Raw genomic sequence first — 102,843 nt, 5'->3', positions numbered from 1 at the left:
TGATGTCCGCAGCACTTGCTGCAATTCTTCGATGGACTGAGGCGACACTGATTGAACCACGTGGCTTCCTCCTTCAAAAAGAATTTCTATCACTTATACTAGCTGCGAATTCATCAACCTGACATGCATTTACGACCAAACGCCGAAATTAACTGACGAACCCTTTGAATCTGTCAACAAAAAATTGCCCGGCTACTCGCAACCCAAATAAAAAAAGCGCCTCGCGGCGCTTTTCACTCACATTTCATGATATCGATCAAGTCGTTTTACATCTAAAATAATAATCTGTTGATCACTAAACTCAATAACTTTATCCTTCTTCATAGAACTTAATACACGACTGACTGTCTCACGGGTTGTTCCTATTAAGTTGGCTAAATCCTGGCGGGTCATATCAACATCAATCTGAACACCACCGGGGACTGGCCGGCCATACTGATGTGATAACCTGGTAAGGATTTGTGCTGTACGCGAAAAAGTATCTGATAAGGCCAGGGTTTTTATCTTCATTTGGGCATGTATCAGCTTTTTACTCATCACCCGGATAATGTGAAGAGCGATACGTGAATTTTCGGCCACCACGTTTTCCAAGTCACTATTTTTTATAATACCAATAACCGAGTCTTCTAAGGCGACCGAAGTGGCTGGATAAGGGCCGCGATTAAAGAGCAATACTTCGGCAAATACCTCTCCAGTCCCTAAGATGTTGATAATGTGCTCTCTACCATCTTGCGCCATCTTAACGATTTTCACTTTGCCACTTTTAACATAATGAAAGCCTTCACCTGGTTCTCCTTCCATAAAGATAATCATATTCTTTTTATAGCGGCGTTCAAGTGTAACATTGCTGATGGCTGCCAAATCAGCCGGAGCCAACTCCTCAAAAATCGGCAAGTGTTTTAGATATTCAAATTCCAACATATAACCCTCTCCTCTCGTGTCAAAAGAACCGTCCCCCCTGACATAACCCCCAAGCAGTTTATTATATATGTAAAAGCCCAGCTCGTAAAAGCTGGACTAATTCCCTCCGTATAAACCTTATGGAACCCGCTATTCGCCAGGGCTGATGGCGCCTACCGGACACACGGCCGCACATGCGCCACAGTCAATACATAGGCCAGGATCAATGTCGTATTGGGTATTGCCTTCAGAAATAGCATCAACTGGGCAGACCGACGCACATGCGCCGCACTTAATACACTCAGAATTAATCTTATATGCCATTGTTTAATCCCCTCCTTTATTTGTTGCGCCGCCTGACACAGACGGACTTACTCTAAATATACCTCGAAAGAGCCAGCGCGTCTGTGACGAAAGTCATAGAATTCAATCAATCCCATGTGTAGTATCTGCAGCTTTTGCGGCTTTTAAGATGCTAACATTAAGGAAATTGTTGCTTGTCACGATAATAATTAAGTATGTTTATGAGATAAAGTAGACTTAGCTTCAGGTGGGGTTTTAACCCCAGCTGAAGGTTAGTCGCCCTTATCCAGGGACTTAGCCGCTCTTAACTCCCACTTTTAGAAGATGGGAGTCTTAGAGCGGGTTAGTCATCGGATTAATTCGAAGGAGAAACCGTTATGCACAACTTCTATCGGTTATTAACAGCCCTCTTCTTAGCGACAGCATTATCAGCCTCGGTCAATGCCGCCTCCATCATCAACGGGGAGTATACCGCCTTTGCACCAGGTTCTGACGATGACGTCAAAGTTACCACCTATGTCGACAGCCGTCATGAGCGACTAACCGATTATGCCAACGGCTATTCGGTACTTGTCCCGCACGGCCTTACTGTAAACGCCTCACTATCACCAATCGTCACTGTGCTGTCCAATGATAATCTGAGAATAGAAATCTTTTATGATAGTTTTGCAGGTACACCGGCCACTGCCAACGACTATATAAGCTATAGTAACAAGTTTATTAATAATCGCAAAGATCATTCTCTATTGCTTGACGAAACATACCGCCAAAACGGCTTTACCATCCACCTCTTGAACTGGACTCGCCGCCCGCTGCAGCGGCTGCCTAATGACAAAAACCATTACTCTAGCATCGAGCTAATAAAAAATCAGAATGAGGTATATTCCATCTTTATCAAGTCAACCCAGCCAATTGACAATGCCAGAGAAATTGCTGCCAGCTTTACTTTAACCGAGCGTCAGGGCGCACCTCGCTTTAATCTGCCTATGAACCAGCCACATACTCCCCTTAATGCCGAAACACGTGCTTTCTATGACAAATTTTTCGGTGTTACCAGCCCGCTCCGCTGGGGTATCTTTGAACCGGGTGCACCCCAAACTTTCGAAAAGCTTGATCTTCTGGAAAGCCAGCTTAGCTACACTTTTCCCATTTTGGTGCGCTATCAATCGTTTGACGAAAACCTGCCTATCCGTGCCCTGGAGTCGGCTTATGAGCATGGCCGCACTGTCGAACTGACATTGCAAACCAGCTACAATTTCACCGATAACTCTGGGGCTATTTACGACATCCTAGACGGCAAGTATGACGATTATTTTAACCTATATGCGCAGCAGTTAAAGACTTTCGGCCACCCAGTTATCTTTCGTCTGAACAATGAAATGAACGGCGACTGGTGCTGGTATTCATCCTCCAATTATAGCAAGGATGCTGAGCTGTATAAGGCCATGTGGCGGCATATCCGCGCTATTTTTGATAATAACGATGTTGATAATGTGCTCTGGGTATGGAACCCGCATGATTTGTCTTTCCCAAACTTTAAATGGAATCACTATCTGATGTATTATCCAGGCGACGAGTATGTGGATATTATTGGTTTGACAGGATATAATACAGGTACTTATTTCCCCGGAGAAAAGTGGCGCGAGTTTGACCACATTTACCCTGATATCTATGCCGAATATGACCGGCACTTTGCCAAGCCATTTATGATTACAGAGTTCGGCTCTAATTCAGTCGGTGGCGACAAAGCTGCCTGGATGAACAGGATGTTTACACAAATTGGCCAGTTCTCTAAAATTAAAGCCGCCATTTGGTGGAACGGCATCGACTATGATTCTTCCGGCAGACCTGGCCGTATTTATGTCTTGGACGAGTCTGAGGAAACAATAGCCGCGTTCCGTCAGGGGCTGAAGAAGTTCAGCCGGGATTAACGGTTACGTCCGGCGCCGGTATCGTTTAATTGACCACATAATGAATTTGCGGGCTTCTACCCGGCTGACAGGTTTTTGACTTTCCATGTCACTAATTGCGTTGTACAATACCGAATGCAGGTCCTGGCCGTGTTCGGCAGCAGCACAGCCTACCGTTATGCTAAGAGGCAATTCAGGATGAAGCAAGTTATGAAGGTCAACATAGTATCTAATGTCTTTTTTACTGTCTTCAAGACTTGATGCCACGCCATTAGGTATCAGCACCGCAAACTTGTCACCCTCCAAACGGGCTGCTGTTTGTGCTGAGCCAATGGCTGACTTAATGCTCTCAGCCGCAGCCTTAATAATCACGTCACCGGTATTTTTCCCCAGAAAATCATTGATGACTTTCATACCGTCAATGCTGCACGCAATTATGCCGATATCTGCCTTTCCTGCGGCAGCAGCTAACACCTTTTCAAACCCAGCCTGCGTGTACAAACCTGTTAATTCATCCTGGATGGGTTGTGCACCGATCAGCTCTGTTTCGGGCACAGGCGCTGAAAGTACTTTATCAGGCATTGTTACTCGTATTTCACCAGGTATCTCATTTGTTATGGCGGCAGGCACTGAGTCTGCTGCCATTTTAATTGCCTTATAGGCCGTTGTCGCGGCTGCTGCCAACGCTCTATCAACGGCAACTGGCGGTTTATTAAATTTTGGACTGTCTGTCTCCGGTTCGGCGGCAGTGGTACCGGGGGACCGCCAGAGCACATAGACAATAAGCAGCAGGGGTATTACCCCCAGCAGGTACACCAGCCCCAGCCAGGCAAGCCACCGGTTGGTAGGCACCGGTTCATTTCCTGCAGGAACAAGTCTGGCAGTCATCGTTTCAATTGATTTTTTGGCGATAACCCCACAAACAACCCCTGTAATCTCACCATTGACGGTAACAGGTACAGCCACCACCGTCACGTCTTCTCCCTGCTGCCAATCTGTCCCTGGTAGTTCACCAATGTATTGCTGCCCAGCGGCAGCCGCGATAAAATATGCACGATCACCAATGTAACTAGTGGAAAGCTCATTAGTATTCACTTGGGTTTCCCCATCTATTCCTGTATATTCCAGTGAGAGGAAACCCGTCTTAGCAGCAAGCAACGAACGGAACTCAGTTGCCAAGACCTCCTGATTACCTGCTTGAACACTTTGTAATCCAGCAATTCCTCTGAGATAAGCAGCCTGGCCGTCAAGCCAGGCTGCTGCTGCTGCAGTCCTAAGCTTTGCAAGCTCCTGGGTCTGCGCTTGCCTCGCACTCGCAGTATACTGGCGTTCAACATAAACAACCTCGGCAATGAAAATTATTGGCAGTAATACTGCAGCTATTACCAGATAATTTATATACTTACAGGCTAACCCCAATTTTTGCATACCATTCTCCCCGCCAAAAACACTACCTATTCTATAGCCTAACATCTGAATGCCGTTTAGTCATCTTCAGAATATATTCGCGACTGGCCTTACCGTGAAGGGACTTATCGCGATACATCTGACTATCGGCCTGTTTAAAAATTTCTATTACTTCTACCGGCTCAGCGCTAGCCGCCCAACCGATGGACATTCCAATCGGAATATCCGGCAAGCTGGCATTGTGCCTCTCAAGCTCGTGCTTTAGCTTAAGCCCAGCTTTTTCGATTGTTTGAGCTTCATTACCGGTAATGATAATACCGAACTCATCGCCGCCAATCCGAGCCGCCACCGCGCTATCCGGCACTGCACATTTAATAATTGTAGCTGCTGCAACAATAAATTTGTCACCAGCATTATGGCCCCAAGTATCATTCACCATTTTGAGGCCATCTAAATCACAGATAATGATGCCTGCAGGATATAGACTTTCAGTCTCAATCCGTTGTATTTCTTTCTCAAAGTAAGCGCGGTTATAAAGGCTGGTAAGCGGGTCATGAAAGCTCAAATATTCTAAGTGGAGTTTAAGTCTGGTATTATCAATCGCCGAAGATGTTTGCATCGCAAATATTTCAAGCATTTGAATCTGCTCAGGTGTTATCTCTTTATCATGATTGATTTCGATAACGGCAGTAATATTACCGCAGGAGTTAAGCGGCATAACCAAATGACTGCGGTCTGGGGAAAGCTCATATCGTTTTGCCTTTATTACGCCATTAATCAGCTGGCCTTCAAATGCCTCCAGTTCCATTACTACCAGTTTCTCGTCCTCCAAACTGGCTTTTTGGAGTTTATTCTCAGCGAAAATATAAAGAACACCTTTCTGAAAACCGAAGCCTAGTGGTGAACACAACGTTGTCAAATAATTCGCCAACACGTCATAATAATTACCCGCATCGTGGATAGCTTTAGTTACATAGTGGAGCATGACAAATTGGTCAAGCTGCCGCCCTAATAGCTCCTGAAATTGCCGGAGATTTTCATTTAAGATTATATTTTCAATGGTAGCTGCCGTTTGCCGGACATATAAATCTAAGAGCTGTAGATCCTCAAAAAAGATGCCGCTTGCTTTTTCAGCCAGCAAAAGCGCTCTAACCACACCCGCTTTTCTCACTATCGGCACAGCCGCCTTCAAGTTATCAGGCGATGTGGCTGAAGCCTTGGTGGTAATTGCCTGCGCTATATAGCCGTCTCCAACCGCGACAGTCGTCTGAGTGAGTTTGCAGTCTTCAAGCGTCAATTTTGTCGTAAACTGTTCATTATCATCAGGCAGCAAAAGTGCGACATGATCATAGTTAAAACCGCAGTCGCTCAAGTTGTGTAAGTAAGTTTCCCATAGTTCCTGCGTTGTCTGACAGTCTTGAATATTACTTGTCAAATAATGCAGCATCAGGTAATTGTTATTTACCTCAGCTATACTTTGTTGCGTGCGTTTAAGTTGATTATTCTCAGCCTCGAGCAGTGCTAGTTTGGCAGTCAGTTCCTCTATATGCATATTGGTTTGTTGTTGTTCGTCCATCTGCCCGCCTCTTTTTGTAAGATGTTCAAAGTACTATATGACACAAGCAGTGAAATATCCTGCCTGCATTAACGTCTCTTCCCTTCCCGGCATACACTATATAAGATTATCGGGAGGTGGATATATGGCTTTGTTTCGAGCTTATAAAAATAGGCCTAAGCCCAAGGTTTTAGCCGAAACTAATATTGTATGCCCTATTGAAGAATGTCCCAGTTCCCCGGATTTACTGCTGTTGCGGGATGCTGCCGCCGACGAGCGTAATGCGATAGCTTTTTATTTGGATGCTGCAAGGAGCTCATGCACACCCCACTTATTTCTCGATGTTGCCGAAGATGAGATGCATCACTATGTAGAAACTATGCGGGAGATTTCCCGGTTGGACCCGGTACAGGCTGATCTGCTCAGTGAAGCAGGCCTTGATATGCTAGTAATGACCCGCCCGCTGTTTAAGCCCAAAGCAAAGGTCATCGCCAAAGAAGCTGGCACAAATGATGTCCAAGTAATCCTGCCAGACCGTAAGGAGATGCCCACTGTTAACCTTCTAACCAAGGCCCTTAGCGACGAATTTCTGGCTGTCAATAAATATCAGCGTTATATGCTGGATGCCGAAAACGCTGAAGTACAAATGCTATTTTGCCATTTAATGAATGAAGAAAAAGAACATATTGCTGAGTTTACTGCCGCACTATTTGAACTTACCCATGAACCGCTGCCGCCAGAGCACGATTAGATTGTAATAAAAAGGATAGGCCGAATCACCCTATCCTTTACTTCTGCCCCCGCGATGTACAGGCTGGTTAACACTCTGTACCGGTTTTTCTTTTGGTGGCACTGCCGTCAGCAACACTTGATTGCCTTGACATGAAACCTTTATCTGATAATCAACAATTCCTTCTTTATACAGGTTGAGCTTAAGCTCCAATAACGCTTTCCCAACTGATTCCTTGAGTTCTGGTGTAAAATAAGCGCTATTAATATCCTCTACCGGGTCTTTTTTTACCGCTTTAACCGTTGGCCGGACAGGCTCATCATTGATTTCGGTCTCAAACGTCGGCTGTTCCTGCCAGCCTTTTAACATCTCGCTGTCACTAAGATTTTTTTTGATTTTGCCCAAAATAATTACCTCCTGGAAAACATAAGAGTAAAATCTGCCACAACGGCAGTAAAAATATCAATCATCTCCTGACGGTGGTATTCCCTAAGGGTACGGGCAATCTCCACCTGAAAGGCATTGTAGTTCTTGCCATAACCAGGATAACGCCGCCCCTCACCCCAGCGGTGTGAAGCGAGCGACTGATTTCCCACCCAATGCTTGTCAAAAATAACTTTGATATCAGGAGAATAGTCCCTAACCTTAGCCTTCAGGGTTTCACCAAACCACTTCTTGACTCTAACCGAGCATGTCTTTCCATGAATTGTCCCTACTTCAATGCTCAGCGGCCCATGTGGCTGATCCTTCATCCCGTGAATTCCAATATGCAGGTATGGCCGGGCTAAGTTCCGGCTACCTGGCTTGAGTAGTCCTGTATTATATAAAAATTGGCCAATAACATCCCGATATTCCCATACAGCTTCCTCATTGCCTTGACCCGGTGGACGGTTAAGATCTGCAACTGTGCGAGACACAGTGCCAATAATCCCAGCACAACCCGTTTTCGTTATAATCCCAGCAACAATCTCATCGGTAAAGCGATCAGATTGCGGTGAGGTAGCGTGCACAGCATCCACATGGCATGACTGACTACCAAAACAATACTTAATATAATTGCCGGTTATCAATAATTCCGCCCCCTGCGAGTTTTGTTATCCTGTAGGAAAGTATAACTTTCCGTCTGGATAAGTGCAACAGCGGCTTCCGCTTTCGCTAAGGCTCGGCGCAAGCCGTGTTTTCTTTAGCAAGGATTATTTTTCGACATGTGTCAACCGGATATTCTCATAATTCTTTGCCTGTTCCGGTAAATCCTGCAAAAAAAACAACCGGAATTTCAGATGTTGCTGAAATTCCGGTGATTAACTATACAGTACCAGATAAGCGCATTAAGTTTTGGTCAACATTGGGATCAAGGCTTCCTAGTTCGCTAAACTCGCCGGGATGCAAGATTTCCTTGCCTTGGTTATTCTCTAGAACACTCTGTAACTTTTCCGACACAGGTAACCGCCCCTTTTATTTATTTACATTGTTACAATATAATTTATCTTTTATCCGCTTTGTATACATCATATAGCTACACATGTTTATTGTCAAGGTATGTTTTTTGTATTTTATATTTTTTATTAGGTTTTTTCTGCACTGTGGGGTTACACCAGGATTAACCTTAGTGTAAAAAAACACAAAACGTCCCATACGCATAGCGCGGGACGTTTTGACACCCTTGAACGATTTAGATTTTTTCAGTAAAACTACCCAGCTTAATTGCAGGAAATTTTTCCATGATTTCTTTAAGAAAATTTCGCACACCGCCAGGCTGACCACCTACAGGCATAGCCGCGAGAAAAGCATCAGGGTCAAAGTTAAGATTCCTAAGCTGAATCATATCTACCCCGGTATCACCCAGGAAGTCAAGCCAGGCTGCCTGCTCCTCAGGCCGGTCGTTAAGCCCGGGGAATAAGAGCATGTTCAAGGATACATATACACCATGCTGCTTAGCATAGGCAATTGACTGCCTCACATGTTCCAGACTGTATCCGGGCTGATAGTAAGCCTGATAGGTGGCTGGCAAAGCGCTGATAATGCTGACCCTCATACTGTTTAGGCCTGCATCAACAATGGCTTTGATGCCTTCGGTAAACCCGGCATTGGTATTAATGTTTATCTGTCCTCGATCGGTTTTGCTCCGGATGAGCCGGATGCCTGCAGCAATGGCCCCGGCAGCAAGCGATGGCTCGCCTTCACAGCCTTGCCCAAAGCTAATTATCGGCTCAGGCGCATTTGTTAAATGATATAGACCAATGGCAGCGATCTCTTCTGCTGTAGGCGCAAAGGCTATACGGCTCTGAGGAGCCGGGCAGCACTCGGCTGGCTGCAAGGAAATACAGCCGAGGCAGTTGGCATTACAAGCCGGGGAAACAGGGATGCCGGCTTCCCAACGGCGATAAAACAGGTTTTGTGCCGTACAACAGTGCCAGGTGAGCGAGCAGTTGGCCAAATGTTCGACTAAGCGGTTATTGGGCAAATCCCGCTTCACCTGGGCAACCCGTTTCTTTAGGTCTGGAGTATTGTACCGGTAGGGATGCCATTTGGCGTTATCTGCTGTTCTTACGGCAGCCACATAGATTTCATCATTAAAAAGAGCGGCAGCTGTGTATCCGAAAAGTGGCAGCTGTGGCGCGTCCGGACGCCGGGCATAGGCAGGCAGCAGGGTGCGGGTATAGCCTACCGGCAACATCGCCGCCACTGCCAAACGGCCTTTCATTTTCTTAGAAACTCCACCTGCCAGATACAGCGCGTCCCGTGCCGGCAGAAACATCAGTTCCGCGCCTTCCGGCAGCCGAATCAGATCATCCGGCTTCAGCGCAAGATATTCTGTTCCCAGACGGCCAGCGGCCTGATAGCCGGGCGCGTCAAATATTTCGCCGTTTTTATCAGCGTAAAGAGCTGTAATCATGGTTATCTACCCTTTATTAAATTTATTCATGGCCTTTGTAAAGCCCTCTTTTAAAATGCACTCAACAGCATCTGCCGCCTGTCCGATTGCCTGGCTGATGGCTGGCGCCTCTTCAGGGGTAAACCGGCCAAGCACATAGTTAGCTGTTTCCCAGCCCTGCGGCGGCCGGCCGATACCAATCCGAACCCGGCCAAATTCATCTTTAGCCAGCTCGTACAACATTGATTCAATGCCACGATGACCGCCAGATCCTCCTTTGAGCCTGAGACGCAAGCGGCCGGCAGGTAAATCCAGATCATCATAGATAACAGTAATATCGTCATATGGCACTTTATAAAAAGCAGCCAGCGGCGCTACTGCTCTGCCGCTCAAATTCATATATGTCAGCGGCTTAACCAATAGCACAGTTTCCTCACCCCGGTATTCAGCCACCAATGCGTTATACCGTTCGCGCCATGTTGTTATCGCCCACTTTTCAGCCAGCTTGTCTACAGCCATAAAGCCGATGTTGTGACGGGTGGCGCTGTATTCCTGCCCGGGGTTCCCCAGGCCAACAACAATCTTCACGCTACTCCTCCGCTATCTTAAGAATTTCATCAACAGTAACAAATTTATACCCTTGGGCCAACAACTTGTCAATAATCTGCCGGGTAGCTTCCACTGTTTGGGCGCGCGGCGCTACACCAGCTATTCCATCCCCGTCATGCAGTAGTATGACTGAACCGTTCTTTACTTTACGCAGAGTCCTGTCGGCGATCACATCAGCGCCCGGATTTACCCAGTCGCGGCTGGAGACCGACCACTCCACAACCTTGAATTGATATTCAGCCATTATATCCATGACAACAGCATCGCGAAAGCCATGCGGCGGCCGCATGACATGCGGCGCATACCCTACAGCCTCGGCAATCACCTTGTTGGTTTTTTCAATTTCACCGATAGCGGCCTCACGGTCAGCCTTTAAAAGGTCTACATGGTTGTAGGTATGATTGCCTAACTGATGACCTTCAGCAACAGCACGCCGGAGCATGTCAGGGTATTTCGCAGCATTTTGGCCAATAACAAAGAAGGTGGCCGGTATCTGTTTCTCTTTTAAAACATCCAGAATTTGTCCGGTATATGGCGGATAAGGCCCATCATCAAAAGTCAATGCCACCAGCTTTTGACTTGTCCTGACTTCTGAAAAAACCGGTCCGTAAAAATGATTCTCCGGCAGCACAGCATGAAGTGTAAGAATAAAACCGGCGGTAATGCCGAGAATAGCCATCCCCAAACCAAGGCGGTACGGACGCCTGAGTATCCGGAAATAGTCAAGTACCAGGCTAAAGATGACTGCTATTGTCAGTAGCCCCAGCATACTGATAAGCCGGACTTTGGTTTCAAACATTGACCTTAGACCCCATTTCAGGAGATTTCTTTAAACATGATGAGCCAGGGACCTTGCGAATCATAAGTAGTTCCCCCCGCATAATAGCCCAGCTTTTCATAGACCCGGATGGCCGGACGATTATCCGGGCGTACCTCGAGCCGTACCCGTGTCACATGATTCTCACGGAAATAGTTGTCGGCCTGAGCCATGAGCGCACTAGCTACTCCCAGCCCGCGTGCGGCTGGACTAACAGCAATTGATAAGATGCGGGCGTTGGCCGTTTTGCCAGGAGTGGCCGCTGAACGGAGAAATGCCAGTTTATTTAATAGAATGACTTTGACAGGATGAAGGCCAAACCCATATTTGCCTGTCAGCCAGCGCCAGGCCCATTTGACAAGGTGCCCGCCGGTAATGGCTTTTAGCCAGAGCCGGTTTAACCGTACAGGAGCAAAGCAATAGCCGATCAGTTGTCCGGCTCTGTCTTTGGCGATCAGCGCAGCCTCAGGTTCTGCCGCATAAACCAGACTAAAAACATCCTGCATAGCCTGAGGTTTGGGCAGACGTCCGCCGCAATGATGCAGCACACTGTCGATGAAGCTCTCAGTAAACAGGCAGGCAATGCCCTCAATATCAGCTGCTCGAGCCCGAGTAATCGTATAATTATTCATAGCAGTGTATTTACAAAATAGGGCGCGATGATTCGCGCCCTATTTTGAGTTACCCCCGTTATATCCTTAAGTTGTCAGTAACCTGCCTTAATCGTCAAACAGTTTACTGACAGACAGTTCGCCAAAAATCCGGATGATAGCCTCGCCCAAGAGCGGAGCAACCGAAAGTACTTTAATCTTAGAAGTACGTTTTGCCTCTGACATAGGGATGGTATTAGTAACAATAAGTTCGGTAATATTCGACTTTTCAATCCGTTCTACCGCTGGGTCGCTTAACACAGCATGAGTACAGCAGGCATATACGGCTTTGGCACCCATTCTGGCCAGGGCATTAGCGCCCTCGGTCAAGGAACCGGCAGTATCAACAATATCGTCCACAATAACAGCTGTTTTGCCCTCGACGTTGCCAATCAAATTCATGACCTCAGCCACGCCAGGAGCAGGACGGCGCTTTTCAATAATAGCAATCGGCGCATGCATCCTATCAGCAAACAGCCTTGCTCTCGATACACCACCTAAGTCTGGTGATACAATAACAAGGTCTTCCAGATTCAAAGACATAATATACTCGGCCAGCGTGGGTACGCCTGGCAGGTTATCTACCGGAATATCAAAGAAACCCTGAATCTGGCCGGCATGGAGATCCATGGTGACAACCCGGGTAGCGCCAGCTACTGTTAGAAGATTGGCCATCAGCTTAGCCGATATAGGCTCACGCCCACGGGTTTTTCTATCCTGACGTGCGTATGCGTAGTAAGGAATGACAGCAGTAATATTTTTGGCTGAAGCCCGTTTTACCGCATCAATCATGATGAGTAGTTCCATCATATTATCATTGACCGGATAGCTTGTCGGCTGAACAATAAACACATCAGTGCCGCGTACGCTTTCGTCAATCATAACTTGAATTTCACCATTATTGAACTTGCCAACAAAAGCATCGCCCACTGTAAGTCCCAGATAAGCAGCAATCTCCTGGGCTAATACCGGATTGGCATTACCACTAAATATTCGTAACCGTTTTGTGTCTTGCATTTTTCTTACCTCCGCTGTTTTTCCGCCCAGCCCTCAATATTATTTTGACGGGCGCGTGCTACCCCTAAAGAACCGGGGGGAACGTTTTTGGTAATGGTTGAGCCTGCAGCCACATAGGAACCATGGCCAACAGTAACCGGTGCTACCAGATTGGTATTACAGCCGATAAAGGCTTGATCTTCTATTGTAGTACGGTTTTTGTTTTTACCGTCATAATTAACCGTAATAGTGCCTGAACCGATATTGACACCAGCACCCATATCGGTGTCGCCGATATAGCTCAGGTGCGGTATCTTACTCTTTTCACCAACAACTGTATTTTTTACTTCGACAAAGTTTCCGATCTTGACTCCGTTTTTGAGTTCAGTTTGCGGCCGTAGATGAACATACGGTCCGACAGTCACTTGATCGCCAATTGTACAGTCATGGGCATATGTAAAATGGATGGTTACATTGTCACCGATTACAGTATTTGTGATGCGACTGTTGGGGCCAATTGCCACGTTAGTGCCGATTTTGGTGTTTCCTTCGATCCAGGTAAAGGGATAAATAATGGTATCAGGGCCAATTTCAACCTGGCTATCAATAAAAGTACTATTCGGGTCCATGATGGTAACGCCACTTTCCATCAGTAAGTCCAGCTTGCGCCGCCTGATTAGCTGCTCGGCTTCAGCCAGCTGCACCCGGGAGTTTATCCCCAACGTTTCATGGTAATCAGGAGCCTTTACTGCCCATACTTTTTGACCTTGACTGTTTAAAATTGCCACGACATCTGTCAGATAGTACTCGCCCTGAGCGTTATTGCAGGTCAAACCATCAAGTGCCTGCAAAAGCTCTTTGGCTTCAAAGCAATAGATGCCGGTATTGATCTCACTTACTGCCAATTCTACCAGGCTGGCATCTTTGTGTTCGACAATTTTTACAACCTGTCCTGCTGGATTGCGGATAACCCGCCCATACCCTGCAGGGTCAGGCATGATTGCGGTAAGCACAGTAGCTGCTGCTTGAGCATTAGCATGCTCTGTGTAGAGCGTTCTTAACAATTCTCCGGTCAGAAGCGGCGTATCACCGCACAGTACCATAACAGTGCCGTCAAAGTCAGCTAGTTCTTTCCTGGCCTGCATAACCGCATGCCCGGTTCCTAGCTGCTCTGTCTGAACAGCAAATTCAGCTTGACCAGCCAATGCATCAGCTACAGCCTGAGCGCCGAAACCAATGATAACTACATTCTTGTCCGCTCCGGCGAACTTGGCTGCATCAAGCACCTGCTGAACCATAGGTTTACCACCTACCTGATGCAGAACCTTGGGCAAGGCCGACTTCATCCGCGTGCCTTTACCAGCCGCAAGGATGATGGCCATCAAATTTGACATCTATATACCTCCATTCCCGACTGCTGTTAAGAAGAACTCATTCCTAAGTCTTAAGATTCTTAAGACTGGTTAGGCATACCAAGGCCTGACTCAGTTAGGATAAACTCAGTCTCGGTCAATCGGGTGAATTAACCCCTTCGACACAAATATGCAAATTCCTCTAAGCTGCACCTAGATAATCTCCACTTTATACCCTTCGTGGCGAAGTGAGGCCATGATATGCTCGGTATGAAGAACATCTCTGGTTTCCAAACCAATTTCGACAACAGCCTGGCCTAGCGGCACATGCCGCTCGACTCTGTCGTGGGAGACATAGAGAACATTAGCCTGCAGCTTGGCAATAATAGCTAAAAGCCGTTGCAGACTGCCCGGCCTGTCGACTACAACAGTCTGCAGCCTCACACGCCGACCGGCTTTCACCAGACCTCGTTCGATAATACGGGAGATAAAATTAACATCAACATTGCCGCCAGATATTACACTGACGATTTTACCTTTGGCCGGAATTTTGCCATGTAACACTGCCGCAAGACTTGTTGCGCCAGCCCCTTCGACCATCAGCTTAGCTCGTTCTAACAGCATGAGTATGGTACTGGCAATGGCTTCATCATCAATGACAAAAATATCGTCTACATATTTATCAATCAGGGCAAAGGTCACATCACCCGGTATTTTAACAGCAATCCCATCAGCAAAGGTTTCAGCATCTCTGGTTGTCTTAATGGCATGCGCCTTCTTGGACATATACATAGCAGGTGCACCTTGGGCCTGCACGCCATACACCTTGATGTGAGGCGCTAATTCTTTAACAGCTACAGCAATACCGGCAATCATACCGCCGCCGCCGATAGGCGCGATTATGGCGTCAACATCTTCTAAGTCCTGTAATATTTCAAGGCCGATTGTGCCTTGACCAGCAATAACTGCAGGATCATTAAAAGCATGAATGAACGTCTGGCCGGTTTCAGCCTGAAGTTCTCTCGCCCTACTGTAAGCTTCATCATAGACGCCCCCTGCCAGCACGACCTCTGCCCCGTACCCCCGGGTAGCCGTAATTTTGGCTAAAGGAGCAATCTCCGGCATGACAATCGTAGCTTTAATTCCTGCCTGACTGGCACCGTAAGCTACCCCTTGGGCATGGTTCCCCGCCGACGCAGCAATAACCCCGTGCGCCTTTTCTGCCGGGGTTAAACTGTTTATTTTATTGTATGCCCCCCGAATCTTAAAAGACCCGGTTTTCTGCAAATTCTCTAGTTTTAAATAAATCTCACTGCCTGTCAACGTACTGAACGTATTACTTTTATCAAGAGTGGTATGATGAATAACGCCGTCTAAGGCCTCCCGGGCTTTCTCAATGTCAGCCAGCGTTACCGTGGCAGTAGTAGTGTCAGACACCGTTGTCTTCCTCCTTTTAATAGATGCTGCCGAAAAAGCTCCAGATGCTAGGCGCGACGAGGATTGCGCAGCGCCGCGTACACAGAACGTACGCAAGCAAGTAACCACAGGAACAACAACGCAGGTGGACTTTTGCGGCAGCATCAACCGGATGTTAGTACCGGCCTGATATCTGTTACTTTAGTATGTTCATGTACATCATGTAAAATAAGCAGCGCTAGATAGTCTTCTACTAATTTAGGCTCAGGTTCAGCTGTTGCTACAAGTACGCCAATACCACACACCTTTGCGCCTACTTCCTGCGCCAGATCAACCATACCGCGCGCTGTTCCACCGGCTTTCATGAAATCATCAATAATGAGTACTTTAGCGCCAGCCGGCAATGCCCGTTTGGGCAGCGACATGGTTTGAATGCGTTTAAATGAACCTGTAACATAATTAATGCTTACTGCCGAACCCTCGGTTACCTTACTGCCGCGCCGCACAGTAATCAGCGGCAGATCAAAGGCGCGAGCTGTCATAAATGCCAATGGAATGCCTTTGGTCTCAACTGTTAAGATATAATCAGGTGATAAATGGGCCAACCGCTCCATAAATATCTCGCCCACTTTGACCATCAAATGGGGGGTAAACAGCAAGTCTGACATATATAAAAAACCGCCAGGAATAATGCGGTCTGGCTCAGCCAGCCGCCGAGCCAGCTCATTGAGCAGCCGGTCTGTCTCCTTAGCTGACACAGTGGGAATAAACCGGATACCGCCGGCCGCTCCAGCCACAGTCTCAATGGTCCCCAGCCCGAAATGTCCCATGGTTTCTTTTATTGTAGTAATATCTTCACATATGGTCGATTTGGCAGCGCCAAAAAGCTCGCTGAAATGACTGAGCGAAAACAAATGGCGGGGCCTGTCTGACATAAGCTTCGTCAAAGCAGCTACCCGTTCCATTTTCCGTACTTTATCCATGCTTACTTCCTCCACAATCAGGGAAATACCGAATATTTTCTCCTAAAACTATTTTTTTATTCACATTCTCTACAGATGCCACAATTCCTGCTCAGTCCAAAAATAATTGTGAAGCGAGACTTAGCTTCAGGTGGGGTTGTGCCCCATCTGAAGTTTAGTCGACCTCATCCAGGAGGAAAGTTTACTTTCCAACAGGATAAAAGAAAAAACGCGGTTTATCCGCGTTCTGTCAGCAGCCTTATGTAAAACAGCTTCGTACTAATTCCAAATCACTTGGTTTGTCCACATCAATGCCAAGCTCGGCATACTGTGACCGGATAACGGCACCCTTAATACCTAAAATATCCCCTACCCTTTTTTCTACTTGATTTAATTTAAGCGTGCCGAAAATGAACTGTACAACAAAGGTCCAGCCTAACAGGCAGCATAATTTAAAAGGATTCTTACGATTGGCAATAATACGCTCAGCTACCTGCATGCAGTGGGGTACAATTTTAGGATTTACCAGAAAAATATTGCCGCCGGTAAAAATCCCCTCTTTCAAGCGCACATAAGTCCGTTTATTTCCAGGAAACCGACGTTCATGATCGCCCCGGGTGACAATAGGATAATATAAATCAGCATGCACGCTGGCACACTGAGTCAGAAAATCCTCAACAGCCCCTGGCGTCAAAAGCGGTATATCGGCTGTTACAACTAATGTCAGATTCTCATGCCCTAATGCCTTTACACCTAAGCTAATGGTCTCCATAATCGTCTGCCCGCCAGCCACGATGACTGCCTTCTCCGGGAAATTACATTTGGCCAGCTCAAGAGCCGGACCGGCTATAAAAATGCGGGATATGAGTGAACTGGAAGCAAGTGCCTCAGCCACAAATTCAACCATTGGCTTACCAGCAATATCAATCATGGCCTCATAGGGCTGAGACGTATAACGATTTAGATTCTTACTATTTTCCCCACCAGCTAGGATTATGGCATCAACCATTATGTACACTCCTTTGAGATTTTAAGCCTGACGGCGCTCGTTCAAATCCTGCAGTAGTGTCTGCTCAGAGTTCTCCATATGCTCACGGGCAAGTTGCTGAGCTAAATCAGTATCGCGGCTGGCAATAGCTTCAACCAGTCGCCGGTGTTCTTCCACTGATTTTTGCATACGGCCGGGGTATTGGATCGAGATTGACCGAAAACGGGTAAATTGCTCTCGGAGATTATTGATAATGCCCACCAAACGGTCATTACGGCTGGCTCTATATAAGATATCATGGAATTGGCTGTCAGATTCCACCAGCCTATCGGCATCATCTTGTTCAATTAACTCACCAATTTCCACAAGCAAGCGTTCAAGCTGCTCTAGCTCGTCTTCGGTAATGCGCTCAACAGCAAGCCCGGCAGCCAATACATCAAGCGCAGTCCTGATTTCAAATACCTCATTGATGTCCTTTATTGACAAATCGGCCACATAGGTTCCTCGACGGGGAATCATGACAACAAACCCTTCCAGTTCAAGCTTCCGGATAGCCTCCCGAACCGGCGTCCGGCTGACACCCAGCTCTTCAGCCAGTTGGATTTCCATGAGTCGCTCACCAGGTTTTAAAATACCATTTACTATAGCTTCTCTTAGTGTTTCAGCTACTACTTCCCTTAGTGGTTTGTAGCTGTCTAATTTGATAGGTACTAATCGCCTCTCCACAATCACTCCACCTTTGATACTGTTTCTGCTATAAATACTTCTGGTACCCCCTGAGACCTTAGCTGGCCGGCAATCTGCTCAGCCTGCTCCAGGCACTCTGAAAGACCAAATACTGTTGGGCCACTGCCTGACATGAGCGCCGCCATAGCCCCATACGCCAGCATATCTTCCTTAATCTTTAAAATTTCCGGATGCGCCGGGATTGTGACACTCTCCAGGGCGTTTGCCAGATGCCTGGCAACACCAGCAAGACTACTGCTTACAAGGGCCTCACGCATTGCAGTAATATCAGGACGGACGCAGACCTCACTTGCTCTAAACTGCCCGTATACCCAGGCTGTCGGTACCTCAATAGCTGGTTTAGCCAATACCACATAGCAATGCGGCATCGGCGGCAGCGGCTCTAATACCTCGCCCCGCCCAGTGGCTAACATCGTACCGTTATATAAGCAAAACGGAACATCTGACCCAAGCCTGGCTGCCAGCTTGCTTAGCTCGTCCAAACTAAGATTAAGCTCCCACAGTTGATTGAGACCTTTAAGCACAGCAGCTGCATCAGCACTGCCGCCAGCCAAACCCGCAGCCAATGGAATCCGCTTCTCTAAATAAATGTGTACTCCCTGCTCGGTTTGTGTATATTCCTTAAGCAGGGCGGCAGCGCGGTAAGCAAGGTTGCTGGTATCGGCAGCCAAACTGGGGATATTTACACTAAGATTAATAGTTGCAGGCTGACTTGTCAATGCTACCGTATCATTAAGACTAATTGCCTGCATAATCATGGCTACTTCATGGTACCCGTCAGGGCGCTTATAAAGAACATCAAGCGCAAGATTTATTTTGGCATAGGCTTTAATTGTCAACATAACCTTATGCGCTGAGCTGCTTTAAAGCAATCGCCTCTTGCGAGCTCAGAATTTGATCAATCTCCAGCAAGATAAGCAAACGGCCGTCAAGTTTACCCACACCTTGAATATACTTGGCATCAAGAATAAATGTCGGCGGCGGCGGTTCAACATTCGCTGCTGGCATGCGCACCACCTCATTAACAGCATCGACAATAACCCCTACAGTCTGGCCATCGACTTCCACAATAATAATCCGGCTATCGTCATTATAGTCTGATACCGCAAGCTGAAAGCGCTTTCTAAGGTCTACAACGGGAATGATCCGGCCGCGCAAGTTTATGATTCCTTCCATAAATGCAGGCGTCTGCGGCAGTTTGGTGATAGGAACAAGGCGATTTATCTCCTGAACTTTAGTAATCGGCAATCCGTATTCTTCTTTAGCTAACCGGAAAATCACCAGTTGCAGTTCCTGTTCGGCAGTTAAATTGTTTGTTTCCATCCGGAACACCTCCACATATATCTTACATTACTATATTCTACCTGCTGAAGTATTTGCCTGCAACTGACAATTTTCATTCATAAATTTTTTCGCCGATTATCCTTCTGCACGCACCCCAGCCACTACCAGGTCTTGATAGTCTGAACTATGACTACGATTGGCATTTTCTGTTTTTTCAAAAGCTGTTATAGCATCCATAACTACCCCGTACTGTTCATAAAATATGGCAACCAAATCGCCGCTTTCAGCGCAAGCCAAGGCGGTTGATACCGCCTCACGCTCATCTAGAATGGTTGTAATCAGCGTAGGCGCGCAGCCTGCCTCCAGTACACCACGCATCAGTAGTGTCGCTGTCTCGCCAGGCTGGCGGCCGCGTAGATCCTGATCTTCCTTGATGTAAATAACGTCAAATCCCTGGCCGGCTTCCCTGCCGAGACTCACAATAATATCATCACGCCGGTCGCCGGGTGCGGCAATTACGCCAATAAGCCGGCAGGGATTCAAGCGGCGGAGGGTACTTGCAAGCGCCTGGCAGCCAGCCGGATTATGAGCATAGTCAACGCAAACCTGGAATGTTCTAACATCCTTTAACATGAGCCGGCCGTGATTTTCGCTAAAACTGGCCAATCCTTGGCGAATGGCAGTTGCCGGGAGACCTTGACACCAGCAGGCGGCAGCAGCAATAACAACATTTTGAATATTGTGCTGAGCAAAGCCTTGTAGAGTTAGCGGTATTTCCACTATAGGAATAATCGGCTGCTCTGATTGGCCGCTGGCCAAATAGATGATGCCGTTTTTGACAAAACAGGCCTTTCTGCCTTCACCCAGATGGCGGCGGACAGCCAGGTTGTCAAGTCGTGTACTAAAGTACACAATTTCCGCTTTAGTCCTGGATTTCAGTGTCACGATCCGCTGGTCGTCAGCATTAAGGAGCACAACACCATCAGGGCGTACGGTCTCGATAACCAGCGATTTTATATACGCTAAATCCTCAAGGTCTTCAATACCATCTTGTCCAATATGGTCTTCTGTAATATTGGTAATGACTCCGACATCGGCGTAGTCATAGCCAAGCCCGCCGCGGACGATACCGCCGCGCGCTACTTCAAGCACAGCAACCTCAACAGTAGGATCGGCTAATACCATGGCAGCGCTAACCGGTCCGGTAGTGTCGCCATAGACAATACACTCTTGATCAACATAAATCCCTTCAGATGTTGTCATGCCGGTTTTATGTCCGGCTTGCCGGAAGATATGGGAGATAAGTCTGGTCACAGTTGTTTTGCCATTAGTACCGGTTACCGCTACAATAGGTATCCTCCCGTCAGTGCCGGCGGGAAACAGGTATTCAACAATATCTGCGCCCACATCATGTGCTGCCCCAGTACTCGGATGCAGGTGCATTCTAAGTCCAGGCGCGGCATTTATTTCGATAATTGCCCCAGTCCCAGCAGTCATTGGCTGAGAGATATCGGCAGCGACAAGGTCTACACCGGCAACATCCAGGTCAATCAGCCGCACTGCCCGCTCAACCAAGCGCACAGTATCAGGATGGATACAGTCAGTAATATCTACTGCCGTAGCACCAGCACTCAGGTTAGCATTATCGCGGATATAGACAGACTGCCCAGCCTTGGGTATAGACTGAGTCGTCAGGTTTTGTCTGGACAGCGTAGTTATCGCCGCAGAATCCAGTTCCAACCGGGTTAGGGCACGGCTATGACCAAACCCGCGTGCTGGGTCCAGATTCACAATGTCTGCAAGTTGAGCGATCGTATGGACGCCATCCCCAATCACATGAGCAGGTATTCGCTCCGCCCCAGCCGCTAATTTGCCATTGACAACACAGAGCCGATATTGGCGTCCTGTAATATATTCTTCCACAAGTACACGCTCGTCGTACTTGGCTGCAAGCACAAAGGCCGCTTCAAGTTCATTTTCACGTAAAATATTAAGAGTAACACCTTTGCCATGGTTGCCACCAACAGGCTTAACAACAACCGGCCCGCCAATTGCAGCAAAAGCCTCTATGACTTCAGCTAAATTTGTCACGATATAGCCTATTGGCACAGGAACTGCATTTTGACGTAAAAGCTTATTGGTAAGATACTTGTCACCAGCTAAATCAACAGCAACCGAGCTTGTCCTCCCTGTGACAGTGGCCCAAACCCGCTCTTGCCTGTGTCCATAGCCTAAAATAAGAAAGTTAGTATCATAATCAGGCCGCAAAACAGGAATGCCGCGCCGCCGGGCCGCCGCGTAAATGGCTTCAGTACTTGGACCCAACTTGGCACTTTCTCCAACTCTTTTCAGTTCAGCCACCAGTTCTGACACATTAAAGGCTTGTCCTGCAAGTACGGCTGCAAGCAATTGATATGTCCCCTGAGCGACAGCAAGCCCAACCGGACCTGATTTACAACCGAAGACAACGTTATAGATGCCTTTACACCCTGAACCCCTTGTCTTGCCAAAGGATGACATGTAGTCTTTACCGGCTAGTGTCTGAAGCTCAAGCGCAACATGTTCAAAAATATGCGCTAAATATGTCCCTTCGTGCAAGCGCTCAGCAAAACCGCCCGGATATCCGCGTGAGCATGAGTGCTGCTTTAGCCCGGGTAACAAGATCAATAAGCGGGCTACAAAACCGGCAATAGTATTACTGGCAATATTCTCATAGACACCAATATCAAGTAATGCCCTAACCACAGGTCGATAGCTATATACATTGGGGCCGCTAATAAAGCTGGAATATAGTAGTTGCATGTCAAATCCCCCTATCTTAGTTTGTAGCAAGCTGAATGGGCCGCCTTAGGTTTAAATCAAAGCCATAGTCTGCTGGTAAAATATGCAGTAGGACATTGGATATGACTAACGGCTGATTTTGGTTAGACTCTGATATATTTGAATAGATAATATTTTTGCCATCAACAATAGTTACCGTTTGAGATCCCACTACCTCGCACAATCGGTCAGGCCTGACAATGAACGCCGTATCCTCATCAATTCCGATCCCCATTACATGCGGATTTTGAGCTACTGCAGCCAACAAGCGATTAATACGACCTCGTTGAGCAAAATGCTGGTCTATGACTGCCTCCCCCAAAAAGCCCATCCCATGAGCCATGCTCAACGAAGCCTTCTTCGGTGTATCATTGGAGTTACCGCCTACAATCATCGTCTCACTCATGGCTGCTGCACCAGCGCTTGTCCCGGCGATAACGGCACCCTGCCTAAAGGCAGCACGAATGGCGGCGTCAACTGCTGAGCCGCCCAAAATACTGGTCAAGCGCAGTTGGTCGCCGCCGGTGAAAAATATGCCGCTGGCATTTTTTATTATCTCAGCCTGCTGCATTTGATTGGCCGTCTCACGGTTAGCAATCGCCATAATAGTTACCGCCGAAGCGCCCATGGAAGAAAATAGCTCTTTGTATTCACTGCCCACAGTACGTGGCTCACCAGTAGCCGTAGCGACAATAACAATACGACTATCCCGGCCGCCGGCCATGTCCACGAATTTGCGCAGAATAACACAATTCCCAATTTTGTCTTCATGACCACCAATGATAAGCAAGCTGCCAGGTGCCAGTTGTTTATTGTCTGCTGTTTTTTCGCTCATCAGATACAATATCTCCTGTTTTAGCCTTTACTCCTATTTTTACCAAAAATGTCTATCCTTTATACCATCGACCGCGCTAACCAAATGAACTACCGTTGAATATAATGAAGCAGACTAAACTGGAAAACGGAGGTTGAACTATCTATGCATGTCAGAATGATCTATCTCCCTGAATCGCTAAAAACCATCACGTTGCCTGAAGGAGAGAGCTTCATCAGCTACTGTCAAAACCAACCTGCCACAGTGAGCGAAGTGACACCTGTTCTTTGTACTGACAGAGCTAAATTGGTCCTGCCTAGAGCAAATATACTAATTGCAAGGTCGCAGCGTCAGCTAACACTATTTGACGGCAACAGCCCTGTGCGTCAATATCCTGTCGCAATCGGCAAACCAACCACACCCACACCGCTTGGCAATTATGCAATTGCCACTAAGATTATGAACCCAGGCGGCGTTCTCGGCACCCGCTGGATGGGTCTTAATTATGACGCGTATGGCTTACATGGCACAAATGCCCCTTGGTTTATCGGCCAGATGGTATCCAACGGTTGTGTCCGGATGCATAATGCCCATGCCGAAGAGTTGTTTGCCTTAGTGAATGTTGGCACTCCGATTTATATTAGGGATTAAATCAGTGAGTCGGCGCATCACCCAATCGACCTTGTCGCGCCGCGCGGTAATAAACTCTTGTAATGCCTGCCGTTCACCCAGATCTGGTAACCACTCGCCTGGTATACTCTCCATAAACTCCGAAAGCTCAGCATCCTTGATATTCTTAACAATTTGAACATACTTAAAAAAATGCGTTGGTTTAAGATAATACTTCAAAAGCACACCGTACGACCGACGGTGATTTAGTGTTATACTATCAGTCAATTGTTTAAGCATTTCAATGGTCCATTTGCCACGACGAAATAGGTGAGAATTGTCAATAGCATATATTTTATAACCATCTTGTTCTTTGCGAATCAGCAGGTTTTTGCGATTCTCTGTACGGTCAGGATTGTGGAACAGGTGATCAAACAGCATAACTCCCGCCATTTGTTCTTTATTTACTGCCCGGTGCAAGTTGAACTTAGTTACATACCCTGCCCCTTTTAGATACTCACAACCAAAGTGCCAACCCGGGAGCACGCCGGCAGCAGTCAGCCGCCTGCTGCCGGCAAGGACTTCTGAGGAAATCTTGATAAGGCCCCCTGGCGGAAAACACAGATTTAGCCAACAGCCAAACTGGGCAGCTAATAATTCATTTACCAGAACTTTAGCACCAAGGCGATTGGCCGACAGTTTAACAACACACACCTTACTGTCGCCATGACTGTTTTCGGCCCGGAATAGTTGGGGTGACGTCGCCCCCAGCCCTACTGGGCCTATATATTCTACAGCCCGAAACATCCGGCCAACTCCTCTCCCCATTATCTCCAAAATCCCGGCAGCTTTGAGCCCCCGGGATTTTTCTTGCTTTATCAACAATTTTTATCAAGAAAACAATACCCAGGGATTTTTGCCATCCCTGGGTTATCTATTTAGCCTTTAGGGGTCCCGTTTACCAGCCAACTGGCAATCCAGCCAGTCGTAGTACCGTCAGGAAGTACGACTCTGAACCAGCCAAAAGCCTGCTCTTTTACGGTTAAAGTAGCCCCCTTGTTAACTTTAGTTACTACTGGGAAATTGGTACCAGGACCTGTTCTAATATTTACGTTATTGCCAGTTACTGTTACCATGCCGCTGACAGTCGTCGGCGTCCCGGCGGTAGGCGTAACAGGGCCAGTGACAATAATATTTTGTTCGCCAAAAGCCTCTATGTCACCGCCACCAGTTTCCGCAGCCGACACAACATCATCGGAAAATTCACTGGCACTGACTTTGTCTGAGGTGTTGGCTGTAGTACTTTCGACTATACCGATTTCATCGATAGGGCTTAAGGCATATACATCCATCTCAGTGGTAGTGACCACCCGGGCCCAGATTTTAAGTACAATAGTAACGTGCACTTTACGCCTGTCATGGTGGCAGTGGAAATCATAGTCAACAAACTCAACGGCGACATCGGCTGTCGCCTTCATATCCGGCTCCGCGCCATCCATGTCAATATCACGCGTCCAACGGATGTGTTGCTTCTCAAAAGCATGCACCGGCTGATTAGGCAGGTCAGCCACATACATTATTTTTACCTCTAACTCGCCACGAACAATGACTTTGTCAGGAATAACATCAATTTTGGTAATTTCCAATTCTTTGACATATACGTCAACTACTTGCTCAATATCCGGTTTTTGTGCCGGAACAAACATATCAAGTTCAACAACCCGCTGTGCCATCTCGGCGCCTAGGACCTGTTCAACCTCAATTGTTTCCGGACCTGGTTCAGGGCAACCGCATACCAGTTCAGAACTTTCAACAGTTGTCACTCCGGCAACTTTCTTTATATTCGTAGACGAGGTATCTGTCGAGCCTGAAACGACCCTTGTGTTGTCGTCCATTATTCCCCCCCCTTTCTGGTGATATCCAACCATTATTAGCCTTTCGGTGTAGTTGGCAAGGTTCCAGTTCCGATAGTAACCTCACGATCGGTCATAACTTTGGCAGTAACTTTAAGAATTACAGATACATCAAATTCGCGGCAATTGCGGTGGTGGTGATGGTGTCCATGGTCGTCGCAATCATCATGATCATGGTCATGGTCATGGTCGTGACAATCATCGTGGTCATGGTCGTCATCGTCGTCATCGTCATCGCACTCAATCGGTTCAAAGTTTTTGTATTTGTATGCACGGTGATGGTCTTCAACGTCATAGTCAACAAACTCGACAACTACACTAGCCTCAGCATCCATCCCTCTGCGGGCGCCAGGAATATCAATGTCAAGGGTCCATTTATAATGCTTAATCTCCACAGCATGAACAGGCTGGTCAGGCAGAGCTGCCACATAAATGGCTTTCACTTCGAACTCGCCCCGCACAATGACTTTATCAGTAATAACGTCAACGCTGTTTACTTCTACTTCTTTAACAAATACATCAACAATTTGTTCAATGGCAGGTTTCCTTTCCGGAACAACCACGTGAATATCCAGAGCTTTTTGTTTTTCCTTCTCTCCTATTATTTGGCGCACGATAATAGTTTGCGGACCTGTCTCTGCACCAAGGGTACATTTGTTAATGGCTCTATCGTCCATGCAGATTCCCCCCTTTGTATATTCTAGTTATATATATGCCTGCACTAATTTTTATGTGACAAAAAACAAAAAAATGACAAAGGTACAAGTAGCTTCAAAAACCTATTCTCGCAGGCAAATCTTAGATTATAACTATGTTGGACTTTAGCAAAACATGACTTCAGAAAAGCGCGATTTAAGCAAAAAACAGGCAATGTTGCATTAAACACTGGATATTTGCGGAGTTTGGGCAAAGAAAAAGAAAAGTGCCATGTGACAAACAACATAACACTTTTCCGGTATCGCTCATAGTATATAGCAAGGATGTTGGTTTCCCCTTTGGCCGAGAGCTAACTATCCAAATATAAGGAGGTCTGTGTTAATGAAGGCTTATAAAAAAAATCCTTACTGGAAATGTGATGACGATTATTCTAAATACGGCTGCAGCGATAAACATGAGATGATGGATGATTGTTATGACATGGATATGTCTTGCTATGCCCCCAAAATGAAATGCCAACCAACTAAGGAATGTGTAAAAACCTATAAATGCTACTATAAATTATACAAAATCTGCACCTATCGTTTATATAAAATGTGCCCGTACTGCGGCCATGAGTTCGATTATCACGAGCATCGCGGCGGCTGCCCCAAGTGCATGTAGCTTATCAGCAAAAACCCGCGCATTTTATAGCGCGGGTTTACTGTTAACAGTTGTTTATTTGGCAATAAACTCTTGAACAACATAGACTGAACCGGCCGAATCATACCGAACACCTACACCTACCTCAGTATAATTAGGGCTTAAAATATTGGCACGATGCCCTGAGCTATTCATAAAGGCTTTTTCAGCAGCTGTTACATTGCTGTTAATAGCCAGATTTTCGCCGGCATAACGATAGCTGATGCCGGCTTGCTTCATCCGGTCAAATGGGGACTGCCCTTCCGGGTTGTAGTGTGAGAAATATTTACGATTAATCATATCTTGGGCATAATTTTCCGCTAAACGCACCAGGCTCATATTAACCTTGAGCGCCGGCAAACCATTGGCCGCGCGATCTGCGTTTAACAACTTAAACGCTTTGGCTTCGTCGGCGGTAAGTCCTGATGTTGAGCTGGAATTCGAGGTGCTTGGTGTTGTAGTCGAAGGCGTTGTGGGAGTTGTAGTCGTATCTGTACTCTTGGGCGTCGCTGCACCGCCACCGCCTTTCTTGCCACCAGCTAGTACCGCTAATAAACCAAGGGCTACTAATCCGCCGATTACCGCTTTATTGTCACCATCCTGAATCGACTCTTCTTCAGCCGGAGCAGCATATGCGGCTGTCGCCAATGCTCCGCCGAACGAAGTAGTAACCAGAGACATGATTACTAAACCGAAAACGATTTTAGTCATCCATTTTTTAATTTTCATTGATTTTAAATCAACCTGCCTTTCAATGTTTGTTTTTAAGATATAGAAACATCGGAGTTAGCGGTTAGTTAACCAAACTGAGCATACAGTCTGATGTTATGTAAAGATTCGCCCTAGTAGTCCAAAATCCTGTTTTTAGGATGTTAACAATTTCTGCATATAAATATATCTTCATAAATATAACTGTAACCCCCAAAATTGGTAATCGCCAAATGAGTAATTTGGGAAACACTATCTGCAGGAGGTGATTTTACTATGGGCAATATTTATGACAAAAATCAAGAATCAGCGCACGGTCCTTTTGGCGAATCCCAGACTCATCAAGGGCCCTACGGCGGCAAAAATTCCGATACTATGACGAACAAAAAAGCGGCTAATGTAATTCCACCCACCAAAGATATTAAAGCCCGCCCCAAACACTAAAACTCTATACAGGACAAGCAAAAGAGGACGTCTACCGACGCCCTCTTTTGCTTTATTACCATAACTTGCGGAATTTGGTAATGGTGTTTTCAGCATTAGCCTGCTCAATATATGTGATCTCGCTTTCGGTTAGGCCGTATATCTTGTACACCAAAGTATTCATCTCATTATACAAAGCACCCAGTTCATCGGCAGCAACTGCAGAATCTGCCGTCTCCTCCGCCTCTCCCAAATAAACAGCAGCAGCCAGTTTTGACAGTTTTATTCCCAGCAACGCCAACCGCTCCTGGCACTGCTTATCTATTCGTAATGGCAGCTTTTCCACGGTTTCAATGTCCACTTGTGCCATAGCGCGCCCCTTTTCCAAGGTCACAGTATGGTAGTAATAGTTCATCAGCCTGGAATTAAGAATACACACTAGATATTCCAGACTAACTCCGTCCTGTAATACCGTCAGCGAGTGAATATTGTTTAAATGATATAAGCCAGACCGGTCAATTGCAGCAATTAGACTGTCACCTGTCTGTCGCATAAATATTTTCGGCCCAGCTATAATCGCCGCCTCCCAGCCACCCTTGTTGAGCTTTGCCGGGTTAACGTCAAGCCAGTCACCTTGATAGGCAAGACAAAACGGCCGTATCTGGCCTGATGATATCAAGCCCTTCATCCAGGTATTACCCTGCCTGGTTTTACTTTTAATCTCAGCCTGGACAGTTAGTGAGCGCATCCCTGTCCGAATTTTTGTGATGTCTTTGAGTAAGCACGGCGTTTGCTCAAGCTTATCAATGATTTCCTTATCGCGTGCATGAAAAAACAGACGGAACCTTTTATAAACCTGCTGCATAAAATAATTCTGCTCATATTGATACCGGGTCACAGGCACCCCGTCGGTGCCCAACCGAGTCACCGTTACAACCGCAGTCGAGCAGTCATTGTCAGCTTTCTGTAGAATAGTAATGGCGGGAATCCCTACTAAAACGCCAGCAAATACATTACTACTTGCCAATGTGATTTCCTGTACTCTGCAAGTCTCTAATATATATTCACGAATCTTGGAGTAATAACGACCAAGCAAGTAGCTGTCAGGCGTAATAAATCCCAAGTAGCCCCCTAACTTGAGTGCCTTGATACTTCTTTCAAAAAATAAAGCGTAATAACTGAGCTTATACTGGGCTGAGTATGGGTAATTGTGCCTTAGATAATCAGACTGAACAATTGGTATTTTACCGACCCGGTTAAGACCAAAACTTATATACGGCGGATTGCCAACAATATAGTCAAACTTCTGCTGCCAAAATTCAGCCAATGTAAGCTTATAGCTAATACCCTCGCTGCCAGAGTCTGGAACCTGGGCAGCCGAAGGGCCTTCCCATTTGATCAAACTGTCGCAGACAACCAAATTATCATCAACCAGACCTACCACAGTCTGCGGTATCGCTTTTTCTTGCAGCCGGGACTTAGCTACTGAAACTGCAGCTTCGTCAACATCTGCGCCATATAAGCAACAGTTGATAATATGATAGTGCAAATTTTCCGGCTGCCAATATTGATTACCGGTCATACAGGTTTCGATGTTGCCGCTTTTTATACTATATTGTTCTTTGGCATACCGGCGCTGCAGGAGGATTAGGTTTTCGTTAAGCTTGCCCCATAGGACATCATATGCAGCTACTAAAAAGTTACCTGACCCACAGGCTGGGTCTAGCACCTTGGGCGCCGGGTCTGTCACGATATCATGCTTGCCCAACGTACGGTCTAGAATGTAATTCACAATATGTTCAGGCGTATAAAATACTCCGGCAGACTTCCGTGTAGCCCGGCCGGTTTGACTTTCCTTAGGTTTTGGCACCTCAACGCCTCCATATCCAAATTACGTACATATAGTTCGCTAACACAGCAGCCCGTCCCTGCAGCAATCGTCAAAAAAATACGCCTAGAATGGCGTATTTTTCATCCTGTTAAAAAGTATCACTTTCCGTCTGGATAAGGCGGCATCGACTTCCGCTTTTGCCAGTGGCTCGGCGTAAGCCGTGTTTTCTTTACAATTATCTGATTGGAGTCTTGGGCATTCCCAGGCGGAATTTCCCTCTTGTTTCAAGGCCGCCTACGCCGTCAACGCCAGTTACCGAAGCCGTAATAGCATCACTTACATCAACAGTCTTGTTTATTGGGGTAAAAGCCACCTTCTCAGCAATAAAAACCGGATCATACGCATGAATAAAAATACGGTTAGGTGAACTGGCAAAATTTGCACCCGATGACAAAATGGCCTCAAAGTGGGATTGACAGGCTCCAGCAAAGATAACCAGATCATCACGTGAAGGCTCAAATGTCCTGGCCTTTTTTACTGCCGCCACAAAATGTTTGGAGTTGCGATAGTTATTAAGGTCACTCAGGTCTTTTTTGCCGTTGCCCACCAGCGCGTCATGTCCGGTAAGTACTAGAATATCAGGCCTAATCTCATCTAATAAATCAAGGACGACCTCAGCCTGCTTAGCTTCTTCTATCCATCGTCCTTCTGCCTGAACGTTAAGCTGACTATAGGTTTTCAAGCACATTTTTAGATATTCCTCATCACCATCAAGATGTAATACCCGGCCAGGTAAATCAAAAAAACTAAACTTCTTGGTTGCCTCAGATCGCCTTAGCTCGACTTGCTCCCGTTCACGACTGCGGCGTACCATAACCCTCTTTAGCGTATCATTGTGCATACCTTCCATGCGTACAATCTCATTCCGCAAATCCTCAGCCGCAATTCGCTGTAAATCATCTATGGGCGAGTCGGCCATTAACCGAAGATGAAGGCCTTTTAAAACACAATGCGTCTGCGCACTATCATCAACAAAAATATCAACTACTTTGAAAACAATATCACCGCCGTGAGATTTCCTGACGACCAGGTCACCTACTTGAATGTCCACCACAATTCCCCCCTTAGCTAGTGCCTATAGCTATTACATCCTATGTATCGCCTAGCTAAAGTGCCACAAATTATCCCCGCGCGGCCAGTGGCAAACGCCCTATCCCCACTATATACTATAGTGAGCCCCCATGAGACCGCTTTATAATGTGGCATATTACACGCATACTTTCCGAGGTGATGTACGTGATTTGCGTGGTCGTACCGGCCAAAAATGAGGGAGGTCGCATTACTACTGTATTGCAAAATTTAGGAACTTTACCAATTGATCACATTATCCTGGTGGCAAACGGTTCAAAAGACAGCACCATGCGCGAAGCCTTAGCAATGCGTCTCCCTAAGCTGCAGATTATCTACTTCCACGAATGCTTAGGAATTGACACCCCGCGCGCTGTTGGCGCTAAAGCGGCTCTGGCTCTGGGCAGCGACGTTGTCGTCTTTGTTGACGGCGACATGGTAGGTACCTTTAATGAAAACTTGATGGAACTTGTCGACGGCGTATTATTGAAACATATGGATATGGCACTAACCAACTGTTATCCTTCGCCTCCGCGCCATATCGAGCGGCATAACCCGACCTTTCAGTGGCGGCTTAACCTCAACAAGGAACTGGGGCTGGATAAAAAAATCAATTTAGCAAGCCCAGCCCATGGACCGCACGCCGTATCCCGCCGCCTCCTGGAAACAATCCCCATGCGCGAGCTGGCAGTCCCCCCAGTTACCATGGCGCTTGCCCGCATACAAAAATTGAAAATTGACGTAGCTACAACCATCCCCCACTACCGTCTGGGTTCATCAGTAAAAAATCAAATTCACACCAACAAGATCATTGACACTATTGTCGGTGATTGCCTTGAAGCCATTGCCGCTTTCCACGACCAGAGTCGCACCCGCCAATGGCAAAACAAAACATACTTAGGGTATCATATTGACCGTCGTTTTGACTTGCTTGACCTCTTTTTAAGCGAAAAGCCCTGCTCAAAATGAGCAGGGCTTTCAGTTTTCTTTATTTCAGGTTCGTCCAGGCGTTGGCAATAGCAGCAAACTCCTCAATCGACAACTGCTCGCCGCGGCGCATACCGTCGATTCCAGCCTGAGCTAATACCTGGTTTAACAATTCCTTCTCTAAACCACCCGCTTTAAGCGTATTCGCCAAGGTTTTCCGCCGTTGAGCAAACGCCGCTTTAACAACTCGGAAAAACATTTTTTCACTTTCAAGTTTGACTGGCGGCTCAGTGCGCACAGTGCAACGAATAACCGCTGATTCTACCGCAGGTGCAGGGATAAAGGCTTTAGGCGGTACAATAAACATAATTTCAGGCTCAGTATAATACTGAACAGCAACAGACAATGCGCCATATTCTTTGCCGCCTGGCTTGGCTGCCATCCGTTCAGCTACCTCTTTTTGTACCATGGTCACTAAAAGCTCTATCGGCAGCCGGTCCTCTAAGAGCTTCATAATGATTGGTGTCGTAATATAGTAGGGCAGATTGGCGACAACCTTGTATTTTTCCTTGTTTATTTCCTGGGAAATGTCGATTTTCAATATATCGCCATGTACAACTTTGACATTATCATAGCCATCCAGCGTTTTACCGAGCACATCTAACAACCGTCGATCAAGTTCAACAGCCGTTACATGTGCGCCGGCTTCAGCAAGCCCCTGGGTTAACGTTCCTATCCCTGGCCCAATTTCCAGTACAGTATCACCCTCAGCTACCTTGGCGGCTGATACAATGCCATCAACGACATTGTCGTCAATAAGAAAATTCTGGCCTAATTTCTTGCTCATATGAATACCGAACGTCTTCAAGATATGTAGTGTTACATCTTTTTGCGCAATACGCGGCTTAATCGCCATACTCTGTTTCCTCCACGCCACTGCCTTTACTGGCCGCAGCCTCCAATCTCTCAAGTGCTGCATTAAACTCAGCACGGGTAACACCATAGTGATTTAGCCGATATAAAAAGCTTTTGGCATTGGCATAACCAATACCCAGACTTTCGCCCACAGCTGCTCGCCGCGCTGTCGCATCTGGCACCCCACTCAGTCTACAGGCCATAATATCCTGCAAACCAAATTCACCTGTTGGCTGCCACTCATGCAGCCGCACTTTACTGAGTGCTTCTCTAATGGCAGCAGGTTTGGCTTGCTCAATGCCAATATCGTCATTGGCCTCGGCTTGCTCCCTCGGCACAAATGCATGCTTAGCCTCGGGAAACCGCTCGGCAAGAAATTTCCGGATACGTTCTCCTGCGCTGTCGGGGTCGGTCAGAATGATAATACCCCGTTTTTTATATGCCTGCTCAATCCGGCTTAAGCAGCGCGGCAGCAAATTGAAGCCCTCGGTCGCAATACATTCGGCCTCCACTGCCCGCTTAACAGCGGCAATATCCTGTTTACCTTCCACTACAATTACTTCTTTAATCATTTATCTACTCCACCATTCAACATCCACAATATGAATATCTTACCACAGTTACCGATTTTTTATCTAGGTTTTTACAATACAAAACCGCCTATAAGGCGGCTTTGTTATTTTACACCTACATAGTAAGAAGACTCCAACGGCCTGCCCCATCAAGTGTCAGCTTCTTTTTGTGATAGCTGTTTAGGGTATTTCTATGACCAACACTAATCATAGCAGTCCCGGCCAAGCGTTCCCGCAACAAAGTATATAATACCCGCTCGGTTGGTTCATCAAGCGCTGACGTGGCTTCATCCATAAACAGCCATTCAGGTTGGTGGATAAGTACCCTGACAAAAGCAATCCGCTGCTGTTCACCTAAAGATAATACACGAGACCAGTCCTCTATTTTATCAAGCTGGCCTTTCAGCCAATCAAGCTTACAGAGTAACATAGCAGCCATAATTTCTTCATCTGTTACACTCCGCTTAGGGCCTGGATACAACAGGGTGTCACGAAGCGTCCCCAGCGGCAGATACGACTTCTGGGGCAGAAACAAAAAACTGTGACCCTCCGGTATGACTATACTGCCTTGCGCATACGGCCATAGCCCAGACAAGGTTCTTAAGAGCGTACTTTTTCCGCTGCCTGACGGCCCTGCCACTAACAGCGATTCACCGGCCTGAATGGATAAATTAAGCCCAGAAAGGATTCGCCGACCATCAGGCAGGTCAATGTCCAATTGGTTTACAGCCAATACCGGTGCAGGTTCTGTCCGAATAATCGTGCTGCTCTGAGGCAACTCGCTCACCTGCTGGATATTACACACAAAACCGGTAAGACGGTCAACTACTGCCTTCCATTCTGCCAGCGTGGAATAGCTCTCGACAAAAAAGGACAAGGAATCTTGCACTTTGCTAAAAGCCTGGGACGTCTGCAATAAGCCACCAAGCTGAATTTCTTTGGTAAAATAGCGTGGCATGGCTACCACCAAGGGAAAGATAATCGCAATCTGACCATAGCCGGAAGCAAACCATGTCAGGTGCTTCTGGCGCTGCATAATCTGCCAATAATTATCAAACACCTTGCCAAATCGTGATATAAAGGCTCGTTCCTCACGGGCCTCACCCCCATAGAAGGCAATACTTTCGCTGTTTTCACGCAGCCGTACCAGACTAAACCGGAAGTCGGCCTCATAGCGCTGTTGATCAAAATTAAGCTGCGCCAGCGGCTTGCCAATTTTATGGGTCAGCCAGGTACCAATTACCGCATATACAATGGCCACCCACACCATATAACCGGAGACAGCCAGTTGGTGATTACCGAAAGGAATCACCAACGTGCCGGACAGCTGCCATAAGATAGCGATAAATGATACCAGGGTTACAACCGCTTTGAGCAGGCCTAGCGACAATTGCAGGGTGTAATTAGTAAATAACCTTAAATCCTCGCTAATACGCTGATCCGGATTATCCGTATAATTCTCCGTCAGCTGCAACCGGTAATACATCTGATCTTTAAGCCACACATTAAGGTATTTACCCGTCATCCATTGCCGCCATTTTATCTCAAGCATCTGCCTGAGATAAAGCTGATAAACAGCTACAATGATGTAAAAAGCAGCCAGCAGGCAAAATTCACCCAGCGCACTGAAAACTTCCTCTTTATCAAAATTCTGAAGTGCGTTATAAAACCGGTTGAACCAGGTATTAATCAGCACTAAAATATAAACATAGGTCAGATTAAGGGTTATAATTACGGCAAGCAACCCTCCCGCCCGCCATTTTTCCTCCGAACGCCAGTATTCACGGGTCAAATGCCAGGTATCTTGTAAAAATTTGCGATTTAAGCCAGGCAAGCACATCATTCCCTTCGGCCATTGGATTTTTGAGTCTACCAGAATTTATAATGCAATTCTGTTGACATAAGAACGACTAAGGCTTCTGCCGGCGTCCTGAAGGACTTGGCACAAACCAAGTCTTTTCTTATCCTCTAAGAATTCGCTGCACTCTGTCCCTACTCCTGCCCGAAATTTTCTATCGGCTTCTTTATTCCCTTACCGTAAGAGAAAAAGCCGCACCTCGGAGGATGCGGCAAAAGACGTCTTTATTTCCTTCTCAATCATCTCGCCATGAGTTCTCCTCTTCACTTGAGAAGCAATCCGTATAATAAACATTCGTACTGCCGCATTTAGGACAACATTCTAAATATCCACCGTCACCTATTGGTTTCAATACTGTTCCGTCGACATTAAATACTTTTCCGCATTTCATGCATTTTGCAACCATTTTTTTGTCCCCTTGCCTTTCATTAATTATAATTATATTTTTAGATTTAATAATCAAACTCCTCCTTATATACCCCATTCATAGGCTAGTTTTATAAATAAATATAATAACCTAGCTTTCTAACCAGAATAAAAAAGCCGCCCCATCCCGAAGGACAGATCGGCCTGCTCCAATTATGTATCTATTATCTATGCCTCATTTCCATAATCTCATGTATAGCTCTTTCATGGCGCTCAATCTCACGTTGCTGTCGCTCATGCCATTTCTTCCTTGACTCATGCGGACGTCGTTTCATTTCTTGCTCGTGTCGTTTATTTTCTTCGTGTAATCTCCGCTCTTTTTCCAGGTCTCGCTGCTGGTGGTCATTACGATGCTCATTCCGCTGTTCGAAGCGTGGCGGTTCCTCCTGTCTTGGGGCGGCTGCTTCAGCGGCAGAGGCAAACATGCCAATTTGCATTAGGCCTACCATTGAGTATATGATTACTTTTTTCGCTACAATTTTCATAGGAACACTTCCCTTTTGTATTTAATATCGAATCCCATAATTTAATAATAAACTCCATTTATTAGAATAACTTTAGATACTAGGTGTGTTGTCAAATCAAAAAATAACAGGGCTCAAGGCCCTGCTATTTTACTCAGCTAAAACATATACTTACATTTATCCCGTTTATGGTTGCCCGTCAAGGCCCGTAGATACTAAGATTGTCCCCTTTGCTCCATTATAAGATTATCGGTCTTTATCTTCGATTGTAATAATTATCATAATAAAACAAAGCGTCTTATTGGCGGCTGGAAGACTTTGCCAAGAAAACTGCAGTTTCGTGGTCTATACCTTTATCCCATATATTCCCCACAAAAGCAAGAAGCGTGATCGCTGCTCCACCGTTAATCAAAGTTGCACTTTTTAAAGCATTTTGCCCCATGGTAATCAACGCTAGGCCAATTTGGTTATTTGCATTATACTTTGCGAGAATTCGTTCTTGCTCTAATTTTGTTTCATTGTCATTATCCATAAAATCAACTCCACTAACGGAATAAGAGTTCACACTGTTCTCTCCGGCTACTGCTGGGGTTCTTTCTTTTTCCAGATAAATTCTGTAAGTTTTTTTGATATTCCTCTTTAAAAACAAAAAGCCGCCCCATCCCGAAGGACAGAGCCGCTAAAAAAGGGGAAGAAATTTATATTAACAGAGCGTTGCGCTCTGAGTTCATATGCATATAATAATCGCCAAATTTTAGAATTTGTTTAGAGAAGCAAAAAGCCGCCCACCAGGATGAACCCGGTAGGCGGCTGCAGTAAGGGTAGCTTATTACGCTACCGGTATCACTTCAAAACTGATGATTTTTTCGTAAAATAGATATTCTTTGCTATTTTGAATACCTTTGTTAAATACAAAGCATGAGTTGCCGGTTCCAAGTGTGCGATTGCACCAATTTGCAAGGTCATCCGCAATGGTCTTGGATACCTTATATTCACGTTCACTGGAATCATTCATAGTGATGCGGAGTAAGACATTTTCATCTTCGACCGATGTTGCAATCGGCGTAGCAGAAGCTTCATTGGAATTTCCGCTTTCGCTGTCAGCAGTAATTGCAGTTACAACATAATAATAGGTGGTACCGTTTGTGACTGCATTATCGGTATAGCTAGGACCGGTAACGTTGCTCGCAATGGTTGTGTACGGGCCGCCTGCTGTGGTGGCTCGTTTTACGTTATAGCCGGTTGCGCCGATGACTGTCGTCCAAGAGAGCGTTACCCTGGCGTCACCTGCTGTAGCTGATAATCGAGGAACAACATCATTTATAGAGTCCCATTTTTCATATCCATCGGGAATTGGATATGAAAAAGGAGTTGCACCAAAATTCGCAGTGACTTGTGCTGTTGATGTGCCATAGCTTCTATGTGTCGGACACAATTTAACTTCCTGTCTAAAAGCTGTCATATCACTGCAAGCTACGCCTTGGCTAACTCCGTTTTTATAAAATGTCAGAATACCGTCATCCAGATTTAACGCTACGCCAATTACATCTCCAACAGTAAATATTTCCCCATAATTTGGCAAAGGTCTAACGTTTGTTCCAGCAAGCAAATTTCCACCGGACGTATAGCATCTCATTACTGGATCTCCTTCCAACCCATACGCTAGCATGGAATTCTCTATTGCTACACCTATTGCAATATTAGGATCACCACCTTTATCCAGTCTATCTATTTTGACCTCAAAATATTTCTTTCCTGAATCGTAGCTGATATCCGCCAATATGGCATAGGCAGATACTGTTTCTCCACCGAATACAGTAAGATCGTTGTTTGAAAGCAGATAACGTTGGGAATCTACTTTAACCCATTTACAACTCATTTTACATTCCTCCAAATTAATTATTTGAGCGCCGACAGCCAAGGAGCTCCTTTTTACTGTGTGTTTCCTGTATATCGGCTTTCACTTAGATACATTCAAACTAGCTGGCTTTTTAAACGGCTTAATGCTCTCTTTTTCAGTTGATATACCGCCTGGGCTGTAATTCTTAATACCTACGCTATATATACCAATCTAGAACCATAAACCACAGTATGAACTACTACAAACAGTTGCCGTTGTGATTTCTTTCAGTGCCGCCAGAATACTGGCAATGACTTCTTTCCGTTCAATCGTGGCCTGAGGATTGTCCGGAGCTGCTAGATACTCAAAGACATTTTCTGTTTGATATTCTTGCCGTCTTCGCTTCATCTCACGTTTCCAGAGATTCAACAATGTATACCTAACCCGACTTTCGAGATAACCGGCCAGCGGAACGCCAAGATCGGGATTATAGGTATGCAGTGCTTGAATCAAAGCCAGCCAAGCTTCTGACTCAGCATCCGGAACGGATTTTCTATATATACCTGCGTACTTCTTAACAAGCGGTTTAAATTGCTGACAAATAAGTTGTTTATCTATTTGACTCCCCTCCCGGAAAAGTAATAAGCCCCCGGTTTCCCGAGGGGTAACCTCGATACCGAAGGCTTAACTTCACCTATTCAGGTTTATCTAAATAAGCAAACCTATTTAGGCTTGCCTGATAAATTTCCAAAAATGAAGCCCATAAACTCTGAACCAATATCAATTATAATTAGCAAAAACAGTGCCCTACGAGCAAATGATAAAGTTTGTTTCTTTCTCTCTTTTGGTGTAAGTTTGTTCTTGGACATAGTCGGAGAAATAAAATACCCGATTATAACGAGAATTATGAACCACGTAAGATAACTTAATATCATTGCTAAAAGAGTATCCATATTTTCCTCCATTGCAAAATATATTAATAAAAAGTATTCGCTATTATCCATATTTCCCCTTTGTAATTAATAATAAAGCCGCCCAGGTTTCCCCGAGCGGCCAAAATCAGAACAATATAAACAGCTTATCAGTTTTCCAAACAGCCTTTACTTCCCAACCAACATTTTTTTTAATATTATCGGCATCCTGGAGCGCTTCAGTCTCAATGGCCTTAAGAGAAATCAATAAAAATAGCAGGCTACAAGCCTGCCAAAAAATTCGCAACTGCCGCCGTTACCGCCTGGTTATCACCTGGCATTAAGTGTCCATAGGTGTCTATAGTCTCTACCACCGTTGCATGTCCCATCGTTACAGATATAGCTTTATACCTATACCGCTGGTTATGGCTATACTGGCGAATGTATGCCGTAAGTGGTGGAAGTTCCTATATTCTACCTTTACCCTCTTTACAACTCGTCTAAAACTATCGCTAACCACTCCAGGAACTTATAGCCAAATCGCTAGAAAAACAGCTGCCTAACTTCATCCCAAGCCCCGCTCACCGCAAAAAGAGAAAGCCCATAAACCCAACAATTTCGCGGGTCTATAGGCTATACTTCTTTCTTACTCAGCTAAAACATATACTTTTACTGTCCGGCGGCCAAACCGCCAGGCCTCACTGGCATCTTCCACACATAAATCAATCTTGTCACCCACAATGGCGCCGCCGGTGTCAGCTGCCAACCCCATGCCATAGCCTGGCACATATACACGTGTGCCAAGCGGGATAACATCCGGGTCAACAGCGACAACTCCCCGCCGGGCGGAAATGCCGGTGGCTGTCAGTCCGAGAGCCGAACCATCTGTCGGCAGATAGGCTGTGGCCTCCATATAGCGGATGTCCCTAAACCGCATAGCACCCCGGGACGTATCTACAATATCCCTAGTACCGACCCGAATAATCTGCGGTTTGGAGCCTACTGCCACAATTTCTGAAAGCACATCGGCAGATACCTTGATGCCATCTTCAAAGCGCACGCGTACCGTAGCTTTTTTTAGTCCGTTTTCCCCAGCTTGGACAACCTCTTCCACGCCCTTTTCTAACGTGGCATCAGGCTGACGGACGACCTGATACAAATCTGGACTTTCTTGTTCCTCGATTTTTTCACTTAGTGTAACGGCCTTAATGTTCATCCCAGCAACCGGTCTGCTGTCCTCCCCAGGAATCAGCTTTACCTTGTCTTGAGGAATCCCCAGCTGATCAGCAACTTCGCGAACAGTAGGCTTACCAGTAATTAAGCTGGTGTTTTTTCCCTGATAGGTTACCATTACAGGTACTGCACGGAATACCTCAATAACTGTTCCGGTATTAACCTTTACTGTCGACAACCTAATTTCGTCCTCAGGGCTGAGCGTAATCCCTGCCTGTTTTAATATTTTGTGCGGGCTTTTATATAGCGTATTCACGCTATAGTTTTGACCATCTGCTACAATTTGCACTTTCTTATACGCCCAAACAAATCCGGTTGCCACCAGTGATGCCAGGAGCAGCGCGACAATAATTATCGCTTTGCTCTTCCTGTACTTTGCCAGTACAGACGTTTCACCACCCATGAATACCCCCCTTTCTGCGAGCCTATCAATTATACCATAACATGGTTATTCAGTCAACTTTAGACATGAAATTAACCATTATTATCCACTCTACATTAGGAGTATTACCAATATATGTTAAGACTATACATAAAGAAAACACGGCTTGCGCCGAGCCTTTGGCGAAAGCGGAAGCCGATGTTGCCTTATCCAGACGGAAAGTTATACTTTCTAACAGGATAGAGAAAAACTCGGCGCATATGTATGTTTACCTTAACATATTCGCCGAGTTTCCAAATTATTCCTGCTGATATATTTTTTTATTATACTAGCGTTGCAAAAAAGCTATAGGCCAATACCAAACAACTGCTTGGTATTGGCAGTTGCCGCTTGTGCCAATACCTCAAACTCAATGCCCCGCACCCTGGCTACCTCTTCAGCAGTAAACTTAACATGGGCAGGTTCATTACGGCGGCCCCTAAACGGCTGCGGCGTCAGATATGGGCAGTCGGTTTCTACCAGCAAACGATCAAGTGGTATATTGGCTGCCACCTCTTTGAGCTTGCCGTCTTTAGCATAGGTTACCGGGCCGGCAAAAGATACATAGAATCCTAATCTGATAACCTCTTTAGCCATCTCCAGGCTGCCGGAAAAACAGTGAAATACACCTGTCAAACCTTTGGCCTCTTTTTTTATAATGCGGAGTACATCGCCATGCGCATCTCTGTCATGAATAATGATCGGCTTATTCAGCTGGCGCGCTACATCAATCTGACGGATAAATACCTGCTGCTGCACCTCACGCGGTGACAAGTCATAGTAATAGTCAAGCCCAATCTCACCGATAGCCACAACCTTCGAGAGAGAATGCCACTCAGCCAACTGGCCATAATCTGTATCTTTCGCTTCTTTCGCATCATGAGGGTGAATCCCAACAGCTGCGTAAATTATGTCATGTTTCTGAGCAAGTGCCACTGACCGGGCTGACGACTGCATACAAGCTCCGGCATTTATTATCCCCACAAGTCCGGCCGCTGCCGCACGCGCAATGACCTCATCCCGGTCTTCATCAAACCGTTTGTCGTCAAGGTGAGCATGTGAATCAAACAGCATCTTACTTCACCTTGCTGCCTGGCGGCATATCAGCTGTGACAAGTTGCAGTTTGTCATCACAGGACGCAGCCAACACCATACCGCGGGATTCAATACCCCGGATTTTGGCCGGTTTTAGATTAACTACCATAACAACATTTTGGCCGACCAGCTGCTCAGGCTCATAATGCTTGGCAATACCTGAGATAATGGTACGTTGTTCAGTACCTAAATCAACCGTCAATAACAGCAGTTTATCTGCCTTCTTAACCTTTTCAGCAGCTAGTACTTTAGCTACTCTAAGGTCAACTTTGGCAAATTCATCAATAGTGATCTCTGGTGTCCCCGGCTCAAGAGGCGCGGCCTCCGGCACAGCAGCAACTGCTGCTTCAGCCGGTTTGGCTTCAGCTTGTTCTTCCTGCTTTTCCTCTATCCGTGGGAAAATAGGCTCAGGCTTGGCAACAGTAGTACCTGCAGCCAGCCGGCCCCAGGCCTGCGCCTCACCCAGTGTTACGCTGGCGAAATCAGTGGTAAGACCAAGCTGACTCCAAACCTTCGGGGCCGTTACCGGCATAAACGGCGAAATCAGGATAGCCACAATTCTGAGTACCTCGGCCAGATTGTACAGCACAGTATTAAGCCGGCTTTTTTTTGCTGGATCTTTGGCCAACGCCCATGGCCCAGTCTCATCAATATATTTATTCGTACGCCCGATGAGCGCCCACATATCCTTCAGCGCAGCATTAATATCCTGGTGCTCCATATGTTTCTCATACTGAGCCGCAGTACTTCGAGCCAGTTCGATAAGTTCCAGATCTATGGCCTCAGTTTCACCTGGTGCTTCAATTACCCCACCATTGAACCGGCCGATCATACTCAGACTCCGATGCAGCAAATTGCCCAGATCATTAGCCAGATCAGCATTAATCCGGTTAATAAGCGCATCGCGCGAGAAGTTGCCATCAAGCCCCAGTGTGATCTCCCGCAGAAGGAAATAACGGATGGCATCAGGGCCAAACTCGTCAATTAAGGCCAAGGGATCAATGACATTTCCCTTGGATTTGGACATCTTGTCGCCTTCAACGACCAGCCAGCCATGACCGTACACCATTTTGGGCAAAGGAGCGTCAAGCGCCATCAAAATAACCGGCCAGATTATGCTGTGAAACCGGACAATCTCCTTGCCAACCAAATGAATATCAGCCGGCCAGTATTTTGCGAACTTTTCCCTGTCGTCTAGATACCCGGCAGCTGTTATGTAGTTGGTCAGCGCGTCAAACCATACATACACTACATGTTTAGTGTCAAACGGCACTGGAATACCCCAGTCAAAGGTTGTCCTCGATACACATAGGTCTTCCAGTCCGCCTTTAATAAAGTTGATCATCTCATTACGCCTGGAGGTCGGCTGGATAAACTCAGGGTTTTCCTCGATATAGGTAAGCAGCCGTTCCTGGTATTTGGACATACGGAAGAAATAGCTTTCTTCTTTTACAATCTCAACAGGGCGCCCGCAATCAGGGCATTTGCCATCAGTGAGCTGGCGTTCCAGCCAAAAAGTTTCACAGGGGGTACAATACCAGCCCTCGTACTCAGCTTTGTATATATCACCCTGATCATAAATTTTTTGAAATACTGCCTGCACTAGCTCATGATGACGTTGCTCAGTGGTACGGATAAAGTCATCATGAGAAATATTAAGTTTTTCCCATAAATGTTTAAAAGACGCCACAATCTTATCTACATATGCTTGCGGTGTCGTATTAGTTTCCTCAGCCTTGCGCTGAATTTTTTGGCCATGCTCGTCCGAACCGGTCAGGAAAAACACGTCAAACCCAGCCAGACGCTTATAGCGGGCAATGGTGTCAGCCACCGTAGTGCAGTACGCGTGACCAATGTGTAGCCGGTCACTCGGATAATAAATCGGTGTAGTAATATAAAAAGGTTTTTTCGACATAATTTCCTCCTTAAGTATTGACGCACGTTTCATATGTTTTACCAATTATAGACATTAGTAAAATAATTGTCAATAGTTGTATTTTTCGACATAAAGTAGTATTATATGACATTGTACAGCGCTCTTATGCACTGTGTGAGGCGGTAATTAAAAAAATTTTACCAATTGGAAGAATCTAGGTTGACAAGCTTTGTAATATTTGGTATTATTTAGTTGAGCAGGTTTTGTCGAATCTTGTTGCATTGAATGTTATTTTTAAAAATTATAGTAGTGTGAAGGGAGTAAGGAAAAAATGAAATCAACTGGTATTGTACGTAAAGTGGACGAGCTGGGTAGGGTGGTTATTCCTATCGAATTGCGCCGCACTCTAGATATCGAGGAAAAAGATGCTCTTGAAATTTATGTAGACAGCGACCGCATCATTCTTCGGAAATATGAGCCAGCTTGCGTATTCTGTGGCAACGCTGCCGATGTTACAAACTTCAAAAACAAGAATGTATGCAAAGAATGCCTGGACAGCATGGGGCAAAAGGCTGTATAAAGTCTTACATTAAACTAAGTCGCTTTCCAGAACAGCTTGGTATACCTGTCTTTTCGGTAGACCTTTTTGAGACGCCACCTCACGGATGGCGTCTTTTTTATTTATACCCCGACTCATAAGCTCACCTACAGCTTGTACAAGCGTAAGACCTGCCAGCTTGTCCTGTTCTTCTGCCAACTCTTGGCCAACAGGGCAACCAGCTACTATCAGGGTAAATTCACCCCTGGGCTGATTCTCACTAAAATGCCGATTTACGCTGTCTAGACTGCCACGAATAAATTCCTCAAACTTTTTGGTCAGCTCCCGCGCGGCAACAGCTTGCCGGTCGCCAAAGGCCTCAGTGAGCTCACCCAGTGTCGCCCGCACCCGGTGCGGCGACTCATAAAACACCATTGTATAAGGATGTTTAGCTAGTTTGGCCAGCATTTCCCGCCGATGCTTATTGGTCTTAGGCAAAAAACCGACAAAAGTAAACATGGTTGTATCCAGCCCTGACGCAATGAGTGCTGTCAGCGCCGCATTCGGCCCCGGCAGGGGAACAACTTGTACACCACTGGCTACTGCCAAACGCACCAAATCGACGCCAGGGTCGGATATGCCAGGCATCCCAGCGTCACTCACCAAGGCTATCGTATCCCCATTTAAGAGACGATCAATGATCTCAGGCCCTCGTTCATCTTTGTTATGCTCGTGATAGCTAATCAGCGGCACATGGATATCAAAATGGTTTAACAACTTAATCGTATGTCTGGTATCCTCGGCAGCAATGGCTGCCGCCTCTTTTAGCACCCGCACAGCCCGAAATGTCATATCTTCCAGATTGCCGAGCGGCGTGGGACATAAATAGAGCGTCCCTGGCTTAGTCACAGAAATCACCTGTCCTGCCTATAGAGCTTCATAATATCTTCACTATAGCTCCCATCTGTAGTATATACAATTAAAGGCGGTAATACATCAAGCCCGGGTCTGGCTCCCCTCACACCCTCAATTAACAGCATATTAGGTTTTTTACCAACAGCCGGATACACAAGCTGCAACCTCTTGGGTTCAATCCCTGCCGCGCACATGGCCACTGTAATCTCAGCCAGCCGTTCCGGCAAGTGCACCATAGCAAACCGTCCGCGGTACTTCACAAGATATTTGGCGGCAGCAACAACATCAACAAGGCTTGCAGTCACTTCGTGGCGCGCCATCGCCACCCTGTCATTAGGGCTTATGTATCCGCCCCCCACAGGGCGGTAAGGCGGATTTGAAACAACAAGTTCAAAGCCGCCTCCTGGTAAAAGCTCTTTTATGTCGCGCATGTCACCATGAATAATCCTGAACCTGTCGGCAAGACCATTACCTTCGGCCGAGCGGCAGGCCCGATCAGCCATATCCGGATTGATCTCAATACCAGTAACTGCGGCTGATCCCCGCGCCAAAAGCAGCAGGCCGATAACCCCTGTTCCGGTACCAAGGTCTATTGCCGAGCCCCCACACCGTACGCTGGCAAAATGGGCGAGCAATACAGCGTCCAGTGAGAAACAAAACTCGTCAGGATGCTGTATCAGTTTCAGATTGTTAATAACCAGCTCATCTATCCGTTCACCGGATTTTAGCCTAAATTCGGTGGATGTCATTATTCCTTTTCCACTACCTCATCCCATGGAATGACTAGCGTTTTTCCCTCAGCCAAAGCAATTGTTGCTGTTCGTTTTTGCTGATTTATAGTGAGCACCCGGCCTTCACCGTCGATAGTAACTACCTCTTTACCCACTGTCGGCGGCACAACCTTCTTGGCGCAACAACCACCATAGCAGTCATTTTCATACTTCAGGCAACACATCAACCGTCCGCAAATCCCTGAAATCTTGGTCGGATTGAGCGATAAATGCTGGTCTTTAGCCATACGGATCGACACCGGCTCAAAGTCTCCGAGAAAAGTGGCACAGCACAGCGATCTGCCGCAGCAGCCAATACCGTTCATCAGTTTAGCTTCATCCCGCACACCAATCTGTCTAAGTTCGATACGGGTCCTAAATACACTGGCCAAATCTTTTACCAATTCACGGAAGTCGATACGCCCTTCCGCAGTAAAATAAAAAATAATCTTGTTCACATCAAATGTATATTCAACATCAACCAGGTTCATCGGCAAGCCATGTACCTGAATTTTTTGCTCACAAACTTTAAAAGCCTCTTTCTCTTTTTTTCGGTTGTCTTTGACCTTTTCCTCATCTTCCGGGGTCGCTTTACGCAAAACCGGCTTTAGCGGCGCAACAATCTGATTATCTTCTACCTCACGCGGCCCAACAACAACATCGCCAAACTCCAGCCCTCTGGCTGTTTCGACAATAACATGATCCCCTGCGATAATTTCAATACCGCCTGGATCAAAATAGTATATTTTACCTGCCTTTTTAAAGCGGATACCCACTACTGTCAACATACTTAATCTCCTTTTTCCGCCAAATCCTTTAAATTTATTAGTAACGCTTCCAGCGCCAGCCGGGTATTGGCATTACCCCCAATAGCGCGAATCGTATTCTTAACTGCGTTGATTGCCGAAATACCTTGTCCTTCAGACCAATGGATCGCCCAGTCTGCAAGTTTAGGAACAAGGTCGATATTATATACCAAGTGCTCACTATGTCTGCCGGCAACTAATACTATATCACGAAATAAATATAATAAAAACTCCAGTACTGCCACAATTTCTTTGGTTTCCAGGCTGTCAAGCTTTAATGCCTTGTCCCAGATAGCTGTCATTTTGCTATCATGGAGGTTCTCTAGCAAGTCTGCAGCCATATTCCTGGCTGCCAAACCATCAGGTGCCAGTAATCCCAGCGCCGTTCCCATACGGCCGCCGCTTAAACGAGCGGCAACATTAGCGGCCTCAGGCACATGGCCTTTGGCCTCAAGTGCTTTGGCAAGAATACTTGCAGCCAGCGGCTGAAATTGAAGCTTACGGCAACGCGACAAAATGGTTGGAAGCAGCGGCTGAGCTGTTCCCGCCACCAGAATAAAAACAAAGCCGGGCGGCGGCTCTTCTAACAGTTTGAGCAAACTGTTAGCTGCCTGAACTGTCATAAGCTCGGCGTCCTCAATTATGCATACCCGTCTTGAACTCACAGACGGCGCTAAGGCGGCATAATGCTGCAAGGCGCGAATTTGATCAATTTTAATCGTCGCACCTTCAGGCCGTACTAATGTAAAATCAGGGTGTGCGTTACGGTTGAATAGTATGCACGTTTGGCAATGTCCACAAGGCCTATCGCTGTTACCACCACATAAGATCCCGGCAGCTAATAGCGTGGCTATTAAGCTTTTACCGATTCCCGCCGGACCGAGAAATAACAATGCATGCGGTATTCGATCAGCCGCCAACATAGCTTTTACTCTGCTTATGACCTCTTGATGGCCGCTTACCTCATCCCAATTCATCATCATCTACGTGTATAAGTCAACCAACATACCGCGCACTGCGTCATGTTTAGACATTATCGACAATTGGCGCTCCTGACCACTGCGCACATCTTCAGCCATCCCAGCCAGCTTTTCGTCGATTTGTCGAATGGTTGTAAACATCTTCTGCCGGCCATGGCGGTCCCAACCGGTACGCGATTCCAACGAATACATACGGGATACAGCCTCACCAATAAATTTACGGACAAGCTCCCGGTACGATTTAAGCTCGCCGTAGGTTGGCATAGTGGATAACCGGCGCCCACTCTCGTCGATGTCCGCCAGCAGCCCCTGCAGCCGCTCGGTTGACTGCTTTTCCTGGGTTTTTAACAGATCGGCAGCAAAATAGTCGCCCACTTTTTCGGCCTTGCCACCCTGCTCACGTTCAGCAGCCATAGGCTGACTGCCTAACCCAAATTTATTTATTTTCATACTCATGGTACTATAGTCCTCCTGCCCAGAAAATACACGGCAGCTACATTCTTCTTATCCTTTAAATTATAAATGGTTTTAGTGAAATAATCAAATATTTGCCAGAATAGCGGAAATAAAAAGGCAGAGGCTCACTAGTAAGCCCTGCCAATAAGCGTCCTAACCTGCTGAACGATTTCATCATGAATCTGTTCAACCGGCTTAACCGTTCCGTCCCTGGCACAGTCGATTTTGTGCCAGCCAAACTTTACAGCAATATTACAGGCATTGGCATAACAATGGGCCAAATACCCGCTATCTTGTTCATGGATATCTTTGACGCCGCCAGCCTTGTTTTCTCGTCCGCGCATAAGCTCTCTACTCGCTTCCGGCGGCATAGCCAGAAAAATAACGGTGTCAGGAACAGGCAGGCCACATTTAGTAAATTCAAAATCCCACAACCACTCCAGATAGCGAACTTGCTCTGGTTCATCAGTGATTTTGACTGCCTGGTGAATCATATTCGAGGTGGTGTAGCGGTCGGCGATAACGATACCGCCGCTCAAGTAGAATTCTTCCCAGTCCTTTTTATAAGAAGCAATGCGGTCAACAGCATAAAATGCCGAAGCGGCGTATGCGTTGACATCCTCAGGACGATTGCCGAACTCGCCGTTTAAATACATCTTAACCAAAGCCGAGGACTGACTCTGATAGTTAGGATAATCGACCTTACGGACATTAAACCCTTCTGCCTGAAGCCGCGACACCAACTGCCCTGCCTGGGTTGCCTTACCGCTGCCGTCAGTTCCGTCAATTACAATTAGTTTACCTCGCATGTTACCTCCATTAGTCGACCACCTTAACGGTTTTGAGCAAATAATCTTCCGGTCCGGAGATATGAAGACCGGCGTTTTGCAAAACATGGCAGTAGTCAATAATCTCCTGAGTAATCCGCTCCCCTGGACAAAGCATCGGGATACCTGGCGGGTAAAAAGTAACAATTTCAGCACAAATCATGCCTGCAGCATCATTGAACGGCACCATGCAGGTATTGCCGAACAGGGCATCCCGGGGTGAAATCACTTGCTCAGGCGGCTGAGGGTGCTTGCCTGCTGCATAGATCTGGCTAATGGCAGCAAAGTCACGGGTACCATGATGGCGGGCAGCCATGTCTTTTAAGGCAGCTACCAGTGCAGCTACTTCTCGCTCAGTGTCGCCTAGCGTAATAAGAAATAGAAGATTATACACATCAGACAACTCTGCCTGAATTTTATATGTATAACGCAGAATGCGTTCAGCCTCTGCGCCCTTGAGCCCCAAACCCTTGACGGTAACTGTCACCTTGGTCGGATCAATACTATATACGCCAGGGTTACCCAATTTTTCTTCACCAAAACAATACAAACCTGGGATTTTATTTATCTCTTGCCTTGCCAGGTTAGCCAAGTCAACAGCCCGTTCAATCAGCTGCCGCCCTTCTGTAGCCATCTGCATTCTGGCAACATCCAGCGAGGCTAGGAGGATATAGTTCGGACTGGTAGACTGCACTAGTTGCAACATAGCCTTAAGGCGGGGCACCCGGATGCGTCCTTCCCGACAATGCACCAGCGAGCACTGGGTCAGCGCCCCGATAATTTTGTGGGTGCTTTGAGCCACAATATCAGCACCCGCATCAAGCGCCTGTACTGGCAGCCTGCCAGAGAATTTAAGGTGAGGGCCATGAGCCTCATCGACAACAACCGGGATATCATAGCTATGAACAATATCAACAATTTTTTTCAGATCGGTAGCTACACCATAATAGGTGGGATTTATAATCAGCACACCCTTAGCGTCAGGATGCTGTGCCAATGCCTCAGAGACCGTCTCAGGCGTAACCCCCATGGCCAGTCCCAGCTCGTTGTCCACCTCAGGCTGCATAAACACGGGGATAGCCCCACTCAAAATAATACCCCCGATAATAGAGCGGTGGGCATTGCGCGGCACGATAATTTTGTCGCCTGGCCCGGCAATGGTCAAAATCATGGCATAAATGCCGCCGGTTGTCCCGTTAACTACAAAATAGCTGTGGTCAGCCCCATAGAGGTCAGCAGCCAAATCCTGGGCTGCTTTTACAGGCCCGTGCGGTTCGTGCAGGTCATCAAGCTCAGCCATTAACGCCAAATCAAGTGCCAGCGTTTTCTGCGGCACTAAATCAGCTAACGCCTGATGCATGCCTTTGCCCATCTTGTGCCCGGGTGTATGAAAAGGAATTACTTCATCGTTTACATAAGTATTCATGGCTGCCAGCAATGGTACTTTCGTCTGGTCAAGCATGCCGCCACCACCTTTTAGTTCATTCCTATATTATGTCCTTGCAGGTTGTAAATATTTTAACACACAGCGTTATCTGGTACAAGATTCCAAATAAAGAAAACACGGCTTGCGCCGAGCCTTTGGCGACAGTGGAAGCCGATGTTGCCCTTATCCAGACGGAAAGTTATACTTTCTAACAGGAAGAAAAAGGCTGGCGCTAATAGAAACGCCAGCTTGTGTTTTCCTTATAAAGTACTAAAATATGTTTATAGGAATTTGGTATTCATTTCGTATGCATTTGTCGCAGCAGTTGTTAGATAATTAGTATTGGCGCTTTCTTGGGTGTCTGTATTACTCTGAGTTAAACTGTAGCTTTCACTGGTTTTCGATGTTTTGCTGCAGCTTCCACATCCCATACAAACATTACTGCCCAAAGGACATGAGGAACTGCTGGTTGGTGCACCACTTCCTTGAGCAACTGCACTTGTTGCAGCTGTGCTGCTTAACTCTAAAGTCGCAGCTTCACCAATACTTGAACTACTGTATTGGGTTTCAGTTTGATTACTTTTCTGTACTGATTGAGTTAGATAGTCAAAACTGGAACTACCGGTAATTGACGAAACACTCATGTTCAAACCTCCTTTCCCTACATACTTGTCGCCTTTTCCTCATCATGTCGAATAGCAGCTTCCATAAGCGCGCTCCACTTCTGATTATTTTCGTCTTGCTGGCAGAATTGCAAATACAAATCTGCTATCGCCATAGCCGCTTGCTGTTCTCGTATCGTTAATCCAGCCTGCGTTAGCAGCGCAGCTGCCTGCCGCCCTGCGTTCGCTACCAATGTCTGCCTTTGTGCTGGCAGTATTCCGACAATTGCCGGGACTGACAGCGCAATTTCAATTTGCTTTGGTTTTACATTCATGTGAGTTCTCCTTACTTAATAGGATCCCGCCTCATAAAACGCCACCTTCTAGTCCTAATATTATTTTACCGGTAATATGTTAATTTTTAGTTTAGTTTTAGTTTGTAAGTTTTACTCTTCTCGCCACCAGTATGTCCATTTCAAACGTGGGGAAACTAATACTAGAGGTGACATTCGTGAATAAGACAATTAAAAAAAGTTCTCAGGGAAATCCGATTAATCCAGTAATACCGAGAACCGGACCCACTGATGGAGCATATATAGACACCTTGAAGCAATTACAGGAAGAGAGAGAAAAGGCGGACTTTAAAACGAGAGAATAATAAATGGAAGAGGGCCTTAAAAAAGGCCCTCTTCCTGCGCTGTTTGATCCATATCCTCTTAGCTAAAACAACTAAGCTCTCATTCATTAGTTTGATAGTAGATCCCTCTTGAGGCTCCAGACATTGGCCAGCCCTCGCAAAGCCCTAAGATGCACTAATTAATAATTTCCAACTTATCACCTTTTTGAGTAAAGGTGGCTGAAGCCATTCCTTCAGGAAGTTCGATCACATAAGCAGCCCCCCGCACAGCTGCCAAACGACAAGGCTTCAGCCCAGACACAACTTTAACAACCGTATGGGATGAATCAACAAACACTACATCAATCGGATAGCGCATACCGAACGTATGGACACTGTTGCAGGGCTTAATTAAAAGCCCCGCCCCGGCCTGCAGGCGGGGTGTAGCCAACAGCCCCACCAGTCGAGAAAAAAAATTGGCTGCTACTTTGATATTGTCACCTAGCCGCTGTTGCCTTGTTGTGTTAATGGCTTTCATAATGTCACCCAATCGTTTTCTGTTTTACTTAACACCGCTATTAAATTATAATGAAAAATATAACTTTTGCATTAGGAGGAATTGGAAGATGGAGCAATTTGAAAAAGTATCTGTTGTTAAGAAGGCCAATGTATATTTCGAAGGCAAGGTGACCAGCCGTACAGTGATTTTTGCCGATGGCAGCAAAAAAACACTGGGAATTATGCTCCCTGGTGAATATGAGTTTGGTACGGCGGCAGCTGAGGTTATGGAGGTTTTAGCAGGTGAGCTAATCGTATTGTTGCCAGGACAAAGCGACTGGATTACTTATAAAGCAGGAGACAGCTTCGACGTTCCCGCTGATTCACGCTTTAAACTCAAGGTACCAACAGTAGCAGACTATTGCTGTTCTTATGTCTCAAAATAAATATCTTACGACAGAAGGAGCCGGCTGATTGATTGCCAGGGCTCCTTCTGTTTTTTTATTTACTCATTAAACTGTTAGCCATCTGGATGACGGCTGGGCCAAGCAGCACGACAAACAGTGCAGGAAAAATAAAGAGAACCAGCGGCAACAGCATTTTTATCGGCGCTTTCATGGCTTTTTCTTCTGCTCGCTGGCGGCGTTTTTCCCGCATGGAGGCCGACTGCACCCGCAGGACATTGCCAATGCTTACACCCAATTGGTCAGCCTGCACAAGCGAAGTGGTAAACAGTGACAGATCAGGTACATCACAGCGTGTGCCCATAGCACTTAGCGCTTCCCGCCGGGCTATCCCCATACGGATCTCCTGGAGTACCCTGTTAAACTCTTCAACAAGCGCACCTTTCATTTTTTCCGACAGCTTAGCCAGCGCCCCGTCAAAGGCCAGGCCAGCTTCCACACTAACTGTTAGCAGATCCAGAACATCTGGCAGGTCTTTTTGAATACTTAGCTTCCGGGCTGCAATTTTATGATTTAAGAGCACAAAGGGCAGCACCTGGCTTATCAGAAAGGCTATGAGTACAAAGCCAATGACTTTACCGCCGACAGCGCCAGCCAGTATGCTTAGCGTTCCAGCAATCACCGGCAGGGCCACTGCTAAAAAACCCATTAAAAGCAGAAACTCATCACTTGTTAAATTACCAAATCCGCCAGCCATGATGAGTTTTTGCTCAATTGTGGCCCGTACGGCTTTTGGTGTCAGCTTGGTCAGAATTCCGGCCATATCACCGCTGAGTGGCGCTAAGATGCGCTGCCGGAATGGTTTGGCCAGCTCGTCATCAATGTCACTGCGGCCTGAAATAATGCCATCCAAGGCCTTAAGCCGCATTTCGACTGGACCAGCGATAGGTACAAAGGTATGAAGAACTAGGTAAAGGAGCACAAATGCAGTTATGAAGGTGAGCGCTATTATGACAATAAGCATATGCCTTTACCCTCCTTTTATTTAGGCCAGAAGGTTTCGTTTGGCAAGTTAATTCCGTTAGCAGACAGCTTTTCCAGGAACTTGGGTCTGATGCCTGTCGGCTTAAAATAGCCGGTAATTTTACCAGCTGCGTCCCGTCCGGTCTGTTCAAAGACAAAGATATCCTGCAGGGTAATTACGTCCCCTTCCATGCCCTGAACCTCTGTTAGATGGGTAATCCGCCTGCTGCCATCCTGTAGACGGGACTGCTGCAGAATTAGGTCAACCGCTGATGCAATTTGTTCCCTGATAGCCCTGACTGGCAAATCCATCCCCGCCATCAGCACCATAGTTTCCAAGCGACTGAGCATATCACGCGGCGTGTTGGCATGGCCAGTGGTTAAGGAGCCGTCATGGCCGGTATTCATGGCCTGCAGCATATCAAGCGCCTCACCGCTTCTGACCTCGCCGACGACAATGCGGTCTGGTCGCATCCTGAGGCTGTTTCGTACAAGATCGCGCATAGAGATGGCGCCTTTACCCTCGATATTAGCCGGTCGGGTCTCAAGGGTAACAACATGATCTTGTCTAAGCTGCAGCTCAGCAGCGTCCTCAATGGTAACAATCCGCTCATCATGTGGAATAAATGACGAAAGGATGTTGAGGGTGGTTGTTTTTCCTGAACCGGTGCCGCCTGATACCACAATGTTAAGTTTTCCTTCTACGCAGGCCAGTAAGAAGTCAGCCATTTCCTGGGTCAATGTACCGAATTTTATTAGATCCTCCACCAGCAATGGGTTCTTGGCAAATTTCCGGATGGTCAGGCACGGCCCTCTTAGAGCCAGCGGGGGAATAATGGCATTCACCCGGGAGCCGTCCGGCAGCCGGGCGTCAACCATCGGCGAACTCTCGTCAATACGGCGCCCCAGCGGCGCAACAATTTTTTCAATCACATGCATGACATGCGCATCATCGCGAAACTGCACATCGCTAAGCACTAATTTCCCTTTGCGCTCAACATATACCTGGGTCGGACTATTAACCATAACCTCGGAAATAGACTCATCTTTTAATAATGGGTCAATCGGTCCATAGCCTAAAACCTCATCGACAATTTCGGTAATAATCCGCGCCCGCTCGCTTCTAGGCACTGGTAGCGTTTCTTCATCCATAACCGCATTGGCAATACGGGCTACAACCTCTTCCAACATTTTGCGGTCAGCGTCCTTATCAACAAGCACTTTGCTTTCTTCCAGGCTCATTTCTTCGACTATCTTTTTGTGAATCTTGCCTTTAAGGCTTTGATAAGGATCAATTTTGGGCGGCGCTGCCGTTTTTGGCTTTTCTATACCTTTGGGCGGCTGCTCCTGCTTTATCTGAGCTTGTTCCAAGCGTCTTAACAGCGACATAGTGTTCCTCCTCGCCCTATGGCTGATGGCGTTATTCCGTAGTTACCGGGTCAGTGGATGCACTGTTGCTGCGCCACTAGTTTGGCGCTACTGATTCATACGGAACAAGTGCAGCGCTATACACACCGTAATCGGTCGCGGTACCAGACGTGTCACCAGCGACTACAGTCTGCATGAACTTGCCGCTTACAAGGTTGTCATTCCCTGAGCCAGCTACTCCCTCTAGAAAAAAGCCGGCAAAGCCAACAATCTTTACATCATGCCGCCCTGTATCATTAGTGATTGATTCAATCAATGGCACAATTACTATCCGTGGCGAGCCAATCTCTACCGTATTAAAGGTAGCATACGGATCAAGGTCTATACGGTAGTTAACTCCTTCACTGGTACCACCTGACATATTACCGGTTTCAGTTGATACCCATTGATCTACCGACAACTTGGCATCATAGCCCAACTTAATATTATCGGTATAATTACGCGAACCGGTACCGCCTAAAGCCAACGCATCGTAGTTGCCGGCGTAGCCATCACCAGCCCCGACTTTCAAAGCATAAGTCTGTCCATAAATAAACTCCTGCCAGACTACTCCGAACGGCACCACCCCAATAACCCCGCTAGTGGGTCTTAAAACGGCTGCCGCTTCTGCCCGGACATCGACTGAGTTCAGACCAATGATTTTGGCAAATGTCATGTTAACTGTCCGTTTAGCGGTAGCGGTAACTACCTTATTTGTTGGAACAGCGACCTCTACCACATCGCCGGGATGACCGTTTTGGGCGGCATATTCTCTGCCGCTGGCCTCAGCTTGAGCAGTATCATTAGGCAGATCCTGGACACCGGCTAGAGCTGCGGCATCGGCTATATTAACAAGCTCCGCCCTGTTTACATATAAAAATCCAACATCCACGATAAGGGCGGTAAAACCGAGCAGGGCAGTGAGCGCAAAAACAGTTAACACTGTTATCGTACCCTTTTGATTATTAACAAATGTCATCATGGCAGTTCTACCCGCATAACCGAGCGGCCTGTAAGCACCGGTGCATCAGGTGCAAAAGCACTGTCAATGATATCCTTAATCACCGGTGTCGTTACTTCAACTGGTTTACTGACTGTCACAGTGACTGATTTACCCTGCTCGCGTTTGCCGCCTGGATAGGCAATATTAACTTGCAAACCAGCACTACCAATGCTGGCGACTGCATCGTTGACGACCGTCCGTGCTGCAGCATCGTCACTCACTGCCGCAATTCGCGCCCCTTCCCGGGCGGCTGCCGTCAGTACCAGATACTGATTCATTACCAGCCCAAACTCTAGGATAGCAAATAAAATTAGCACGACGACAGGTAAAACAAGCGCTGTCTCAACCATGGCCTGGCCGCGTTTTTGCTTAAGATAATAAATAGTATTCATATGATCACCCCTGACAGATATTTATGGGGGTTACTATCGGTAATTTAATTGTAACATCAATAGGTTGACGATAATATCATGCCTGAGTCTTATCTCTTCAAGGAACTTAGTCCCTAGAGAAATAGGCGTATAGTCCCAACATTATTTATTATAAAAAAATATCCCTTCCAACCAACGGCCAGAGGGATATTTTGAGCTTCTTACTATAATATTTCGAGCTATGAGTGCTAAGAGATAAGACTTTGCTGGCAACTAGGATCAGGTTCCGCCGCCAAGTTTAGTGACTATATCTGCCATCTTAGCGACCAAGCCGGTTCCCATACTTGTAAACGATGCCAACGCGATTGCAGCAATTACTGCCAGGATCAAACCGTACTCTACCATGCCTTGGCCTTTCTCATTCAGGTAACGAGCTTGGATCATTTCCCAGTACATTTTCAACATTTGCCATACCTCCTAAATTTTTATGGTTGTATTTTATTTAGGTAATCTCGTCTGGTTCTGATTTCATTATACCAGTGAGAAGGTATGTTAACATCGTCCTAGAGTCTCAATTACAGTAGGCATTGAGGCTTATTCTGGTAATCAATTTGGTAGGTGCTGGGTCCCAGCCACACCAAGGAAAAAGTCCTATTAAGTATTGGGCAGACCTACTGTTTGAGCGGTACGGTAACAAAAATCCTCGTACCTTTGCCTGATTCTGATTTTATATTTAGCTCGCCGCTTAGGAGATTAATCCGTTCGCGCATACCCATTAAACCAAAGCTTTCATTACCAATATTCTCTGCTGAATCAAAGCCCCGCCCATCATCTTCAACAACGGCCGAAACCACACTGGGGCGAAAGTCAATCCGCACCCATACCAGGGAGGCCTGCGAATGTTTTTCCACATTATTGAGCGCCTCCTGAATAATGCGAAACAGGCCTATCTCAATATGTGAATCCAGTCGTTTTTCCTCCCCCATTATTTTGACTTCGGGGAAAATACCACTCCGCTCTTTCAGCGTATCAAGCACCCGTCTGATGGTAGGCACAAGCCCTAAGTCATCAAGCGTCATAGGCCTCAAATCAAAGATAATCTTCCTGGTCTCTCTAAGAGCCACCCGTACTTGTTCACGGAGATCCTTGAGTTCGTTTTTTGACCGTGCAATATCAGTATCTATCAGGCGCTCACATACCTCTGCCCGAAAAACGATATTGGCCATTGCCTGGGCCGGCCCATCATGAATCTCCCGGGCCACCCGCCGCCGTTCTTCTTCTTGGGCTCTAATTATTTTTGCACCAAAAATCTGACTTGCCTGTAGGGATTCGATCTGAGTGACAACCTCTCCCATCTGATTGCCTAGATACCCGAGCACGGCTCCCACCTGCGACACAAGACCTTCGGCTTTCTCAACGGTATCTTTCAGCGACTTAAGCCTTAGCTCCAAATCATCGCGCTGGCGACGCAGATTTTGCTCCTGCAGTCTCGCCATGGCCAATTCGAGCTGGACATTGCTGGTATCCTCATAGGCACCTTTAATGTCACTTTCGGTATATTGACGAAAATTCCGGCTAACCTCCATTAGTCTGAGCCGCGAGCGCCGCTCCTTTTTTTCCAATTCGTCAACCTTAAAAATGATATCGGCCGTTTCCTGCTTGATTCGGTCAACATCCCGCCGCACTTTCTCCATCTCAGCGCGGGCAGCTTCATATATATCGAAAATCTGCGTTTTGCTTTTCTCTACCGCAGCAATTGTTCCTTTTACGATCTTATCTAACACTTTTACATCAAGATTCTTCATGCTGGCCCCTCACTACTACTAAATTAAGCATTATAAGCAGATTCGCCATATCAGCCCTATCTCCTGCTAATAAAACGCACCAAAAGAGGGTGGAAAAATCCCCCTCTTTTGCTTCTCCTAAATGTCAATATTGACAATTTTTTGGATGGCCACAATTCCCAAAAACTGGCCAACAACAGCGGCCCCCAGCATAAGCTGCCCTGTCGGATGTGCGAAAAGGATATTACTATACCCGGGATTAAGAACCTGAAGCATAAGCAGCATAGCGATCGGCAGCAAACTCACGATGATTCCTGACATTCGTCCTTGAGCGGTTAGTGTTTTAATCTGACCTTTAATGCGAATCCGCTCCCGAATGGTCCCAGCAATATTATCAAGGACTTCGGCCAAGTTACCACCAACCTGCCGCTGAATTAAGACTGCTGTAATAACCAGGTCGAGGTCATCACTATCCACGCGCTTAGCCATGTTGTTCATAGCGTCTTCGGTAGGGACTCCTAAATTCATCTCTTTCAGCATCCTGCCAAATTCAACAGAAATAGGTGGCAGCATCTCCCGGGATACCATTTCAATCGCCTGCATAAAGCTATAGCCTGTTCTAAGTGCGTTAGCAATGAGAATAAGCGTATCCCCTAGCTGATCATTAAAAGCTTTGGCCCGCCGTTTAATCTTTACTCTTAGGAATAAAAACGGCGAAAAGTAGCCGGCAATACCACCAACCGCTGCACCGGCCAACCCGCCCTTGAGAATACACAGAACTGCTCCCACAATGGCTGTTGCCAGGCATATAACCAGAAACTCGGAACTTTTTAGCGGCAATCCGGCCTGAATGAGACGGTGCTCAACGCCTCTTGACCATGATCCATCGGAAAGTGTGAATAGTTTACTCAGTTGCCTTATTAATGCCCGCCAGCCCGTCAATTGGCGCCCTGTGGCTGTTTGAAATTGAGGCTGGCTTGCCAAATCTGGCTCGATATAGTAGCTAATACGCTGGCTGACGGCTTCTTTGTTCCGTATCTGCCATCGATAGAGCAGCAGGCAGATAACCAGCAGGTTAACAAATAGGATAATTCCGATTAAGAGCAGCATGCTACTATCTCCTCTCTAGCCAAATAGCCGCTTAAACCGACTTACAACCCCCGCTGCTGGCTGTTCCTCGTGCCGGTCCGGCCAGTCACTACCGGCAACCAGGCGGGCCAAATTAACAATGCTTTGGGTAACCGGCGCGTCCGGGTGACTGACAACGAACGGTACACCCCTGTTGACGGAAGCCACAACTACCTTACCATCGCTGGGTACAGTAGCTGAAAACTTATATCTCAGGCTTTCTTCCACCTCAGAGATGTCCATGCCAGCATCGGTGTTGGCCCTGTTTAAGACTACTTTGACCTTATCTTCGCCATATTTGAGCGATTCCATGATCTCCAAACACAGCTTGACATTCTTAATTGTCGGCAGGTCAAGCGCGGCTACTACCAGGATGATATCTGAAGCATCAAGTACTGCCAGCATATTATCCGAAAAAGTCGGCGCCGTATCAATCACGGTATACTTAAAACTCGATCGCATGGTCTTAAGGATGGCTGACAAGTGGCTGCTGGTCACTGTCTCAGCTTGTTCAGGGCGAGTTGGTGCCGGCAGTACTTTTACACTACTGTTAAACTGCGCCATATAGCCATCAAGAACGTTCATATCCAGGTGTTCGATATCCCTCACCAAGTCGGCAATTGTGGCACGTGGCATAAGATTTAAGAACAGAGCTACATCCCCGAACTGCAGATCAGCATCCACAATTCCCACATTTGCTCCAGTCTTGGCTGCCAGAGCCACTGCCAAATTTGTTGATATTGTTGTTTTGCCAATACCACCTTTGGTGCTGAATACTGTAATGATTTTGCCCTGTTCTTCCCGCTTGGGCTCAAACTTGACAATATTGCGGCGCTTCTTCTCATTCGCAAAACTTTGCTTAATAGCCTGCAGCAGCTCATCACCACTAAAGGGTTTTACCAGGTAGTTTTTAGCACCTGCCACCATGGCCCGTCTCAAGTACTCCTGCTCACCTTGCACACTCATAATGATGATACAAGAGCTCGGAGATTCTGCAGCAATCTGCTCGGTAGCAGCAATACCATCCATGCCTGGCATATTTATATCCATTAAAATGACATCAGGCTGCAGTACCTTGACCTTTTCCACGGCCTCGCGGCCTGACTCAGCTTGGCCAATCACCGTCATCTCCGGGTCAAATTCCATCAATTTGCAAATGTTTTCTCTGGTTGCGGCAATATCGTCAGCGATAAACACTTTTATTCTTTCATCCATTTACCTTTACCCCCTATATGGGTTTTCTTTAGCAAACTCCTTCATTTCCTTTGTTTCCGCCGGAAGGTATTCGTTAGGATTAACGATAGTCGGAGTCACCAAGATAATTACTTCTGTCTCACCCCGGCTAAACGAGCTACTCTTGAACAAGTTGCCAAGAATAGGAATATCACCTAATAGCGGCACCTTCTGTACATCTTTGGTCGCTTCAGACGAAATCAGACCGCCAATGGCCATGGTTTGGCCGGAAGACATCGCAATTGAGGTTTCGGCCTTGCGCATTTTTATCGGTGGAATCTTCATCCCCACGCCAAGCTCGATTTTATGTTCACTCGTCCAATCAAGCGTACTGACCTCTGCCTTAATTTTACTCTGAATGAGTTTTTCGGCGTTGACTTCAGGCGCGATGTCGAGCTTAATACCATACTCTTTCCACTCAATCGTAATCCGGCCATTATCTAAGCCCACAGGTATCGGTATTTGCCCGCCTACCATGATATTCGCTTTATCACCGCTTAAGGTAATCATATTGGGCTGCGACAGTATCTTGGCCAGCCCGTTTTTTACCAGTGCATCAACCTGAGCATTGATGGGGGTATATGTGCCCAAGTTACCAAAAGCCGTTGGTGCCAGTGAGTTTATCGAGGATTGACCAAAGGAAAAGTTGCCAGGCGTTCCAGCAGTATTCCCCGACCATTTAATACCCAGGTTTTTTGAGGCTTCCCGGTTGATTTCAAGCACTCTTGCTTCAATTTTCACCTGTACCGGTCGAGTAATTTCCAGTAAATTAACCACTTTGTCGGCATAGGCTGCTGCTACCTTTTCGGCCCTGGTTTTCTGGTATTGATCATTGACTGTGCCTTCGAGAATAATGGTCTTATTTACCTTACTTACAGTAATATCGGATAACCCGAGAATATTCTTAATATCGTTGGCAATGGTGACATCGGCGGCACCAACCTCCACCAAGTAGCTATACCGGCTGCCGCCAGCCCAAATATGGAGGGTTGTTAAGCCTGGCGATTTGCCGATTAAAAGCACTTCAACGCCAGATACCACTAATACATCGGCGATCTCAGGATTAGCCACCGCGACACGCTCGACGATGTTAAAGTTAAGAATACGCGACTGGTTTACAGCCACCGCCAGTTTATCGTCACCAGCTGATGCCACAGCACTGATCAGCATGATGGCTAGTATAACAACAACTGCAACAGGCAATCTAAATTTTTTCATAAGAGTCCTGCCTTTCTGTCCGCCTTCACTTACAGGGATTCTGCTAGTTAATGGGCACTATCTCGGTTTTGGTGCCGCGAATCATTTGAATACCTGGAACCGGCTGTTTAACTTTAGGCTTCTGTTCCCGCGGGCCTTCTGGCACTGGCGAACTGTGAATTCCGACAAGATCTCGCGGGGTCACCGGGCCAGCTATACTGATACCTGCATTCTGCAGGAACGGCCTGAGGGCCAGGCGTACTTTTCCTTTATCTTCAGATAGTGCCAGTTTGGCGGCTTCCTCTGGCGCTACGGCCAGCGTTACAGTTGCTGTTTTAATAATATCTTTCTTTTCTTTAGAATTATTGCTATTGGCCGTTTCAACAGCTCCCCCTTCGGTTTCGCGGTTAGAGGCCAGTACCAGTATGTTCTGTAATACCAAATGACCAACATTATCACCGACAGTATTCTGATCAAACGTCACAACAACATCCACATAATCACCGGCCTTAACAAATCCCGCCACCCCGGTGACCTCGTTGACACCGACCGTTACCGCCCGCTTATCAGGGGGAATAATCCCAGTAAAACCTGCTGACTTGCCCTCGCTAATAAGCCGCCTTGCCGTTATCTGCTCACCAGACACAATCTGCTCCTTGGACAGGGTACCGATAACCTCTTTGCTGTCCGTTACTACGCCAGGCTGCAGATACGGGACCGGAACCTTTATTACCTGCACCATTTCGGGAGTAATTCTGGTCTTAGCACCGATGTCAACCTTTGCCACCACGACTGAACCCGTATCTTTGGGCTGACTACTGCTTGTCTTCATCAAATAGCTGTATACAAGTCCGGTTGTTAACAAACTAAGACTGACTGCAATAATCAAGAGTCCTTTATTAGAAAGTTTGAGCATGTCGTCCCCCCTGCCTGTTACTCATCTCTATAATCTAATTTTAACCGGGGAACGCGCTGCAACCTATCAGACCTACCGTTTAATTTCCTAGGACTTTGGGCCTGCCCCCCTTAGAGCCATTGTTTCTGACGGAAATACCGTAACATAAACAGGCTTATCCCCAGCATAACTGAAAGAACCAGCGGGTAGCCGTACTCCCACTTTAGTTCAGGTAGATTCTCAAAATTCATGCCATATACCCCAGCGATGAAGGTGAGTGGAATAAAAATAGTTGAAATAATTGTCAGCATTTTCATCACTTCACTCATCTTATTACTAATACTTGATAAATAGATATCCATCATACCAGACAGCATATCACGGTAGATCTCAACAGTCTCAATGACTTGAATCGCATGATCATACACATCTCGCAAATAAATAAGCGTTGATTCCTGGATATGAGCGGATTCCCCACGGTCAAGCGCATTGACTAACTCACGCACAGGCCACACCGACTTGCGCATAAACAGCATATCATGTTTAAGTGCATGTAGCTCATGCAGGAGTTCAGGGCGTGGTTGGACGACAATCTGATCTTCTACCATTTCGATTTTTTCACCTAAATGTTCAAGCACCAAAAAATAATGGTCTACCACGCTATCAATCAAGGCATATAGCAAATAGTCTGCTCCCAGCTTTCTTATTTTGCTCTTCCCGCTAATAACACGCGTATAGACACCGGCGAAAACATCTCTGTCACCTGGCAAATTTTCCGAAAAAGAGATTACATAGTTTGGACCCAGGATAAGACTAACCTGCTCAGCCTCATAGTCGGCCGCGCCAGCTGTCACCTCCAGCGATTTGAGGATTATGCATAAATAATCGCCATAATCCTCAAGCTTTGGACGCTGATTGGTGTTCAAGATGTCTTCAAGCACCAAGGGATGAACCGAGAACTGTTGACCAATACTTTCGACAGCCGCAGAAGTAAGTCCTTGTACACTAATCCAGGTAACGCCTGATTGCGTCTCCAGCTGTGCTAACTCATTCAGCGAAACATCCTTTGTTTCTGTGAACGTATCGTCGTTATACTGTAATACGCTAATATGCGCCTTGTCGGCGCGTGTATCACCAATATGCACCAGCGTTCCTGGTGGTAAACCAACCTTAGAAGCTCTGGTTCTCTTAAATTTAGGCATAGCACACCTCGCAAAAAAAATATGTAAAGAAAGATGTTCTCCTTCCTTACATATTTTCCCTTTATGAACTTTCAGTCAATTACATAACTATTTTATCAAATTATACTTCTGCATCTTCTGATAAAAACCAGAGCGATGAATACCCAATAATCTGGCCGCTTTACTCTTATTACCACCTGCCGCAGCCAGAGCCCGCATAATGGCTTGTTTTTCAGCATCATCTTTAATCTCGGCTAAATCATTCGGATTCTCCCCATCCTGGTTGTCCACCTTAAGTCGATTACCTTTTTTTATCATCGGCGGCAAATGCTCAGGGGCAATGCTGATCTCATCTTCCATTAAATTAATAGTACGTTCAAGTACATTCTCGAGTTCCCGGACATTACCAGGCCATTTGTACTGCATGAGTAACGCCACAGCTTCTGGCGATACACTTTCAACCCAATGCTCAACCTGATTATTTATCTTTTTTAGCAACATCTGACACAGCACAGGTATGTCCTCGGTTCGCTCTCTGAGAGGGGGAATATTGAGCGTAAATATATTTAGCCGATAATATAAATCCTGCCTGAATTGGTTCTGCTCAATCATTTTTTCTAAATCGCGGTTTGTTGCTGCAATCACACGAATATCCAACTTGGTAGTCTTAGTTCCACCCAGACGCTCCAGCTCCCGTTCCTGCAGCACCCTGAGCAGCTTGACTTGCATAGCAAGTGTCATTTCGCCAATTTCATCCAGAAAAATTGTCCCACCGTTGGCAAGTTCGAATTTACCCGGTTTTCCGCCCTTACGGGCTCCGGTAAATGCGCCTTCTTCATAACCGAATAGCTCGGCTTCCAAAAGCTGTTCAGGCAGAGCCGCACAATTAACCTTGATAAAAGGCCCCTGCCACCGGCGGCTGCCGTTATGCACAGCATGAGCAAACAATTCTTTACCTGTACCGCTTTCACCTAATATCAGTACTGTCGAGGTACCTCTTGCTGCTTTGGCAGCGACATCCCTCAGCCACTTCATAGTGTCACTGTTGCCAACAATACTATCAAACGTATATTTACCGCCGTTGGCTTTGAGCAATTCTTCCTTATAATATTCCAGTTCTGATTCCAGTTTGTTAATTTTCCCGGCAAGCGACTTTAAATCCTTAACATCTTTAAACACCATGTTACCGACAGCGCCAATGATTTCGCCATCTTTGACAATAGGAATCCTGGTGACAACACAGGTATTTGTCTGGATTTTTTGTATATCTGTTACTTCAGCCTTACCTTCCTGGGCTACCAGATGCATCCTTGTATTGGGTATAACCTCAGCAACATGTTTTCCGATAACTGCCTTGGGAACAACATTGAGGAATTCGCCATATGCTTTGTTCAGCAGGGTAATACAACCGGCTTTATCGACAACTACAATCCCCTCATGCAGACTGTCAACAATAGATTCCAATGTACTTTTGAGCCTTTTGTTTTCTTCAAGCTGAGTAACAACCTCATTAAATTCGGTAATATCCTGGAAGATGGCAACCGCTCCGACAAGGATATTATCTTTTAGAATGGGCGTACGGTTTGTTAATATTTCGCATTTTCCTATATTTTGGCGCTGATTAATCTCAGCCAGCCCAGTTTCCATAACCCGTATGAGTCCAGTATTGGGTATTACGTCATCCACTATTTGTCCTATGACATTTTTGGCTTTTAAACCACTGATAGTCTCGGCGGCAGTATTAAAAAAGGTAATAATACCGTGGGCATTTACTACAACTACCCCATTGCAAACTGAGTCAAGCACAACTCTCATTTCTGTCATGCCAGTCGACGAGAATACGTCTGCCAAACTCGCCAATTCATGTTTATGCATCCCGAGACCCCTCCTATCTTTAACAAAAAAGTGTCGCGAAAATTCCCTGCTCCTCCAAATACGTCTTTCAAAGACAATTATAGATGGTGTCCATAATACTGTCTACTCAAAAGTCGGAAAAGCATAAAAATTGTCAATAAAAAGGTGGCGAAGAGGGTAGTATCTCTCTTCGCCACCTTTTCTTATTCTATGAACGTCAACAGCCAAGCTGATCTGATATTACAGCGTGCAGGCACCATCCACACTAAGTACCGTGCCGTTAATAAATTTAGCATCATCAGAAGCAAGAAAAGCAAAAGCCGCAGCAATCTCTTCCGGCTCACCCAGCCGTCCCGCAGGTACTTTAACTAATATTCTTTCATTCAATACTTGATCAGGAATTTTCTTAACCATTTCAGTAGCGATAAAGCCTGGTGCCACACAATTAAAGCGCAGTCCGTTCTTCGCCATTTCTTTAGCCCAGGATTTAGTCATGCCAATGACTCCCCATTTAGCCGCGGCATAGTTGGTTTGACCCAAGTTGCCATAAATGCCAACTACTGAAGAAGTAGTCAACACCACCCCTTCCTTCTTCTCCAACATATGGGGTAAAATGGCAGATGTACAGTTAAATACGCCTGTCAAGTTAACATTGATTACTGCGTCCCAAGCTTCTTTTGTCATCTTCTTCATCATGGCATCTTTAGTAATACCGGCATTGTTAATAAGTATATCTACTCTGCCGAAAACTTCTATGGTTTTAGCAACCATAGTCGCCACACTGTCTGGATCTGTCACATTAACCGAAACATACAAAGCCTGTACGCCTTTTTCCATCACTTGATCTACAACCGCCGTGCCGTCGGCAAAATCGGCAACAACAATATGAGCGCCCTCTTCAGCAAAACGCAAAGCCGTTGCTTTACCTATCCCACTTGCAGCTCCGGTGATAATTACAACTTTGTCTTTTAAGCCTCTCACAATAAATACCTCCTTCGAATTACAAGATTGTCAGACTCATATAAGGCCAGAATCAAAATCAAAGTAAAGCAATAATCGTGCCAACTTTTTTTCCCCGCATGAATCAAGGCCATATCTCAATATACACACCAAAGCAGCAGCTTTGCTTGACACCATCTGTCTTGCTTCTTAAACATACTGTCTAGCATTGTGTACACTGGTATTGCATTATCGCTAGCAAAGATCCTTATAGAAAACAGAAAATATTGATTTCGCGATTGTTTCAGCCGACTTGTTCTCTTGGCATGATACTTGCTTATGAATAGTTTCGAAACGTTTCATCACACACGAAGGGAGGCCGCTCTCAGTAAAATTATTACTGACCTAAATGCAAATAATAACTATTAATCAGGAGGTTATTTTTAAATGGAAGTATTTGGAATTCTCCTTAGTTTATTTCTATTAATGTTTTTTGCTTACCGCGGTTTTTCAGTAATTTTGTTTGCCCCGGTATTTGCCCTGCTTGCGGCTTCTATGTCTGGACTATCGCTTATGCCGGCCTATACAGAATTATTTATGGCTAAAGCCGTCACCTATATTAAATCCTTCTTTCCGGTATTCTTGCTTGGTGCTGTTTTCGGCAAGATTATGGAAGATACCGGTTTAGCTAAAGGCTTAGCACAATCTATCATTAAGGGTTTGGGCAGAGACCGGGCTATTCTCTCCATTGTATTAGCCGGTTGTGTACTTACCTACGGCGGAGTAAGCCTGTTTGTTGTTGTTTTTGCCATCTACCCATTTGCATCCGCCTTGTTTAAAGAGGCTGATATTCCCAAAAGGCTGCTGCCGGCAACAATTGCATTAGGTGCATTTACAGCAACCATGGATTGCATTCCGGGAACCCCGCAAATCCAAAATCTTATCCCTACTAACTTTTTCGGCACCAATATCTATGCAGCCCCAATTCTTGGTCTATTAGGCGGAACCGCGATTTTAGGCTTAGGTGTCGCTTGGCTGGAACATCGCCGCAAAAAAGCTGCCGCAGCTGGCGAGGGTTATGGTAACCATACGATTAATGAGCCGGAAATCAAAAACGATGTTGTTCTCCCATCTTGGCAGTTAGCCATTTTACCGTTATTAACCGTACTTGTAGTAAACTTCCTTATGACCCGTATGTTTACCTGGGATCCAGCAATGCTTGAGCCTTTCAAAGCGATGAAACTACCGATGACTGCACCCGCAGTTAAAAACGTAATCAGCATCTGGTCACTGATTATTGCATTAGTAGCAGGTGTTGGCTTGGCCATTGCACTTGGCTTTAGAAACCTTGGCTCCACCAGCGTATTAGCCAAATCTTTGAACGCCGGTGCCATCGGTTCGCTCTTAGCCATCATGAATACTGCCTCCGAAGTAGGTTACGGCAATGTTGTCGCCTCTCTTTCAGGTTTTAAATCGATATCTGCTGCTTTAATGAGTATCAAAGTCGGTGGCTCGCCCTTAGTCTCCGAAGCAGTAACTGTAAATATCCTTGCTGGTGTAACCGGTTCTGCTTCAGGTGGTATGTCAATTGCACTCGATCTGATGGCCAAAGATTGGTTGGCCTGGGCAAACTCGATTGGTATGTCACCCGAAATACTTCACCGGGTTGCTTCCATGGCTTCGGGCGGCATGGACACCCTGCCTCACAACGGAGCGGTTATTACGCTGCTTGCTGTATGCGGTCTCACTCACAAGGATTCCTACGGCGATATCTTCGTACTGACATGTCTAAAAACATTGATGGTATTTGTAATAATCGCACTCCACGCTATGACCGGAATTCTCTAAAAACAATCTATCCCATAAGAAAAGACTTGGCTTGTGCCAAGTCCTTCAGGACGCCGGCAGAAGCCTTAGTCGTTCTTATGTCAACAGAATTGCGTTATAAATTCTGGTAGACCAAGCTTAAAGCCCCTGTGCTGATGTGAGTTAGCGCAGGGGTTTTTACAAGCAAATTAACCTATCAATAAACTGTGAGGAAATAACCTATGACTAACACTACTTATCCCAACCAAAGCCTGCCTGCCATTCTTGAACACTTCGTAAAAGTGTTTCCGTATCTGGCCGATTTATCAATAGGTGACATTGGTATAAGTCTTACCGACCGGGAAAAATATCTCTTTTACAAACCGGCTAAATCCCTGGATTTAAAAGTAAGCAAAGATTCGCCTATTAAACCGGAGAGTGCCGTTTACCGTGCCATACATGAAAAGCGCCGCGTATTGATCCGTGTCAGCAAATCATTATTTGGCCAGCCTTATGTTGCTGTAGCTGTCCCCCTGTTTGACGATAGTCATCAGGCAGTAGGTGCCGTATGTATCCAGGAAACTGTCGAACGGCAAGAATCTTTGAAGGCGATGGCCGCTCAATTATCGGCAACCATAGCCATTCTTGCTGACGCAACCCAAGATATTTCCGCTCAGACCCAAGAATTGTCAGTTGTAAGTCGAACACTAGCCCAACTGTCACAAGAGTCTGAAGCAAGAGTTGGTGAAACAGACCATATCCTTGGACTTATAAAAACTATCGCAGGACAGACAAATTTACTTGGATTAAATGCTGCCATTGAGGCGGCGCGGGTCGGAGAACACGGACGGGGTTTTAGCGTAGTTGCTGGAGAAATTCGCAAACTAGCCGCTACTAGCGCTGATTCTATTAAGAAAATAGACACTATCATCAAGACAATTCAAGCAGATAGTCATAGCTCAAAATCTCAAATTAACCAAATCGACAGCGCGCTAACGCAAGTAGCTCAAGCGATCAGCAATATCGCAGGAACGGCTCAGCAAATGAGCAGTATGGCTCAGCATCTGGATAAAATAGCCGATGCCTTATACAAAGAAACAGGCTCGGAAACCACTACATAAGAGTTGTACAAAAAAATAGACGATGTGTTCATGCCAATAAACACACGCCTACAAATAAAGCCCGTAAAAAACATTCTGATTAGGTCGTCAACTTTGGCATTAGCGTTCTTTGTGCCCCTATACATCAATTGGCACAATCCTTGCATTAAGTTAATTTGAAATACTTCATCAAGGAGAGTGGGCATATGGCAAAGATAATTAGCGCGCAGGAAGCCGCCAAACTAATACAAGACGGCGCCACGCTTGCCACCAGCGGTTTCGTCGGCAATGGTCACCCTGAGGCATTGACTGCAGCCTTAGAGGAACGCTTCATAGAACAAGGTGCTCCAAAAAATTTAACTCTTATTTACTGTGCCGGACAAGGCGACGGAAAAGATCGCGGCCTCAACCACTTCGGTTTAGAAGGTATGGTTAAAAGAGCTGTCGGCGGACACTGGAACCTTGCGCCAAAACTTGGCAAACTCGTTGTTGAAAACAAAATAGAAGCCTACAACTTCCCCCAGGGCACTCTCACCCACTGGTTCCGCAGTGTAGCTGGCAATAAGCCGGGTGTCATCACCAAGGTTGGCCTGAATACTTTTGTTGACCCGCGGGTAGAGGGCGGAAAAATTAATAGCATTACAACTGAAGATCTGGTCGAAGTCATCGAACTGGGCGGCGAAGAATGGTTATGGTACAAGCCTTTCCCGGTAGATGTCGCGGTACTCAGAGGCACGAGCGCAGATGAACGCGGCAATATCACCATTGAACGCGAAGCTGTTTCTTTAGAGCAGTTATCCATCGCTCAGGCAGTTAAACGTTCTGGTGGTATTGTCATCGTCCAGGTCGAGCGGCTTGTGGCCAACGGCAGTCTTAAGCCCATGGATGTTAAAATCCCAGGCATCAGCGTTGACTATATCGTAGTGGCTGCCTCTCCCGCCTTGCATATGCAGACCTTTGGCGAACAATATAACCCCGCCTACTCAGGGGAAGTCCGCGTACCACTATCGGCCATCGCCCCGCTGCCGCTTGATGAGCGGAAGGTAATCGCAAGACGAGCCGCGCTGGAATTGATTCCCAATGCCAAAGTGAATTTAGGCATCGGCGTTCCCGAAGGAGTAGCCCTTGTAGCTAATGAGGAGTGTATCGGCGATACATTGACCCTGACAGTGGAAGCAGGTCCTATCGGCGGCGTTCCTGCTGGCGGGCAGAGCTTTGGTGCAGCCATCAATGCAGAGGCCATCCTGGATCAGCCTTACCAATTCGATTTTTATGACGGCGGCGGCTTAGACCTTGCCTTCCTTGGACTGGCAGAAACCGACAAACAAGGCAATATCAATGTCAGCAAATTTAAGGGGCGGGTAGCAGGCTGCGGCGGCTTCATTAATATCACACAAAACGCCAAACGAGTCTTCTTTTGCGGTACCTTCACAGCCGGTGGTCTCAAAGTAGAGATTGCTGATGGGAAACTATCTATATTAAACGAAGGTAAAATGAAAAAATTCCTTGACCAAGTAGAGCAAATTACCTTCAGTGGTCAGTACGCTCAGAAAGTAAAACAGCCTGTCATGTACATTACTGAAAGAGCCGTATTTGAGCTTACCGCCGACGGCATGATGCTTACTGAAATAGCCCCAGGTGTTGAGCTGGAAAAAGACATTCTTTCACTGATGGACTTCAAACCAATCATCTCCCCTAACTTAAAAACCATGGATGAGCGCATCTTCAGCGCTAAGCCCATGGGCCTTGACAAGCAATAGCATCTACATTTAAACACGCTCAAAGGATGGTGCAATTAATGAAAGAAGTAGTAATCGTCAGCGCAGTACGTACTGCCATAGGGAGTTTCAACGGTTCCCTGGCCTCTGTAGCCGCAACAGAGCTAGGAGCCTTAACCATTAAAACAGCAATTGAAAAAGCCGGTATTAATAAAGAAGCAGTTGATGAAGTCATCTTCGGCAACGTGCTTCAGGCAGGCTTAGGACAAAACCCAGCCCGTCAGGCAGCCATAAAGGCCGGTCTCCCGTTTGAAGTTCCTTCCTACACAGTGAATAAAGTTTGCGGCTCCGGCCTAAAAACAGTAAATTTGGCAGCTCAAGCCATTATGACCTGTGACGCAGACATCGTAGTAGCCGGTGGCATGGAAAATATGACGCAAGCCCCCTATCTCATGGACAGCAAAGCTCGCTGGGGCTACCGCATGGGACATGCCAAACTGACCGATGTCATGATTCACGACGGTCTCTGGTGCGCCTTTAACGACTACCATATGGGAATCACAGCCGAAAATGTGGCTGACAAGTACAGCATTAGCCGGGAAGATCAGGATCAACTTGCCTTTGAATCTCAAACAAAAGCACTCAAAGCCATCGAGGCTGGCACTTTTAAAGAAGAGATATGCCCAGTGGTCATCAAAGGCAGAAAAGGCGATACCATTTTCGCTACTGACGAATATCCCAAAGCAGGCACAACAGCTCAGTCGCTGTGCGGTTTAAAACCTGCCTTTAAAAAAGACGGTTCCATTACTGCCGGTAATGCCTCAGGTATTAATGACGGGGCTGCCGCCCTGATCCTCATGTCTGCCGACAAGGCGAATGAACTGGGGCTTAAGCCATTGGCCCGCATTCGTTCCTTTGCCTCAGGCGGCGTTGACCCTTCCCTCATGGGAATGGGCCCTGTACCAGCAACCCGCAAAGCGCTGAAGAAAGCCGGTCTCACTATAGCCGACATCGACTTAATCGAAGCCAACGAGGCTTTCGCCGCTCAGTTTCTCGCAGTAGGCAAAGAGCTTGGATTTACCAAGGAAAAAGTCAATGTTAACGGCGGTGCAATTGCACTAGGCCATCCTATCGGCGCCAGCGGCGCGCGGATACTTGTTACCCTGCTGCATTCCATGCAGGCCAGAGAGGCTAAGCTTGGCCTGGCCACCCTGTGCATCGGCGGCGGCCAAGGCGTTGCCACCATCATCGAGCGTATCTAAATTAAATCAGGTTAGCCACCACCTCCCTCTCATCCAGACAGGGAGGTGGTATATATAATTTATATAAGGGGGTCTTTATATGTTGTTTGAACTTACTGATGACCAAAAGATGACACAAAAACTGGTACGGGAATTTGCCGAAAAGCAGGTCGCACCCAGCGTTGCCGAACGCGATGAAAACGAAGTATTTTCCCGCGAACTCTTTGATGCCATGGGCGAAATGGGCCTAACCGGCATTTGCTTTCCTGAACAATACGGTGGCGCTGACGGCGATGTGCTCAGCTACATTCTGGCCGTAGAAGAACTCTCCAGAGTGGACGACGGCATCGGCATCACCCTCTCCGCGACCGTATCGTTATGTGCATGGCCGATCTATGCCTTTGGCAATGAAGAGCAAAAACAAAAATACCTGGCACCCCTCCTTGAGGGTACAAAAATGGGCGCCTTCGGCCTGACTGAGCCTAATGCCGGTACTGACGCAGCCTCCCAACAGACAGTCGCTATCTTAGAGGGCGACCACTATGTGCTAAACGGCAGCAAGATTTTCATTACTAACGCCGGTGAAGCCGAGACCTATGTTGTGTTTGCCATGACTGACAAAACTAAAGGCGTTAAAGGTATCTCCGCTTTCATTATCGAAAAAGGCATGCCTGGTTTCACCTTTGGCAAAAAAGAACACAAAATGGGCATTAATACCTCAATTACCATGGAGCTTGTATTCCAGGATGTCAAAGTACCCAAAGAAAACCTCTTGAGCAAAGAAGGCGACGGCTTTAAAATCGCTATGGCTACTCTTGACGGCGGCCGCATCGGCGTAGCTGCGCAAGCTCTTGGTATTGCTCAGGCGGCTCTTGACCATGCTGTTAAATATTCCAAAGAACGGGTGCAATTCGGCAAACCAATTGCAAGCAACCAGGCCATCGCCTTCATGCTTGCTGACATGTCCACCAAAGTAGAAGCAGCTCGCCTGTTAGTTTATCGCGCTGCCTACCTCAAAGACAAAGGCCTGCCCTACTCCAAAGAAGCTGCCATGGCTAAAATGTATGCTTCTGACGCTGCCATGGCTGTTACTACCGATGCCGTACAAATCTTTGGCGGTTATGGCTACAGCCGTGAGTATCCGGTTGAGCGCCTTATGCGTAATGCCAAGATCACTCAAATCTATGAAGGAACAAACCAAGTACAGCGCATGGTCATTTCAGGCGCGCTCTTACGGTAGTATAAATTTTATTGGATACTAACAGGAGGCTATCAAGTATGGAAATAGTAGTTTGTGTCAAGCAAGTGCCTGACACTACCGAAGTAAAAATCGATCCAGTCACAAATACCTTAATCCGCCAAGGCGTACCAAGCATTGTCAACCCGTTTGATAAAAATGCCGTTGAAGCAGCCCTGCAGCTTAAAGATAAACATGGCGGCAAAGTAACCGTCATTTCCATGGGACCGCCTCAGGCCAAAGAGGCGCTCAAAGAATGCCTGGCTATGGGGGCTGATGAAGCCATTCTGCTGAGCGACCGCGCCTTCGGCGGCGCTGACACCTTGGCGACCAGTCACACCCTGGCTGCCGGTATCAAGAAACTGGGCAAGGTAGACGTTATCCTCTGCGGCAAGCAAGCCATTGATGGCGATACCGCCCAGGTCGGCCCGGAGATTGCTGAGCACCTTGACATCCCGCAGGTAACCTATGTAGCAAAAATCGAAGTGGAAGGCGACAAGCTCAAAGTTGAACGGGAGCAGGAAGAAGGTTACGAAGTCATTGCCGTCTCTACCCCAGTCATGCTGACGGTGGTAAAATCTATCAACATTCCCCGCTCTCCTACAGTTAAAGGTACCATGAAAGCCAATCGCAAAGAGATTCCTGTCTGGACGGTAAATGAGGTTACGGTAGAAGCCGAAAAAATTGGGCTTAAAGGCTCACCTACCCAGGTACGGCGTATTTTTACCCCCAAGCAGCGTACTCAAGGTGAAATTATTCAAGCAGACACAGCCCGCGAAGCGGCTGCGCTGTTGATTCAAAAACTAGCTGATGCCAAGATTGTCCAGGGGGTATAGAACATGGCTGTAAAAGTAATTTCTGATCAATGCATCGGCTGCAGTGCCTGTGTAGGCGCCTGCCCGTTCGGTGCCATCATCATGGAAAACGATAAAGCAATAATCACCGAAGCCTGCACTGCCTGCGGTGCTTGCGTGGACGTATGTCCGGTAGGGGCCATCCTGCGGGAAGTAGAAGAAAAAACTGTAGCTGTTGACAAAAACCTCTACAAGGGTGTTTGGGTATATATCGAGCAAGTAAACGGACATATCCGCAATGTAAGCCACGAGCTTTTAGGCGAAGGCCGCAAACTGGCTGACGCCATGGGGCAGGAATTGGCAGCCGTATTAATCGGCCAAGACGTGGCCAGCCTAACCAAAGATGTTTTTGCCAGCGGGGCTGACAAAATCTATCTGGTTGAGGGCACTGAATTTAAGCATTATTCTACCGATGGTTATACCATCACAATGACTGACCTGATCAATACGTACCGTCCCTCTGTTATCCTTATGGGGGCAACTAACGACGGCCGCGATCTTGGCCCACGGGTTGCCTGCCGGGTAGGAACCGGACTTACCGCAGACTGCACCAATCTGGGCATTGATGAAGCGACCGGTTTGGTTGCCTGGACTCGTCCGGCTTTTGGCGGCAACATCATGGCTACCATCTTGTGCCCTGATCACCGGCCGCAAATGGGTACCATTCGTCCCAAAGTATTTAAGCGTCCGGAACAGGATTTCTCCCACACTGGCGAAATTATTAAGGTAGCCAGCAAAGTTAAGCCAGAAGATATCCGTACCGAGCTTATCGAAGTCATTCAAGCCTGTACCGCTTCCTGCAATCTGGAAGAAGCCGAAATCATTGTCTCTGGTGGTCGCGGCATGTGCAAGCCTGAAAACTTCACTCTGATCGAGGAGCTTGCCAACGTCTTAGGTGGTGCTGTAGGCGCTTCCCGTGCTGCTGTTGATGCAGGCTGGATACCGGCCTTAAATCAGGTTGGGCAAACAGGCAAGACTGTTGGCCCTAAAGTATATTTTGCCTGTGGCATTTCTGGAGCTATTCAGCACTTAGCCGGCATGTCCTCCTCTGATATTGTTATTGCTATTAACAAGGACGCTGATGCTCCTATCTTCAAAATGGCTGACTATGGCATTGTCGGCGATGTACTGGAAGTAATTCCAGCCCTGATTGCCGAGTTTAAAAAGCTCAAGGCTGCAAACTAAGCAAGAGATCAAAATTCTATAACAAGGGGTGTTTTCTATGGTGCAAGATGTAAAATTTGCCGACATCAAGATTGGCGACAAGGCCAGTATGGCCAAAACAGTATCCGAGTATGACGTATATACCTTTGCCGGACTCAGCGGCGACTTTAACCCGGTACACATCAATGCCGAGTTTGCCAAAACCACCATGTTCAAAGAGCGTATCGCCCATGGCATGTTATCTGCTGCTTTCATCTCAGCTTTACTTGGCACTACACTGCCTGGCGCCAATACCATTTACCTTGCCCAGGAACTGGCCTTCAAAGCTCCGGTAAAAATCGGTGACACCGTAACTGCCACAGTAGAAGTTATAGAAAAAATCGAAGCAAAAAGCCGGTTAATCTTAAAAACTACAGTAACTAATCAAGAAGGTACGCTTGTGCTTGACGGCAAAGCTACCGTAATGAAAAAAGACTAGCTTATCTTCCATTAGATTTTGGCCGGGAGGATCGTATTAATTGTGAAAATTACTAGAGTATTAGTTATCGGAGCCGGACAAATGGGCAGCGGTATTGCTCAGGTAATGGCTCAAGGCGGACTTACTGTTACACTCAGAGACATCGCCGGGGAATATGTACAAAAAGGCATAAATAATATTGAAAAAAACCTGACAAAGGCCGCTCTAAAAGGCAAATTGAGTCAGGAAGATCAGGCAGCCATTATGGGAAGAATCTCCGGTGTAGTGGATCTGGATGCCTCAGCCTGTAACGTAGATTTAGTTATCGAAGCTGCTGTTGAAAGCATAGATATCAAGCGGGATATCTTCCAAACACTTGACAAACTCTGCCCTGCTCACACCCTATTGGCAACAAATACCTCTTCCCTGCCGCTCACTGCCGTAGCTGCAATGACTAAACGCCCCGAAAAAGTAGTTGGTATGCACTTTTTCAACCCGGCACCTGTTATGAAGCTTGTAGAAATAATCAACGGGTTGGCTACCAGTGAAGAGACCTTTTTAGCTGTCCAGGAATTAGCCGTTAAACTAGGCAAAACCCCTGTCAAAGTCGCAGATTTCCCTGGCTTTGTCGGTAACCGGATTATGATTCCCATGATTAACGAGGCCATCTTCACCCTAATGGAGGGAGTAGCCAGTGCCGAGGACATTGATACGGTAGCCAAACTAGGGTTTAATCACCCTATGGGGCCACTGGCGTTGTCTGATTTAATCGGCAATGATACTGTACTATATATCATGGAAGTCCTATATGCCGGTTATGGCGACCCCAAGTACCGTCCATGTCCGTTGCTTAAGAAAATGGTGCAAGCCGGACATCTCGGCCGTAAAACAGGCAAAGGGTTCTTCGAATATACCCGGTAATCGCAAGTCTCTCCATACGTACAAACTACCCCTAACGGCCTACAGGATATCTCCCTGCATTGCCTTTAGGGGTAGTTTGTTATCAGTAAACCCAGCCGCTTCTTCAGCTACTTTATTTGCCTATACCATATTTGCAATGTTTTCCACTTCATTAGCAGTAGCAGTCAGCTCCTGCATCGTTTTTCCGATCTGCTCGGTAGCTATCGCCTGATGCTCGCTCAATTGCGCCGTACTGCCTATGACTTCTACAACAGAAACAGCTTCCCGCTCAATATTTTGAAGAATTTTTTTGATGTCATTTACCGACTGGGAGCTGTTAATCGCCATTTTGCGTATCTCGTCTGCGACAACCGCAAAACCACGACCTTGTTCACCGGCCCGTGCGGCTTCAATAGCGGCGTTAAGCCCCAATAGATTGGAATTTGCGGCAACATCACTCACAAATCGCAAAATCTCATCTGTCTTGTTAATCTCGGTGATAACGCGTTCGCTGCCGCTTTTCACCTTCGCAAGATCGTGTGACAAACGGCTAGCCGAAGCGGCCAGTTCTTCAGTAGTCGCCGTTATTTCCTCTGTCATAGATGCAATAGTATGAGCAGCATTATGTAAAACTTGTTCTGTCAGAAGACTGATTGCCATGCCCACCACCCCGGAAAACGTCCCATCTTTTTCAAAAATAGGCCGGACAATTGAGCGCAGCTTAACTCCGTAAATATGCTCCGGAATTATTGTTTTGACTATCTGTTTGGTGGCAATACATTCCTTTACTGATGCTCCCGGCGCCGGCTCACCTATTTTTACTTTAGCCTGAAAAGTTTTTGCTTCAGTATAATGAATAATAACACCCTCGGCATTTGTCACTAAAACGGAACAGTCAAAGGCATTTAGATCACGATACAACTCTGCTGCGGCAATTGCAGCTTCCAGTTTAGTCATTATTATAACCCCTTTCGTAGATTTAGTTGGCTTTGTACTCAACTAAATTCTTACCAAAATTTCGTTACTAAAAACCTTGCAACAATTTGTAATTGGCATGCACGTCTAGACAAGCATTAGATACAATTCGCTATATTGCCCCATTTTTCCTGCGCAATAAAAAAAAATATTCGCAATTGTCATTCTTTTCCCGGACTCTAATTGACTCAAAGCAGCTCCTGTGCCTGCAACAATATAATGCAAAAAGCAGGCTGCCATAGCACCTGCTTTTCAATAGCTACCCTTCCTTTTTACATCTTTGGCATTCGCTATTCCGGCAAACAGCCTGCTCTTTAGGTATCAGCGCCGTCGGTGTAATGATAAGCCTGCCATTTTCGATGGTATACTCCAAAATATCGCCTTCGTGAATTGCTAGTGCCTTAATCAACGCTTTGGGTAATGTGATTTGATTTCGCTTACGCACCGCCATGCGCTCTACTGCCATTTATTTCACCGTCTTTCAAAATCTCTCTCATTATAGCCGATTAATCCGCGCACCTCTGAGTCGATTAACCATCCTACTATTTTTAAAATTGCTGTGTGATATGGATCATATAGTTTTGCTTTGTCTTTTAGTAAAATATGTTAAAGAGGTGGTTGTATGGATAAGACACTTAGCCGAATTTCTGTAGAAATCGAGATACTGCGCGAGCATATGCACAAACGATCTGAGAAGGTAGGGCTGTCACATCCTGATATTATGCGCCTAAGCCGTAAACTGGATAAGTTGATCTACCAATATTTGCTCTATACACGCAGCCTAAAACTGCTCTGAAGATACCGTTATCAGTATTACAGCTTTTTTTGCAGACAAACTAATTCGGTCTGGCACCAGCCCAACTTTCGATAAAAACTTAGTGCAGCTTGATTTCTCTGATCTGCTAATAGATCCAACCGTTTGGCTCCCTGGCTGACAGCCCATTCAGCCATAGTTGTCAACAGACGTCGGCCAATCCTCTGTCCCCGATAACTCTCCATTATGACAACATCTTCAATCACTGCTTTTAACCCGCCCTCTGCGGTTGAAACTAAGAGTTGTGCAGAACACATGCCAATGATTGTTTGGTTGAGTTCAGCTACCAACACGCAACCTGCATTTTCCTGTTGAAGCATCAGTTCTAAACCGCACCGCTGCTTGCCACCGTCATAAGCAAAGTCTGTTTCAATGGCAAACAACAATTTCAGCAGTCCACACATAGCGTCAATGTCCTTGGGTAATGCTTTCCTAACTACAATATCCACCGCTGTCATTCTACTCACACCCTTTATTGTAATGACATTTTCGCGGTAAATCTTTTATCCCAATTCGCATAAATCTCATTCAATGCCGGCAGCCCCTGTGCCGAAATAACCACCAGTTCGGATACCGGTCGTGATATAGCAGTAGGTTTAATCTCAATCTGGGTGCCAACTACGTCAACCTGCTTCCAGCCATCTGTAAGCCGAAAAAAACCTTTTATCCGCAGCGCCCAAGGTACCAATGCCTGTAAAAAGTCTCCAAATACTTCTTGGTCAAATACCCCATCAGCAGTAATAATATGAGCGACCGGCCTGTTAGCAGATGTATTACAGCTTTCTTGAAAGCTTGTGTACTCTGTCTTTTTTAATTTTCGGTTCAAAAACTCAGTGCTAATCTCACAATGACTAGCCTTCAGCACTTCTGCTGCCGGATTAATAGTAAGAATTCTTTGTTCTACTTCCTGTAAAACCGGCTCCTCAATCAAATCTACTTTGTTGATAATGATTAAGTTGCTTGCCGCAACCTGTCGCTCGATGGCAAGCAGCACATCGGCTTGGTCTAAGAAGTTGAGAGCATCAACCACACAAATAGCTCCCTGATAATCATACTGCTTCCCCTTTACTTTGCCGACAACAGTATGTAGTATGTGCTCAATGCTAGAGGGGTCGGCCATGCCCGATGCTTCGACAAACAAATATTCTATCGGCAATTCTGAATAGGCAATTAGGGCGTCAATAAACGCCCCTTTCAAACAACTGCAGAACACCGACCCATTGTTAATTTCCACAATGTCAATCCCGTTTTGCTTTAATAAAATTCCATCTACACTGATTTTACCGAATTCATTCATCAGAATACCCGTTTTCTTGTCAGCCAGCACAGCCATAATTTTTTTTAAAAATGTAGTCTTACCTGACCCCAAAAATCCTGTTAGCAAATAAAGTTTTATCGGACGATTTTCCATAGACACCCTCCCCTGCCATTAATTTTGTACTATAGCCTAAGGCAAAGCTAGGCTATAGTACCTCCGCACTAGCCTATTCGCTTTTCAATGGCCTCAATCAATTCATCGTCAGACGGAACAATGTTGTCAAACACAACGTCGTTGTTGATAAGCATAGCTGGCAGGTTTTGCACCCCTAGTTTGGCCATTCTATTTATACCAGCCCGGGTCTTGACTAGCGACTCACGCCAGATTAGTTTGCCCTCATAACGCGGCAGCACCTTCTTGACTGATTCACACATATACTGGCAAGGTGGACAGCCCTCTGAATCCAAGGTGACGATCTCAATAAATACCTGACCTGGTTTTATTTCAACATCCTCCAGGACTACTTCTTCCTCTTCACGGAATTGCTGATCAGATTCCAGCATTTCTAAGGAAGCTGGCTTGCCATTAATAAAATTGGAGATAGCAACAAGGTTGTTGATTGGGGTATCAAATGGTATATCACACCCAGGCGATAAGATATAGCCTACTCCCTGCCCAAGTTCAATCTCTTTGCGTGCTTCTTCTACGTTTTCCAGCGGTGAGCCAAACATCATTACTGTGGTTAACGGCAAATTGCCGCCATAGGACACCTTATACTTTGCGGCAATTTCTTTAGCATAAGTAAGGCCGACTTGTTCGTCAAAGGCGATACCATCGGTTTCTGTCTGGCACATAAGCTCAATATTTTTGGTCGCGTTGCCGCAGCAGAAACTGGTGACTTTAAGGCCTAAGGATTTTACATACCGGTTTAACTCAATCGTGACAGGTTTGACAAAACGGTCAAACTGTTTGGGTGCAATCTGTGAAGTCATCGGGTCAACAACGGCAATAATGTCCACACCGGTTGCAGCATACATTCTGGCCAAGTCTTTACATACGGTAGTACAAAACTCAAGCAGAACATCGACTTTTTCATGTCTTTTGATCATATCGGAGAAAAGATCTGTACCTTTTAAGTGCAGCGCCAGGGTAAACGGCCCGCAGATCAATGCATATAAAGCAATCTTGTCACCAAGTTCAGCTACCAGCCTGCGCGCGGCTTCCAGTGCTATAGGATACCGGCCATCTTTCTCAGTAGGCAGTTTTAGTTCAGAGAGTTCTACCTGTTCCAAAATGTGGGTATCTACGGCAGGCGGGTTATCTTTGGCCCATTTGAGTTTACAACCCAAAGCCTCGGCCTCCATTTGCACGTCAAACACAATCGGCAGACCATCTGGCTGATACAGCTCATAGGCTTTTACTATGCCCTTTACAATCATGTCGGCATCTTTTAGGTAGGTCTCAGCGTCAACACCAATTAGATTGGCAGTCTGAACACCGGCATAAGGTACCCACGGCGTTCTGTCTACCGGTTCAAAACTTAACGTTTTTAGCACTCTCTCTTTACCATTCATCTTCTCATCCCCCATAAAATTTAATAACTTCTACAAACTAGAACCCCATTTTTGCGTCATCATGGTGCTGGTATATTTTTCTAGTTTCCATTGGGGTATCTTACAGGCTTTACAGCCACAGACACACCATTTATTGCGAAGCCATCTGGCAGCCCTGCTGTTACGCGAATTCCAGACAACAAATTTTTCATCACAATGGGTGATAATTTCTGCAATTTCACCGGTAATTTTAATTGACTTAATACCATGTAAGATACCGGATCGTGACGGCCACAGCTTGATTTTTTCTACAAGCTTGAAAAAATCAACATTCTTCCTGTAGTATTTTTTCTTTTTATTGACTGCTTCCACCGAAGGCTCTTTGACAAGAACAACACTACTTTTTGCCGCCATCTAAACCCCTCCTTAGCAATCAATCTGCCAACACCGTAAACAACATAGTTGCTACCCCGATTTCCAAAACATCATGGATCCACCTGTCACCAAGCAGCAGGCAGCAGTGCTGGTCAAGCCCTAATGGTATTCCCGGCGCTGCAATCATGGTAGCTGGGGTAATGTATTTTTTATTAATGGTATTTGCAGCCGGAGTTGCCTCAACCACTAGTTTGCATACAGACAAGGCGTCGCCTATGTGCCGCACGGCTTCAACTCCCGGTATTAATTGCTGCAATTGCCTTACCCTGTCAGCACTGACATCATAGGCAAAAACTTGTGCACCCCTCGCCGCCATAAACAGCGCTGCCCCAGTACCTACCGGGCCGGTGCCGACAAGCAGCACAGACTCTCCCTGCAGCCCGCCTGACATTAAATCCAGCGCGGCGGCGTACCCCCGTCCGGTTGCTTCCCCATTGTCACTGACCTTGCCGCTAGCAACATTGATAGCGACAAACTTATCATCGTCGGCAAGAAAAATGATTTTTGCGCCTTTAGCTGCAGCCTCTGCCAGACCAGCTATATTATTCTGATCTGTGACGAAAGCGTTGAAGCCCAAAAACTCAATTATCTTTTGCACCGATCGCGAAAAGCCATGAATAATACCCTGGCCGTAAGCAATCGGGATAACCCCGATGGAAACATGCTGGCGCAAGCCGGCAAACTCTTCAGCACTTCTTCCCAGGGAGTGGGCGGCAATCCCTGCCAAGCCTTGCCCCACTCGCTTACATAAGCGCTGGTCATATTCACTTAACATTTCATCGACATGACAAATATCCTCTTCCCGCAGTCTTGTCAGAGCCCTCACCTCCTGCGCCATACTTTTCAACAGATTGTTCAGTGATCACAGTGTTTTGACAGCAAAGTTGGTGTACCATCCCGGCATTCACTGATATTGTATTTGTCCATAATCGTATTAATCACAGCACAGCGCCGCTGCCAGGCCTCCTGGCGGGTTTGGCCTGTTACAATCAAGGTGGCTACCCATTCTTGCTTGGCTTCATCATAGTTGGATATTGCCTCGTCGGCCCCGAAAAAATCTTTGTAGAGGCGTAGGCAGCCGGCGTTAGCCATAATATGTTCGCCACATACCTCAATACGATCTTGCGTTACTTTTATGTGTTCATAAATGACACCCTGAGCAGCGGTTATTGTGAAACATTTCGGGTCATCTGTCTCACTAAAGCCTGCCCACAACAGTTCCAATACGTTGATTCCGGTAGATTGGTACACAGCCGTTAGCGTCTGACTCGGCAATCTTGCGTCTACCTCCAACACTTTAAGCTGTTCATCATGGTAAATGACCTCGACATCCATAATTCCGTTTAGCTGTAATTGCTTAGCGATTGTAATTGCGATGTCGGCAAACGCCTGCACTTTATCAAGTGCCAGTACTGCAGGCGCTAATACTCGTTTACAGTCATATTCTTCATCCATCGCCAGCTCTGTAACTTGAAAAGTCCGGTAGTTACCATTACAGCCAACAACTTCAATCGAATAAGATGGTCCATCCAAAAATTCCTGCACCACCCAATCGTCAAAGCCGCCTAATCTCTGTTGCAGCAGTTCGAGTTCCAGTCGATTATTAACCTGGTAGACACCCTCGCTGCCGCTTGCACCTGATGGTTTTACCGTAACCGGAAACTGGCACAAAGGCCAGGGTCTTGGTGCCGGAACACCAAGTTCAGCAAACAATTTATCTGACTCAAGTTTAGAAGAGGAAAGCAGATAGGCCTGTTGGTCATACATAACCTTAACCCCAGCCAGCTGCGCGCATTGATAGATATGATCCAAGACAGCCTTATCTTCTAAGGCAGGCACTGCCAGCTCCACGTTTTTCAAGAGGTGGGTAAGCTTTTCGGTGTCCATAAGATCAAACACATAGAAATCGTCACAAAGCTTAGCCGCCGGTGCTGCCGGGTTTTTATCGACAAGCGCAATTGTCCAACCCGCTTTCTTCGCAAGATAGCAGGCCTCTACTCCCTGGAGCTTCCCTCCCAGCACAGCTATTCGCATAGTACGCCCTCCTTGCCACCATAGCCCAGCCTGTTGTCCATCCAGCTTACATACTCCTCAAGTGTGGCTGGAGTCAGTCCGCAGGCCTCTAGAATTGGCGTAATTCCCTTGACTGTCCTGTATCCTTCGGAAATATCCAGGGTACTTTGGGAAACCCCGGCCAACCCAGCCTCAGGGGGAATGATTGATGTAACCACATTGGCACCGGCATCCAAACGTTCTTTCAGCCCTTCAATACCTTCAACATCCAGTGATGCCGGTATTAATTTATCTGGAAATAACAAGCGCATAACGGCAATTACATTGAGTTCGTACCTATTATTAATTGTCGCAGCATTATATAAAGGCGTTCCCTTTTGCGGTACAAAGCTCATGGTGCGAATCTGCTCAGCACCGAGCTTTTTCATTTCCTGTAAGGAATGCACAGCATCCTTGACACTGTCGCCAATACCAACAAGCAGCCCCTCTTCCACCAGCATGCCTGTTGTTTTGGCAAATACTTTGATTGACCATCTCTCGTCATAGCTCTGATTAAGTCGCAATGTATCATACAGTCGGCGGTTATGGGTCTCCTGGTAGCAGGCATACCAACCAGCGCCGGCTCGCTTTAACTCTTGTAAGATTTCCTTAGGGACAACACCCGGGGAAATCATTATTGGCAGATTGGTTTGCTGTTTTACCAACTTAACCACTTCGATCAGCTTTTGATATCCCTCATTATCATTTGACAGATACTGCGGATCTTCACCCATTGTCAAATCAATTAAATGCACACCTGACTCAGCCAACGCTGAGGCTATATCAACAATCTCCTGAGTAGTTTTACGGTATCTGATACAAGCGCTATTCGAGGTACGATAATAACAGAAAGTGCAGTTATTGCGGCAATAGGTGGAAAAGTAGACAAATCCATAAAGAAATATTTTGTCGTTAAAATATCTTTTCCGCAGCAATCTGGCTGCCCGAAAAAGCCGCTCCCTGGCTTCAGGATGGGTAAGCTGCAATAAATACGAGATATCCTGAGAGGTTACTGGGACATTATGTAGTAATTTTTCTAAGATTTTATCGAGATTTTTCATAGGTAAAATCCTCCCCTTCCGGGAGCAGAAGTAACTGCTCAGATATTTAACCGCACCCCATCCAAGTAAGACAGACTCTTTCCCGTACTGCGCACATTTTGCCCGCCCTCTTTGACCATGACCAGCCGTTCTAACCCAAAACCAATACCTACCCACGGGCCGGACATCCCCCATTTGCCATCAAGAAAATGCGGCCCCATAGCGCCTGAGCCCAGCTCTATATCCTCATACATAACATCAATTGTATCCCCGTAGACAACTGAAGAAGTTTGCTCCAGCCGGTAGCTGGGAACGCCTGCTGCCTGCATGACTACTTCGGCAAGCTCAGCCAGCCGTTCATGCCGGCTCTCTTCCGGCAGGCCCCATTCCACCAGATTCAACATGGTAAACTCATTTAGATGATTATTTCCTTGTGATTCTTTACGAAAGCAGGAGCCTATTTCAAAAATGCGTACAGGCTTTTCCCATAACCGCAATAGATCTTTTAGAATATAATACAAATTGGGGGCCAGCATGGGTCTTAGACACTTTTTACTATCAAGCCAAAACACCTGTGAAAAAAGGGCATGTTCATCATCAATCGTCATTTTCGCCAGCAGGCTTTTAGCAAGAATGATCGGAGTGGTCACTTGCACAAACCCGCTGTCAGTCAGCGCAGCAACTAAATTTGTCTCAAGCACACTTAACGAGGGACGTTTTTTTTCAGTACGCAGTTGATTCAGCCTCTGTTTACCTGCACTAACCAAAGACAATTCCTGTTTTTTAAAAGCTTCATCTCGATCCTTTTCGACTGAAAAGAATCTTTCCTTTTGCATTTCAGTTGCATTTAGTTCGGTCAGCCTTTTTCGCTGGATATCAGTCCAAGTCAGCGACATAACACATACCTCCATTAATGGCACAGGTCAGTTCAGTTCAATCTGCCATACGACCGGATTTTTCAGGACAGCCGGTGTACTTTTCATACAGTTATGCCCCAGCAATTTGATCGTCTTATCCTGTGCTAACACCTGACATATACTTTCTCCATATGTCCGAGCGTCAGGAACCGCGACAGATTTGGCTTGGCAAAATCCTGATTTCTCCAGACTCAGCGACGTTATGCCGCACAGGTGGACAACGGCCCCGTCTAGCCGCGCTTCTACCTTTTTAAGTATATTGTAGGTACTCTGGCCGCTTATCTCTCTGAACAACTCAGGCCCCACCAGCTCGCGCGCGCCGGTAGGATCGGCATACGAGATGATCTGCGCCCCCTTTTCTGCAGCAGTTAACATGTATTTCACAATACTGTTTTCTATGGTTTCCAGTGCTTTTTCAAGCAACTGCCGGTGCAGGTAAATCCCCTTAAATAGCTCCACCGAGTCAATAAGCAACCCTAAAATCGTAAACGGGCCCTCCACATTAACAGCTACTACATTGCCCTTATTTTTCAGTATCTGAGCACAGTGCAAAACCTCATTAATTCTGCCGCTAGTTAAGTCTATCTCGTCCAGCTCGGCTAGCTGTTCCATACTAGTAAATCTATAGTCTCGTAAAGTTGGGCCAGACTCATTGTCCGGAATTACGACGTTAGCGCCAAATGCCTGGGCTTCTACCATTACACAAAAAGGGATTCTGCAGATTGAGTCACCTTCAAGTCTCTTCTTTTCTTCGGCAACAAACGCCATAGCATGCCGCTCGGTATGGGCTTGATAAAAACTGATACCGACAGCTTCAAGCATAGCTACCGGCATTACTTCAGCACTATCCCATTTACATTGAAAGTTAATCGGTTTGCTCATACCACAATCTCCTCCATTCCCAACTTTTTCAACCATTGCTATCTCCGGGGAATTCGCTCAAGTATAGGATCAATATGGGGGAAACGGTCGCTGGCATGGGGTAGGAACATGGCATCCATAAACTCCTTCTGGAAATCAGCCTCGGTAGCCGTTTCCACAAAGTGCACAACACTGGCAACAGCTTGCGCTTCACCTCTTTTATCAAGGTCAAACAGCGCCAATTTCGCACCTTCTCCAGCGGCGTTCCCTACTGCAATGACAGCCTCAGGATTACAATCAGGCACCATCCCAATAACCAACGCATTTACCTTGTTAATATAACTGCCAAACGCGCCTGCCAATGTCACTGCGTCTACTTTATCTACACCTTTTTTCCGCATAAGAATCTTGGCTCCAGCATAAAGTGCTGCCTTAGCCAGCTGAACAGCACGCACATCCTTCTGGGTTATCGTGATGTCCTGCCCAAGGGCGGTCTCGGCTGCCCAGGCCAAAACATATTCAAACTTACCGTCTGTCCCTTTCCGGACGCGCGGTGATCGGATATTCTTGTCAAACCCGCCATCTCGTTTAATGATACCTGCCTTAAATAATTCAGCAACAGCATCAATAATTCCCGAGCCGCATATTCCTCTGGCGCGTAGTGCCGCCCTGGCATCTGCGCCAATGACTTCAAATTCAGGTTCCTGGGTTTCAGGATTTATGGTTATCTGAGCAATAGCTCCTGGCGCCGCCCGCATGCCAAATTTAATTTGTGCCCCCTCTAGCGCCGGACCAGTTGCACACGAGGTTGAGAAGATGCCCTCTTTATTGCCAAAATTAATTTCACCGTTTGTGCCTATATCGACAACAAGCTTCATCTTGTCCTGCTTATACGGCTGCTCGGCAATAAGTACTGCAACATTGTCAGCACCGACAAAACCGGCTTCGAGCGGCAGGCAATGGACATACCCGCTTTCAGCAATGTTTATCCCAAGCTCTCTGGCCTTGATGTTTACAGCTTCTCTAATAACTGAAGCAAACGGAGCACTGCCAATATATTGAGGATTTATACCAAGAGTAATATGGTGCATAACTGTATTAAATACAAGTACTACTTCCATAACAGTTTCAGGATTTACATTGGCGGTTGTAGTCATTTTCTGAATCAGGTCATTTATATCATTAATTATCGTTTGATGCAGTTTAGCAAGGCCGTCGTCATTGGCCATGCAGTAAGTGATGCGCGCCAGCACATCATCCCCATAGCGCACTTGACTGTTCATCAACGAGTCCTGAGCTAACACCTGACCCACTGTAAGATCACACAAGTAAGCAGCAATTGTCGTTGTGCCAATATCGATAGCAATACCATAGGCTTTCTCTGCCCGGCCTGGCTCAACAGCAATAATCTCGCTGTCATTCCACAATGTAGCCGTAACCTTCCAACCACCTTGCCGTAAGATATCTGGCAGCTTTGCGAGCACCTTGTAGTCTATCTGCATAGTCTTGTCAAGCTGAATAAACCGACTTTGCAAAACCTCTTTTAAGCGGGCAAAATCATCGCGGCAATCAGCCAAAGTAGGCTTATTCAGTTCCACATAATACTTGCGTACGGCCGGATTTATACGAAATTCCCTTGCCGTTCCCGCTTCTAACACAACCTGCTTTAATGCCTGGCTTTGTTCTGGAACAACTACCAAGACATCTCCATATATCTGGGCGCAACACGCCAATCTGTAATGATCAGCCAACTCCTCAGGGCTCAGCATTTTTCTCTCTTTGTCAGTCACTGGCGACAAATGCACCATTTTGGAATGAATACCAATCCCCGCAAGGCAGCTCTCCTCAATTTTAACCTTGCATTTACCGCAAATCTCACTACCTCCGCAAGGAGCTTCAATATCAGCACCTACTTCCCGTGAAGCTGCAAGCAGATTTTTTCCGCTGTCAACCATTGCCTGGCAGCCTGACGGCTGAAAAATCACAGTATATTGCATAGCATTTATCTCCATAATGGCGGAGAGTCCGGGAGTCGCACCCGGCTGCATGAATTTAGAGTCCATGCGATCTCTACGATCCACCCTCCAAATTTAATAGGGTTTCCCCCAGCAGGAAATTCCTAATAACAGGCTGTAAATTCCCTGCTGAGGAATCTCCAGCTGTTATTTTTCTGTCCAGTAATCCAGACCTAGACCAGTAAGTATCTTAACGGCTTCATCGTACACATCCAGGTATTCCTGGGTAGGCACAAGTTTTACTACATCATAACACTCTTCGAACGACTTACCTTTCGGGGCAGTCTTGTAATCTTTTTCATATAAGGCTACAAGCTTATCCAGTATCTCGTTTACCTTCTCGGTCTCCATACCTGCTACTGCCCGGGCCGCTTCGGCCATCATTCTTGCTTCCATACCTGTAGTGAAATTAGTGGCTACGCCTTTGCTGGCAGCTACCCCGGACAATACCTCCCGGCCGCTGGCCGTATCAGTAATGGCTTGGGCTGCTGTTTCCAAGAGGCACATAACAGTACAAGGACCTGCCAAAGTATAGTATTGATTGCCTAGCATCAAATTGGTATTGGCCTCAATTGCCATGGCGCAGTGTCCAGCTACAGCAAGAGCCTCTCTGGCTGTAGTGATACCCCAACGTACATGAACCGGGCCGTCCAAGTGCCAGGTTGCCCCTGTCATGACAAAGGCATTAATCGTGGTTGCCACGTCAACGATGGTTGTTTCTTCCAAACCACCTGCGTAACCTCCATAGATAGGCATCTGCTCGCACATGATGAGGTTGCCAGCTAGTTGATAATGAGCAGTGAATACCAATGCACCTACATCGATCTTCAGCTCATTTAGCTGGGATACTTCATGGCTGTCAGAAGGCCTCATACCACCAGGGAAATCGGCTGCGATTACTCCTGCTGGCGAAAGTGAAGTTTCATTCCCCTAGAGCCCCATACCGGTACGTCCGGCTCTGTCTTGCGCCGCCCGTACTAAAATAGCTTCTGATTTTACTGCGGCGATTTCCCATGGGCTGCCAGGGATTGGGTCATAGCCCTTGATTGTTTGGAGCACTCCGTCAACAATGGTATCCACTAACGGCTCCTGGGCGTATGACTGATGGATGGCCAAGAACTGGTCCTCTGAACAAGGCGCGCCTGTCGGGCCTCCCTGGATAATGGGTGGTCTCTTTTCAGTATAGCTGCGAGGCGCCAGTACTACTGCCTGTTTACCCTCGCCGTAAATTGCGCGTGTCGGTGCCGAAGTTATGGCTGCCATCACTTCGTCTTTGCGATACTTAATGACCCGGTTGGTATCAATGCAGTATATACCGCATTCTACCAGCATTTCCAAGCCGGCTTGGAACAGATTGTTCATCAATGTTTTGTCGGTAGGAACAATCTGCTTTTTGTCCATTTTAATGTCGTATTTTTTCTTCAGCTTGGCTGCAGTCTGTGGAATAATCTTAAAATCCCATTCTTTCTCTTCCACCTTGGGACCGGTTTTTGCTCTTTCATAAATATCGAATACTGTTAGCACTTTAGGAATCGCCATTACATCACCCCCGTAATTCTGCCACTAAGGCTTTTGCTTTATTGACTGCTTCAGACGCGGTCTCGGCATAGGCATCGCCGCCGATTTTCGTTACCCATTCAGCAGACACCGGCGCACCGCCAAACATACATTTGAATTTATCGCGGATACCTTCTTCTTTCAAGATGGCAACAACATCCCGCTGACCAGGCATTGTTGTTGTCATGAGGGCAGCACCGGCAATAATATCAACATTGTATTCTTTGGCTTTGGCTACGACTTCGTCTGTCGGCACATCCCGGCCTAAGTCAAACACCTCAAAACCGCTGGCTGACAGCATTGTTTTAACAATGTTTTTACCAATGTCATGGATATCGCCATGGACGGTATATAGAAGAACCTTTCCCTTGCAGGTTTTGCCCTTTTGGTCTTCAGGAATAGCCTCTTTCAGTATAGCTACCGCCGCATCAAAGGCCTCGGCGGCAACAACAAGTTGAGGAACAAAGGCTTCCCCTTCATCAAAAAGGTCACTCATTGTTTGCATTCCTGCCGCAAGTCCATCATTGATGGCAACTAGCGGATCAACTCCGGCCGCTATCGCCTCTTTAGCTGCTGCTTCAGCAAGATCACTGTCCATTTCTTCAATTGCAGTTTTAAGTTTTCCTAAAATCTCCACCTGACTCATTGAAGTAAATCCCCTCCATTCTTTTTTCTAATCTCCAGGTTAGCTTCATATTGCTTTGGGGTTTGTTCACCCCTCTGCTTATAAGGATTATATGAAACTTTCCCGAATAACCCACCACCTAGAATTCAAGTTTTTTCACGCAATTAAATACCGTTATTATTCAAGCCATCCACACTCTGTTAGAAAACATTTTCAAATTATAACGGTATTTATTTACTTGATATTCTATGGGTCGTATTATATCACCATCATTTTCTATTTGCAATACTTAATTTTTGTGTTTTTATAAAGTAATTAATTTATTTGAAATATTGCATCCTCTTCTTTCTTAGCAGTTTACCTAAAACATTAATACAATGCAAAAAAGCAATGGCCGGTATTAAGCGCCATTGCTTTTTTATGTCTATATTAAATTAACACACGAAATCTCACTGAGATTTCTCAGTTGATTCTGAGGGCAATTTTATATACATGCTATGTTCACTGGGAGGAGTAACACTTGTCCTCTTGTCTGCCGATTTCAAAATTTGACGTACGGTTTCAATTGAAATCGACCGGCCTATTCTTTCTTTAGCAAGTTCAGTTAAATAAGCCAGCGTCCAATTTTTGGGCACCTCAGGCGGACTGCACGCAAGTCTGATAATTTCCAGACGCTCTGCCTCGGTAAAAGTGTCAGGAGCACCACTTCTTTCCAAGTCAAGTATTCCCTCAAGCCTTTTGTCGGCAAACCGGTTTCGCCACTTACGGCAGGTTTTTTCAGAAACATCTAATATCTTGGCAATTTCAATACATTCTTTACCCTCTGCCGCCAAAAGAATGATCTTCGACCTGATATAGAGCCGCTTTTCAACTTTATGCCCTTTGATATTTTTTTCTAATTCTGTTCTTTCTTCATCAGTCAATTCAATTTTGACCGCTACCCTAGGCATAAACTCAACCTTTCCTTGGGCTGCCCCCGATAAGCCGCACACCTCAAGTGCTTTGGCTTAACAGCATTTCTATGCAGGCGTATAATATCAGCTTTCTGAAAATTTGTCAAGATCATGCTGTATGGGTTTTAGCCAGACATTGGAGTGACCGTATTTCCCCCATTAACTCTTTGGCTTTTTCAACAGCTTCAGAAGCCGATTCAGCATAAGCATCCCCACCGATTTTTTTCACCCACTCAGCCGATACCGGCGAACCCCCAAACATGCATTTAAATTGACCGCGTATCCCCTCTTCCTCTAAGGCTTGAAGAATTTCACGCTGTGCAGGCATAGTCGTTCGCATCAGCGCTGCAGCCACTATAATATCAACAGCATATTCTTTGGCTTTTTCGACGGCTTCAGCAGTAGTTACATCTCTACCAAGATCTATTACTTGGAATCCATTGGCAAGCAGCATTGTCTTTACAATGTTTTTACCAATATCATGAATATCACCCTGTACAGTAAAAATCAATACCTTACCTTGCAAAGTCCGAGCCTTTCCCTCTTGCGACATCGAATCTGTCAGTATAGCTGCCCCTGTCTCAAAAGCCTCTGCTGCAACTAGCAGGTGCGGGATAAACGCTTCTCCCTCATCAAACAAATCGCTGACTGTCTTCATCCCTTTTGCCAGTCCTTCATTAATGGCAATAACAGGATCAGTCCCTGCTGCAATCGCAGCTTTAGCTGCCCTTTCTGCCAGGGATACTTCCATTTCCTCAACCGATTTTTTTAACCTTTTCAAAATCTTATCCGGTCGCATCGAACAAAGCCCCCAATCATTAGTTCCTCCGGAACAGGGTAACCAAATATAGGCAAAATAAAATAGACGTTCTGCGTTGTACCCGCTAGAACGTCTTTGTTCCTAAACACTATATGCATATATAATTAAATCATCGAAAAATCTGAAATTCTATTAAATCTATAATAACAAGCCATGCAAATAATGTCAACAATTTACCAAATCACTATGCTAAAAATTATAAATTCAAGCAAATTAGTGCTGTTATAATTCTTGCCATAATTCTGTAAAAAGAACTATTGCATTTAGCATCCAAAGGTGTTATAATTCACTCCATAGCCACAACAGGCAAATAATTACCGTTATTATAGAAATGTTGATTGCCAGCCAAAACTATACTACCTTAGCTATTAGTTTAAAATAACGGGAAAAACTTAATAGATGTTTTGTCAACTACGGTAAGCAACGGCGCTTATATAGGTTCTAGTTATTACGAACCTATATAAGCGTTTTTTTCTTTCTATCAAGGACAATGATGTCCTGGAGGATTCCCCTCCAGGACATTTCATTTTCAGCTATCAATTATCAGGAGGTGATTGTTGATGAAGGATCTGCTTTCTCTGTTGCAGAGATTTTTGATTTAACATCAAACTGCGAATTAGCAAAAAAATTCAGAAAAACTTCAGTTGATAGAAAGGAGATTAACTATATGAAAAAGCTATATACCATCTTAGGTATGCTCCTGGTTTTAACCCTATTCTTAACTCCCCTCGTTTTGGCCGCCGAAGGAGAGGCTCCGGCAGCACCAGCTGAGCCACCGAAAATTGATACTGGCGACACTACTTTTGTATTACTCAGCGCAGCACTTGTAATGTTAATGACTCCAGCTCTGGCACTCTTTTACGGAGGCATGGTCCGTACCAAGAACGTACTAAGCATCATCATGCAAAGCTTCATTTGTCTTGGTGTCATTTCCCTTCAATGGGTTCTCTGGGGATATTCTCTCGCCTTTGGTCCTGATATCAACCATTTGATCGGCGGTCTTGATTGGCTTGGTTTGAATGGTGTGGGGGCAGATCCTAATCCTGACTACTCAGCTACCATTCCTCAACTGGCTTTCATGATCTTCCAAGGAGTATTTGCTATTATTACCCCTGCAATTATTTCCGGCTCTGTCGCCGGACGGGTTAAATTTCCTGCATATATCGCCTTCGTAGTACTCTGGGCTACTTTAGTATATGACCCAGTAGCGCACTGGGTATGGGGTGTCGGCGGCTGGTTGCGCGAATATGGTGTTCTGGACTTCGCCGGCGGCACTGTAGTACATATCATTTCAGGTGTCTCCGGACTGGTGTTTGCATTAATGATTGGCAAACGCAAAGGCTATGGCACCGAAGTAATGGCACCCCATCACTTACCTATGACCGTTCTGGGTGCCGCACTCCTATGGTTCGGCTGGTTTGGCTTTAATGCCGGCAGCGCACTTGGTGCCAATGGAATTGCATCCGTTGCTTTTGTTACAACCCATGTTGCCGCCGCTGCTGCTACTGTCTCATGGGTATTGGCTGAATGGCTGTATCATGGCAAGCCTACCATTCTTGGCGCAGCCTCAGGATGTATCGCCGGCCTTGTTGCCATCACTCCCGCAGCAGGATTTGTTACTATAATGTCTGCTATCATCATGGGATTAGTCGGCGGTATTATTTGCTTCTTTGCAGTAGCAGTTGCTAAACACAAGTTGGGTTATGATGATTCCCTAGATGCATTTGGGGTTCATGGTGTAGGTGGTACTTGGGGCGCTATTGCTACCGGACTATTTGCATCTACAGCTGTTAACCCTGCTGGCGCTGACGGATTTTTCTATGGCAACGCCGCCCAGGTATTAAAACAACTTGTCGGCGTAGGTACAAGCTGGGTATTTGCCGCAGTCATGACGTTCGTCATCATCAAAGCCATCGGCTTAGTCATGCAAATCAAGGCTGATGAGGAACAACAAGTTCAAGGGATGGACGTTACTGAGCACGGCGAGCGCGGCTATGCCTATCAGGATCTTATGACTGGTTCACCGATCGGCCTGCCGGTAAACAGCATCGTAACTAATGAAGTAACTGTAAATAAAACCACCCTGGCATAACCTTCGCCAAGTCTAATTAAGGAGGAAAATTATGAAACCAATAACAAAGGTTGATATTATTACTCGGCCAGAAAAATTAGAAGCACTTAAAGAAGCCATGAATAAAATCAAAGTAACCGGCATGACGGTTACCCAAGTCTATGGCTGCGGCCTAAGCAAAGGACATACAGAGGTTTACCGCGGTCAAGAGTACTCCATCAATCTGGTACCGAAAGTAAAAGTTGAAATTGTGGTCTGCGAGGTTCCGGTGGAGCAAGTCATCGAAGCGGCCAAAAGTGCCTGTCAGACAGGGAAAATCGGCGATGGCAAAATTTTTGTCTACCCGGTCACCAACGCGGTACGGATTCGTACAGGTGAAGAAGGCGATATCGCTATTATAGATCCAAAAAACATGTAGAGAAACAACTAAGGAGCCGTCTGCTATAAAAGCAGATGGCTCCTTAGTTGTTTCTTCTGTCCCCTTGTCCCCAGGTATAGATTTATGAACTTGTTCATAAAATAACTAACATATTAAGGAAGGATATTTAGGTTTTCAAGAGAAATAGTTTATTTAGAAAGAATATATATTAGATAAGGGGTGAGCTTAATGAAAGTTCTGGTTGTGTATTACTCGTTATATGGTCATATGCATCATATGGCAGAGGCAATTGCCGCAGGTGTGCGTGAGGTAGAGGGGGCTGAGGCTGTTTTGCGCCGCGTTCCGGAAACATTGACTGTTGACATTTTAGAAAAAATGGGGGCGATTGAAGCCCAAAAGGCATTCAGCCATATTCCGGTATGTACTGTAGACGAATTAGCAGACGCCGATGCCATTATCTTTGGCACGCCAACTCGCTTTGGCAATATGTGCGGACAAATGCGTCAATTCTTAGATGCCACCGGCCAGTTATGGCAACAAGGAAAGCTGGTAGGCAAAGCCGGCAGCGTCTTTACCAGTACGGCTACTCAGCATGGAGGACAAGAGTCGACAATCCTCAGCGTTCACACTACGCTCCTGCATCACGGCATGGTAATCGTTGGCTTACCTTACACCTTCTCCGGCCAAATGAGTATCGATGAAATGACTGGTGGATCACCCTACGGGGCATCAACCATTACCGGCGGCAGAGGGGAAAGAATGCCTAGTGCCAACGAGCTTGCCGGTGCGACATTCCAAGGAAAGCATGTGGCAACAATAGCACAAAAACTTTACAGATAAAGACAAATTTTAAGACTCCCGCTGCTAAAAGCGGGAGTCTTAAAATTTCGCAAATCTTTACCTATTTAATTTAACCAAAGACTTTTCAATTATCCGGCAGCAGCCAGTTCAAGCTTAGCCTTGATTTCTTCGTATACTTCTTCCCAAATCACAATTTGCGTTTTGGCAAAGCCGTTGAATACCGTCGCTGAAGCTGAAGTATATGCGCCGCAATTAGGCACTAATATTAAATCACCAATTTCAAGCTCGACAGTCGGCTTGTCCCTGAACATGATATCCAGCGAATCACAGCTTGGTCCGGCGAAGGTAGCCTGGATACGCTTTCCAGTCTTAAAGGTCTCAAGTTCAAAGTCCCAGTGGTCAAAAATAACACCTGAAAATGTGCCATATAAGCCATCATCAAGGAAATACCATTGCTGATTATTACGCACCTTAGTGCCAATAACCTGGGTAATAAGATTGACGGCGGTACCGCAGATATACCGGCCCGGTTCGGCCCATATCTCAGTATGAGGGAAATATTGTTTAACAGCCTTGTAAATTCCTGCAGCCATAGCGGCCACATCTGGCTCTTCGGTTAGAGTCGGAATCGGAAAACCGCCACCAATATCAAGAATGCGGAGGTTTAGTCCCCGCTTATTTGCAGCATCAAAGAGCCCGCGGCAAATCTTGAGTGCATCAAGGTAGGCCTCATTGCCTGTTGATTGGCTGCCAACATGGAAACACAGCCCAGCCACGTCAAGTCCGGCCTCATGTGCCTTGATTAGTAGGTCCAGCGCCTCATCAGGGTGAGCACCGAATTTTTTATTAAGGTCAACAAGTGCCCGGGGATTATCCACCCGGATACGCAGGAGTACTGTGCCGCCTGGAATGGCTGCTGCCATCTTACCAATTTCACTTTCGCTGTCAAAGGTAAATTTATTTACTCCAGTCTCACGAGCCACATTTAGGCCGCTTGCCGTTTTCACTGGATTTGCGTATACCATGCGTTCTGCATCAATGCCCAAATGGTTGAGCATCCGCATTTCGCCGTCAGAGGCGACATCAAAATAGCCGCCAAGCGAACTAAGTTTCCGGACAATACGCTCATCCGGATTTGCTTTGACGGCGTAATATATCTTTACGCCCGGCATATTCTCTGCCAGCAGGTTATAATTAAGTTCAATTTGTTCCAAAGACAGCACCAATAAGGGAGTGCTGTAGCTATCAGCCAGCGCTTTGACAGCGTCCTGGGATAACCTGAAATATTTCACTTATCATCGCTCCTTTTATCCCACAAAATTTTGTCCAAAAGTACTATATGATTGTAACATAATTGAATCAAAGTGCAAGTAAATTTTTTGTTATAAAAAAAACCGCGTACCATAATAGGATACGCGGAGAAATTGCTTATTAATCCTGACATTGTTACGCAGTTTTACTGTAGTTTTCTAACAGAATGCTGCGTGGACTTGCACCGTTATTCATCAAATTGGCAGCATATGTTTTGCATTCATCAATTTTCTCCATTACTTTTAATGATGACGTTGGATCACCATAAATACACCACATCCCCCGGCAGCTTAAACATTCCTGCCCTTGCCCCATAAAGCCAAGCACATCCTTAAGTGGTATACCTAAGAGCAGCCCAATCTCATGAGGACAGCCGCTTTGATATCGTCTTTTCAAACAATCCACGTTTTCACAGAGCGAGCAATCCGGCTTATAGCCAAACGTTGTTAGGAACTGGCAATGATCATTCTTCCTTAAACAACCGGCTAAGCTGTCCGGATGATAGAACAAGATTGTAAGGCTATCCTCAGTCTCCCGTACAACAGCCCATTCAACATCTGATTGACGGAGAAAGGTTGGCCCAAACTTGCGCCAAAAAGTCAGGCGGGCAAACCTGCGACTATCAGCAAATGATAGCAGAGTCGCTGGTTTCTCCCCCCAAATAGTAGGTGCCAGCTCAACTATCAACCATTTAAAAAAATAGTTTGGGGTGTTTTGATTCTCCAGCTTTAATAATGACTCGCCAGTTTGCATGTATAGCATATTGCCTCCTCCTTCCATTTTGCCTCTTTCTACATAATATGCACAGCAGCGCGAGACGTTTATGTAATGATTATCATTCTCATTTATATTTCTATTATATCCCTGAAAATTGCTATTGTCAATGCCTGAATATATAGCCTCATTTCTGTTGAGCTTACGGTAAATTCAGGATAAAATGTAATTATACCGACAAGCTAACAGTAGAAAAAAATTGACGAAAGGCAGTGTGACTGTCATGAAATCAGTATCTCTCGCTTACGGAAAATCCGGCCTGAACATTATGGTTCCTGATCGTGCAGTAATTATTGAACCTAAGTCTTTAGACAGATTAGCTGATGAAAAAGCGGCTGTGCAAAAAGCTCTTCGCCAGCCCACAGGAAGACCGCCCCTTAAGGACATGGTAAAACCATCAGATACTGTAGCTATCGTCATTTCTGATATGACCCGCCCTACCCCCAATCACAAACTAGTTCCCTGGCTCCTTGAAGAACTAACCCATGTTCCCAAAGAAAACTTTGTCGTCATCAACGGCCTTGGCAGCCACCGGGCTAATACCCAGGAAGAACTTATTCAAATGCTGGGCCAGGAAGTAGTTGACACAGTCCAGGTCATCAACCACAACGCCTTTGAACCTGAAGAGCTTGTCCTGGCAGGTAAAAACAGTTACGGCTCTGATGTCTACTTAAACAAAACGTATATTAATTGTACCTTTAAAATAGTTACTGGCTTTATCGAACCCCACTTCTTTGCTGGCTTTTCCGGCGGCCCAAAAGGTATTTCACCCGGTATTGCCGGCATATCAACCATTCAGGATTTCCATAATGCTCAAATGATTGGTCACAAGAACAGCACCTGGGGCCTTATTGAGGGCAACATCGTCCAGGATGCTGCCACCCAGAATTGCCTGATGGCCAAACCTGATTTTATGCTTAATGTCACCCTTAATGGTAAAAAAGAAATCACCGGCGTATTTGCCGGCGAGCTCATTGCCGCCCACCGCGCCGGCTGTGCCTTTGTCAAAGACCATGCCATGTATCCGGTAGATCAGCCTTTTGATATTGTTATTACCACTAACTCCGGCTATCCGCTTGACCAAAACCTGTACCAGACGGTCAAGGGCATGAGCGCTGCTGCCCAGATTGTCAAACAGGGCGGTGCCATCCTCTCCTGCTCAGAATGCTCGGATGGTGTACCAGACCATGGCAACTATGCAAAAATTCTTAAGATGAGGAATACACCTCATGAACTGCTAGATATGATTAATAACCCAGAGTTCCGGATATTTGACCAGTGGCAGGTTCAGGCGCAGGCCATGATTCAGAGTAAAGCCGACTGCTATCTCTACTCCAGCCTTGATGGCCAGACAGTGAAAGACGCGATGTTTATTCCGGTAACCAGCCCCTGCGATGCCATCACTGAACTATTAGAAAAGAAGCCAGGCGCCAGCATTGCGGTATTGCCTTTAGGGCCACTGACTATTCCCTATGTGAAGTAGGCTGGATAAAGAAGGTATAAACGATTTCACCGCCGAAAGAATATCGTGAATAACCCTGGATTTTTAATTGTCCAGAAGATAAGATTCATTCACCGAGGAGGATCCACTATGACAAGCCAACTTACTTATGAACAGTTAGCCACAGAGGCGGCGCCGCTTATACCCAAGAATGCCTTTATGACTACCGCACATGGCGGAAAAATCAATACAATGACCATCGGCTGGGGCAGTATCGGCATTATGTGGGGCAAGCCAGTCTTTACCGCTATGGTACGCCAATCCCGCTTTACCAAAGAACTTGTTGAACAAAGCGGCGAATTTACCATTACCCTGCCGCTTACCGACATGAAAGAGGCCCTGGCACTATGCGGTTCTAAGTCCGGACGCGACATGGATAAAATTGCAGCTGCCAAGCTTACACTAGCTGACGGTGCGGCAATTTCCACCCCGGTCATCGCCGCACCGGGCCTGCAGCTTGAATGCAAGGTTGTGTTCAAGCAAACCATGCCGCCAGAAGACCTGGACACTGATTATCAAAGCAAATGGTACGCCAATGGTGATTACCATACCATGTACTTTGGAGAAATTGTCGCCGCTTACAAAACAGTATAGGGCATTCTCCCCTCTAGCAATACTTGTAGCTAGAGGGGCTTCTTTTTGCTCAAAATAGGCAATTATTTATCTATTCTAACAGAGGCCTGACAAGCTGGAGTATCTCAAAACGTCTGTACAAGAATACCAAACTTGTCTACTAAATTAGGATCGAATTGCCTTCCGGCACATCTGTACAGTTCAGCGATTGCGTCCTCCTTACTCATGGCTTGCCGATAGGGGCGGTCGCTGGTCATTGCATCAAACGCGTCAACAATAGACAACATCCGACATTCAATAGGAATAGCCTCACCTTTCAATCCAAGCGGATAACCTTGGCCGTTCCACCATTCCTGATGCTTGAGTATCCAGTCAGCAATTGGAACTAAATCTGGTGCAGATACTGCTATTCGATAGCCAATCTCACAGTGCTGACGCATAACAACCCATTCTTCTTCTGTCAAACGGCTGGGCTTAAACAGGATACTATCAGGTATCCCGACTTTACCAATGTCATGAAAACGGGCTAACAGCCTAAGATCCGCAATACTCGTCTCCGGCAGCTCTACAATGTCCGCAAACGCTTCAATCAAATCCTGCAGTCTGTCACCATGCCCCTCAGTTATATAGTCGCGGGCCTCAAGCGCCTTCACCAGAGCCTTAACAATAGCACTTCTAGTGCTTTTCTGACGGTGGAGTTTTTCTCTATTCATGCTGTCATCTGCTTGTTTCAATAAAGCATCCATATCAACAGGAGGCTCTGGGCACGCAGAAAACCCCATCGATAAGCTAATGGGAACAGTCGGGTTCTGGGCATTGTAGGAGTCAATTTTTTCACGCACTCGCTGACAACAGCTCGCGATTTGTTTTACCGAATTTCCAGGCAAAAGAATCGCGAATTCATCGCCGCCAATCCGAGCTATGAGATCATTAGAACTACAGCAGCTCGCTAATATCCCCGCAACCGCTTGCAAAATCTGATCGCCCATCATATGTCCAAGCGTGTCGTTGACCATCTTCAAGCCATCAACATCGCAAATAATTATCCCTGCCGAACCATCCTCTAAGCGCTGAATTCTTTTCATCTGATCCTCAAAGAACGCCCTATTATATACTTTAGTTAACGCATCATGTAAACTGAGGAACTCTAGCCGCTCTTCCATACGCTTTCGATCTGTTATGTTGCGATTAATTGCCAACACTTCATCTTCACCACTAACAATAATCCGCACTTCGTAATGTTCAACCTTACCATGAACGGTAAGTTGGTATTCGAAATTTTGAATATCACCGTTTGCTAATACCAATTCAATGCTTTGTAGCATTTTCGCTGCAGTTTCCGCTGGGAATAATTCGAAAACAGTTCTGCCTAAAAAACAGTCCGGCGGCATAAGCAATTGTTCTTTACCTGCTTTATAATCAACAAACGTGCCATCATGTTTGATTATGAACATGGGGTCCGGAATGGCGTTGATTAGGGCCTGGTTGCTGGACTGCGAAATTTTTAAAGCTTCCTCAGCTTGCCGGCGCTCCTGCAATTCATTCTTGCATGATCTGACAAGTGTTGCGTTGTCCAATGCAATGGCAGCAAGATCAGAAAATCGCTGAAGCAAAGCAACCTCATACTCGGCGAGTCCTTTATCCTGCTCAGCAAATGCCAGGCCTAATGCGCCGATCACTTTACTGCCCCGCCGCAGCGGGATGATAACGAAATAATGAACTTCATCAAAAAAAGGGTGTCGTAACCGGTGCTCCCACGTATTATAGTCATTGACAATGGCAATTTTACCGGTACGATAGACCCTGCCAAGAAGACCTTCTGTAACCTTTATCCGCTTGGTTATGTCCTGAGTACAAGTGCCTACCGCAGCCTTTCTCTCAAAAACACCTGCTGCTTCATCCACCAGAGATAGAAAACCATTAGGAGTACCTGCCAGCTGTGTCGCACTGGAAACAATCATCGCCAGCAAATCATCAAGTTCTATTTTGTGCATGAGACCTACTGCTGTATCATGTAGTGAAGTCAGAATGACATTTTGGCGGCTTATTATTTCCTCTCTGGCCAGTAGCTCATCAAACTGTTGTCGTAGCTCTTCTTCTGATGCCAGCAATTCCTCATAAGCCGCCGTAAGCTCCTCATTCAAAACACTGTACTTTTCTTCGCTTTTTCTTAGCAGTGTTTCCAATGCGGCAGCCTCAGTAATATCGCGCACTATGCTAAGTAACGCTTCTCCCTCCGGTAATTGAACTTGCTGAGAATTAACTTCTACAGGAAACTGCTCCCCGTTTCGCCGTACATGAAAAGTGCGAAACAAGATACCCTTTTGTTGTGCCATTCTTATTTGATCGTCAACTTGAGAAAGCGTATCCGGAGAACGCAAATCGTAAATACACATGCCTCGCAGTTCATTAAGTGAGTAACCATAGGCATTCACAGCTGCTTGGTTCGCCTCTACAATTTTACCGTCTGTACTGATAAGCAAAATAATATCCCGTGCTTGCTCAACTAGATTTTTGTATAGTACAACATCCTTATAATCCAACATATTCACACCGTCATCTGCTGACACCATTCTGGTATTCCTCCAACGTTTCTCCCTGCAAC

General features: G+C 46.2%; 104 protein-coding genes and 1 pseudogene. 24 read left to right on the top strand and 81 right to left on the bottom strand.

The genetic code is table 11. The features are described from left to right. Positions 1-237: 237 nt before the first annotated feature. Positions 238-921 carry a Crp/Fnr family transcriptional regulator gene (locus B9A22_RS10645; RefSeq protein WP_084575715.1) on the bottom strand — a complete coding sequence of 228 codons (684 nt, stop codon included), beginning with the start codon at positions 919-921 and terminating at the stop codon, positions 238-240. A 129-nt stretch (positions 922-1,050) separates the two neighbouring features. Beyond that, the gene (locus tag B9A22_RS10640; protein ID WP_084575714.1) at positions 1,051-1,224 is read right to left on the bottom strand and encodes a DUF362 domain-containing protein; all 174 of its coding nucleotides are present in this window, start codon (positions 1,222-1,224) and stop codon (positions 1,051-1,053) included. Positions 1,225-1,580: 356 nt separating this feature from the next. Here B9A22_RS10640 and B9A22_RS10635 point away from each other — a divergent pair, with 356 nt between their 5' ends. Beyond that, entirely contained in the window at positions 1,581-3,134 is a 1,554-nt protein-coding gene (locus tag B9A22_RS10635) for a glycoside hydrolase family 26 protein (protein ID WP_084575713.1), read from the top strand. Between the two features lie 3 nt (positions 3,135-3,137). On the opposite strand, the gene B9A22_RS10630 is transcribed toward B9A22_RS10635, so the two are convergent. Then, on the bottom strand, positions 3,138-4,541 hold the full coding sequence (locus tag B9A22_RS10630) for a GGDEF domain-containing protein (protein WP_176215484.1): 1,404 nt from the start codon (positions 4,539-4,541) through the stop codon (positions 3,138-3,140). Positions 4,542-4,572: 31 nt separating this feature from the next. Then, entirely contained in the window at positions 4,573-6,096 is a 1,524-nt protein-coding gene (locus B9A22_RS10625) for a sensor domain-containing diguanylate cyclase (RefSeq protein WP_084575711.1), read from the bottom strand. A gap of 124 nt (positions 6,097-6,220) precedes the next feature. Here B9A22_RS10625 and B9A22_RS10620 point away from each other — a divergent pair, with 124 nt between their 5' ends. Further along, a complete protein-coding gene (locus tag B9A22_RS10620) occupies positions 6,221-6,826 on the top strand; it encodes a ferritin-like domain-containing protein (protein WP_084575710.1) in 606 nt (201 codons plus the stop codon). 30 nt (positions 6,827-6,856) lie between these two features. Here the strand turns inward: B9A22_RS10620 and B9A22_RS10615 are convergent, their stop codons facing one another. The 10 genes from B9A22_RS10615 to ilvA form a co-directional block, all read right to left on the bottom strand. Next, positions 6,857-7,210, bottom strand: coding sequence for a hypothetical protein (locus B9A22_RS10615; protein ID WP_084575709.1), 354 nt, complete (start codon positions 7,208-7,210; stop codon positions 6,857-6,859). 5 nt (positions 7,211-7,215) lie between these two features. Further along, positions 7,216-7,875 (bottom strand): N-formylglutamate amidohydrolase, encoded by a 660-nt coding sequence (locus tag B9A22_RS10610; RefSeq protein ID WP_084575708.1) that lies wholly within the window; start codon positions 7,873-7,875, stop codon positions 7,216-7,218. A gap of 235 nt (positions 7,876-8,110) precedes the next feature. After that, complete coding sequence (locus tag B9A22_RS26315; protein ID WP_281252388.1) at positions 8,111-8,245, bottom strand: hypothetical protein; 135 nt, start codon at positions 8,243-8,245, stop codon at positions 8,111-8,113. A gap of 232 nt (positions 8,246-8,477) precedes the next feature. Further along, complete coding sequence (locus tag B9A22_RS10605) at positions 8,478-9,701, bottom strand: radical SAM family protein (RefSeq protein WP_084575707.1); 1,224 nt, start codon at positions 9,699-9,701, stop codon at positions 8,478-8,480. Between the two features lie 6 nt (positions 9,702-9,707). Then, complete coding sequence (gene pth, locus B9A22_RS10600; RefSeq protein ID WP_084575706.1) at positions 9,708-10,268, bottom strand: aminoacyl-tRNA hydrolase; 561 nt, start codon at positions 10,266-10,268, stop codon at positions 9,708-9,710. A gap of 1 nt (position 10,269) precedes the next feature. Beyond that, positions 10,270-11,088: a polysaccharide deacetylase family protein gene (locus B9A22_RS10595; protein ID WP_084575705.1), complete on the bottom strand. Its 819-nt coding sequence runs from the start codon at positions 11,086-11,088 to the stop codon at positions 10,270-10,272. 17 nt (positions 11,089-11,105) lie between these two features. Beyond that, on the bottom strand, positions 11,106-11,738 hold the full coding sequence (locus tag B9A22_RS10590; RefSeq protein ID WP_084575704.1) for a GNAT family N-acetyltransferase: 633 nt from the start codon (positions 11,736-11,738) through the stop codon (positions 11,106-11,108). Positions 11,739-11,825: 87 nt separating this feature from the next. Next, on the bottom strand, positions 11,826-12,773 hold the full coding sequence (locus tag B9A22_RS10585; RefSeq protein WP_084575703.1) for a ribose-phosphate diphosphokinase: 948 nt from the start codon (positions 12,771-12,773) through the stop codon (positions 11,826-11,828). A gap of 5 nt (positions 12,774-12,778) precedes the next feature. After that, entirely contained in the window at positions 12,779-14,146 is a 1,368-nt protein-coding gene (gene glmU, locus B9A22_RS10580) for a bifunctional UDP-N-acetylglucosamine diphosphorylase/glucosamine-1-phosphate N-acetyltransferase GlmU (protein ID WP_084575702.1), read from the bottom strand. Between the two features lie 171 nt (positions 14,147-14,317). Beyond that, the gene (gene ilvA, locus B9A22_RS10575; RefSeq protein ID WP_245823946.1) at positions 14,318-15,541 is read right to left on the bottom strand and encodes a threonine ammonia-lyase; all 1,224 of its coding nucleotides are present in this window, start codon (positions 15,539-15,541) and stop codon (positions 14,318-14,320) included. Here ilvA and B9A22_RS26040 point away from each other — a divergent pair. Beyond that, the gene (locus tag B9A22_RS26040) at positions 15,531-15,710 is read left to right on the top strand and encodes a hypothetical protein (protein ID WP_245823945.1); all 180 of its coding nucleotides are present in this window, start codon (positions 15,531-15,533) and stop codon (positions 15,708-15,710) included. The genes ilvA and B9A22_RS26040 overlap by 11 nt on opposite strands. Here the strand turns inward: B9A22_RS26040 and purR are convergent. The 7 genes from purR to B9A22_RS10540 all read right to left on the bottom strand — a co-directional run bounded on the left by purR (position 15,685) and on the right by B9A22_RS10540 (position 23,156). Continuing rightward, positions 15,685-16,503 (bottom strand): pur operon repressor, encoded by an 819-nt coding sequence (gene purR, locus B9A22_RS10570; protein ID WP_084575700.1) that lies wholly within the window; start codon positions 16,501-16,503, stop codon positions 15,685-15,687. The genes B9A22_RS26040 and purR overlap by 26 nt on opposite strands. 238 nt (positions 16,504-16,741) lie before the next feature. After that, positions 16,742-17,491 (bottom strand): nucleotidyltransferase family protein, encoded by a 750-nt coding sequence (locus tag B9A22_RS10565; protein WP_084575699.1) that lies wholly within the window; start codon positions 17,489-17,491, stop codon positions 16,742-16,744. 21 nt (positions 17,492-17,512) lie between these two features. Beyond that, positions 17,513-18,196, bottom strand: a complete 684-nt coding sequence (locus B9A22_RS10560; protein WP_084575698.1) for a GntR family transcriptional regulator — start codon at positions 18,194-18,196, stop codon at positions 17,513-17,515. 2 nt (positions 18,197-18,198) lie between these two features. Next, entirely contained in the window at positions 18,199-19,059 is an 861-nt protein-coding gene (gene ispE, locus B9A22_RS10555; RefSeq protein ID WP_084575697.1) for a 4-(cytidine 5'-diphospho)-2-C-methyl-D-erythritol kinase, read from the bottom strand. A gap of 4 nt (positions 19,060-19,063) precedes the next feature. After that, positions 19,064-19,540: a chemotaxis protein CheW gene (locus B9A22_RS10550; RefSeq protein WP_084575696.1), complete on the bottom strand. Its 477-nt coding sequence runs from the start codon at positions 19,538-19,540 to the stop codon at positions 19,064-19,066. Between the two features lie 96 nt (positions 19,541-19,636). After that, positions 19,637-22,303 carry a cyanophycin synthetase gene (gene cphA, locus B9A22_RS10545; RefSeq protein WP_084575695.1) on the bottom strand — a complete coding sequence of 889 codons (2,667 nt, stop codon included), beginning with the start codon at positions 22,301-22,303 and terminating at the stop codon, positions 19,637-19,639. Between the two features lie 16 nt (positions 22,304-22,319). Further along, positions 22,320-23,156 (bottom strand): cyanophycinase, encoded by an 837-nt coding sequence (locus tag B9A22_RS10540; protein WP_084575694.1) that lies wholly within the window; start codon positions 23,154-23,156, stop codon positions 22,320-22,322. 144 nt (positions 23,157-23,300) lie between these two features. Between B9A22_RS10540 and B9A22_RS10535 the strand changes: the two genes are divergently transcribed. Beyond that, on the top strand, positions 23,301-23,786 hold the full coding sequence (locus B9A22_RS10535; protein WP_084575693.1) for a L,D-transpeptidase: 486 nt from the start codon (positions 23,301-23,303) through the stop codon (positions 23,784-23,786). On the opposite strand, the gene B9A22_RS10530 is transcribed toward B9A22_RS10535, so the two are convergent. Genes B9A22_RS10530 through B9A22_RS10520 form a run of 3 tightly spaced genes read right to left on the bottom strand, consistent with a single transcriptional unit; the run spans position 23,748 to position 26,334 of the window. Continuing rightward, positions 23,748-24,629 carry a HipA family kinase gene (locus tag B9A22_RS10530; RefSeq protein ID WP_245823943.1) on the bottom strand — a complete coding sequence of 294 codons (882 nt, stop codon included), beginning with the start codon at positions 24,627-24,629 and terminating at the stop codon, positions 23,748-23,750. The genes B9A22_RS10535 and B9A22_RS10530 overlap by 39 nt on opposite strands. 53 nt (positions 24,630-24,682) lie before the next feature. After that, positions 24,683-25,639, bottom strand: coding sequence for an SPOCS domain-containing protein (locus B9A22_RS10525; protein WP_084575691.1), 957 nt, complete (start codon positions 25,637-25,639; stop codon positions 24,683-24,685). A 35-nt stretch (positions 25,640-25,674) separates the two neighbouring features. Beyond that, complete coding sequence (locus B9A22_RS10520) at positions 25,675-26,334, bottom strand: DUF3794 domain-containing protein (protein WP_084575690.1); 660 nt, start codon at positions 26,332-26,334, stop codon at positions 25,675-25,677. Positions 26,335-26,695: 361 nt separating this feature from the next. Here B9A22_RS10520 and B9A22_RS10515 point away from each other — a divergent pair, with 361 nt between their 5' ends. Beyond that, positions 26,696-26,977 (top strand): hypothetical protein, encoded by a 282-nt coding sequence (locus B9A22_RS10515; RefSeq protein ID WP_084575689.1) that lies wholly within the window; start codon positions 26,696-26,698, stop codon positions 26,975-26,977. Between the two features lie 54 nt (positions 26,978-27,031). On the opposite strand, the gene B9A22_RS10510 is transcribed toward B9A22_RS10515, so the two are convergent. Continuing rightward, a complete protein-coding gene (locus B9A22_RS10510; RefSeq protein WP_245823942.1) occupies positions 27,032-27,706 on the bottom strand; it encodes a CAP domain-containing protein in 675 nt (224 codons plus the stop codon). 273 nt (positions 27,707-27,979) lie between these two features. Between B9A22_RS10510 and B9A22_RS25405 the strand changes: the two genes are divergently transcribed. After that, a complete protein-coding gene (locus B9A22_RS25405) occupies positions 27,980-28,147 on the top strand; it encodes a hypothetical protein (protein WP_176215483.1) in 168 nt (55 codons plus the stop codon). A gap of 55 nt (positions 28,148-28,202) precedes the next feature. Here B9A22_RS25405 and B9A22_RS10505 read toward each other — a convergent pair whose 3' ends face one another. Together B9A22_RS10505 and yabG are read right to left on the bottom strand one after the other, a co-directional pair. Continuing rightward, a complete protein-coding gene (locus tag B9A22_RS10505; RefSeq protein WP_084575687.1) occupies positions 28,203-29,996 on the bottom strand; it encodes an N-6 DNA methylase family protein in 1,794 nt (597 codons plus the stop codon). A gap of 196 nt (positions 29,997-30,192) precedes the next feature. Beyond that, a complete protein-coding gene (yabG, locus tag B9A22_RS10500) occupies positions 30,193-31,068 on the bottom strand; it encodes a sporulation peptidase YabG (RefSeq protein ID WP_245823940.1) in 876 nt (291 codons plus the stop codon). Between the two features lie 179 nt (positions 31,069-31,247). On the opposite strand from yabG, the gene B9A22_RS10495 reads away from it, so the two are divergent. Beyond that, a complete protein-coding gene (locus B9A22_RS10495) occupies positions 31,248-32,054 on the top strand; it encodes a glycosyltransferase family 2 protein (RefSeq protein WP_245823952.1) in 807 nt (268 codons plus the stop codon). Between the two features lie 19 nt (positions 32,055-32,073). Here the strand turns inward: B9A22_RS10495 and rsmA are convergent, their stop codons facing one another. From rsmA to metG, 12 genes are all read right to left on the bottom strand, one after another. Next, positions 32,074-32,928, bottom strand: a complete 855-nt coding sequence (gene rsmA, locus B9A22_RS10490; protein ID WP_084575684.1) for a 16S rRNA (adenine(1518)-N(6)/adenine(1519)-N(6))-dimethyltransferase RsmA — start codon at positions 32,926-32,928, stop codon at positions 32,074-32,076. Further along, on the bottom strand, positions 32,918-33,499 hold the full coding sequence (gene rnmV, locus B9A22_RS10485; RefSeq protein WP_084575683.1) for a ribonuclease M5: 582 nt from the start codon (positions 33,497-33,499) through the stop codon (positions 32,918-32,920). Before rnmV ends, rsmA begins: the two co-directional genes overlap by 11 nt. 115 nt (positions 33,500-33,614) lie before the next feature. Then, positions 33,615-35,342, bottom strand: coding sequence for an ABC transporter ATP-binding protein/permease (locus B9A22_RS10480; RefSeq protein ID WP_245823937.1), 1,728 nt, complete (start codon positions 35,340-35,342; stop codon positions 33,615-33,617). Positions 35,343-35,592: 250 nt separating this feature from the next. Further along, on the bottom strand, positions 35,593-35,820 hold the full coding sequence (locus B9A22_RS25400) for a hypothetical protein (protein ID WP_084575681.1): 228 nt from the start codon (positions 35,818-35,820) through the stop codon (positions 35,593-35,595). A 127-nt stretch (positions 35,821-35,947) separates the two neighbouring features. Next, complete coding sequence (locus B9A22_RS10470) at positions 35,948-36,268, bottom strand: hypothetical protein (protein ID WP_084575680.1); 321 nt, start codon at positions 36,266-36,268, stop codon at positions 35,948-35,950. 277 nt (positions 36,269-36,545) lie between these two features. Continuing rightward, complete coding sequence (locus B9A22_RS10465; protein ID WP_139796226.1) at positions 36,546-36,779, bottom strand: hypothetical protein; 234 nt, start codon at positions 36,777-36,779, stop codon at positions 36,546-36,548. Between the two features lie 297 nt (positions 36,780-37,076). Continuing rightward, on the bottom strand, positions 37,077-38,126 hold the full coding sequence (locus B9A22_RS10460) for an SPRY domain-containing protein (protein ID WP_084575678.1): 1,050 nt from the start codon (positions 38,124-38,126) through the stop codon (positions 37,077-37,079). A gap of 192 nt (positions 38,127-38,318) precedes the next feature. Continuing rightward, positions 38,319-38,690, bottom strand: a complete 372-nt coding sequence (locus B9A22_RS10455; protein WP_281252389.1) for a sigma-70 family RNA polymerase sigma factor — start codon at positions 38,688-38,690, stop codon at positions 38,319-38,321. A gap of 119 nt (positions 38,691-38,809) precedes the next feature. Beyond that, a complete protein-coding gene (locus tag B9A22_RS10450; RefSeq protein WP_084575676.1) occupies positions 38,810-39,091 on the bottom strand; it encodes a hypothetical protein in 282 nt (93 codons plus the stop codon). 553 nt (positions 39,092-39,644) lie between these two features. Further along, the gene (locus B9A22_RS10445) at positions 39,645-40,634 is read right to left on the bottom strand and encodes a resuscitation-promoting factor (protein ID WP_084575675.1); all 990 of its coding nucleotides are present in this window, start codon (positions 40,632-40,634) and stop codon (positions 39,645-39,647) included. Between the two features lie 324 nt (positions 40,635-40,958). Next, positions 40,959-41,726, bottom strand: coding sequence for a TatD family hydrolase (locus tag B9A22_RS10440; RefSeq protein ID WP_084575674.1), 768 nt, complete (start codon positions 41,724-41,726; stop codon positions 40,959-40,961). Position 41,727: 1 nt separating this feature from the next. Beyond that, entirely contained in the window at positions 41,728-43,662 is a 1,935-nt protein-coding gene (gene metG / locus B9A22_RS10435; protein ID WP_084575673.1) for a methionine--tRNA ligase, read from the bottom strand. A 292-nt stretch (positions 43,663-43,954) separates the two neighbouring features. On the opposite strand from metG, the gene B9A22_RS10430 reads away from it, so the two are divergent. Then, complete coding sequence (locus B9A22_RS10430; protein WP_084575672.1) at positions 43,955-44,203, top strand: AbrB/MazE/SpoVT family DNA-binding domain-containing protein; 249 nt, start codon at positions 43,955-43,957, stop codon at positions 44,201-44,203. A gap of 9 nt (positions 44,204-44,212) precedes the next feature. Here the strand turns inward: B9A22_RS10430 and rsmI are convergent, their stop codons facing one another. The 10 genes from rsmI to B9A22_RS10380 all read right to left on the bottom strand — a co-directional run bounded on the left by rsmI (position 44,213) and on the right by B9A22_RS10380 (position 52,097). Then, the gene (gene rsmI, locus B9A22_RS10425; RefSeq protein WP_217805926.1) at positions 44,213-45,070 is read right to left on the bottom strand and encodes a 16S rRNA (cytidine(1402)-2'-O)-methyltransferase; all 858 of its coding nucleotides are present in this window, start codon (positions 45,068-45,070) and stop codon (positions 44,213-44,215) included. A gap of 5 nt (positions 45,071-45,075) precedes the next feature. After that, positions 45,076-45,825 (bottom strand): tRNA1(Val) (adenine(37)-N6)-methyltransferase, encoded by a 750-nt coding sequence (locus tag B9A22_RS10420; protein ID WP_084575670.1) that lies wholly within the window; start codon positions 45,823-45,825, stop codon positions 45,076-45,078. Next, the gene (locus tag B9A22_RS10415; protein WP_084575669.1) at positions 45,825-46,634 is read right to left on the bottom strand and encodes a PSP1 domain-containing protein; all 810 of its coding nucleotides are present in this window, start codon (positions 46,632-46,634) and stop codon (positions 45,825-45,827) included. The genes B9A22_RS10420 and B9A22_RS10415 overlap by 1 nt, the downstream gene beginning before the upstream one ends. Positions 46,635-46,636: 2 nt before the next feature. Continuing rightward, positions 46,637-47,635 carry a DNA polymerase III subunit delta' gene (gene holB, locus B9A22_RS10410; protein ID WP_084575668.1) on the bottom strand — a complete coding sequence of 333 codons (999 nt, stop codon included), beginning with the start codon at positions 47,633-47,635 and terminating at the stop codon, positions 46,637-46,639. Next, positions 47,636-48,088, bottom strand: coding sequence for a YaaR family protein (locus B9A22_RS10405; RefSeq protein WP_281252386.1), 453 nt, complete (start codon positions 48,086-48,088; stop codon positions 47,636-47,638). Between the two features lie 128 nt (positions 48,089-48,216). After that, the gene (locus B9A22_RS10400; RefSeq protein WP_084575667.1) at positions 48,217-48,897 is read right to left on the bottom strand and encodes a dTMP kinase; all 681 of its coding nucleotides are present in this window, start codon (positions 48,895-48,897) and stop codon (positions 48,217-48,219) included. Between the two features lie 10 nt (positions 48,898-48,907). Beyond that, on the bottom strand, positions 48,908-50,377 hold the full coding sequence (locus B9A22_RS10395; RefSeq protein WP_084575666.1) for an aminotransferase class I/II-fold pyridoxal phosphate-dependent enzyme: 1,470 nt from the start codon (positions 50,375-50,377) through the stop codon (positions 48,908-48,910). Positions 50,378-50,622: 245 nt separating this feature from the next. Next, positions 50,623-50,985: a hypothetical protein gene (locus B9A22_RS10390; RefSeq protein WP_084575665.1), complete on the bottom strand. Its 363-nt coding sequence runs from the start codon at positions 50,983-50,985 to the stop codon at positions 50,623-50,625. 17 nt (positions 50,986-51,002) lie between these two features. After that, a complete protein-coding gene (locus tag B9A22_RS10385) occupies positions 51,003-51,278 on the bottom strand; it encodes a hypothetical protein (protein ID WP_084575664.1) in 276 nt (91 codons plus the stop codon). A 477-nt stretch (positions 51,279-51,755) separates the two neighbouring features. After that, positions 51,756-52,097 (bottom strand): DUF192 domain-containing protein, encoded by a 342-nt coding sequence (locus B9A22_RS10380; RefSeq protein WP_084575663.1) that lies wholly within the window; start codon positions 52,095-52,097, stop codon positions 51,756-51,758. Between the two features lie 88 nt (positions 52,098-52,185). Between B9A22_RS10380 and ppnP the strand changes: the two genes are divergently transcribed. Continuing rightward, positions 52,186-52,503, top strand: coding sequence for a pyrimidine/purine nucleoside phosphorylase (ppnP, locus tag B9A22_RS10375; protein ID WP_084575662.1), 318 nt, complete (start codon positions 52,186-52,188; stop codon positions 52,501-52,503). A 55-nt stretch (positions 52,504-52,558) separates the two neighbouring features. Here the strand turns inward: ppnP and B9A22_RS10370 are convergent, their stop codons facing one another. The 13 genes from B9A22_RS10370 to B9A22_RS10310 form a co-directional block, all read right to left on the bottom strand. Next, the gene (locus B9A22_RS10370; RefSeq protein ID WP_084575661.1) at positions 52,559-53,485 is read right to left on the bottom strand and encodes a type II secretion system F family protein; all 927 of its coding nucleotides are present in this window, start codon (positions 53,483-53,485) and stop codon (positions 52,559-52,561) included. A gap of 17 nt (positions 53,486-53,502) precedes the next feature. Continuing rightward, positions 53,503-54,873 (bottom strand): TadA family conjugal transfer-associated ATPase, encoded by a 1,371-nt coding sequence (locus tag B9A22_RS10365; protein ID WP_084575660.1) that lies wholly within the window; start codon positions 54,871-54,873, stop codon positions 53,503-53,505. Between the two features lie 76 nt (positions 54,874-54,949). Next, on the bottom strand, positions 54,950-55,873 hold the full coding sequence (locus tag B9A22_RS10360) for a pilus assembly protein TadG-related protein (protein WP_084575659.1): 924 nt from the start codon (positions 55,871-55,873) through the stop codon (positions 54,950-54,952). Then, a complete protein-coding gene (locus B9A22_RS10355; protein ID WP_084575658.1) occupies positions 55,870-56,286 on the bottom strand; it encodes a TadE/TadG family type IV pilus assembly protein in 417 nt (138 codons plus the stop codon). Before B9A22_RS10355 ends, B9A22_RS10360 begins: the two co-directional genes overlap by 4 nt. Positions 56,287-56,544: 258 nt before the next feature. Beyond that, on the bottom strand, positions 56,545-56,730 hold the full coding sequence (locus B9A22_RS10350) for a Flp family type IVb pilin (RefSeq protein ID WP_139796225.1): 186 nt from the start codon (positions 56,728-56,730) through the stop codon (positions 56,545-56,547). Between the two features lie 206 nt (positions 56,731-56,936). Then, entirely contained in the window at positions 56,937-58,070 is a 1,134-nt protein-coding gene (locus B9A22_RS10345; RefSeq protein ID WP_084575657.1) for a sensor histidine kinase, read from the bottom strand. Positions 58,071-58,187: 117 nt separating this feature from the next. After that, the gene (locus B9A22_RS10340; protein ID WP_084575656.1) at positions 58,188-59,159 is read right to left on the bottom strand and encodes a type II secretion system F family protein; all 972 of its coding nucleotides are present in this window, start codon (positions 59,157-59,159) and stop codon (positions 58,188-58,190) included. 15 nt (positions 59,160-59,174) lie between these two features. Next, a complete protein-coding gene (locus tag B9A22_RS10335; RefSeq protein ID WP_084575655.1) occupies positions 59,175-60,392 on the bottom strand; it encodes a CpaE/TadZ family protein in 1,218 nt (405 codons plus the stop codon). 6 nt (positions 60,393-60,398) lie between these two features. Beyond that, positions 60,399-61,628: a type II and III secretion system protein family protein gene (locus B9A22_RS10330; RefSeq protein ID WP_084575654.1), complete on the bottom strand. Its 1,230-nt coding sequence runs from the start codon at positions 61,626-61,628 to the stop codon at positions 60,399-60,401. Positions 61,629-61,671: 43 nt separating this feature from the next. After that, positions 61,672-62,523: a Flp pilus assembly protein CpaB gene (gene cpaB / locus B9A22_RS10325; protein ID WP_084575653.1), complete on the bottom strand. Its 852-nt coding sequence runs from the start codon at positions 62,521-62,523 to the stop codon at positions 61,672-61,674. A 110-nt stretch (positions 62,524-62,633) separates the two neighbouring features. Further along, positions 62,634-63,704: a magnesium/cobalt transporter CorA gene (gene corA / locus B9A22_RS10320; RefSeq protein WP_084575652.1), complete on the bottom strand. Its 1,071-nt coding sequence runs from the start codon at positions 63,702-63,704 to the stop codon at positions 62,634-62,636. Between the two features lie 87 nt (positions 63,705-63,791). Beyond that, a complete protein-coding gene (locus B9A22_RS10315) occupies positions 63,792-65,558 on the bottom strand; it encodes a sigma-54 interaction domain-containing protein (RefSeq protein ID WP_084575651.1) in 1,767 nt (588 codons plus the stop codon). Positions 65,559-65,777: 219 nt separating this feature from the next. After that, positions 65,778-66,518 (bottom strand): beta-ketoacyl-ACP reductase, encoded by a 741-nt coding sequence (locus tag B9A22_RS10310; protein WP_084575650.1) that lies wholly within the window; start codon positions 66,516-66,518, stop codon positions 65,778-65,780. Between the two features lie 405 nt (positions 66,519-66,923). On the opposite strand from B9A22_RS10310, the gene B9A22_RS10305 reads away from it, so the two are divergent. The 9 genes from B9A22_RS10305 to B9A22_RS10265 all read left to right on the top strand — a co-directional run bounded on the left by B9A22_RS10305 (position 66,924) and on the right by B9A22_RS10265 (position 76,974). Then, a complete protein-coding gene (locus tag B9A22_RS10305) occupies positions 66,924-68,324 on the top strand; it encodes a GntP family permease (RefSeq protein ID WP_084575649.1) in 1,401 nt (466 codons plus the stop codon). 200 nt (positions 68,325-68,524) lie between these two features. Next, complete coding sequence (locus B9A22_RS26310; protein WP_084575648.1) at positions 68,525-69,403, top strand: methyl-accepting chemotaxis protein; 879 nt, start codon at positions 68,525-68,527, stop codon at positions 69,401-69,403. Between the two features lie 185 nt (positions 69,404-69,588). Continuing rightward, entirely contained in the window at positions 69,589-71,142 is a 1,554-nt protein-coding gene (locus tag B9A22_RS10295; protein ID WP_084575647.1) for an acyl CoA:acetate/3-ketoacid CoA transferase, read from the top strand. Between the two features lie 38 nt (positions 71,143-71,180). Next, the gene (locus tag B9A22_RS10290) at positions 71,181-72,362 is read left to right on the top strand and encodes an acetyl-CoA C-acetyltransferase (RefSeq protein WP_084575646.1); all 1,182 of its coding nucleotides are present in this window, start codon (positions 71,181-71,183) and stop codon (positions 72,360-72,362) included. Between the two features lie 79 nt (positions 72,363-72,441). Further along, positions 72,442-73,581, top strand: coding sequence for an acyl-CoA dehydrogenase (locus B9A22_RS10285; protein WP_084575645.1), 1,140 nt, complete (start codon positions 72,442-72,444; stop codon positions 73,579-73,581). A 38-nt stretch (positions 73,582-73,619) separates the two neighbouring features. Continuing rightward, positions 73,620-74,414, top strand: coding sequence for an electron transfer flavoprotein subunit beta/FixA family protein (locus B9A22_RS10280; RefSeq protein ID WP_084575644.1), 795 nt, complete (start codon positions 73,620-73,622; stop codon positions 74,412-74,414). A 3-nt stretch (positions 74,415-74,417) separates the two neighbouring features. After that, entirely contained in the window at positions 74,418-75,617 is a 1,200-nt protein-coding gene (locus tag B9A22_RS10275) for an electron transfer flavoprotein subunit alpha (protein ID WP_084575643.1), read from the top strand. A gap of 37 nt (positions 75,618-75,654) precedes the next feature. Next, on the top strand, positions 75,655-76,074 hold the full coding sequence (locus tag B9A22_RS10270) for a MaoC family dehydratase (protein WP_084575642.1): 420 nt from the start codon (positions 75,655-75,657) through the stop codon (positions 76,072-76,074). A gap of 42 nt (positions 76,075-76,116) precedes the next feature. Further along, complete coding sequence (locus tag B9A22_RS10265) at positions 76,117-76,974, top strand: 3-hydroxybutyryl-CoA dehydrogenase (protein WP_084575641.1); 858 nt, start codon at positions 76,117-76,119, stop codon at positions 76,972-76,974. Between the two features lie 120 nt (positions 76,975-77,094). On the opposite strand, the gene B9A22_RS10260 is transcribed toward B9A22_RS10265, so the two are convergent. After that, positions 77,095-77,910, bottom strand: coding sequence for a methyl-accepting chemotaxis protein (locus B9A22_RS10260; protein WP_084575640.1), 816 nt, complete (start codon positions 77,908-77,910; stop codon positions 77,095-77,097). 277 nt (positions 77,911-78,187) lie between these two features. Next, positions 78,188-78,394 (bottom strand): AbrB/MazE/SpoVT family DNA-binding domain-containing protein, encoded by a 207-nt coding sequence (locus B9A22_RS10255; protein ID WP_084575639.1) that lies wholly within the window; start codon positions 78,392-78,394, stop codon positions 78,188-78,190. A 156-nt stretch (positions 78,395-78,550) separates the two neighbouring features. On the opposite strand from B9A22_RS10255, the gene B9A22_RS10250 reads away from it, so the two are divergent. Next, positions 78,551-78,724, top strand: coding sequence for an aspartyl-phosphate phosphatase Spo0E family protein (locus B9A22_RS10250; protein WP_084575638.1), 174 nt, complete (start codon positions 78,551-78,553; stop codon positions 78,722-78,724). 17 nt (positions 78,725-78,741) lie between these two features. Here B9A22_RS10250 and B9A22_RS10245 read toward each other — a convergent pair whose 3' ends face one another. From B9A22_RS10245 to B9A22_RS10180, 14 genes and pseudogenes are all read right to left on the bottom strand, one after another. Then, positions 78,742-79,200, bottom strand: coding sequence for a GNAT family N-acetyltransferase (locus tag B9A22_RS10245; protein ID WP_084575637.1), 459 nt, complete (start codon positions 79,198-79,200; stop codon positions 78,742-78,744). A gap of 14 nt (positions 79,201-79,214) precedes the next feature. After that, positions 79,215-80,153: a CobW family GTP-binding protein gene (locus B9A22_RS10240; protein WP_084575636.1), complete on the bottom strand. Its 939-nt coding sequence runs from the start codon at positions 80,151-80,153 to the stop codon at positions 79,215-79,217. A gap of 68 nt (positions 80,154-80,221) precedes the next feature. Then, on the bottom strand, positions 80,222-81,574 hold the full coding sequence (locus B9A22_RS10235; RefSeq protein ID WP_176215482.1) for a uroporphyrinogen decarboxylase family protein: 1,353 nt from the start codon (positions 81,572-81,574) through the stop codon (positions 80,222-80,224). Positions 81,575-81,604: 30 nt separating this feature from the next. Then, positions 81,605-81,967: a pyrrolysine--tRNA(Pyl) ligase small subunit gene (gene pylSn, locus B9A22_RS10230; protein WP_084575634.1), complete on the bottom strand. Its 363-nt coding sequence runs from the start codon at positions 81,965-81,967 to the stop codon at positions 81,605-81,607. 19 nt (positions 81,968-81,986) lie between these two features. After that, positions 81,987-82,826, bottom strand: coding sequence for a 3-methylornithyl-N6-L-lysine dehydrogenase PylD (gene pylD / locus B9A22_RS10225; RefSeq protein ID WP_217805924.1), 840 nt, complete (start codon positions 82,824-82,826; stop codon positions 81,987-81,989). A 17-nt stretch (positions 82,827-82,843) separates the two neighbouring features. Next, the gene (gene pylC / locus B9A22_RS10220) at positions 82,844-84,022 is read right to left on the bottom strand and encodes a 3-methylornithine--L-lysine ligase PylC (RefSeq protein WP_084575633.1); all 1,179 of its coding nucleotides are present in this window, start codon (positions 84,020-84,022) and stop codon (positions 82,844-82,846) included. Next, positions 84,013-85,101 carry a methylornithine synthase PylB gene (gene pylB, locus B9A22_RS10215; protein WP_084575632.1) on the bottom strand — a complete coding sequence of 363 codons (1,089 nt, stop codon included), beginning with the start codon at positions 85,099-85,101 and terminating at the stop codon, positions 84,013-84,015. Before pylB ends, pylC begins: the two co-directional genes overlap by 10 nt. Positions 85,102-85,139: 38 nt before the next feature. Continuing rightward, on the bottom strand, positions 85,140-85,976 hold the full coding sequence (gene pylSc / locus B9A22_RS10210; RefSeq protein WP_084575631.1) for a pyrrolysine--tRNA(Pyl) ligase large subunit: 837 nt from the start codon (positions 85,974-85,976) through the stop codon (positions 85,140-85,142). A gap of 27 nt (positions 85,977-86,003) precedes the next feature. Then, complete coding sequence (locus tag B9A22_RS10205; protein WP_176215481.1) at positions 86,004-86,879, bottom strand: uroporphyrinogen decarboxylase family protein; 876 nt, start codon at positions 86,877-86,879, stop codon at positions 86,004-86,006. 38 nt (positions 86,880-86,917) lie between these two features. Next, positions 86,918-88,906, bottom strand: a complete 1,989-nt coding sequence (locus tag B9A22_RS10200) for an ASKHA domain-containing protein (RefSeq protein WP_245823936.1) — start codon at positions 88,904-88,906, stop codon at positions 86,918-86,920. A 114-nt stretch (positions 88,907-89,020) separates the two neighbouring features. Continuing rightward, a pseudogene (locus tag B9A22_RS26030) lies at positions 89,021-90,412 on the bottom strand (monomethylamine:corrinoid methyltransferase). A 4-nt stretch (positions 90,413-90,416) separates the two neighbouring features. Then, the gene (locus B9A22_RS10190) at positions 90,417-91,076 is read right to left on the bottom strand and encodes a corrinoid protein (RefSeq protein ID WP_084575629.1); all 660 of its coding nucleotides are present in this window, start codon (positions 91,074-91,076) and stop codon (positions 90,417-90,419) included. Between the two features lie 428 nt (positions 91,077-91,504). Beyond that, positions 91,505-92,005, bottom strand: coding sequence for a helix-turn-helix domain-containing protein (locus B9A22_RS10185; RefSeq protein ID WP_084575628.1), 501 nt, complete (start codon positions 92,003-92,005; stop codon positions 91,505-91,507). 112 nt (positions 92,006-92,117) lie between these two features. Continuing rightward, a complete protein-coding gene (locus B9A22_RS10180) occupies positions 92,118-92,807 on the bottom strand; it encodes a corrinoid protein (RefSeq protein WP_084575627.1) in 690 nt (229 codons plus the stop codon). A 688-nt stretch (positions 92,808-93,495) separates the two neighbouring features. Here B9A22_RS10180 and B9A22_RS10175 point away from each other — a divergent pair. From B9A22_RS10175 to wrbA, 3 genes are all read left to right on the top strand, one after another. Further along, the gene (locus B9A22_RS10175; RefSeq protein ID WP_084575720.1) at positions 93,496-94,920 is read left to right on the top strand and encodes an ammonium transporter; all 1,425 of its coding nucleotides are present in this window, start codon (positions 93,496-93,498) and stop codon (positions 94,918-94,920) included. Between the two features lie 31 nt (positions 94,921-94,951). Beyond that, the gene (locus tag B9A22_RS10170) at positions 94,952-95,317 is read left to right on the top strand and encodes a P-II family nitrogen regulator (RefSeq protein WP_084575626.1); all 366 of its coding nucleotides are present in this window, start codon (positions 94,952-94,954) and stop codon (positions 95,315-95,317) included. A 189-nt stretch (positions 95,318-95,506) separates the two neighbouring features. Then, complete coding sequence (wrbA, locus tag B9A22_RS10165) at positions 95,507-96,118, top strand: NAD(P)H:quinone oxidoreductase (RefSeq protein ID WP_084575625.1); 612 nt, start codon at positions 95,507-95,509, stop codon at positions 96,116-96,118. Between the two features lie 89 nt (positions 96,119-96,207). Here wrbA and B9A22_RS10160 read toward each other — a convergent pair whose 3' ends face one another. Together B9A22_RS10160 and B9A22_RS10155 are read right to left on the bottom strand one after the other, a co-directional pair. After that, positions 96,208-97,371 (bottom strand): type III PLP-dependent enzyme, encoded by a 1,164-nt coding sequence (locus B9A22_RS10160; RefSeq protein WP_084575624.1) that lies wholly within the window; start codon positions 97,369-97,371, stop codon positions 96,208-96,210. A 154-nt stretch (positions 97,372-97,525) separates the two neighbouring features. After that, positions 97,526-98,152: a DUF3793 family protein gene (locus B9A22_RS10155; RefSeq protein ID WP_176215480.1), complete on the bottom strand. Its 627-nt coding sequence runs from the start codon at positions 98,150-98,152 to the stop codon at positions 97,526-97,528. Between the two features lie 235 nt (positions 98,153-98,387). Here B9A22_RS10155 and larA point away from each other — a divergent pair, with 235 nt between their 5' ends. Further along, the gene (gene larA, locus B9A22_RS10150; protein WP_084575622.1) at positions 98,388-99,647 is read left to right on the top strand and encodes a nickel-dependent lactate racemase; all 1,260 of its coding nucleotides are present in this window, start codon (positions 98,388-98,390) and stop codon (positions 99,645-99,647) included. Between the two features lie 108 nt (positions 99,648-99,755). Beyond that, the gene (locus tag B9A22_RS10145; protein WP_084575621.1) at positions 99,756-100,259 is read left to right on the top strand and encodes a flavin reductase family protein; all 504 of its coding nucleotides are present in this window, start codon (positions 99,756-99,758) and stop codon (positions 100,257-100,259) included. A 104-nt stretch (positions 100,260-100,363) separates the two neighbouring features. On the opposite strand, the gene B9A22_RS10140 is transcribed toward B9A22_RS10145, so the two are convergent. Continuing rightward, positions 100,364-102,811: a diguanylate cyclase gene (locus B9A22_RS10140; protein WP_084575620.1), complete on the bottom strand. Its 2,448-nt coding sequence runs from the start codon at positions 102,809-102,811 to the stop codon at positions 100,364-100,366. Positions 102,812-102,843 lie beyond the last annotated feature (32 nt).

It is taken from the genome of Sporomusa malonica (assembly GCF_900176355.1).
Lineage (GTDB): Bacteria > Bacillota > Negativicutes > Sporomusales > Sporomusaceae > Sporomusa > Sporomusa malonica.
Note: the sequence above shows the minus strand (reverse complement) of the source record. Positions and strands in the feature narration are given on the sequence as shown.

What these genes read in the sequence shown, in the direction of transcription:
- B9A22_RS10295 (WP_084575647.1), top strand. Translation starts at nt 69,589, where the DNA reads ATGGCAAAGATAATTAGCGCGCAGGAAGCCGCCAAACTAATACAAGAC.
- B9A22_RS10140 (WP_084575620.1), bottom strand. Translation starts at nt 102,811, where the DNA reads ATGGTGTCAGCAGATGACGGTGTGAATATGTTGGATTATAAGGATGTT.
- glmU (WP_084575702.1), bottom strand. Translation starts at nt 14,146, where the DNA reads ATGTCAAATTTGATGGCCATCATCCTTGCGGCTGGTAAAGGCACGCGG.
- B9A22_RS10250 (WP_084575638.1), top strand. Translation starts at nt 78,551, where the DNA reads ATGGATAAGACACTTAGCCGAATTTCTGTAGAAATCGAGATACTGCGC.
- B9A22_RS10445 (WP_084575675.1), bottom strand. Translation starts at nt 40,634, where the DNA reads ATGGGTGGTGAAACGTCTGTACTGGCAAAGTACAGGAAGAGCAAAGCG.
- B9A22_RS10535 (WP_084575693.1), top strand. Translation starts at nt 23,301, where the DNA reads ATGCATGTCAGAATGATCTATCTCCCTGAATCGCTAAAAACCATCACG.
- B9A22_RS10380 (WP_084575663.1), bottom strand. Translation starts at nt 52,097, where the DNA reads ATGAAAGCCATTAACACAACAAGGCAACAGCGGCTAGGTGACAATATC.
- B9A22_RS10620 (WP_084575710.1), top strand. Translation starts at nt 6,221, where the DNA reads ATGGCTTTGTTTCGAGCTTATAAAAATAGGCCTAAGCCCAAGGTTTTA.
- B9A22_RS10155 (WP_176215480.1), bottom strand. Translation starts at nt 98,152, where the DNA reads ATGCTATACATGCAAACTGGCGAGTCATTATTAAAGCTGGAGAATCAA.
- metG (WP_084575673.1), bottom strand. Translation starts at nt 43,662, where the DNA reads ATGTCGAAAAAACCTTTTTATATTACTACACCGATTTATTATCCGAGT.
- B9A22_RS10245 (WP_084575637.1), bottom strand. Translation starts at nt 79,200, where the DNA reads ATGACAGCGGTGGATATTGTAGTTAGGAAAGCATTACCCAAGGACATT.
- B9A22_RS10525 (WP_084575691.1), bottom strand. Translation starts at nt 25,639, where the DNA reads ATGGACGACAACACAAGGGTCGTTTCAGGCTCGACAGATACCTCGTCT.
- pylD (WP_217805924.1), bottom strand. Translation starts at nt 82,826, where the DNA reads ATGGCGCAGGAGGTGAGGGCTCTGACAAGACTGCGGGAAGAGGATATT.
- pylSn (WP_084575634.1), bottom strand. Translation starts at nt 81,967, where the DNA reads ATGGCGGCAAAAAGTAGTGTTGTTCTTGTCAAAGAGCCTTCGGTGGAA.
- purR (WP_084575700.1), bottom strand. Translation starts at nt 16,503, where the DNA reads ATGGATAAAGTACGGAAAATGGAACGGGTAGCTGCTTTGACGAAGCTT.
- B9A22_RS10305 (WP_084575649.1), top strand. Translation starts at nt 66,924, where the DNA reads ATGGAAGTATTTGGAATTCTCCTTAGTTTATTTCTATTAATGTTTTTT.
- B9A22_RS10395 (WP_084575666.1), bottom strand. Translation starts at nt 50,377, where the DNA reads ATGCTTGACCAGACGAAAGTACCATTGCTGGCAGCCATGAATACTTAT.
- B9A22_RS10585 (WP_084575703.1), bottom strand. Translation starts at nt 12,773, where the DNA reads ATGCAAGACACAAAACGGTTACGAATATTTAGTGGTAATGCCAATCCG.
- B9A22_RS10420 (WP_084575670.1), bottom strand. Translation starts at nt 45,825, where the DNA reads ATGACATCCACCGAATTTAGGCTAAAATCCGGTGAACGGATAGATGAG.
- rnmV (WP_084575683.1), bottom strand. Translation starts at nt 33,499, where the DNA reads ATGATTAAAGAAGTAATTGTAGTGGAAGGTAAACAGGATATTGCCGCT.
- B9A22_RS10480 (WP_245823937.1), bottom strand. Translation starts at nt 35,342, where the DNA reads ATGATGTGCTTGCCTGGCTTAAATCGCAAATTTTTACAAGATACCTGG.
- B9A22_RS10335 (WP_084575655.1), bottom strand. Translation starts at nt 60,392, where the DNA reads ATGGATGAAAGAATAAAAGTGTTTATCGCTGACGATATTGCCGCAACC.
- B9A22_RS10385 (WP_084575664.1), bottom strand. Translation starts at nt 51,278, where the DNA reads ATGAATGTAAAACCAAAGCAAATTGAAATTGCGCTGTCAGTCCCGGCA.
- B9A22_RS10240 (WP_084575636.1), bottom strand. Translation starts at nt 80,153, where the DNA reads ATGGAAAATCGTCCGATAAAACTTTATTTGCTAACAGGATTTTTGGGG.
- B9A22_RS10200 (WP_245823936.1), bottom strand. Translation starts at nt 88,906, where the DNA reads ATGCAGCCGGGTGCGACTCCCGGACTCTCCGCCATTATGGAGATAAAT.
- B9A22_RS10285 (WP_084575645.1), top strand. Translation starts at nt 72,442, where the DNA reads ATGTTGTTTGAACTTACTGATGACCAAAAGATGACACAAAAACTGGTA.
- B9A22_RS10365 (WP_084575660.1), bottom strand. Translation starts at nt 54,873, where the DNA reads ATGTCGCTGTTAAGACGCTTGGAACAAGCTCAGATAAAGCAGGAGCAG.
- B9A22_RS10260 (WP_084575640.1), bottom strand. Translation starts at nt 77,910, where the DNA reads ATGACTAAACTGGAAGCTGCAATTGCCGCAGCAGAGTTGTATCGTGAT.
- B9A22_RS10370 (WP_084575661.1), bottom strand. Translation starts at nt 53,485, where the DNA reads ATGCTTATTGTCATAATAGCGCTCACCTTCATAACTGCATTTGTGCTC.
- B9A22_RS10405 (WP_281252386.1), bottom strand. Translation starts at nt 48,088, where the DNA reads ATGAGTATGAAAATAAATAAATTTGGGTTAGGCAGTCAGCCTATGGCT.
- B9A22_RS10495 (WP_245823952.1), top strand. Translation starts at nt 31,248, where the DNA reads ATGTACGTGATTTGCGTGGTCGTACCGGCCAAAAATGAGGGAGGTCGC.
- holB (WP_084575668.1), bottom strand. Translation starts at nt 47,635, where the DNA reads ATGATGATGAATTGGGATGAGGTAAGCGGCCATCAAGAGGTCATAAGC.
- B9A22_RS10605 (WP_084575707.1), bottom strand. Translation starts at nt 9,701, where the DNA reads ATGATTACAGCTCTTTACGCTGATAAAAACGGCGAAATATTTGACGCG.
- B9A22_RS10345 (WP_084575657.1), bottom strand. Translation starts at nt 58,070, where the DNA reads ATGAAGAATCTTGATGTAAAAGTGTTAGATAAGATCGTAAAAGGAACA.
- ppnP (WP_084575662.1), top strand. Translation starts at nt 52,186, where the DNA reads ATGGAGCAATTTGAAAAAGTATCTGTTGTTAAGAAGGCCAATGTATAT.
- B9A22_RS10235 (WP_176215482.1), bottom strand. Translation starts at nt 81,574, where the DNA reads ATGAATGGTAAAGAGAGAGTGCTAAAAACGTTAAGTTTTGAACCGGTA.
- B9A22_RS10255 (WP_084575639.1), bottom strand. Translation starts at nt 78,394, where the DNA reads ATGGCAGTAGAGCGCATGGCGGTGCGTAAGCGAAATCAAATCACATTA.
- B9A22_RS10360 (WP_084575659.1), bottom strand. Translation starts at nt 55,873, where the DNA reads ATGATGACATTTGTTAATAATCAAAAGGGTACGATAACAGTGTTAACT.
- B9A22_RS10520 (WP_084575690.1), bottom strand. Translation starts at nt 26,334, where the DNA reads ATGGACGATAGAGCCATTAACAAATGTACCCTTGGTGCAGAGACAGGT.
- B9A22_RS10595 (WP_084575705.1), bottom strand. Translation starts at nt 11,088, where the DNA reads ATGTTTGAAACCAAAGTCCGGCTTATCAGTATGCTGGGGCTACTGACA.
- B9A22_RS10640 (WP_084575714.1), bottom strand. Translation starts at nt 1,224, where the DNA reads ATGGCATATAAGATTAATTCTGAGTGTATTAAGTGCGGCGCATGTGCG.
- B9A22_RS10170 (WP_084575626.1), top strand. Translation starts at nt 94,952, where the DNA reads ATGAAACCAATAACAAAGGTTGATATTATTACTCGGCCAGAAAAATTA.
- pylSc (WP_084575631.1), bottom strand. Translation starts at nt 85,976, where the DNA reads ATGTCGCTGACTTGGACTGATATCCAGCGAAAAAGGCTGACCGAACTA.
- B9A22_RS10510 (WP_245823942.1), bottom strand. Translation starts at nt 27,706, where the DNA reads ATGACTAAAATCGTTTTCGGTTTAGTAATCATGTCTCTGGTTACTACT.
- B9A22_RS10540 (WP_084575694.1), bottom strand. Translation starts at nt 23,156, where the DNA reads ATGAGCGAAAAAACAGCAGACAATAAACAACTGGCACCTGGCAGCTTG.
- B9A22_RS10185 (WP_084575628.1), bottom strand. Translation starts at nt 92,005, where the DNA reads ATGCCTAGGGTAGCGGTCAAAATTGAATTGACTGATGAAGAAAGAACA.
- B9A22_RS10400 (WP_084575667.1), bottom strand. Translation starts at nt 48,897, where the DNA reads ATGCGAGGTAAACTAATTGTAATTGACGGAACTGACGGCAGCGGTAAG.
- pylC (WP_084575633.1), bottom strand. Translation starts at nt 84,022, where the DNA reads ATGCGAATAGCTGTGCTGGGAGGGAAGCTCCAGGGAGTAGAGGCCTGC.
- B9A22_RS10330 (WP_084575654.1), bottom strand. Translation starts at nt 61,628, where the DNA reads ATGAAAAAATTTAGATTGCCTGTTGCAGTTGTTGTTATACTAGCCATC.
- wrbA (WP_084575625.1), top strand. Translation starts at nt 95,507, where the DNA reads ATGAAAGTTCTGGTTGTGTATTACTCGTTATATGGTCATATGCATCAT.
- B9A22_RS10440 (WP_084575674.1), bottom strand. Translation starts at nt 41,726, where the DNA reads ATGCTGTTTGATTCACATGCTCACCTTGACGACAAACGGTTTGATGAA.
- ispE (WP_084575697.1), bottom strand. Translation starts at nt 19,059, where the DNA reads ATGTTGACAATTAAAGCCTATGCCAAAATAAATCTTGCGCTTGATGTT.
- B9A22_RS10590 (WP_084575704.1), bottom strand. Translation starts at nt 11,738, where the DNA reads ATGAATAATTATACGATTACTCGGGCTCGAGCAGCTGATATTGAGGGC.
- B9A22_RS10205 (WP_176215481.1), bottom strand. Translation starts at nt 86,879, where the DNA reads ATGAGCAAACCGATTAACTTTCAATGTAAATGGGATAGTGCTGAAGTA.
- B9A22_RS10625 (WP_084575711.1), bottom strand. Translation starts at nt 6,096, where the DNA reads ATGGACGAACAACAACAAACCAATATGCATATAGAGGAACTGACTGCC.
- B9A22_RS10350 (WP_139796225.1), bottom strand. Translation starts at nt 56,730, where the DNA reads ATGTTGAAAATGTACTGGGAAATGATCCAAGCTCGTTACCTGAATGAG.
- B9A22_RS10470 (WP_084575680.1), bottom strand. Translation starts at nt 36,268, where the DNA reads ATGAAAATTGTAGCGAAAAAAGTAATCATATACTCAATGGTAGGCCTA.
- B9A22_RS10630 (WP_176215484.1), bottom strand. Translation starts at nt 4,541, where the DNA reads ATGCAAAAATTGGGGTTAGCCTGTAAGTATATAAATTATCTGGTAATA.
- B9A22_RS10290 (WP_084575646.1), top strand. Translation starts at nt 71,181, where the DNA reads ATGAAAGAAGTAGTAATCGTCAGCGCAGTACGTACTGCCATAGGGAGT.
- B9A22_RS10635 (WP_084575713.1), top strand. Translation starts at nt 1,581, where the DNA reads ATGCACAACTTCTATCGGTTATTAACAGCCCTCTTCTTAGCGACAGCA.
- B9A22_RS10415 (WP_084575669.1), bottom strand. Translation starts at nt 46,634, where the DNA reads ATGTTGACAGTAGTGGGTATCCGCTTTAAAAAGGCAGGTAAAATATAC.
- B9A22_RS10340 (WP_084575656.1), bottom strand. Translation starts at nt 59,159, where the DNA reads ATGCTGCTCTTAATCGGAATTATCCTATTTGTTAACCTGCTGGTTATC.
- B9A22_RS10430 (WP_084575672.1), top strand. Translation starts at nt 43,955, where the DNA reads ATGAAATCAACTGGTATTGTACGTAAAGTGGACGAGCTGGGTAGGGTG.
- B9A22_RS10515 (WP_084575689.1), top strand. Translation starts at nt 26,696, where the DNA reads ATGAAGGCTTATAAAAAAAATCCTTACTGGAAATGTGATGACGATTAT.
- rsmA (WP_084575684.1), bottom strand. Translation starts at nt 32,928, where the DNA reads ATGGCGATTAAGCCGCGTATTGCGCAAAAAGATGTAACACTACATATC.
- B9A22_RS10390 (WP_084575665.1), bottom strand. Translation starts at nt 50,985, where the DNA reads ATGAGTGTTTCGTCAATTACCGGTAGTTCCAGTTTTGACTATCTAACT.
- B9A22_RS10460 (WP_084575678.1), bottom strand. Translation starts at nt 38,126, where the DNA reads ATGAGTTGTAAATGGGTTAAAGTAGATTCCCAACGTTATCTGCTTTCA.
- B9A22_RS26310 (WP_084575648.1), top strand. Translation starts at nt 68,525, where the DNA reads ATGACTAACACTACTTATCCCAACCAAAGCCTGCCTGCCATTCTTGAA.
- B9A22_RS10550 (WP_084575696.1), bottom strand. Translation starts at nt 19,540, where the DNA reads ATGGAAACAAACAATTTAACTGCCGAACAGGAACTGCAACTGGTGATT.
- B9A22_RS10355 (WP_084575658.1), bottom strand. Translation starts at nt 56,286, where the DNA reads ATGAATACTATTTATTATCTTAAGCAAAAACGCGGCCAGGCCATGGTT.
- B9A22_RS25405 (WP_176215483.1), top strand. Translation starts at nt 27,980, where the DNA reads ATGGGCAATATTTATGACAAAAATCAAGAATCAGCGCACGGTCCTTTT.
- B9A22_RS10270 (WP_084575642.1), top strand. Translation starts at nt 75,655, where the DNA reads ATGGTGCAAGATGTAAAATTTGCCGACATCAAGATTGGCGACAAGGCC.
- B9A22_RS10175 (WP_084575720.1), top strand. Translation starts at nt 93,496, where the DNA reads ATGAAAAAGCTATATACCATCTTAGGTATGCTCCTGGTTTTAACCCTA.
- cphA (WP_084575695.1), bottom strand. Translation starts at nt 22,303, where the DNA reads ATGCAACTACTATATTCCAGCTTTATTAGCGGCCCCAATGTATATAGC.
- B9A22_RS10465 (WP_139796226.1), bottom strand. Translation starts at nt 36,779, where the DNA reads ATGGATAATGACAATGAAACAAAATTAGAGCAAGAACGAATTCTCGCA.
- B9A22_RS10145 (WP_084575621.1), top strand. Translation starts at nt 99,756, where the DNA reads ATGACAAGCCAACTTACTTATGAACAGTTAGCCACAGAGGCGGCGCCG.
- B9A22_RS10275 (WP_084575643.1), top strand. Translation starts at nt 74,418, where the DNA reads ATGGCTGTAAAAGTAATTTCTGATCAATGCATCGGCTGCAGTGCCTGT.
- B9A22_RS10450 (WP_084575676.1), bottom strand. Translation starts at nt 39,091, where the DNA reads ATGGATAATAGCGAATACTTTTTATTAATATATTTTGCAATGGAGGAA.
- B9A22_RS10180 (WP_084575627.1), bottom strand. Translation starts at nt 92,807, where the DNA reads ATGCGACCGGATAAGATTTTGAAAAGGTTAAAAAAATCGGTTGAGGAA.
- B9A22_RS10315 (WP_084575651.1), bottom strand. Translation starts at nt 65,558, where the DNA reads ATGCATAAACATGAATTGGCGAGTTTGGCAGACGTATTCTCGTCGACT.
- B9A22_RS10565 (WP_084575699.1), bottom strand. Translation starts at nt 17,491, where the DNA reads ATGGTTGATGCCATAATCCTAGCTGGTGGGGAAAATAGTAAGAATCTA.
- corA (WP_084575652.1), bottom strand. Translation starts at nt 63,704, where the DNA reads ATGCCTAAATTTAAGAGAACCAGAGCTTCTAAGGTTGGTTTACCACCA.
- B9A22_RS10280 (WP_084575644.1), top strand. Translation starts at nt 73,620, where the DNA reads ATGGAAATAGTAGTTTGTGTCAAGCAAGTGCCTGACACTACCGAAGTA.
- pylB (WP_084575632.1), bottom strand. Translation starts at nt 85,101, where the DNA reads ATGAAAAATCTCGATAAAATCTTAGAAAAATTACTACATAATGTCCCA.
- larA (WP_084575622.1), top strand. Translation starts at nt 98,388, where the DNA reads ATGAAATCAGTATCTCTCGCTTACGGAAAATCCGGCCTGAACATTATG.
- cpaB (WP_084575653.1), bottom strand. Translation starts at nt 62,523, where the DNA reads ATGCTCAAACTTTCTAATAAAGGACTCTTGATTATTGCAGTCAGTCTT.
- B9A22_RS10190 (WP_084575629.1), bottom strand. Translation starts at nt 91,076, where the DNA reads ATGAGTCAGGTGGAGATTTTAGGAAAACTTAAAACTGCAATTGAAGAA.
- B9A22_RS10645 (WP_084575715.1), bottom strand. Translation starts at nt 921, where the DNA reads ATGTTGGAATTTGAATATCTAAAACACTTGCCGATTTTTGAGGAGTTG.